This is a genomic window from Limnohabitans sp. DM1 (genome assembly GCF_001269385.1).
In the GTDB taxonomy this organism is placed as follows: domain Bacteria; phylum Pseudomonadota; class Gammaproteobacteria; order Burkholderiales; family Burkholderiaceae_C; genus Limnohabitans_A.
In genome coordinates, this window is record NZ_CXOO01000022.1 from 171177 (window position 1) to 286519 (window position 115343).

Here is a 115343-nt window from a genome sequence, read left to right on the forward strand (position 1 = left end):
CAGGTGGTGATCCAGCCACAGCAAATTTTGCGCCGACACTGTGGCCGGACTGGCGTAGGGATAAGGCACATGGCAGCTCACTTCTTGCGGGGCGGCCAAGCACTTGAATTCGCGCATGGACAAAAAGTTGTCCCGCATCACGGCAGGGTCCATGTGCACGCGCACAGTGGCCTGTCCAAGCCCTGCCGGGGTGAACGTCACACGGCCTACGCGGGTGTGTCGCCCATCGAGGGTTTCTGCCACCAGGAATTTTTCTCCCTGTACAGGAAAGGCCAGGACGGACACCTGCATGCCCACCCCGGCACACACGAGTAATCCCCAGGCCATGCGGCGCTTGTTGGCCATGCTTTGGATCTCCCTGTTGACCCGGGCCATCCCGGGGCCGGATTAATTAAGCACAAAGCATGCCAAAAAATCCATCGCCGGCTTGACCTGACTGCTCTAATCAAAACGCGTAACGCAGCCCCGCCACCACCATGCGGCCCCGACCGGCTTGCAGGCCATTGGCGCGAGAGGCAAAGTACTTTTTGTTCGCCAAGTTTTCGCCACTCAGGAAGTAGCTCACTTTCTGGCCCTTGGGCGCATACGAGATGGAGGCGTTGTACAGGGTCAAGGAGGGAATTTCGCCAAACAAGCCGCAGTCGGCCTGACTGGCACCATCGACGTCTGCGCAATAGCCTTCAGCAGAGGTGCCCCGGTAGTTGTCGGTGTTGGCAAATTGTCGGCTGATGTAAGTGACCCCCACGCGGGCCTGCAGACCCTGCGGACCTTCGTAAGACAGGTTCATGGCCAATGCGTGCTTGGGGGCGTATGGCAAGCGGTTGCCGGCCTGGTAAGAGCCGTAGCCATCCTCACCCTCGCCGCCCACCTGGCCGCTGTCCTTGAATTTGGCCGTCATCAAATGGGTGTAGGCCAGGCTGGCAAAGTAGTGGTTTTTCTGCCCCGTGAGTTCCCCCAGATTGAGCTTGCCGCTGAGTTCAAAGCCGGTGTGCTGCGCCCGACCTTCGTTCCGGAAAATCCCACCGGACTGCACGACGATGTCGCTGATGTCCATGTTGAACAGCGTGGCCTCCAGGTGGCCGCTCTTGAGCAAGCCCGTGCGCACGCCCAGCTCGGTGGTGGTTGACAACTCAGGCGTCACCTTTTGCAGTGTGTTGTTGTCAATGTCGCGGTCTGGCCGAGGGGGCGCAAAGCCGCGATGGATGCCGCCAAACACCGTGGTGCCATTCAGACCGTTCCAGGTCCAGCCCAAACCGGGCAAGGCTTGCAGCTTGCTGGTGGTCAAGCTGCTTTCCAGGGTATCAAAAGCGGCCCCTGTGGCCGAGCTGTAGAGTTTTTTACGGGAGGTCACATCTTCCAGGCGAAGACCGGGTGTGATGGTCCAATCGCCCGCGATGAAGGTGTTTTGCGCGTAGTAAGAAATGGCCCTGATTTTGGCTGTCAGGCGTTCGTCTGCGGCATTGACCTCGTTGAAACTGTCTCCGACCAGTTTCTTACGGTCCACATTTTCCGAGTGGTATCGGAAGCCCAGGATGGTCTGGTTTTTCAAGCCAAATGCGTTGTGCTTGATTTCCAGTTTGGGCTCAATGCCAAAAAATTCGTACTGTCGGGGCCGGATGGCGTATTCGCCCCGGCCCATGCCAAACGCGTTGTCGACATCGTCGTACTCAAACTCTCTGGATCGGTGCGATTGGCGGTCTGTTTTGGAATAGTAAAACTGCGTGCTCAGCTTGGTGTTTTTGTTCAGATCCCATTCGTGAACCAACTGCGCTGTTTGGCGGTCCATGGTGAAGCGTTCCATGGCGTCTTCGGCTTGGTCAAAGCTGCCCTTGTAGCGCGATGCCGTGTATTCGGCCGCAGTCAAGCCGGTTTCACTGAAGAGGGAGTTTTCCTTGAAGGACGAGAGCTTGCCCGTGATGCGTTGCTCGTTGTTGATTTTGAACTGCGCTTTGAGGGCCACATCCTGCACATCAAAGTGGTGCTCTGCGCGAATGCCGTCGCCCCGCTTTTTCAGCACATCCAGCATCACGCCACCGTTTTCGGTGCCGGTGCCCAAATTGAAATGGGCACCTTGGTACGCTTGCTGCCCGGCAGTGACTTTCACCGAGCCAGTGGCCCCCTGCGTGGGCACGGGCCGGGTGACAAAGTTGATCATGCCGCCCATGGTTTGCGGGCCGTACAGGATTTGACCTGAGCCCTTCAACACCTCCACGCGCTCAACGCGCTCCAAAGGCGTGCTGTAGTGCGAGGATGGATCGGCGTAGGGTGCAAAAAACACCGTGGGTGCACCGTCTTCGAGCAGCAAAGTGCGCGAGCTGCGGCGGGGGTTGAGGCCGCGCATGCCGATGTTCAGGTGCGTGCCCGCCACGTCCTCGGCCACCACATGTAAACCCGGAATTTCACGGATGGTCTCGACGATGGAAAAGGGTGCGCGCGCCTCGATTTGCGCCTGGGTCAGGACCGAATAAGAGCCGGGCAGGTTTTCAATGCTGCTGGGCAATATGCTGGCGCTTTTGACCACCACCACGGACGTGCTGTTGGACGGTGCAGCGTTTTGGGCCGCTGCATACGTGGTGAACACTGACAAAACAGCGGTGGCAACCAAGGTGTGAGGGTGTCGTGTGCTCATGGGTTTTTTCATGCAATGTGTCTACGAATGCTTCTCTTTGGCTCTGACCCCTTTGAGAGGTTTTGAGCTTATCGCGCCAGCCCCCAGCACACCCGGGAGTCACGCCCGAGCAGGCCGGGAAATTTTCCCGCAGATGGCATGCAGTTAGAAGTTTCGCAGGTCGGTGGTCGAAGACCCCGACCTTGATTCGAATGCCCGACGGCGCTTGTGCGGGCGGTGGGGGTATGCGGACACACGTTGGACTCTTCGAGTGCCGACCTACAGAGCGTGCAAAGTTGGGGTTTGCGGGTGCGGCTTACGCATCCAGGTTCACCAGGCCGTTGCGGGCGGCGAGCAGCAACAGCTCCAGTTCGGAATTGACCTCGAGTTTGCGTCGAATGTTGGACAGGTGGTTGAGCACGGTTTTGCCGCTCAGGTGCAATTGTTCACCCACTTGTACCGGAGCCTGACCGCCCGTGAACAGGCGCAAAATGTCGAATTCACGGGGGGTCAGGTTGTCCAGCATATCGCTGCCTTCGGCGGCCTGGCAGGCCAGGGCATGGGCCACGTCGGCGGAAAACACCCGCTGGCCCTGCGCAACTTTTCGGATGGCGGCGATCATCTCCAGGGGTTCGGAATTTTTGGTGATGTAGCCCAGCGCCCCATTTCGCAAAGCCTGGGTCACGTAGCCCACAGCCTGGTGCATGCTGAAGACCAGCACGCGCAAATGGGGCTGGCGCTCCAGCAGGCGCTTGATGGCCTCCAGGCCGCTGCCTTCGCGCAGTGACAAATCCATGACCACCACGTCAATGGCGGTGTCGCGCAATGCGGCGCAAGCCTCATCGCCGGTGGCAACATCGGCCACCACGCGCAAGTCGGGCTCGGCGTCGATCAAGCGCCTGTAGCCGGTGCGCACCACCGCGTGGTCGTCCACGATCATGACCTGAATGCTCACAACGTCTCCTTGTCTTGCACAGGCAGCGTGGCACTCAGCACCACCCCCCCGCCTGGCCGATCTGAAATCTGCAATTGGCCGCCCACCATGGCCAGCCGTTCGCGCAAGCCCAGCAGGCCGCCGCCTGGCTGGCGCTGCAAAACCTGGGCCTGGCCTGTGCCGTTGTCCGACACGGTCAATCCGATGCGCCTGACCGGTTCATCCCCTGGCTCAGTGCTGTGTTCTTGTGCCAGCACGCCCACGGTGACTTCGATGTGCTGGGCACCGCTGTGGCGCACGCAGTTGGTCAAGGCTTCTTGCAAGCAGCGGTAAAGGGCCAGCCCCACATCGGCCGAGACGGCGGGCAGTGGTCCAATGTGGGCCTTGATCTGCAAATCGGGCAAGCGGGCCTGCCAAGCTGACACCAGTTCGCGCAGGGCTTCGCGCATGCCGCTGTCTTCCAGGCCATAGGGGCGCAATTGGGTGAGCATTTGCCGCACATGGCCTGAGATGCGGCGCGATTCGCTGCCGATTTCACGGGCGCAATCGGTCAGTGTGGCCGCCTCGGCATGGTGGGCGTGGTGCTCGATGTAGGCCGCTGTGGCGCTGATGGCGGTGAGCGATTGGCCAAATTCGTCGTGCAGCTCGGCGGCCAGTTCACGGCGCTCTTTGTCTTGCACTTCCATCAGCTGGCGTGTGAGGCTGCGCTGGCTTTCGCGGGCACGGCTCAAGCTGTCGGCCAGCTGGTCCACCACCTGGGCAATGGCCGCAAATTCGCGCAAGGCAAAGCCGGGCAATTCGGCACGCTCTTGGCCAGCGGCCAGTCGCACCAATCCGGCATTGAGTTCTTTGACCGGGGACAGTGCATGGTCCACCGCAAACCAGGTCAGGCCCAGACAAATGCCACAAAAAAGCACCAGCATGATCAGCACTTGCACGGAGGTGGAGAATTTTTCCCGGAACTCGCTGTCGGGGTCAGGACTGATCCACAGCTCTTGCGTTCCGACACGGATGCGGTGCGCCTGTGCGCCTTCCATGGACAAACCCAGCCAAGGCAGTAATCCGCGAGGCTGGGCTTGCGTATCCTGGCTCATGGGCTCGGGCGGGGACATCTCCAGCTTGACATGTCGAAACTGCCCGGGGGTCAGGGCCGCTGCCAGATGGGCGGGGGCGTCGGCATCGGGCGAAGCCAACAACAACTCGATCAGGTGCAAGGTGGCTTGTTGTTCGGCCAGCGCGTCTTCACGCAGGTCTTTGAGCCACACCAGCCCAAACATGAGCAACAAGACCACAAAGGCCAGGGTCAACCGGGCAAGAAGGATGCGGCGTAAATCCATGGCATGTGTGGGTTCTGGACCTTAGCCGGAAAAAATTTGGCAAGTTCGGGACACAGGCCACGCCGTGAGTGGCCTGTGTCTTCCGATGAATCAGGGTTTGGTGGCGAGGATGTGTCGCGCCATGGTTTTCAGGTCATCTTGGCTGATGCTGCTGTGCCCGGGCATGGGAATGCGGCCCCATTTGCCTTTGGAGCCGTTTTGAATGGATTGCACCAAGGAGGCCACAGCATCTTTGTCGCCCCGGTATTTGTCGGCGATGGCCAGAAATGCGGGGCCCACAATTTTTTCGGCCTTGGCATGACATGACAAGCAGCCGCTGTCTTTGAGCAAGGTCTCGCCATCGCTGGCTTGGGCCAAGCCTGTAGCGCCGATGCCGATGGCCAAGGCCATGAGGTGGAGTGAAGTCTTCATGGGGTATCTTGAAATTCGGTCAAAAGTCCGGTGAAACATCTGGGCCATCCGCACACCACATGTGTTCTGTGGGGGGGCCCTCAACACGTAACTGTCCGCCCACAAGGCACGGACAGTCCAAAATCTTTGCGCACAAAAAACGCGCCCATGGCCGCCCTGATGACCGACCTTGCCCCGGTCATCAAAACCAGGTCAGGTCGATAAACCTCCTCGGCCAGGAGCCCGAGAAGGCATTCAGGGCCAGCGCTTGGGGTTTACTTCATCATCTTGAAGGTCCAGACGGACCCGCCTTGTTCGAGGAAGTTGACCTTCTTGGCCACTTCACCGCCCCACAGCGGAACCGCGCCACCCCAGCCAGAGACCACGGACACGAATTGGTCATTGCCTTCTTTCCAGGTGATGGGAGGTGCCACGATGCCAGAGCCGGTCTGGAACTGCCACACCACTTTGCCGGTCTTGGCATCCGCGGCCTTCAGGTAGCCTTCAGGCGTGCCCCAGAACACCAGGTCGCCAGCCACCAGCACACCGCCCCACAGAGGCGCTTCGTTCTTGACTTCCCACTCGATCTTGCCGGTCTTGGGGTTCACAGCACGCAGCGAGCCGATGTAGTCGTCGTACAAAGGCTTGATGGTGAAACCAGCGCCCAGGTAAGCCGCGCCTTTTTTGTAGGTGACGGGCTCGTTCCAGATTTCCATGCCCCATTCATTGGAAGGCACATAGAACAATTTGGTCTTGGGGCTGTAAGCCATGGGCATCTGGTTTTTGCCGCCCAGGAAGCCTGGGGCTGCAAACACCGCTTTGCCTTTTTGGCCATCACCGCCTGGGCCTGTGGGATCGCCAGGGCGGTTTTCAGGCACAAAGTTGGGACGACCTGTCTTCAAGTCAATGCCATTGGCCCAGGTGGTTTTGGTGACAAACGGGAAGGCATTTTCCAATTTGCCGGTGGTGGCGTCGTTTACATAGAAATAACCGTTGCGGTCGGCTTTGCCGCCCATGAGTTTGCCGTCCATGTCGAACAGCACAAACTCGTTGGTGCCGTCATAGTCCCAGCCGTCGTTAGGGGTGTTCTGGTAGTGCCACTTGATCTGACCCGATTTCACATCGATGGCCACCGTCGAGGTGGAGTACAGGTTGTCACCCTTGCGCAGGTGGCTGTTCCAAGGGCCGGGGTTGCCTGTGCCGAAATAGGCCAAGCCGGTTTTGGCGTTGAAAGTGCCACCCATCCAGGTGGAAGCGCCACCGGTCTTCCAGGTATCACCCGGCCAAGTGGCGTTGGTGGTGCCGGTGATGCCGTTTTCCTTGCCATCTTTGTAGCCCATGTGACCTTCGACCACGGGACGGGTCCAGACCATCTTGCCGGTCTTGGGGTCTCGCGCTTCCACACGACCCACCACACCAAATTCACCACCCGACACGCCCGTCAAGAGCAAGCCATCGGCAATCAAAGGCGCAGCGGTATAGCTGTAGCCTGCTGAGTAGTCGTCGATCTTCTCGCGCCACACCACTTTGCCGGTGTTTTGGTCGAGTGCCACCAACTGGGCGTCCAACGTGCCGAAGATGACCAGGTTGTCAAACAAGGCTGCGCCACGGTTGATCACGTCGCAGCAAGGCATGATGCCTTCGGGCAGGCGGTGCTCGTACTTCCAGAGCTTTTTGCCGGTCTTGGCATCCAGCGCAAAAATGCGCGAGTAAGAGGCCGTGACGAACATCTTGCCGCCATGGACCAAGGGCTGCGATTGCTGACCGCGCTGCTTTTCACCACCGAATGACATGGACCACACAGGCACCAGTTTGCTGATGCTTTTGGCGTTGACGTCAGTCAAGGGCGAATAGCGCTGGCCGTGTGTGCCCAGACCCGAGGACAGAACGTCGTTGGTCGTGGCGGCGTCCTTGGTGATCATGTCATTGGTCACTTGGGCGCCCGCTTGTGCGGCGGCAATCATGACGAGCAAGCTTAAGAGTTTGAGTTTCACAGTGGTGTCTCCTGTTGAAAGAAGGGGTCAGAGCGTTGAAGATAATGAACGACTTGCCAGACCATCAGGCTGGACTGGCATCTGTCGTTTTCTACTTTGGCAATTACCATGCCAGCAGCAAAGCACTTGGGGGGGCGTCAAATTGTCCGGAATAACCCTTAGAAATCCTGGGTTTCAATGAACATCTGCCGACCAATGGACAGCCTGGGCACGCCTGAATGTTCAGTTTTGGATCACTTCGAAGTCGCAGCCGGAGCAGTCTGAAACGAAAACTGTTCAGTCTCATAACGCGGGTACAGCGTGGTCACGTTGCGCGCATACTCGACCCGCAAGGCTGCCCAACGGGCAAAGCGCTCAGGAATGGGCAGGCGTAAAACCTCTGACAGGTCCAGCCCTTGCGCGGCGCTGGTCTGCATGCGCGCGTGCAACCACTGCAGCCAGTCCAGGGTCTGGTCCACGCCATGGGTGCCGGTGTGCACCGGGCCGTGGCTGGGCACCACCGTCTTGACCTGCCCTTGGGTGATCCACTGGCGCATGACTTGCAAACTGGCCACCCACTTTGCCAAGTGGGCATGGGGCACGGTGGGCACCCGGTCGGCAAACACCAGCCCCCCGGCAAACAGCACACCGGTGCTGTGGTCAATCAGCACCAAATCATCATCGGTGTGGCCTTGCAAGCGCACCCATTCCATGGCGTGACCGCCCCAATCGAAGCGCCCGGGCTGAATGTCTTGGCGCGAGGGCCGAAACTCGGTGCCACGCATCCAGTCGCCACACAGGCGGTACAGGTTGTCTTCGTAGGCCTTGCCCTCGGCCTGCATGCCTGCTCGGCTGCCAGGCAAAGCGGCGGTGGGCACATCGCCCCAGGCTTGGTTGCCCAAAAAATAATCGGGGTGCAAATTGAGGCTGACCACCTGCTTGACGGGCTGCACCTTCACGCGGGCAAGTGCCGCCTTTTGCTGTTCGCCATACAGGCGCGAAGGCCCGGTGTTGAGCACCAGCGTGCCCTCCGCCGTGCTGACAAAGCCGGTGTTGATGATGTTGCAGCCGTTGGCGCGGCTGAAGTCTTCGACCGCCCCCTCGATCACCCAAGTGTCCGGGGCAATTTGCCGGGGCTGCAATTGGTAATCGAGCCGGGCCGCATCGACCGCCCAGGCCTGAGCGCTCAGGCAGGCCAACAGCCCCACACAGGCCCGGCGCAGCGTGGCTGTCCTCATGCTTTCACCTGCGCCTGGATGCGGTTGCCGTTGTTGTCGCGCCCGCTCAGCTGCCAAGGCCCGCGCAATGCGTCGCCCAGCTCCAGCGTCAGCAGCGGGTTTTCAGACACCGGTTCGTGCAAAGCCAGCCGCCAGACGGCTTGGTCTTGCGGGTCGCGCAATTCCAGGTGTTCGATGTGAAAACTCGGGATACCGGCCACCAAGCCCGTGTCCATGGGGTGCATGACGCGCAGGCGCAAGCGGGTGCCGCCTTCGAGCACGTTGCGAAACACCCGCGCCTGCACCTGGCCCAGTGTGCGGCTCCAGGAGCCGTCGGCCCGTGTGATGCCCGGCACGGTGCAGCCACCGCCCGACGCATTCACCCAGGTCTGGCCCACATGCCAGCGCCCATCGCGTGTGCGCACCAAGGCCCGCACGGGTGAGCCTTGCTCCATGCGGAAGCGAAACGCCAACACCGGCCAACTGTCCAGGGGTTCAAAGTCCAGAATGTGCTGAATCGGGTTGCGGTCAGCCACCAGCCGAATCCGGTCAATCGGCCCGGCTGAGCGAGCCAGCGCCCGTGCATCGACGAACACCGGCACGTTCATGGCGTCTTCGGCGAACTCGGGGCCTTTGACCACCACCTCGTCGGTGAAGCGCCAAGGCGCAGTGCCGATGTACTTTTTGATCACCACGGGCCACTGCATGGAGCCCAAGGGATCTCCCCCGGTGGGGTCTGCCGGCTGAGCCCAGGCGGGGGCGGTGAGCGACGCGCCCAAACCAGCCAGTGCGCGACGGCGCGTCCAAAGTGTGTGCATCTCAGCTCCAGGTTTTTTCAAGCCGCGCCGCGTTGGCGCATCCAGCCGCGCTGCGGGTCGTAACCACGCACCGCCAGCGCAAAAAAGAACAGCGTGCCCAGCACGCCCACCAGCCAGCCGGTGGCGTAGGTTTGCCCTTGCAAGGCGAAACGCATCGTCTCCACCGCTTGTGTGAAAGGGTTGAGCAGCGCCAATTGGTAAAGCCACCCGGCCCCGGCTTCTTCAAATTTCCACAAGGGGTAAAGGGCCGAGCTGATGAAGAACATCGGAAAAATCACGAAGTTCATGGCACCCGCAAAATTTTCCAGCTGCCGCACATACACCGACAGCACCAAACCCATCGCGGCCATGAGCACGGCGGCCAGCACCATGGCCGGCAGCGCCAGCAAGGCGTGCAGCGGGGCCACATCGACCCACAACACCCAAGCCACGCCTAAAAAAACCACCATTTGCAGCACCGACAAACTGGTGCCCGCCAGCAGCTTGAAGGCCAGCAACCAAGCGCGGTTCAAGGGTGCCGTGAGCAGCAAGCGCATCAGACCCATCTCGCGGTCGTAGACCAGGGACAGCGAGCTTTGCATGCCGTTGAACAGCGCGATCATGCCCAGCAAGCCCGGCAGCATGTAGACCTTGTATTCGATGTAGGTCTCATACGGTGGAATGATGGACACCCCGAACACGTTCTGAAAACCCGTGGCAAACACCACAAACCACAGCAGCGGCCGCACCAGAGCCGAGGCCAGGCGTGCGGGTTGACGCAAGAACTTGTGGATCTCGCGCCCGACCACGGCACGCAAGGCCCGCAGCAAATGCAGGCCTTTGCCGGGTGGGCTTTGCGGGGGCTGCACGTTCAAGGTTTGGCTTTGCATGGGCTTTCTTTTTCATCGACACCCAGGGTGTCCATCACTTCAACCGGGTGCAAGACGCCCTCCAGCGGCGCTGTCCCCACAACACCATCCACATGGCTCAAAAACAGGGGCTGGCGCAACTGGCCATCCCAAGCGCGGTAAGACAGGCGTGGCCCTTTGGCACCGTCCACAAACACCTGGCCGTTGCGCAACAAGCGGGCTTGTTCGGGCAAGGCGGCTTTGCTGTGATCGCTGACCAGGGCCGCGATGGATTTGACGGCCACCCAGGCTGCCCAGTCTTGCCCGACCATGGGGCGTTGCGCCTGTCGCGCAAAGCGTCGGTTGACCTGCGGGCCGCCGTTGCGTTCCCACTGGGTGTGCCAGGCCAAGGCCACCAAACCGTTGGCCCCCACCACCGGGCGGGGTTGCTGAGTGGCGTAGGGCAGCGTGCGGGCAAACTCGCCATCGGCGTCCATCACCGCCACCACATCGTGGTTGCGGTCGTTGGTGAGCAAGCGGGTGTTGGCCAGATCGCGCTCTCGCGGATCGCCCGAGAGCTTGAAGGCCTTGGTGTCCACCGTTTTGATGCCATAGCGCTTGGCCGCCCGTTGCCAGGCCTGGCCTTGCAGCTGGTCGGCGGCTTCGGGGCCTTGCAGCACCAGCGCGTTGCGCCACGAACGCGCCGCCAGATACTGGGCCAGCGCATCGCTCAACATGGCTTGACTGGGGTAGCTGTGAAACAGCATGGCCGCGCACTGGCTGCCCCGCAGGGCATCGGCAGCGGCGCTGGCGTTGAACAACAAGGCACTGCTGCCTGCGGCCTGCACGGCTTGGGCCAACTGGGCTTCGGGCAGATCCAGCACCCAATAGGCCACACGGTCGTTTTTGAGTTGCTGCAAGACCTTGCCCAGATCCGCAGCGCTGCCCGCCGTGGCTTCGATCACTTTGATCGAGTGCCCGGCCGCACGCAAACCGACTTCGGCATCGCTGGCCCCCAACTGCGCCGCTTGCAACAAGCGCCCGGCGGGATGACCCGGGTAACGGCGCTCCAGACGGCGGCTTTGGTAACGGGTGTCGTCGTCCAAAGACACCAAGGCCACCGTGTAATTGGCCGCCTGCGCCACGGGTGCTGCGCTCAGGCCCACGGCCAGCAGACTCAGTGCCGTCAACGCCTTTGCAGCCAAAACTGGCTGCAAAAAACCTGGGGCAAATCGTGCTTGCTCCTGGTTGGTGCTGGCCCCACTGCGGCCATCGGGGCTGGGCGTCATGGGCTCACCAGCGGGGTGTGGGGCACACGGCCTGCGGCCACGGTGCGGATGGCTTTGCCTGCCTGCGTGTCCACCAAGGTCATGTCATCGGACAAGCCATTGGTCACGTACAGCTGTTTTTCATCCTGGCTCAAGGCCATGCCCCAAGCCCGCTTGCCCGCCAGCACGGTGCGGCGCACTTTGCGCGTGGCCACATCGACCTCGGCCACATGGTTGGCTTTGCCAAGGCTGACCCAGGCGGTCTTGCCGTCTCGCGTCATGACCACGCCCACCGGGGTGATGTCGCTGGCGCGCATGCCCTTGATGTCAAAGGTGATGGTGCCCTTGACGGTGTGGGTCTTGCCATCGATCACCGACACATTCGAACTCAGCTCATTGCTGACCCATATTTCACGGCCATCCGGCGAGGCGGCAAAGCGCCGTGGGCGATTGCCCACTTTGATGTCTTTGACGATTTTTTTGCTGCTCAGATCAATCAGGTGAACCAAATTGGCTTCCTCGGAAGTCACATACGCAAATTTGCCATCGCGGGTGAGCATCACACCCTCGGGCTCGCCCCCGGTTTTGACCTCGAACAGCGGTTTTTTGGTGGCCAGGTCATAGGCTGCGAGCACACTGTCGTCTTCAATCGAGACATACGCCACCTTGCCATCCGGGCTCAGGTCAAAAATTTCAGGGCTGTCACCCAGTGCCACGGTATCGACCATCTTGCCGCTGGCGCGGTCCACCACGCCGAGCTGGTTGCTGTCACCGCAACACACATAAATTTTGGACGGGTCTTTGCTGAACATCATGTGGCGCGGGCGTTTGCACACATCGATCTTGGATTGCAACTTGCCTGCGGCATCGAACACCAGCACCTGGTTGTCCTTTTCAGAGGACACATAAACGCTTTGAGCTTGGACCCGTCCAGCCCAAGACAGCGCCAGAGCCACGGCAAAGGTGCAGGCCGTCAAACCTCGTACGAGGGGGGTGCGGGGTGATTTCACGAAAGAGGTCTCCATTTTTGAGTTTTATGCAGGTGTTCCGTTTTGACACACTGCGCGCAAGCCAAACATTATTTTGCAAGAGCTGTGCCTAAAGGGGTGCAAAAATTTCACAGCTTGGCCCGACTCCGCTGGCTTGCGGATTTTTGTGTTTTCCACATCACCCGATGGTTCACCTTGGGTTTTTGACCACTCTAGTGCGCTCTTGGCGTGTAATTTGCTTAAATTGCTGCATGACACATGGTTTTTCTGCGCGCCACACCTGGACCCGACGACATTGGCTGCTGAGCGCTGCCGGCATGGCTTGCACCCCTTTGGCCCAAGCCAATACACCGCAATCCTGGCCACAAAAACCGATTCAACTCATCGTGCCCTGGCCTGCCGGTGGTGGCACCGACCTGAGTCTTCGCATCCTGGCCGAAGAAGCGGGCTATCGCCTGGGCCAAACCATCGTGGTCATCAATAGGCCCGGAGCAGCGGGCACCATGGTGGCCCCCTTGCTCAAAGCGGCCTTGCCCGATGGTTACACCATTGGCCAATTGCCCTTGCCGGTGTTGCGGCACGCACTCATGAACAAAGTGCCCTGGGACCCTTTGACCGACTTGAGCCCCATCTTGCAAGTGTCCAGCACCACCTTTGGACTGCTGGTGCCCACCAGCAGTCCATGGCACAAGGTGCAAGACCTGCTGGACTGGGCCCGCCAGAACCCCACAGCCCTGATGCTGGGCTCTACAGGCATGGGCTCGACACCACACCTGGCCATGGAAGATCTGCTGGGCGCACAGCAAATCGCCTACACCCACATTCCCTTCAAAGGCACCACTGACCAAATGCTGGCCTTGGCCAGCGGCAACATCATGGCCGGGGTCAACTCCACAGGTTTTACCCCTTGGGTCGAACAAGGCAAGCTGCGCCTTTTGGCGGTGTTCAGCGACAAGCGCAGCAACCGCTGGCCAGCGGTGCCCACCATGAAAGAGTTGGGATTTGCGCAATCGGTCTATCACTCGCCGTGGGGCCTGGTGGCCCCCTCGGGCACCCCGGCGGCCATTGTCAAAACATTGCATGATGCGTTTCGGGCTGCCATGTTCACACCACGCCATATCAACGAATTGCAACGCTATGACCAAGACGTCGCCTACCTCGACAGCCAAAGCTACAAACAGACCCTGCTGCAAATCGCGGCGCGTGAACGCCAGTTGCTGCAACGCATGAAACTGCTGGCCGAATGACCCGTTCGATGGAATCCCGCATGACCTCCTCCGCCACACCTGCCGCAGCACTGCAAGCCCACAACTTGAGCAAGGCCTACCAAGGCCATGTGGCCCTGCGCGAGCTCAGCGTGAGCCTCATGCCCGGTGAGCGCGTTGCACTGCTGGGGCCCAACGGCGCGGGCAAATCCACGCTGATGCAGCTGCTGACGGGCTTGTTTGCGCCCGATACCGGCAGCATCCACATCCTGGGCCACGACATGCGCAGCGCCGCCCCCCGCGCCCTGGCCCACTTGGGGGTGGTGTTCCAGCAACCGGCCCTGGACCTGGACCTGAGCGTGCAGGCCAATTTGCGCTTTCACACCGACCTGCACGGCATGCCCCGCGCCACGGCCGACGCCCGCATCCATGAAGGGCTGGAGCGCCTGGGCCTGATGGAACACCTGCACAAGCCCTGCCGCACCCTGTCGGGCGGCAACCGGCGCAAGATCGAACTGGTACGCGCCCTGCTGCACCGCCCTGCCGTGCTGCTGATGGACGAAGCCACCGTGGGCCTGGACCCGGCCTCGCGCGTGCAACTGCTGCAAGCAGTGCAAGACCTTCAACGCGAACAAGGCGTGGCCACCCTCTGGGCCACCCACCTGGTCGAAGAAGTCGAACACGCCGACCGCGTGATCGTGCTGCACAAAGGCGCCATCCGCCACCAAGGCCGCGTGGCTGACCTGCTGACCGACACCGGGCAGGCCTCGGTGCAAGAAGCGTTTTTGAGTTTGACGCGGGTCTGAGAGGCCAAGGCCTGCTGTTTTTTTAAGCCTATTGATCCGGCCCTTTGAAGTCTGAAGGGTGACTTCAACCTTGCACCTTGTGGGAGCTAGCCCTGTTGGCGATCAGGCGCTTGTGGACCACAGGTTTTTCGCTTGCAGGGCAAGCTCCCACAGCCTCCTGCCAACGGGCAACACACGGCTCAGGCTTCATCGGGCCCAATCTATACCCTGCAACAGATTCCCTGCTGCGCCCCCATCGCCAGCAGGGCTGACTCCTCCAAATCAAGATGTGTTTTTTTGTGGAAGCTTGTCCTACAAGCGATTGACCCCAAACCCACGCGTCATCTGCGTGACGCCTCGTTTCCGGTGAAACAGGTAGCCTCTGCTTTTCACCCATCAGGAGACATCCCATGCTCACACTCTGCGGCTTTGCGGCCAGCAACTACTACAACAAAGTCAAATTCGCCTTGCTCGAAAAAGGCGTGTCTTTCACTGAAGAGTTGGCCTGGGTGGGTCAGACTGATGCGCACAGCAGCCCCTTGGGCAAGGTGCCTTACATCAAGACGCCCGGTGGCTCGCTGTGCGAATCGGGCGTGATCATGGAATACATCGAGCAGCAGCACCCACAGCAACCGCTGCTGCCTGCTGACCCGTTTGCCGCCGCCAAAGTGCGTGAGTTGGTGACTTTTCTGGAGCTGCATCTGGAGTTGGTGGCCCGCAACCTGTATCCCCAGGCGTTTTTTGGCGGCAAGGTCAGCGAAAGCACCCTGGAAAAGACAGGCGCCCAGCTGGAAAAGAACATCGCCGCCTTTGCCAAGCTGGCCCAGTTTTCACCGTTTGTGGCGGGCGATCAGCTGACCCTGGCAGACTGCGCGGCAGTGGTCCATCTGCCGCTGGTGTCTGGCGCGACCAAGCTGGTGTATGGCCGCGACTTTCTGGCGGATCTGCCGGTGCGCGACTACATCAAGCGCATGAACGAGCGGCCCACCATGCAGCAAGTCAACGCCGACCGCAAAGCCAACACCGAGTTGATGCTGACGCGGATGAAGTCAGCCTGACATGCGTCCGGCCACTGGGGTGGGCGATTAGCGGGCAGACGTCGGACGCTGCGAGTACCGACCTGAAAAAAACAGAAGCGCCCCCGCAGGTCGGTGGTCGAAGACTACGACGTTGGTGATTTGAGGTGTATCAAGCGGCCAGTGCCTTGCCAGGCCTTGCTTGCTGCTGCTTGATGCACATCAACATCTTTTGCGCCCAGGAGGTTCAGGATAGGCGCATGAACTCATCTGACACACGCCACCGCGAACGCCTTTTGCGTGAGCGCGCCCTCCTTCTTCAACGCATGGCGCAAGAGCGCGGCGGCCTGGTGTCGCGTGTCGACATGGCGGCCGAGCACGATGTTCGGGATTTTGAAAACCGTGCACAAGCCATCTCCGAGCGCGATGACGAATTCGCCATGAACGAGCATGAAACGGCGGAGCTGGGCGCTTTTGAAGAAGCGCTGGAGCGGCTGGATGCGGGCCTTTACGGTCAATGCAAAGACTGCGGCGAGCAAATTCCCGAAGCACGCCTGGCGGCCTACCCAGCCGCCTTGCGTTGCATGGCCTGCCAGAACATTTTTGAAAAAACCCATTTAAAAGGCACCTCATGAGCACTTTCCACGCCATTGTCTGGATGGACCACCAAGAGGCGCATGTTGTCATGTTTGACCGTGAGCATGTCCAGGCGCAGCGCATTCACTCGCGCAGCCACCACAAGCACCAGGGCAAAGGCGTTGACGCCGTGGCGTTTTACCAAAGCATTGCCACCGACTTGCTGGGAAGTCATGAAGTGCTGCTGACCGGTCCAGGCTCGGCGCACCAGGACTTTCGCACTTGGTGCAGCGCCCATGAACCGGGCACCAGTGGGCGCATCGTGGACAGTATCACCACCGATCACCCCAGTGATGCGCAATTGGCGGCGCTGGCTCGCCAGTACTTCAAGAAGTTTGATGCCTTGGCGAGCGCCCCCAGCCAGGTTTGACACTGGATTGCCACACTTCGCTCGCGATGACGAGAGCTTGACCTGTCATGACGAGGGCGTTGGCCGCAATGACGAGAGGGTGCAGCAAGATGATGGGAGATGGACGTCATGGTTGGTTCCTCACTGAGTGCGATGCGTGGCAATCCAGAGGGTCGCCGCACCCACCACTCCCTGAACTTTGACGGCCATCAGGCTGCTATGCTTGGCCGTATGCGCAGCCTTTTTCATTTTGCTTTTCACGTCACCGACCTCGACGAGGCGCGTCGCTTTTATGGCGGCGTACTCGGTTGCCAGGAGGGGCGCTCGACCGCCACCTGGGTGGACTTTGATTTCTTTTCGCACCAGATTTCCCTGCATCTGGGCGAACCCTTCAAGACCAGTCTCACCGGGCATGTGGGCGAGCATTTGGTGCCCATGCCGCATTTCGGTCTGATCTTGCAAAAGGACGATTGGCAGGCACTGGCCAATCGTTTGCAGGCAGCGCACATGACCTTTGTGATTACTCCGCAGCTGCGCTTTGCCGGGCAGCCCGGCGAGCAATGGACCATGTTCTTCATGGACCCATTTGGCAACCCGATCGAAGTCAAAGGCTTTAGCAGCCTGGACACGGTTTACACGAGCTGATTGGCCATGGAACACACTTTTGCCTCTGCCACCATCTTGTTGCTGCTGATCACTGATCCGCTGGGCAACATCCCGATTTTTGTGAACGCATTGCAGGCCGTGCCCCCCGAGCGTCGCGCCCGCGTGATCGTGCGCGAGGTGCTGATCGCTTTTGGCATGCTGCTGGCCTTCATGTTCGTCGGCCAATCGTTTTTGCAGGCCATGAGCCTGTCGGATGTGTCTTTGCAAATCGGCGGCGCGGTCGTGCTGTTCCTGATTGCACTGCGCATGATTTTTCCGCCACCTGTGCAAGAAGTGCCAGAACAAATGGCCGAACCCCTGATCGTGCCCTTGGCCATTCCAGCGCTGGCAGGGCCTTCGGCCATGGCCACAGTGCTGCTTCTGGTGAGTCAAGCGCCCGAGCGTCGCCTGGAGTGGGTGGCGGCGCTGTGCGTGACCATGCTCGTTTGCGCCGCGGTTTTGCTGCTGGCCGAGCGTCTGCAGCGTCTGGTGGGCCTGCGTGTGGTGAGCGCATTTGAACGCCTGATGGGCCTGATCCTGGTGTCCATCTCGGTGGAAATGCTGATCCGCGGCCTGAAATCCCTGGCCCAATCCTGGCCACATTGATCCCTCTACCCCGACATGGGCATGTGCCCAAGCCAGCAACGTCGGACTCTTCGAGTACCGACCTACGGGGAGGCGGTGTATTTGTGGGTTGACCGCCTCAGTTGGCGATCTTGGTGCTGAGAAGGGGCACTTGCTGCTTGGTGCGTGGGGTGCCGATGGGACGGCTGGATTGGCCTTTTTGGGTGGTGGCGATGTCGTCTTCGCTGGGGTAGATGCCTTCGAGCCAGTAGTCAAACACGCGCCTGGCAATGGGCGCAGCAGACACGGCGCCAAAACCGGCGTTTTCGACCACCACGGCCAAAGCGATTTTGGGTGATTCTGCCGGGGCATACGCCATGTACAGCGCGTGGTCGCGTTGGTGCTCGGCCAGTTTGGCGGCGTTGTATTTGTCTTTTTGACCAATGGTGACTGCCTGCGCCGTGCCGGTTTTACCCGCACTCAAATAGGGCGCACCGGCAAACACTTGGGCAGAGGTGCCTGAAGTGACCACCCCCACCAAGCCGTTGCGCACCACAGCGATGTGGTCAGGGTTGTAGCCCAGATTGACCGGCGCCGTGTCGGTCACCGATGACTGAACGTGTGTGAGTGCATCTTGAATGGCACTGACCACCCGAGGCGTGAACTTGAGCCCGCCACTGGCCACGGTGGCAGTGGCCGAGGCCAGTTGCAGCATGGTGAAGGCGTTGTAGCCCTGCCCAATGCCCAGCGAGATGGTTTCGCCGGCGTACCATTTTTGTTGTTCGGGCTTTTTGTAGTAATTGCGCTTCCAGTCGGTGCTGGGCAAGATGCCACGCACTTCGCCAGGCAAGTCGATGCCGGTGATCTGTCCAAAGCCCAGGGGCTTCATGAAATCATGGATGGAGTCCACGCCCATGTCGTTGGCCAACGAATAGAAATAGACGTTGCTCGACAAGGTGATGGCACGCACCATGTCCACCCCGCCCAGACCCGCATCGCCATGGCTTCGGAAGGTGTGCCCGCCAAAGGTCCATGAGCCCGCATCGTTGATGACCGTGGTGGCATTGCGTTTGCCTGTATTGAGTGCACCCAGAGCCATGAAAGGCTTGTAGGTGGAGCCTGGCGGGTAGGTGCCGCGCAAGGCCCGGTTGAGCAGCGGTTTATCGAGTGATTCGTTGAGCGTCTGCCAGCTTTCGACATCAATGCCTTCGACAAACAAGTTGGGATCAAAGGTGGGTTTGCTGACAAAGGCCAGGATTTCGCCGGTGTTGGGGTCCAGGGCGACCAAGGCGCCGCGCCGGGTGCCAAACAGGTCTTCCACCATTTTTTGCAAATGGATGTCGATGGACAGCACCACGTTTTGTCCGGGCGTGGCCGGGCGGCTGGACAAGCTGCGAGTAGCCCGGCCACCGGCCGATGTCTCGACCTGGTTCACGCCGGTGATGCCGTGCAGTTCACGCTCGTAACGCTGCTCAACACCGAGCTTGCCAATGTATTCAGTACCCCGGTAATTGCCCGCATCGTCGTCTTCTTCAATGCGCTCTTTTTCGCGGGCGTTGATGCGGCCGATGTAACCGATCACATGACTGGCCAGCTCGCCAAAAGGGTATTGGCGGAACAGGCGCGCTTTGATCTCGACCCCCGGAAAGCGGTAACGCTGGGCGCTGAAGCGGGCCACCTCTTCGTCGGTCAGGCGGGTGCGAATCGGCAGGGAGTCGAAGCTGCGGGAGTCTTCACGCACTCGCTTGAAACGGCGGCGATCTTTGGGTTGAATGTCCACCAATTCGCTCAATTCATTGATGGTGGCTTCAAGGTCGGCGATTTTGGAGGGTGTGATCTCCAGCGTGTAGGCCGAATAATTGCTGGCCAAAACCACGCCGTTGCGGTCAAGAATGGTGCCCCGTGGCGGCACCGTGGGCACCACCGATGTGCGGTTGTTTTCGGCTTGCTCCATCAGGTCGTCATGCCGCACGATTTGCAGATACGACAGCCTGACGAGCAGCAAAACAAAACACAGCAAAACGAACAACTGGGTGACCACCACACGCTGGCGAAATCGCTGGATTTCCGCTTGGGTGTCGCGCAGTTCGGCAAGCGAAGGCAGGCTCAGCGACATGGTCAAAGAGGCCGGATGTTGTCAGGCGCAAAGGCGCGCTTTTGTGGCGCCAGCAGCAAGGTGCCCACCAGGGGCCACAGCGCCGCCTGCATCAGGGGCATAAACAATTGGCTCCAATGCGGCCAGGCATCTTGCACCACCAGGCGAGTGATCCATTCGACCAAAGCGGCAATCACGAACAAGGGCACGATTTGCACCGCTTGCTCACGCAGCGAAAACCACAGCAGGCGCCGCTGAATAGCCATGGCCATGCTGCTCAGTACCACATAGGACAAGGCGTTTTGCCCCAGCAGGGCCGACTCGTGCACATCGAGCGCCAGCCCCAGCAAGAAAGCCAGGCCCAGGCCCACACGCCTGGGCTGGTGCACATTCCAGAACACCAACACAATGGCCAACACATCGGGCAACCAGCGATAACCGCTCAAGCCCAGCAGCATGTTCAGCAGCAGGGCCAGTACCAGCGTGAAAGCGATGAAACGGGGATTGGCCGGCAGCAGCAACTGACGGCCTGCGGGCATGATCATGGCGTGGCTCCCGGGCTTGATGCGGCTGCAGCGGGCGACTTGGCCTTGCCTTTGGTGCCAGTTGCACGCTGAGTCTCGGCCAGCGGCTCGGGCTTGGCGGGCCAGTCCTTGACGGGCATGAGCACCAGCAAATGACGGCCGCGCTGCACAGACACAGGTGTGGCCTGCACGCGGGCAAACGAAGAGTCCACTCGGCGATCAATGCGGCTGATGCGCCCCACATGCAGGCCCGGCGGGTAAACCCCGTCAATGCCGCTGGTGGTGAGCAAGTCCCCTTGCTGCATGTCGGTGCCCGCCGGTACAAATTTGAGATCCAGGGAACCGGCCACCGTAGAGCCCCCATAGGCCACATGGCGGCTGCCGGTGCGGGCGTTCATGACGGGGATGGTCTGCTCGCGGTCAGTCAGCAAGGTGACCTCGCTGACCAAGGGGTAGACACGCGTGACCTGCCCGACCACGCCTGCTGCATTGATGACGGCAGAACCCGCCAGGATGCCTGCCAACTGCCCGCGGTCCACCACCACGCGGTCGGTGTAGGGGTCTGCTGTGTCGTACAGCACTTGAACGGCCTTGGAAGGACCCGCCACTTCGGCGCGCAGATCGAGCAATTGCCGCAACTGGGCATTCTCCTGGGTCAGCTGCTCCACTTGTTGCAGACGCTGGGCCTGGGCGATGGCGCGGCTTTGAAACACCTGCGCCGCGTCTTGCGCTTGGTTCAGATCCCCAAAATATTGAGTCACCGCCTGGAAGGTGCGCCCCGGTTGCAAAGACAACCATTCCAGCGGCGCCAACACCAATGAAATGCCCGAGCGAATGGGCTGAGAGATTTTGAAACGGTGGTCTGCCGCCATCAGCAAGATGGACAACAGTCCGAGCATGACCAGCTTGGATGTTGCAGACAATCCCTGCCGAAAAATCGGCGGAACACTGCGGTCGATGGTATCCAAGGCCATGATTGGGTAGAGCCGTTTTCAGGTGAGAGGGGAAAAAGGCACCAGGCACACAGGTCTGCAGCCCCCAAAGCGAACGGCTTACTCGCTGGTGAAGATGCTGCCCAGTTGGTCCATGCGCTCCAGCGCCATGCCGCAACCGCGTGCCACGCAGGTCAGCGGGTCTTCGGCCACCAGCACCGGCAGACCTGTTTCTTCGGCCAGCAATCGGTCAAGATCGCGCAACAAGGCGCCACCACCGGTGAGCATCATGCCGCGCTCGGCAATGTCGGCGCCCAACTCGGGGGGTGTTTGCTCCAGCGCGGTCTTGACGGCCGAGACGATCTGGTTGAGCGGATCGGTCAGGGCTTCCAGGATTTCGTTGGAGCTGATGGTGAAGCTGCGGGGCACGCCTTCGGACAGGTTGCGGCCCTTGACTTCCATTTCCTTGACTTCGCTGCCCGGGAAGGCCGAACCGATGTTTTTCTTGATGGCTTCTGCGGTGGGTTCACCGATCAGCATGCCGTAGTTGCGGCGGATGTAGCTGATGATGGCTTCGTCGAACTTGTCACCGCCCACGCGCACGCTGCCTTTGTAAACCATGCCGCCCAGCGAGATCACGCCCACTTCGGTGGTACCACCGCCAATGTCAACCACCATGGAGCCCGAAGCTTCCGACACAGGCAGGCCCGCGCCGATGGCTGCGGCCATGGGTTCTTCGATCAGGTACACCTCAGAAGCGCCTGCGCCCAAAGCCGATTCACGAATCGCCCGGCGCTCGACTTGGGTGGAGCCACAAGGCACGCAAATGATGATGCGGGGGCTGGGGCGGAAGGTGCTGCGGGGGTGCACCATGCGGATGAACTGCTTGAGCATCTGCTCGGTGACGGTGAAGTCGGCGATCACGCCGTCTTTCATGGGGCGAATGGCTTCGATGTTGCCGGGCACCTTGCCCAGCATGGCCTTGGCTTCGTGGCCCACGGCCTGCAAAGTCTTTTTGCCTTGGGGGCCGCCTTCGTGGCGGATAGCGACCACCGAGGGCTCGTCCAACACGATGCCCTTGTCACGTACAAAAATCAGGGTGTTGGCAGTGCCCAGGTCAATGGCCAGGTCACTGGAAAAATAACGACGGAATGAAGAAAACATTCTGGAATCCTTAGGGGCCGCGACCGATCCACGAAAAAAGCCTGGAATGGACGGGCGCAACAATCAAATCTGGGGTGTCATGCGGTCTTGTGCAAAGACGGTTCTTGACACTGCAGCAAACACAGGATAATACCCGATCCCCCGGCCAAGGGCGTGTGTGTACGCATCGCCTGGCTTGGAAAAACAGACCTTTACAACTTCTTTCAAACCATGTCCCTGACCCCGCAGGATATTGCCCGGATCGCGAACCTCGCCCGGCTGGAACTCAAGCCCGAAGAAAGCGAGCGCATGCTCACTCAGATCAACGGCTTTTTTGGCATCGTGCAAGCCATGCAGGCGGTGGACACCACCGGCATCACCCCCATGGCCCACCCCGTGGCCGCCATCCAGGACATCACGCTGCGCCTGCGCCCCGATGTGGCGAGCGAGCCCAACCAACGCGATCTCAACCAGCAAAGCGCCCCCGCCGTTGAGCGCGGCCTGTTCCTGGTCCCCAAAGTCATCGAGTAAGCCATGAGTGATCTGCACAACCTCAGCGTGAAAGCGCTGGCCAGCCTTTTGCAAACCAAAGAGGTCAGCGCCGTCGAAGTGGCCACGCGTTTTCTGGCCCGCATGGGCGGCAACCCGCACAACGCCTTTCTGGACATCGACAGCGAAGTGACGCTGGCCCAGGCCCGCGCCTCCGACGTCAAACTGGCGAACGGCACAGCTGGCCCCCTCGAAGGCGTGCCCGTGGCGCACAAAGACGTGTTCGTCACCCGCGACTTCGCGACCACAGCAGGCTCCAAAATCCTGAGCGGCTACCGCTCGCCTTTTGACGCCACCGTGGTGCAGCGCCTGCGCACGGCGGGCATGGTCACTTTGGGCAAGCTCAACTGCGACGAATTCGCCATGGGCTCGGCCAACGAAAACTCCGCCTATGGCCCGGTGCAAAACCCTTGGGACACAGCCCGCGTGCCAGGCGGGTCTTCTGGCGGCAGCGCCGCCGCTGTGGCCGCAGGCTTGGCCCCTGCAGCGACGGGCACCGACACGGGAGGCTCGATCCGCCAGCCCGCCAGCTTTTGCGGCATCACCGGCATCAAACCCACCTATGGCCGAGCATCGCGCTACGGCATGATCGCCTACGCCTCCAGCCTGGACCAAGCGGGCCCCATGGCCCGCAGCGCCGAAGACTGCGCGCTGTTGCTGAGCGCCATGTGCGGCGCGGATTTGGACCGTGACTCGACTTCGCTCGACATGCCGACCGAAGACTTTTCGGCATCGCTCAACAACTCACTCGAAGGCCTGCGCATTGGCATTCCCAAAGAGTTCTTTGGTGAAGGCCTGCACGCCGATGTGCGCGCTGCGGTGGACGGCGCTTTGCGCGAATACGAAAAGCTCGGCGCCAAGCTGGTGCCCATCAGCCTGCCGCGCACCGAGTTGTCTATTCCCGTGTACTACATCATTGCCCCGGCCGAAGCCAGCTCCAACCTCAGCCGCTTTGACGGTGTGAAGTTCGGCCACCGCGCCAAGGACTACACCGACTTGGTGGACATGTACAAAAAGACCCGTGCCGAAGGCTTTGGCAACGAGGTCAAGCGCCGCATCATGACGGGCGCTTATGTTTTGAGCCACGGCTACTACGACGCCTATTACCTGCAAGCGCAAAAAATCCGCCGCATGATCGCCGACGATTTCCAAAATGCGTTCAAAGAATGCGACGTGATCGCAGGCCCCGTGGCCCCATCTGTGGCCTGGAAGTTTGGTGAAAATGCCAACGACCCGGTAGCCGACTATTTGGCCGACATCTTCACCCTGCCTGCCTCGCTGGCCGGTTTGCCCGGCATGAGCGTGCCCGCAGGCTTTGGCGCGGGCGGCATGCCCGTGGGCTTGCAGCTGATCGGCAACTACTTCAAGGAAGCCCAGTTGCTGAACGCCGCACACCGCCTGCAACAAGCCACCGATTTCCACCTGCAAAAACCGGCAGGAGTCTATACACCATGAGCAAACTCGTCCAAGGCTACGAAGTCGTCATCGGCTTCGAAACACACGCCCAACTTTCGACAAACAGCAAGATCTTCAGCCGTGCCCCCACGGCCTTTGGTGCCGAAGCCAACACACAAGCCTGCGCGGTGGACATGGCCCTGCCCGGCACGCTGCCCGTGATGAACATCGGTGCTGTGGAACGCGCCATTGAATTTGGTCTGGCCATCAACGCGCACATCGCCGAGCGCAGCATCTTTGCGCGCAAAAACTACTTCTACCCCGACCTGCCCAAGGGCTACCAGATCAGCCAGTTTGAGATCCCCGTAGTGCAAGGCGGCGAGGTGTCGTTCTTCTTGGAAGTGGGCAAAGAGACCGTGCGCAAAACCGTGCGCCTGGAGCGTGCCCACCTCGAAGAAGACGCGGGCAAGTCGCTGCACGAAGACTTCATTGGTCAAAGCGGCATTGACCTGAACCGCGCAGGCACCCCTTTGCTGGAAATCGTGACCCAGCCCGACATGCGCAGCAGCGAAGAGGCCGTGGCCTACGCCAAAGAACTGCACAAAATCGTGACCTGGATTGGCATCTGCGACGGCAACATGCAAGAAGGCTCGTTCCGGTGTGATGCCAACGTGTCGGTCCGCAAACCCGGTGGCTCGCTGGGCACACGCCGCGAGATCAAGAACCTGAACAGCTTCAAGTTCATGCAGCAAGCCATCGACTACGAAGTGCGTTGGCAAATCGACCAAATCGAAGACGGCCACACCATCCAACAAGCCACCGTGCTCTTCGACCCCGACACGGGCGAGACCCGCGCCATGCGCACCAAAGAAGACGCCGCCGACTACCGCTACTTTCCTGACCCGGACCTGCCACCACTGGTGATCGGCCGCGACTGGGTCGAGCGCGTCAAAGGCGAAATGGCCGAGCTGCCGCGCGTGATGGCCGAGCGCTTCGTCCAAGACTACGCCCTACCCGAATACGACGCCACGCAGCTGACGCAAAGCAAGGCGGTCGCCGCCTACTTTGAAGCCACCGCCAAAGCCTGCGGCCAAGCCAAACTGGCCAGCAACTGGATCATGGGCGAAGTCTCACGCCGCCTGAACGCCAGCGAGATGGCGATCGAACAAGCCCCGGTGAGCGCGGCCCAACTGGCCGCTCTGATCGGCCGCATCAGCGACAACACCATCAGCAACAACGCGGCGCGTCAGGTGTTTGAAGGTTTGTGGAACGGTGAAGGCGAAGTCGACGCCATCATCGAAGCCAAAGGCCTCAAACAGATGAACGACACCGGCGAGCTGGAAAAAATCATCGACGAGGTGCTGGCCGCCAACCCCAAGAACGTGGAAGAGTTCAAGGCGGGTAACGCCAAGGCTCTGAACGGCTTGGTCGGCCCGATCATGAAAGCCAGCAAGGGCAAGGCCAATCCCGCCCAAGTCAACGAGTTACTAAAGAGAGCACTTTTTGCGTAATAATTTGATCCAAGATTCTACTGCTCTGAGTGCAGATGCTACGAACTACTGCAGAGGCAGACGTGTTGGGCAACATCGCAGAACCGACGCCACCGCTGACTGTCATCCGACGTTACTCACGCCATGTAGGTCAAAGTCGCCGACAGTAACGACTTTGAAGTCGTGGGCTTTTACTGTTGTGCTTTCCAATAAAAAAACAGAACCCTATGCAGGAGAAATGCTTGAACAGTGCCGATCAAAACGCCCTGGCACCTATTGCCGAAGAGGTGCTAGGAAAGCTCCAAGAAGTCGCCACAGCGGCGCGTGAATGGCTACAGGACCCAACAGGTCCCAGTGTTGACACACTGGTGCCTGGCTCTGTTTCAGACGCTGCAAAGCGCAATGTTGCAAAAATCAATAAGGAAAACCGTTCGGCCTACCAGCGGTTGAGCAAGGAGCCAGTTGTCTCCCGTGTCGTTGCTGAAGATGAAAGTGGCGGCTTTCACACCAAGTTCTTTTGTCGTGCCGACCAGGGCATGGCCAACCGTGGGGTCATCAGCTATCTCACGAAGTGGGGTCGTCTGGCCTCGATGCCAGTCGGGGATGAGTACATCACTCCCGATGGTCAAGCCTGGATCGTCGTCTCCAAAACTGGTCTTCGTCCTGAGGAAATCAACGGGCAATGGGACGCCTATTCGGTTGTGCAGCGCGAGGATCTGCCAAGCGTCACGATTGAGTCACTTCGGGCTCTGTTGCAGGCGGAGCGCCCGACACACAGCGCACGCAACCTATTGGAAGAAATCCTCGCCGAAGAGGCCAAGAAGGCGACGGTTGAGGAGGGTATCCGCCGGAGTGTGATCACTCGGATGGGTTTGCGGGATCAGCCCATTCTGGACAAGTTTCAAGACGAGGTATTTCGTCTATCGCTGTCGCATCAAGTCGTTCTGCTGGGGCCACCAGGCACAGGGAAAACCACTACTCTCATTCGGCGCCTCGGTCAAAAGTTGGACATTCAATATCTCGATGAAGACGAGCAACGGGTAGTTCAGGAGGTTGCTGTTGCGCAAGGGTTGTCGCATGAGCGCAGTTGGCTAATGTTCACGCCCACTGAACTGCTCAAGCAGTACCTGAAAGAAGCATTCAACCGGGAGCTGGTACCAGCTTCCGATCAAAACCTTCGGACCTGGGACGACCATCGAAGAGATCTGTGCAGACAGACTTTCGGCATCCTCAGGACGGCGACCGGTGGTGGTACCTTCATCCAGAAGACCGGGCTTAACAGCTTGCTAGATACCACGATAAGAAACCAAGTCGAGTGGTTCACTGACTTTGATTCTTGGCAGGGTCAAATCTACTTGCAGGAGCTGACCGCTGCCGCCCAGATTCTCCAGCAATCGATACACAGGCAGGCTGGCGAGTTAGGCAAGGTGTTAGCTTTGGTGCTTGGCGAGCATCAAAGTTGGCCGTCAACATTGAGCCAGTTGGCAGGGGATTTACCCCGGATTCAGTCCTTTGTTGCGCAATTCAGGGAGGAGATAGGCAAACGACTCGAAGCTGCGTTGATTGCACAACTACAGACGAATCGCAACTTCGTGGCTGAGTTCGCCTCGTTCTTGGAGACTTTGCAGCAAGCTGATACCGACGAAGCTGATGAAGCAGAGCTGGACGACGATGAAGACGCGCAGGGGCCGAAAGTGGGGGTGCAGGCCGCGACCAACGAGTATTTCCAATCACTCAGGATTTTGGCGCGTGGTGCTGTCACCAAGCGTGCGGTGAACAAGGCCAGTCGCAGCGGCAAGATCCTTGAGTGGCTGGGTAATCGCGTACTCGCCCAAAGTGACCTCATCGACATCGGGAATAAGCTGATTCTTCAGTCCGCAGCTCGTCGCTTTGTGACGCCCGTCAGAGGGTACATCAATGGTGTGGGCAAACGCTATCGCGCGTTTCGCCGCGAGCGGCAGAGTACGGGTACTTGGTATCAGTCTGGGACATTAGATCAGCGTGAGGTTCACCCGTTGGAGCTGGATGTGATCCTTCTGGCCACCCTTAAAGCTGGCAATCAGTTGATCGGCCGTCCGAATATCCAACGCGCTATTGGTAGTCCGCAATGGGCACCGTTGCAGAACATCATGAGTTGCCACCGACACCAGATTCTGGTGGACGAGGCCACCGACTTTTCCCCACTCCAGCTTGCATGCATGAACGCGTTGGCTCATCCGCGGACAAGATCAGTTTTCGCTTGCGGTGACTTCAACCAGCGACTGACCACATGGGGTGTTCGCAGTCCCGAAGTGCTTTCTTGGAGCTTGCCCAACCTGGATATCCGCGAGATCACTGTTGCCTATCGCCAGTCCAGGCAACTCAATGACTTGGCGAAAGAAATGATCCTGGCCGTTGGTGGTTCTGAGTCAAACGTCAGCCTGCCTGCAGAAGTGAATAACGAAGTGACTTCTCCTGTGCTGATAGAAAACAGCTCCACATCGCAGACCGTTCAATGGCTTGCAGACCGCATCGTCGACATTGAGCGGATTGTTGTGCAGCAGCTTCCATCAATTGCCGTTTTCGTCAACAGCGAAGATGAGGTAGCGCCAATAGCAAAAGCCCTCGAGGGTTTGCTGAGCGAGCACAACATTCCTGTGATGGCGTGTCACGAAGGGCAGGTGGTAGGTCAAGAGAGCAGCGTGCGGGTGTTCGACATCCAGCACATCAAGGGTCTGGAGTTCGAGGCTGTTTTCTTCGTTGGCGTTGACCGCTTAGCTGAACTTCAGCCAGAACTATTCGGCAAGTACATATATGTCGGCACCACACGCGCTGCGGCCTACTTGGGCCTAACCTGCGTAGGAGAATTACCCGTACAACTTGCCCCCGTGCGACATCACTTCACCGCCTATTGGGATATCAACAAATAAATAATACTAAAGAACCCAATTAATATACCTACAATCATTGCCGTGGAGCTCTAAATTTTTATGTAATCCTAGAAATGCTTCATGGCAATGCGGCTAACTTACGGGGGCAAGACTCAATGGATTCACAAGCGATGCAATTTCTAATGGCTGTTTTTCTTGGCCTGGTTTTTGGTGCAGTTATCACTTGGTTAGCGCTCAAAGGCCAGCGTGTCTCGGCCGTTGAGACCGCAGTGATCAAAGCCCAGTCTGAGTCCCAATACGAACTTTCTCAACTGCGTGAGCGCTCCAACACACTGGAATCATCTCTTCAGAAGAGTGCTTCATCTCTTAGTGAACTGAACGCACAGCTCGATCGTCGTCGTGAGGAACTCGACCAAGCGAGAGACGATGTTTCAAGGCTGTCAGAGCGAGTAGCAAGAGTTGAGAACTTGGAAAACAGCCTAAGTTCTTCTTCTGAACAGTTGCGCCGTCAGTCTGAGGAATTGCGCCAGATCACCGCCGAGGCATCGGAGAAAGCAAGCCTGGCACATTCAAACTCACAGCGAGCAGATGCCTTGGAAAAGAGTTTGAACGAGACTATGTCTCAGTTCAGGCTGGTGACTTCGGATGTAAATACACTGACTGGCATCAAGGCCACTCTGGAAGAGCAGGCATCCAGGGTCAAGCCGTTAGAAGATGAACTAGCGAATGTCCGCCTGCAGTTACAAAGCAAGACTGAAGAACTTCGGAGCGTTTCTGCTGAAGCTTCGGAGAAGGGCTCCCTTGCACAATCAAATTCTGAGAAGGCGATCAGCCTAGAAAACGACCTCATTCAATTGCGTAGCCAACTGGCTCAGGCCGTCATGGATGTTAAGGGCCTGATCGGTCAGAAGGCAACCCTGGAAGAGCAAGCCTCCCGGATCAAGCCGTTGGAAGAAGAATTGTTCAATTCCGAACAACGCCTCAGAGATGTCCAGGCAGTCCAAGCATTGTCCAACGAGCGCCGCGCCGCATTGGAAGAACAGTCCTTGCGCATACCAGCACTGGAAGATGAATTGCGACAGGCCAAGCTTGCTCGCTCGGATGCGGAATCGAACGTGACTCGACTGACAGCAGAGGTCTCACAACTGAGCACGCAACTGCAGGCTGAGCTAAAGTCTTCACAAGAAAAATTGACACTACTTGAAGATGCCAAGAACACGCTATCTGAGCAGTTCAAGAACGTAGCGAATGACATCTTGGAGGAAAAATCCAAGAAATTCTCTGAACAGAATCAAACTAATCTCGGGCAACTGCTCGATCCCCTACGCCAACAGATCCACGAATTCAAGGGCAAGGTCGAAGAGGTCTATGTACAGGAGAGTAAGGACCGGTCCGCTATGGCAGAGCAAGTACGTCAGCTAGCCTCTCTGAACCAAGCGCTCAGCCAGGAAGCCAAAAACCTGACGAATGCTCTGAAGGGGAACACTAAGACCCAAGGCAACTGGGGCGAACTCGTTCTTGAGCGGGTGTTAGAGGCTTCTGGTTTACGCAAGGGCATGGAGTACATCGTCCAAGACAGCCAAACACGAGAAGATGGTAGTCGAGCACAACCAGATGTGGTCATCATGCTACCTGAGCAGCGCAAGCTGGTAGTGGACTCCAAAGTCAGCCTCAATGCCTATGAAGAATACACCGTCGCAAATTCAGAGGACGAGCGAGTGCAAGCGGTACGAAGGCACTTGGATTCAGTTCGGAAACACGTCCTTGGTCTTTCAGCTAAAAGCTACGAGAAGCTCTATAGGAATGGCTTGGACTTTGTGCTCATGTTTGTTCCCATCGAACCCGCTTTTATGTTGTCCATCTCGAATGATGAGCGTCTATTCATGGAAGCTTGGGACCGAAATGTTCTTTTAGTCAGCCCATCCACACTGCTCTTTGTCGTTCGAACCGTGGCACATCTGTGGCGACAAGAGCAGCAGAGCCGCAATGCGCAAGATATCGCCAAACGTGGGGCGGAGCTCTACGACAGGTTGGTTGACTTCGTGAAAGATCTTGAACAGGTAGGAACCCGTCTGAAACAAGCGAGAGAGTCGTACGATGATGCCCACAAACGCCTGACGACAGGCAAAGGTAACGTGATACGCCAAGCTGAGATGCTTCGGGAGCTTGGTGTCAAGGCTACAAAAAAACTGCCATCTGAACTGGTTGAAATAGCTCGGGGTGAATTAACCTCTGTTGAGGAACTGGCGGCAATCGCGGAAGGTATCGAGCTTAGTCAAGAGGTTACAAATTCTGATGAACAAGCCTTGAATTGACATCTGTCTGGACTTGTGTATGTCGGGACACACCTATAGCGGACAGATAACCGTGAGCGATAGGGCACCTTTCAGACCCTCAGGCAGCGGACGCTTCTTGGCAGGGTTGTACGATGTACCGGGTTGTCGCTTGTATGTACCCAAGGGCTTAGGCACATCGGTTCAGCTCCTGCACTGGGGTGCTGCGCCAGGAATTGCGGTGTTTGATCTGTGAAGCGGCTCTATAGTTCGGCGCGCTGAAAGATCAAAGCACTTCCCGACCAAGCGGTCCACCGAAGTCCACTTCGTCGTGCGCGTTGTCGTTTGTGATGCCGGACAACAAATTCTCTAGCTTGTACCGCGTCCCCCGCCCCACCCCCGTCTGTACCAACACCCCCATCTCGCACAGCGCCGTGAGTTCGCGGTATGCCGCGGCGCGTGACACGCGGCACAGGTTCACGTATTTCTCTGTGCTGATGCCGTTGGCAAAGCCTTCAGGCGCCACGTCAAAAAGTTTGTTGATCGCCTTGGTTTGCGTGGGCGTGAGCTGCGGGTGTTGCTCGCGGAGTTCTGACCAGAAGCGGGTTTTGCGCATGGCCGCTTGCATGTGGTCCCAAGTGGCATCGGCTGCTTTGTGCACACAGTCCACGAACCACTGCACCCAAGGCGTCACATCCTTGTGGGCCTGCTCATGTGTGCCCTGAATATCTGAGTAAAGTCCGGCTTGGTCCCTCGTCAAGTCAAGCAACAATCAGTACATGCCCAGACCCGAAAACAACATCATCTACTACCTCCCCGGGCACGGAGGCCAATTAGCCACAGGTCTTGGTCAAGGCCTGATGGACCGGGGCTTCGATATTGCCGGTCGTGAAATACGCGGAGATTTCAGGTCCCTTCCCTTTAATGAGCAAATACAGCTCATCATGGATGATCTACAAAGCCATTTCTGGCATGAGCAGGCTCGAGTGATCTGTAACTCCTTCGGTGCTTACCTGTTTCTGCACGCGCAAACCCAGATGCCGTCTTTTTTGGGCCGAGTTCTGTTGCTGTCGCCCATCGTTGGCGAGTTCACGAATGAACAAGCCAGAACCAGTTTTTCGCCGCCACGGTCAGAACGGCTGAAAACGCTGGCCGAGGCAGGGCAATTCAACGCTCCCAAAAATTGCGAAATTCATGTCGGTGAAGAAGACTGGCAAAGCATCCCGACCAATGTGCAGGCCTTTGGTCAGTTGACGGGCATTCCCGTCACGGTCGTCCCGAATGGCGGGCATGATTTGGGTAAAGCCTATGTGGGGCCGCTGCTGGATCGGTGGCTCGCCAATTGATACCGCGTCCCCCGCCTACCCTTGTGCACCTGCCCCCATCTCGCACAGCGTCTTCAGTTTGCGGTACGCCTCGGCGCGTGAAACGCGGCACAGGTTGGCTTCTTTCTCGGGACTGATCTGGCCAGAAAGATTTCGCCGTCAGCGTGGTCAAACTGGCGGCGACAACTCCTCGAGCAAATTGGCACCCACGGTGTAGGCATACAGGCTGGCAGGGCGAAATTCGAAATCCATGCCTTTGTAGTGCACTTGCTTGTCGGTGATGGTCCTGCTGGTGATGAGCATGGGGCGCGCAGCAACAGCCGGGTGTTTTTGCAGGAATGCCACGCAGTTGTCGAGTTCGCCACGCGACTGATGGGGGCGGTCACTCCATTTGACTTCTACAGCCCAATTGGGTTTGAGGTCGCTACCACTCATGTGCACGATGTCAACCTCGCCGCCGTTCCAGCGGGCATAAAACAGCTCGGCCTGCTGGGTGTGTTGCCATTGGCTGTAAATGGCCGTTTCGGTCAGTGCGCCCATGGCTGACGCATCGGCCTGGATCGAACCGAAGAGGGCGGCACGCATGGAGGGGTTGTTCAAATACACCTTGAACGCTGCGGCACGTTTGAACCGCTTGGCATTTTGATCAATGCGTTCGACGCGACGGATCAGAAATGCCGCTTCAAGGTACTCGATGTAGCGGCGAATGGTGTTCTTGGCCACACCTGAAGTTTTGGACAGTTCATCAAGGCTGACTTCGTTGCCAGTGTTGTAGGCCAAGGTGGTGAACAGTCTGTTGAGTTCCTGAATGTCGCTGATGCCGTACAGGCTGGGCAGGTCTCTCAACAAGACCTTATCGATGATGTCACTCTTGATGTACTGGCTGGGGTCGGTACGAACAGTGGATGAAAAAACCGCTTCGGGATATCCCCCGTAGTTGAGGTAATTCACGAACTCCTGGTTGAGGGCGTTGATGTCTTTGGCGATATAGCGTGAATGCTCGCCATCAGGCTCGTGCAGCTTCTGGATCAATTCATTGTCGCGACCAATGAAGCGCAGGTATTCTGCAAAGGTGAGTGGGGGCAGTACATAGTCTGTAAACCGTCCAGCGCCCGATTCCTGGCTCTTGAGCCGCAGGGCAGCAGCGGCAGAACCTGTGGCAATGAATCGGTAGCTGGGGTAGGAGTCCACCAGGGATTTGAGATGAACTTCCCAGTTGGGCAGGTACTGCACCTCGTCAAAATAGACGTACAGCTGCGCGTCTCGACCATGGCCCTGCAACTCCTGAAAATAATTGAGCAGTTTTTCCAAGGGCAGGCCGGTATAGATTGGCGTTTCCAAAGAGACGTAGAAAACGTTTTTGGCTGGCACGCCTGCATCCAGCAAGTCTTTGATGCTTTGATAGACCATCACCGTCTTGCCGACACGGCGAGGCCCCATCAAAACCACCGCACGCCTCAGGCTGGTATCTTTCAGGATTTGCTGGAAAGCAGCAAAGTAACTGCGCCTGGGCTTGTCTTCAAAAGCAATTTTTCGGGCAGATAACGCGTCCCACCAGGGGTTATCGAACACCAGACGGGCAAGGATGTCTTCTTTGGCGATGTTGAGCATGGCGATAAGATTAATCGATTGATCTTGGCCTTATATTACTTCAAAATAAGATCAGTCTATTGATTCTATTTTTTCAACAAGCCATACCGCGTACCCAGCCCCGCTCCCGTCTCTCACAACGCCGTCAGCTCCCGGTAGGCCTTAGCACGTGAATCGCGGCAGAGATTCACGTATTTCTCGGTGCTGATGCCGTTGGTAAAACCTTCGACTTCAACGCGGGTTTTAGAGATTTACGCTTCAAAACCTATCGATAAACCTCACGCCGATTTCCGATGCGCAGCACGCGCACCACGATTTTCTGGTCCTGGATGTCACAGATGATGCGCCAGTCACCCACGCGGTATTTCCAGTAACTGCCCAAGCGCTGGCCCGAAAGTGCTTCGCCGATGTCGCGGGGGTTGGTCAAGCTGCTGACGCGTGTGCGCAAAAAACCCACCAAACGGATCTGGATGGGCTTATCGAGTTTGCGCAGGTCCTTAAGGGCGTCCGGGTCAAATTCAATTTGCCAGGCCAAGCTCGCGCTCCACGTCTTCCAGTGAAATGGTGTTTCGGTTCTTGCGTGCGCGGGACTCAGCCAGGAAATAGTCTTCCAGGTCATCGATGTGTTCGAGGATGGCTTCGCGCACCAGCGCGGTCTTGGTCAGACCGGTCTCTTGGGCCAATTGACCCAAGCGTGTTTCGATGCTTTCGGGCAGGCGGATGGCAAGCATGGTTGATTCCCTTTGAACAGTTGCTATACAAGTATAGCCAGTCAACCTGTTTCCACCAACTCAACGAATCTGCAGCAACGCCTTGATCTTGGCGCGAACTTCCTGCAGCACCTCTTCAGACACCGCGCCCTTCTTTTTGGCTTTGCGCACGCGCCAGTCCAGTGACTTGACCTGGTCCGACAAAACCACACACGGCTTTGCGCTGATTTGAGTCAGTACTTCAAAAGGGTAGCCCTTGATTTGCGTGGACAAGGGGCAGCAGATCATTAACCCCTTTTTAGCGTTGTAAGCCGCCGGACTGAGTACCAGTGCTGAGCGATGACCGGCCTGCTCATGTCCCGCTTGCGGGTCGAACTCCAGCCAAACAATGTCGCCTGCATCAGGCACATAGGCTTTCGCCACCATCAAAGCGCTTCCTGTCCCGCTGGCCCACCAAAGTCGACGGCATCGTGCGTGTTGTCGTCGGTCATCGCGGCCAACAAGTCTTCGAGTTTGTATTCGGGCTGGCTGGCGGGCTCAATGACGATTCGACCTTTGGTGGCGGTGACGATGACGTGCTGCTCCAAATCAAAGGCGGCAGACTTCATCACGGCACTGGGCAGGCGCAGGGCAGGGCTGTTGCCCCATTTGCGGATAACGGCTTCCATGTCATTCTCCTGTTGTGTCTACATTGTAGATACATTCGGTGGATTTGAGGCTGCTTGCCGTTTTCCAATATGGCCGACTCTCAATCAAGCCATCACATCGCGTCATGTGCATCCAGTGCTTGCACCGGCACCGCAGCCAGCGTGGCCTCGAATTTCTGCTGGTTGGCGGGTGTCCGTGCCGCATTTGCGCGGCGCATTTTTCAGTGAACACCGTGCCAGTCTGCGCCGCTCTTCACTGACACAAAGTCGAGGCTGAAGCCAACGATCGACAACACCTGTGAAGATTGAAAACTTCACGCAGGTCGAATCAATTCACAAATCGGTTTTCAGGTCTGCACCATCCATCAGTCCAGTGCAGCACGCCACTGTTCATGCTGCACACGTTGCTGTGCGGCTTTTTCGCGCAAGTTGGCCGGCTTGGTGATGCGCAGTTTGTGAGGTGAACCTTGACGCAACACCTCCATGGCCAGCCGCAGACCGGATTGACCAAACTCTTCAAGGATGTGTTTGCGGCGAGCCTCTGCCATGGCCAGCAACACGTTTGCGCTGTCGTGATTTTTCAGGAAGGTCATCACTTGTCGGCAATCGGTGCACTGACAGCGCATGACCGGCACCACCATGGACCAGTCGCCTTGCTCGGGCAGGGCTTTGGCCAGTGACAGATCCAAGGCCTGTTTCACACGTTCCCGCAAGGTGGACCAACCCGCAACAGCGTGCGCCGCTTTGTCCAATTCGATCAACATGGGGCTGAGCACAACGAGTGAGTGGGTGCCCAAACCTTCATTCAGTTGACGAACCACGCCAGCGGCCAGTTGGGTGCTGGGCAATAGCAGTCCGATGCGAATGAGTTCGGATGCAAATTGGCTGCGCCAAGGCCAAGCCGTGTCACGCGCATGGGGCGTCAAAGTCATCCATTGCGCTTCAAGTTGTTGCCAAAGCTGGCACCTGGCCTGTGCGAAGCGCTCAATCCAGGACAAGTCAAGCCCCGCTTGCATCATGGTGGGTATCAGCTCGGTCTGCCCCAGCAAATGCTCTCGGAATGTTGTATCGCCGTAGCTGTGTGTCCATTCACTCAGCACACTTTTGATCTGTCGCTCCAGATCATGCTTTTGCAGCCAACGACTGAGCAACTCATCGCAAAACTTCTGGCCATACGCCTTGACCAGGACGGCTAAGCCCCCGGCGTGCCCCGCGCCAAACACCCACGGCGAAGCCGTCTCCAGCAACTCAAGCGCCAGTTGCGGGTCTGACAAACTGGCAGCAATCTGGCACTGGTCTGTAAAGCGCTGAGGGTCTTCGCTTTGAAAACGGAGCAATCGCGCTTTAACGGCCTGCACCGTGCTCAGAACTTTGGCCGCTTGCGCAGGCTGGCCCGCCAACGTCACCAAAGCTTGCAAGGCCTTGTCGGCATCCAGGTCAAACTGTTGCAGCAATTCGCTCGCCTGTGGCCACAGCACCACGGCAGCACGCCGGTACCAGTAGTCCAGCGTTTCGCCGTAATTGCCCATGTACCCCTCGTATTCGGAGTTGACCAGATCGTCTTCATCGGTCTCCCGGATACTGACAATGTCGTGGTCGCGCACTTGAAGGTGTCCCATTTTTTGCACCACATTGTCGGCGTCCACCCAATGGTCAAGCGTGGTGCTGTGCTCAATGAGTTCGTCCCGCTCGGGCTCTGCCTGTATGTTGCGACGTCCGCGGTAGTCCACATCGCTCAGATCGGCCGTCCACATTTCATGAATTTCGGCCAAGGCGAGGTAAACGCGCAAGCCCAGGGTATCGGCTGCGCTGCGCAGGGCTTGTGCGTGGGTTCTGTCATTGCCCTTGAGCAAGCCCCAGCTCAATCCCTTTTTTGAATACTCGTGGTCCAAATAGACCACCAGGCGCTTTTTGGATGAGACGCCATCTTGTCCCTCAAAGTGCTGCTGCAAAGCCATCTGCAAAGCCGGACTGTGTGCTGTCTTGGCCTGCTTTGAATCAGGGCGCAGCACCACGTTGAATGTCAGCACCACCCGATGGCCTTGCTGGACGGGGCGAACCTCATGGTGGCAATCGGCATAGAAGGCACACCACTGAATTTGGTCCGTGTGCAAATGCTCGGACTGAAAGCGGTGCACATCGTCCCCCTGATGCAGCATCAAATGCCCCCCCAAATGCGCACAAGGCCAGACCAACACCAAGGTCAACACCATGCCCGGCATCTTTTCGGTGTCCTGGTGCATCTTGAAAAACTGCCCCGGCCCATAAATCAGCGCGTTGTGCAGGTGGGCTTGCAAGGGCACGCCTTGCAGCCCCATGGCTTGCTGCACAGAAGCTTCAATGTCTGGCCACACGGCATCCCAACCCGAGAGCGTTATAGAAGAGGCCTTGATCTCGCTGGTATCGCGCACCGTCGTGTCCAGCAGGGTTTGATCACGCAAACCGAACGAGGCTGCACTGGCCAATTCGCACAATCGGCCCAGATCGGGGGCTTGCAAAAATGGCGGCAAGGCCCCCAGACCTTTCACGTCAACAGACAGCGCCTGCACAGGAAACGCGCCTTGGGCATGAAAACTCGGTGGCGCAGATGCAGTTTTTTTTGGGGTTGACAGATCAAGGGGGGGTTCAGCGATGAGGGCTTGAACAATGGCGGGGATCGTCATGTGAAAACTGGGATGAAGTGTCACGGGCTTTGAAACAACGCATGGATTTTTACACAGCTGTTTCATGCACCAACAAGGCGACGAGACAGCCGCCAGCCTATTGATCCGGACCTGTGAAGTTTGCAGGGTGACTTCAATCTTGCATCTTGTGGGAGCCAGCCCTGCTGGCGATCAGACACTTGTGGGCCACAGGCTTTTCGCTTGCAGGGCAAGCTCCCACAGCCCCCCCAAAAAAATGGCAACACACTGCCCAGACTTCATCGGGCCGGATCAATAGTTTCATGTGCGATGCTGCCTCGTGGGCACCGGTGCTGCAAACCCGCCTGTCCAATGCCGCGCAGTTGGAGGCCGTGATTCAAATATTCGAGGGCCAATCGGCAGACATTTTCAGGCGCCAGATCAGAGCCTTGCTGACGCGCCCCGATGCGTCAGTGGTGTTGCATCAGGTGCGCGTGCCCACCTTGCTGATGGCCGGTGAATGGAACAGCTGGGCCAGCCCACAGCAACACCTGGCCATGGCCGAGCTGATTCCGGCGCGGCCCGTCGTTCAGGTGGTGTCGGAATCTGGTCACATGCTGATGATGGAAAAGCCCGACGCGGTGGCCAGTCATTTTGTGCGCAGGTTGCACGGTTGATGGGGCCTGCTCGTTGTTGAACCACATGGACGCTGGTAGAGGCATGCATGTCGGACTCGCCGCCCTGCGCCGAGACCACAGACTCCCTTATTGATTCGGCCCTGTGAAGTCTGAAGGCTGGCTTCGAACTTGCACCTTGTAGGAGCCAGCCCTGCTGGCGATCAGACCCTTGTGGACCACATGCTTTTCGAGTGCAGGGCAAGCTCCCACAAAATCTCCGCCAATGGCAACACACTGCCCAGACCTCATCGGGCCGGATCAATAGGTCGGCGGCTTGAACCCCGAAATGGGGTCTTTGCCGAAGCGGACAAATGTAGGACCTGAAGGTGCCGACCTACGGAATATCAGTTGTCGGTGGTCAAAGACCCCGACATAGGGGTCAGGCTTCGAGCGGCACCACTTCCTGCTCAATCGCCCCAAACAAACTGTCGCCGTTCAAGCCCTTCATCTCGATGCGGATGGTGTCGCCAAACTTCATGAATTCGGTGCTCGGCTTGCCGTCCAGGATGGTTTCGATGGCGCGTTTTTCGGCGATGCAGCTGTAGCCTTTGGGCCACTGCGGTTTGCCTTTGACTTCCACGCTTTTGTTGCTCACCGTGCCGCTGCCCACGATGGAGCCAGCGCGCACGTTGCGGGTTTTGCAAATGTGGGCGATCAGCTGGCCGAAGTGGAAGGTCATCTCGGGGCCGGCTTCGCACATGCCCACTTTGCGGCCGTTCCAGGTGGACTGCAGCGTCAGGTGCACGCGGCCGCCTTGCCAGGCGTCGCCCAGCTCGTCGGGGGTGATGGCCACGGGGCTGAAGGCGGTGGCGGGTTTGCTCTGGAAAAAGCCAAAGCCTTTGGCCAGCTCGTTCGGGATCAGGTTGCGCAGGCTCACGTCGTTGGCCAGCATGATCAGGCGCACGGCCTCGATGGCTTCGTCGGCGGGGGTTTGCATGGGCACGTCGCCGGTGATGACTGCAATCTCGGCCTCAAAGTCGATGCCAAAGGCCTCGTTGGCACAGACCACCGGGTCGCAAGGGCCGATGAAATCATCACTGCCGCCCTGGTACATCAGGGGATCGGTGTAGAAGCTGCTGGGCACTTCCGAGTTGCGGGCCGCACGGACCAGCTCCACATGGTTGAGGTAGGCTGAGCCGTCGGCCCACTGGTAGGCACGCGGCAGCGGCGCCATGCAGCGCTCGGGGTCAAACGGGAAGGCGTGGCGGGCCTTGCCCTGGTTCAGGGTCAGGTACAGGTCTTCGAGCTGGGGGGCCAGAAAGTTCCAGTCGTCCAGCACTTGCTGCAATGTGCTGGCGATGCCGGTCGCATAATGTGCGGTGCTCAGGTCGCGCGACACCACCACGAGTTGTCCATCGCGTGAGCCGTCTTTGTAGGTCGCCAATTTCATGATGCAGGTGTCCCGTTCTGGTCCTCATGCGCTACAGTGTGATGCACTGCAAAATTACGCATTGTTAAACTCGTTTAACTAAACGAAACTGGATTCTAGACGATATGGCCCTTGCCACCCCCCGCCCCGACGAAGGCAAAGAACGCGCTGGCATCCAGTCGGTGGAGGTCGGTTTTGCACTGCTCGATGTGTTGGCGCAAGCCAGCGCGCCCCTGATGCTGCGCGATCTGGCCAGCGCTGCCGGCATGAGCGCAGCCAAAGCACACCGATATCTGGTGAGCTTTCAGCGCCTGGGCCTGGTGGTGCAAGACAGCAGCACCAACCGCTACGAACTCGGCCCCACCACACTGCGTTTGGGTCTGGCCACCTTGTCGCGCCTGGACGCGGTCAAGATGGCCCGTGAGCGTTTGCACGCCTTGATGGAGGCCACCGAACACACGGTGGCCCTGGCCGTTTGGGGCAACCGGGGGCCGACCTTGGTGCATTGGCAAGAAACTCCGCTGGCCGTGCCGGTCAGTTTGCGCCTGGGCGATGTGATGCCTTTGCTGTCTTCGGCCACGGGGCGCTGTTTTGCCGCCTTCAACAGCCACGGCGGTGCCGCCGAAAAAGGGCAAGCCATGATCGACAAGGAACTGGCGCTGGCGCGCAAACTCGGGCGCAGCGATTTGCCCAGCACGCAGGCCCAAGTGCAGACCATGCTTGAAGAAACCCGCCAGCAAGGCTTGGGCCGCGTGGTCAATGTCTTGCTGCCCGGCATTGCAGGCTTTTGCGCGCCGGTGTTTGATGCCGATGGGCACTTGGTGCTGGGCGTGGTGGCTTTGGGCTCATCGGCCACCTTGCACACTGAGTGGCAAGGGCCCGTGGCTCAGGCCCTGCGCCAGTTTGCAAGGCAGCTGTCGGACGACTTGGGCTGGCGCGGGGCTTAAAGCATGCCGCACCAGACTCTTCGCCACACGCACCCAGCAGCTACCTCTGCCTGGCCGCCACGGCGCTCGCTGGCCTGGCTGGTCGGGCTCGTGCTGGTCATGCATGCGCTGCTGGTTTTGAGCATGTCGGGCCTGCTGGAGGTGCAACTGGCCACACCCGAAGCCGCTCGGGTCACCACTTTGCAAACGCGCATGCTGGCCCCTGCAACGCCCGTGGCCGCTGTGGTCAAGGCACCCAAGCCTGCTGCACCGCGCACCCGCATTGCGCAAGAAGTGGCGCCACCGCCTGACGCCAAACGGCCAGAAACACCGGCACAAGAAGAGATCTCTACGAATACCGCCGAAAACGCCCAGCCCGCACAGACCCCAAGCAATGAGGCGTCTGTGCCCGAGGCGGCAATTGCCAGCGCCCCCGTCGCACAACCCGCCCCGGAGGTCACCGCCGCCACCGAGCCCGCGCCCGCCGAAACCCTGCCCAACATACCCCTGGGGGCCTTGCCCCCCTCGGCCTTACTCAGCTACCGACTCACCGGCATGGAAAAAGGCCTGACCTACCACGCCAGCGGCGAATTGAACTGGCAACACAACGACCAAGCCTATGCCCTGGCCCTGTCAGTGAAAGCCTTTTTGCTGGGCTCACGGCACTGGCGCAGCCAAGGGCAGATCACGGCGGCGGGCCTGGCACCTCGCAAATTCACCGACAGCTGGCGCGGCGAGAGGGCTTCTCACTTTGACCGTGAGAACAAGAAAGTCGTGTTCAGCAGCAATGCCCCCACAGCAGAACTGTTGCCTGGTGCCCAGGACCAGATCAGTCTGTATGTGCAGCTGGCCGCTGCCATGGCGGGTGCGCCCCAGCGTTTTGCCCCGGGCACACGATTGAACATCCAAACCGTCACCTTGCGCGAAGCCCTGCCCTGGATCCTGACGCAAGAGCAAAACGACAGCCTGACGCTGGACAGCGGTCAGCTGGACACCACCAAATGGTCGGCCCAGCCACGCAACCGCTTCGATGCCAAAGTGGAGTTTTGGGTCTCGGCCCAACATGGCTGGCTGCCCGTGCGCATCCGCATCACCCAAGTCAGCGGCAACTACATCGATCTGCTGCTGAGTGATTACAAGCTTTTGCCGCCACTTCCGGCGGGCAACCCTGCGGGCTAAAAAACCACACCCACTTGAAGTTCATGACCATGTCCTCATTTATTCAACACGAGTTGAGGGAGAATGAACACATGAACTTGCTTTACGAATCCGAAACATTTGCGGTGATGCATATGCTGGCCAATGCGCCCGCTGAAGCATCGCCAGTCAGCAGCAAACCGTTGCTGGAGCGCCATGGTTTTGAGATCGTGGACAAACGCTCTGGCAAAGAGGTCTACTTGGACGGTTCCTGGGCAGAAATGTTCCAGCAACAAATCCAGGCTTGGCAACAACACACCCCCACACAAGAAGAAGTCGAGGACACCCTCGAAGGCTACACGGGCCTGGCCCAGCAGCCCGTCGTCGTGCATTGACACCCCCACGGTGATCCGCCCCCCCGCAGGTCGGCGGTCGATGACCCCAACAAATAGGTGATGAGCCAACAAAGCCTGCATCGACCCCGTGCGCCTGGCTGCCAACGTCGGACTCTGCGAGCACCGACCTATGGGACAGTGGCGGGAATTGCAGGGCAGCGGTAGCGCGGTCCCTGCGAGCTGCTGAGTCCTACTCAGGCATGCCGACGAATGCTGTCGGCAATCGTCTGTACGATCTGATCAATGTGCGCGTCTTCCACGATGTAGGGCGGGCAAATGACGATGTTTTCGCCAGCAGGGCGCACCCACACGCCTTTGTGGAAACAATCCATGAAGATGTCATAAGCTCGCTTGCCGGGCGTGCCCGGGATGCTGGCCAGCTCCACCGCCCCGGCCAAGCCCAGGGTACGGATGCCGATCACGTTGGGCAGGCCCTTCAAGGCGCTGTGCATCGCGTCGCCCAGCACGCGGCCCTTTTGCCCTGCGCGGGCAAACAGGTTTTCTTCCTTCATCAAATCGAGCGTAGCAATGGCAGCCGCACAAGCCACCGGATGGCCGGAATAGGTGTAGCCGTGGAAGAACTCGATGGCATGCTGCGGCGAATTGGCATTCATCATCGCGTCGTAGATGAAGTCGCGGCAAATCACGCCGCCCAGCGGGATCACGCCATTCGTCACCGCCTTGGCGAAGTTCAACATGTCGGGCACCACGCCGTAGTAGTCAGACGCGAAGTTCACGCCCAGACGGCCAAAGCCGGTGATGACCTCGTCAAAAATCAGCAAGATGCCGTGCTTGTCGCAAATCTCGCGCAGGCGCTTCACATAGCCCTGGGGCGGGATGTACCAGCCCGCGCTACCAGCGATCGGCTCGACGATCACGGCGGCAATGTTGCTCGGGTCGTGCAGCACCAGGATGCGGTTTTCCAGCTCGAGCAGTGGGTCTTCGGCCCACACCGGTTCCTCGTGGTGGATGTAGGCATGGTTCACCGGATCGTGAATGAAACGCATGTGGTCAACACGGGGCAGCAGTTGCGCGCCGAATGCCTTGCGATTGGCCGGGAGGCCGCCCACGCTCATGCCGCCAAAGTTGACGCCGTGATAACCCTTTTCGCGGCCAATGAACACTGTGCGGTGGCCTTCGCCCCGGGCGCGGTGGTAGGCCAGCGCCACTTTCAGGGCCGTGTCAGCCGCTTCAGAGCCCGAATTGCAAAACAACACCTTGTTCAAGTCACCCGGCGCCATGTCGGCAATCATCTGCGCCGCCTTGAAAGCCTTGTCGTTGCTGGCCTGAAAGGCCGTGGCGTAGTCCAGCGTGTCCAGCTGCTTTTTGATGGCTTCGTTGATCGGCTTGCGGTTGTGGCCCGCGCCCACACACCACAGGCTGGAGATGCCGTCGATCACTTTCTTGCCATCGTGCGTGGTGAAGTGCATGCCCTCTGCGCCCACGAACACGCGGGGGTCCTGGCGGAAAGTGCGGTTGGGCGTGAAGGGCAACCACTGGTTGTCCATGTTCAGGTCGGTGTGGGCCATGGCAAAACTCCTTGAAATCAGTTGAGCCAAGCAGTTTAAATGGCGCACCGTCAGTGAGCAGCGCTTAAGCGACATTGGCACAGCTCTTTGAGCGTCTTGCCCACATCGCCCTATTGATCCGGCACACGGAAGTTAGAAATGTTTGCGCCCTCACAGCGCAGGTCGGTGGCTTCAGCCCCCACATGCCCCATGCGCCAAAGCCCGCAAAGTCAGGGCTGAAGCCACCGACCTCCAACAACATTGACCATTGAATACTTCTCAAGGCCGGATCAATAGTCGTTGATGAGCGTGATGCTGGCCCGTGCGGCCAAGCTGCTGAAGGCCGCATTGACCATGGCGCAGGCGTCAAGCCCTCTTGCTGGAAGTTCCATTGGTCGTGTGCCAGTTTGACCCGCTGCCAATTGACGTCATTGCGCTGGGTCAGCTCGTTCAGGTAAGCCATGCCCGGCTGGGCGCTGAGCGTAGCAATCTGGCTCCTGAACTCACCCGCTGGAATCTGCACGGTGATGCCGCCCGGCGCTTTGAAGGGCGTGTTCACGGTGCCGGTGAAGCTGGGCAGGGTCAGCGTTTCGGTGTTGCTGCCTTGGTTGACTTGCTTTTGCCAGACGACGTAGTTGGACTCTTTGGTGCGCTGGTGGAACACCTCTGTCTTGACGCCTTCGAGGATGATGCGGGCGTCGGCGCGGGCTTTTTCTCCGACACCGGCTTGGATGTCGCGGCTGTAGTAGTTGGCAACCGTGCCTTGATAAAGCTGGTCACCGCCAGACCAGCTGGTCAGGTTGCCGTTGCGGGCATACAAGTTGGTCACCATGGGCGTGCTGATGCGCGTGGTGTTGTGCTCGGTGGATTTGTCTAAGCGGAGGCCGATCCAGCTGCTTTTCTTGAACGTGGTGTCCTTGTGGTCGGTTTCGTTCTTGACGGCGTAATACAGGGCCTGGTCACCGGCTTCGATCTTGAGGTTGTTGCTGGCATTGAGCCTGCTGGCGTAGGTCTCAACGTTATTGCCCGCTTTGATCTCGATGTTGCGGGCATTGACGCTCACGGGGTTGACGTTGCGCCAGGCACGGTCGTGGTAAGTGGTCCAGGTGGTTGTTTTGCCCCACCAGGTCCTATTCCAGCCGGTGGATGTGGCCGCGTGCACCCTGTCGGTCATCACCGCCTCCAGACGCACATGGCCCATGGCTTGCAGTGAGGCGGTGGCCTCGAGGACAGCTTTGGGAGTTTGCCACGCGATGGGGCGATTGGTACCCCAACATGCCTGTCAATAGGACAAAGTCGATTTCTGCTCAAGCACCGCAGTTGAACTTAAATCCAAACAGTTCATAAGGTTGAGGACCGTTGAATGAAGTGCCCTGCAAAACGTCCGTTCGCGTGTAGCCTTGACCATCCAGAATAAACAATTTTGTACCTGAACAAGCCAGCGTGCGCACCGGCGTCGTGGCCAATGTGCAACCTGTCGATGGCACACGCGCAATGCCATCATAAAAAAGGCACGACAGAGTGATCGCTTCGCCTGGAGCAGCGGGACATCCGCTCAAGCATTGACACTGCGAACAATCCCCTGCTTTGCAGAGGTTGGCTGCGACTTCGGATTTACACACATGGCTTGTTGATCCCACGCTGATGTTTGCGGTGTAAGAGTCACTGCTTCCACCCCCGCCACAGGCTGTCATCAAGAAAAAAGTACCGAGGGTGATGAAAAGTTGGGTTATGCGTTTCATGACAAGAAGATATTTCAAAAGTCTACATATTATTACCAAATCATTCAGTTACACGCTTTAGCGAGTCACATCATGAACTTGTCTTGTGCTTGCCACCCCCTGCCGTCTGGCGCTTGAAACCACTGCATGCTCTGGTCTCTACAATCAGTACAAGCTGCAGAGACAGCCATTGCTACGGAATGAACTGTCACCTGCTCAAGCCTTGTAAGTACCTTTCCATCCATGACCACCACCTACATCCTGACCCTGTCTTGCCCCGACCGCACCGGCATCGTGCATGCCGTCTCGGGCTTCTTGCTCGAGCGCGGGGGCAACATCGAAGAAGCGGCCCAGTACAACGACCGTGACACGGGACTGTTTTTCATGCGCGTGCAGTTCGCCTGTGAACAAGCCGATGGCCCGACGCTGGAAGCGCAATGGGGCGAATTTGCCCAGACTTTCGGCATGAAATGGGACCTGCACGCCACCGCCCAGCCCATGCGCACCGTGATCATGGTCAGCAAGGAAGGCCACTGCCTGAACGACCTGCTGTTTCGCTGGAAGAGTGGCTTGCTGCCGCTCGATATCCGCGCCATCGTGAGCAACCACCGCGAGTTCTACCAGCTGGCGGCCAGCTACAACGTGCCGTTTCACCACATCCCGCTGACCAAGGACAACAAGGCACAAGCCGAAGCCAAGCAGTACGAGATCATCCAGGCCGAAGGCGCCGAGCTGGTGGTGCTGGCGCGTTACATGCAAATCCTCTCGGACGACCTGTGCCGCAAGCTGGCCGGTCGCGCCATCAACATCCACCACAGTTTTTTGCCCAGCTTCAAAGGGGCCAAGCCTTATTACCAGGCACACGACCGGGGCGTGAAGCTGATCGGTGCCACCGCCCACTATGTCACCGCCGATCTGGACGAAGGCCCGATCATCGAACAAGATGTGGCCCGGGTGGACCACAGCAAAACCGTGGAAGACCTCACAGCCCAAGGCCGCGACACCGAAAGCCAGGTGCTGGCCCGCGCCGTGAAGTGGCACAGCGAGCACCGCGTGCTGATCAACGGCCACAAGACCGTGATCTTCAAATAAACAAAGGCCCAGCATGTCAGCCCACGCGTCGCGCATCCCGCCCATCCAGTGTCTTTTGACCTTTGAGGCGCTGGCACGATTGCGCAGCGTGACCCAAGCGGCCGAAGAGCTGTGCGTGACGCCCAGCGCCGTGAGCCACCGCGTCAAGCAGCTCGAGCAAATCATCGGCACCAAGCTGTTTGGCCGGGCCGATTTTTCGCTCACCACCGAAGGCAATGAATACCTGGCCCATGTGCGCGAGGGCCTGGTGTCGCTGCAGCGCTTTCCCAGCGCCAGCAACACACCCGGGCGTCGCAAACTGCGCCTGGCGGTCACACCCACCTTTGCACGCTCGGTGCTGATGCCGCGCCTCAAGCACTTTTTAGATGCTTATCCTGAAATCGACATCACGCTGCAGGTCAGCATTCCGCTGCTGGACGTGGTGGCCGAAGACGCCGATTTGACGGTGCGTTTTGGCACGGGCCGTTATTCGGACGTGGAGCACATTTGTCTGGCCAAGGACGATGTGACGCCCCTGGCATCGCCCGCCTGGTTGCGTGAAAACGGCCCCTTTGCCAGCGTGGAAGATCTGCAGCGCGTGCCCTTGTTGCGCAGCCCGCTGGAGCCCTGGCGCACCTGGTTTGCGGCGCACGATCTGGACTGGCCAGAGCCCTTGGACGGCTCGTCCTTCAATGACATCGGCCTGATGTGCGACGCCGCAGCCCAAGGCCTGGGCGTGGGCCTGATCCGCACCAAACTGGGCGCGCCTTGGGTGGAAAGCGGCCAGTTGGTGCGCCTGTTCGAGCGCAGCGTGCCCAGCCCTCACGCCCACTACCTGTGCTGGCGCACCGGCACCATGGAACGCTGGGAATGCGCCACTTTTGCCGACTGGCTGAAAAAAGCGCTGGCTTGACCGGCCTCATGCAGACAGCGCAAGATTTCAAGTGACGCCGAAATTTATTCAACCAAACCTGTAAACCTACAGGTTACATTGCGGTTACATCAGATAGACGCTGATGCAAATGGCTATCACACACGCTGCAATGAATCCCAGAATCCCCCCGATACAGTGCCTGTTGACCTTTGAAGCATTGGCTAGACACAAAAATGCCACGCAGGCGGCGGCAGAGCTTTGCGTGACTCCCAGTGCCATCAGCCATCGCATTCGCCAACTCGAACAAGTTCTGGGTTTTAAACTGTTCAGCCGTGCTGATTTTTCACTGACACACGAAGGAATTGAATACCTCCAAGATGTCTGTGAAGGTTTGAGGGCGTTGCAGCGCAGACCCTCCAGCGTCTCATTGACTGGCCCGAAAAGGCTGCGGGTTGCCGCGCCGCCCACATTTGCCAGAACATTGCTGATGCCCAAGTTGCGGCATTTCATCGAAGCCTATCCAGAGATCAATTTATCCCTCCAGGTGAGCATCGCTTTGTTTGATGTTCAAGCCGAAGACTCTGATTTAACCATCCGGTTTGGCAGCGGCCGTTATTCAGATGTGGAACACATTTGTTTGCTGCGAGATGAAGTCACACCCCTGGCTTCACCTACATGGGTTCGAGAAAATGGCCCTTTTTACAACACCAGCGATCTGCGTGGCGTTCCTTTGTTGCGCAGCGCCTTGGAGCCTTGGCGAACATGGTTTGATGCCCACGATCTCGACTGGCCTGAACCCAGCGAAGCATCTTCTTTCAACGATACAGGCCTCGTCTGCGATGCGGCCTCTCAAGGTTTGGGGGTTGGCTTGGTCCGACTGAAGTTGGCGGCCCCCTGGCTTGAAAACGGTCAACTGGTTCGCTTGTTTGATCACAATGTTTCCAGCCCACATGCCCACTACTTGTGCTGGCGCACCGGCACCATGGAGCGCTGGGAATGCGCGACATTTGCGGACTGGTTAAAAAAGGCGCTGACCTGAGAAGTCAAATTCACAAGCCCCTCAAAGTTTATTCAGCCACTTTGCTCAGGCTTGCACGTACAGTTGAACCTTCACCACAGGTTTTGACTGCCATGAGCGCCCACACCCCCGACGAAACACAGCAACTGACCGCCACCGAACGTGCCGAGCGCCAACGCGCTGTGGTGCAGGCCTTGGGCCGTGTGCTTCCCGCCGACGCGATTTTGTACACCCCCGAAGACACCACACCTTACGAGTGCGACGGCCTGACCGCCTACCGCGAGCGGCCTTTGGTCGTCTGCCTGCCCGAGACCGAAGCGCAGGTGCAGGCCGTGCTCAAAGCCTGCCTCGCCCTGGCGGTGCCGGTGGTGGCACGCGGCGCGGGCACGGGTCTGTCGGGCGGCGCCATGCCGCACCGCATGGGCGTGACGCTGTCCATGGCGCGCTTCAACCAGATCAAAACCGTGGACCCCGTGAGCCGCACGGCGGTGGTGCAATGCGGCGTGCGCAACCTGGCCATCAGCGAAGCGGCAGCGCCTTATGGGCTGTATTACGCGCCCGATCCGTCCAGCCAGATCGCCTGCACGATTGGCGGCAACGTGGCCGAAAACTCGGGCGGCGTGCACTGCCTCAAATACGGCCTCACCGTGCACAACGTGCTCAAGGTGAAGGGCTTCACCATCGAAGGTGACCCGATTGAATTTGGCAGCGACGCGCTCGACACCTCGGGCTACGACCTGCTGGCCGTGCTGGTGGGCAGCGAAGGCATGCTGGCCGTGACGACCGAAGTCACCGTCAAGCTGGTGCCCAAGCCGCAACTGGCCCGCTGCATCATGGCCAGTTTTGACGATGTGCGCAAAGCCGGCGATGCGGTGGCGGCTGTCATTGCGGCGGGCATCATTCCGGCAGGTCTGGAGATGATGGACGGCCCCATGACGATCGCGGTGGAAGACTTTGTGCATGCGGGCTACGACCTGAGTGCGGCGGCGATTTTGCTCTGCGAGAGCGATGGCACGCCCGAAGAGGTCGAAGAAGAAATTGGCCGCATGAGCGCGGTGTTGCGTGACTGCGGTGCCACGGCCATTTCGGTCAGCCGCGACGAAGCCCAGCGCCTCAAATTCTGGAGCGGCCGCAAAAACGCCTTCCCCGCATCGGGCCGCATCAGCCCCGATTACATGTGCATGGACTCGACCATCCCGCGCAAGCGCCTGGCCGACATCCTGCAAGCCATCTCGGAAATGGAAACCAAGTACGCGCTGCGCTGCCTGAACGTGTTCCACGCGGGCGACGGCAACCTGCACCCGTTGATCCTGTTCGACGCGAACGATGCCGACCAGTTGCGCCGCTGCGAGCTGTTTGGTGCCGACATCCTGGAAACCAGCGTGGCCATGGGTGGCACGGTCACGGGTGAGCACGGCGTGGGCATCGAGAAAGTGAACAGCATGTGCGTGCAGTTCAGCCCGGAAGAAAACGAGCAGATGTTCGCCGTCAAACGAGCCTTTGACCCACAAGGCCTGCTCAACCCCGGCAAGGTGATTCCGACACTGAACCGCTGCGCCGAGTACGGCCGCATGCTGGTGCGTGCGGGGGCCATCAAGCACCCGGAGCTGGAACGGTTTTGATCCGCTAGGTTGTGCAGGTCGGCGGCTGTAGCCCCGACATGTGCCCGCGCCGGAGCAGACATCGTCGGAGCTGAAGCTCCGACCTACGGGGAAACCGTGTACTCGTAGGTCGGTGGCTTTAGCCCCGAGAGGGTGGACCACACGCATTTCTCGGAGCGGAAGTGGCCGACAAACACATCACTCTCTGACACCGGACAACACGCCCGGAGCTGTTCCCCAATCAGACGGATAAACACCGTTTTTCACATACCGATGAAAGGTGCTGTGCGGCCAATCGCACACCTGTTGCACAAGTCCATGCTTGACGGGGTTGAAGTGGATGTAATGCGCGTGCTGCTCAACATCGCGTTCATCGCGCAGGGCGTGTTCCCAAAACCTGCCTTGCCACAAAGTCGGAACACCCATGCGCCCATGCAGCCGGTGCAGCACGCCTTGTTTGATGAGCATCCAGCGGGTGGAGAAATCAGCGTCTTCTGGTGGCAAGCGCCAGATGGCATGCAGGTGGTCCGGCATGACCACCATCGCCAGGGTCTCAAAGGGCCTTTGTGTGCGGACATGCCGCATCACGTCACCTAAAACTTTGATGCATAAGGGTTCATGGAGCCAAGGCCGACGATCGTGGGTCACCATGGTGAAAAAGTACGCCCCGCCCGGCGTGGCTGATCGACGGTATTGCATGGCTGCCCCTCCCTGATTTTTTGAAATCATTGAGCCACGGTTTGAGCGTGTAAACAAGTTTATTTTCGATCAAGGCTCGGTATTTGTAGGTCGGTGGCTTCAGCCCCGACAAGTGCTTGTGGTCCACCATGTCGGGGCTGAAGCCACCGACCTACAAAGAGAAATTTGGTTGCATGCACAACCATCAGTGTTTATACTTGGTTGCGAGCGCAACCAGTTCCACCCCAGAAATCGCCACATCCCCCACCGCCCCCAGCCATGTCCACGCCCCTCGACCGCACGCTGACCTACCGTCTGCACCAACTGCACAAGCTGACCGATGCGGACAGCCAGGCGGTCTATCCCGAGCGCACAGGCCTTTCGATGAGCGACGGGCGCTGCCTGACGACCATTGGCACTTTCGAGCCTTTGTCGGTCAAGGAACTGGCTGAAAAAGCCAACCTGAACAAAGGCCAAGCCAGCCGAGGAGCGCAGGCGCTGGTGGACCAAGGCCTGGTGCTCAAAGCAGATCACCCGGGTGATGGCCGGGGCGTGGTGCTGACACTGACACCAGCCGGAAGCGAGGTGTTCAAGAGCGCCATGGACATGGTGCACCAACGCAACGAACAAATTTTTGGCTGCCTGAGCGCCAAAGAGCAAGCCGCCTTGAGCGCCATGATGGACCGGCTGATTGCCCACGCCCGTCCGGGCGTTACGACGGACTCCCGTCCGGGCGTTGCGACCGATTCCCGTCTGGGCGTTGCGAATGACGACAGTCCAGGTCCAGGCTCTGCTTCGAACGCCCGCCCCCGCTGACCGCTACACCACAAAAAAACATGCACACCCCCAGCACCGAAGCACGCCCTTCGCTCTATTACAACTACCAGGTCTTCAAGCCCTGGTTGCCCTCGGCGCACCCGAAGCAAGAGCGCAAAAAAGTCGTGATCGTCGGCTCAGGCCCTGCGGGCATGGTCACTGCGCTGGAGCTGGCCCGTCACGGCGTGCCCAGCGTGGTGCTGAGCGCCGAGTTGCAGTTCTCGCAAGGCAGCCGGGCGATTTGCTTCACGCGCCGCTCAATGGAAATCCTGCAACAAGTGGGCGTGGCCGATCGCATGACTGCAGGCGGTTTGCCCTGGCGCTTTGGTAACTCCTATTACCGGGGGCAGCGCGTGTTCCGCATGGAAGCGCCGCACGACCCCGATGACCGCTTCTTTCCAATCATCAACGTGCAGCAGCAGTTCATGGAGGAGTACCTGCACGACGCTTGCAAAGCCAACCCGCTGATCGATTTCCGTTGGGGCAACAAGCTGGAAAAAATTGACCAGAAGGACGGCTATGCCGTGCTGGCAGTCGACACCCCCGAAGGCCTTCACACCCTGGAGAGTGACTGGGTGGTGGCCGCCGACGGGGGGCGTTCAGGCATCCGCTACGCCATGAACCTGCAGATGGAAGGCGCGTCTTACGAAGGCTTTTTCGTGATCGCCGACATCCAAATCGACCTGCCTTACCCCACCGAGCGCCTGGCCTTTTTTGACCCCGAATGGAACCCTGGCAACACCATCTTGATGCACCGCGAACCCAACGGCATCTGGCGCGTGGACTACCAGCTTCCTTCGGGAGAAACACCCGAAGAAGCGCTGCGCCCCGAATCGCTCAAGGCCCGCATCGACGCGCAGCTGGCGATGATCGGCCACGCAGGCGTGTCGTGGGAGATGGACTGGTCTTCGGTCTATTCGGCCCGCACACTCACCTTGCCCGACTTTGTGCATGGCAGCGTCATCTTCACGGGCGACGCGGCGCACCTGCTGCCCATCTTTGGTGTGCGTGGAGCCAACACCGCTTTCCAGGATGCGCAATCGCTGGGCTGGCATCTGGCTTTTGTGGTCAAGGGCCTGGCAAGCACAAAGCTGCTGGCCAACCACAGCGCCGAGCGCGTGGGCGCAGCCCGCGAGATCATCACCGAGGCTGGCAAAAGCACCCGTTTCATGGCACCGCCCAGCAAAGGCTTTCGCCTGCTGCGCGACGCGGTCTTGTCGCTCTCGCTCACACAAGAGTTCGTGAGACCGCTCTACCACTGGCGCACGTCCAGGCCCCATGAGTACACCCACTCCCTGCTCAACAGCACGGGCGACGACAACGGCTTGTTCAAGACAGGTCCGGCGCACGGCGCACCGCCGCAAAACGTGCGCCTGGGCGCAAACGACTTCTTGCTCGACCACTTGGGCGGCGGCTTCGACCTGCTGTATTTCACCGACACCGCCTTACCCGAGGCGCTGCAACACGTCATCCAGACCGCTCGCGCCAAGGGCATGCCCCTGAACGTGATCGCGGTCGGCGCGACCCCGCCTGTGGCCGGTGCCGACAAAACCCTGCCCGATGCAGACGGCCACCTGCGCCAGCGCTACGGTGTGCCTGCCAACGGCGGCGCGTATTTGCTGCGCCCCGACCAGCACATCTGTGCGCGCTGGATCACCCTCGACGCCACACGCCTGCAAGCCGCACTGACCACCGCCTTGCCGCGAGGTCAATAAGGTCAAACAATGTTCACACTGGATGAAGCAAAGAAATTCATGAGGTCTGAGCCTGTAGGAGCTTGCCCTGCAAGCGATGACTCGCGGTTCGCGCGCGCCCATCGCCAGCAGGGCTGGCTCCTACCAAGAATAAGCATTCACACCCATCGCAGACCTCGGCAGAATAAAACCCCAACGATGCTGAAGCTTTTTGCTGTACGGGGATGCATTGGAGCTGATGTTGCAAGAGCTTTCCCTGCAAGCGAAGAGCGTGTGGTCCACACGCGTCCATCGCCAGCAGGGCTGGCTCCTACAAAGCGTCACCATTCATCCCCATGAAAGTTCGCATCAGGCATGCATAACAAGGGCAACATCATGACAAACTCCACACTCACCATCGGCGGCCTCGAAACCGTCTACGACGCACTGGCCACCGCCATTGACCAAGCAGGCGCTGACAAGGCCACTTTGTTCCTCGTCAAACTCGCGCTGCTCAACGCCAACGCCCTGGCCGACGAAACCCTGTTCCAGCAGCAGATCACCACCGCCCTGCAAGACCTCTGATTCACCCCCCTTTCACCAGGAGACTCCCATGCTCGTTCAATCCGTTCACCACGTTGCTTACCGCTGCAAAGACGCCAAAGAAACCGTTCTTTGGTACCAAAAGCACCTCGACATGAAATTCGTGCTGGCCATTGCCGAAAACGAAGTGCCGTCCACCAAAGCGCCCGACCCGTACATGCACGTTTTTCTGGATGCGGGCCATGGCAATGTGTTGGCATTTTTTGAACTGCCCAGCCAGCCGCCGATGGACCGCGACCAAAACACCCCCGCCTGGGTGCAGCACCTGGCGCTGAAAGTCGATTCGATGGAAACACTGCTGGCGGCCAAAGACAAGCTGGTGGCTGGCGGCGTCGAGGTGCTCGGCCCGGTGGACCACACCATCTTCAAAAGCATCTATTTCTTTGACCCGAGCGGCCACCGCCTCGAATTGGCCGCCGACTGCGGCACACCCGAGATGATGCAAAAGCTCGACGAAGTGAAGTGGGACATGCTGGAAGAGTGGAGCCAAACCAAGCGAGCCCCCCAACACGCTGCCTGGATGCACGACGGCAGCATGGCCGCTTGAGGATTGGCCATGACGCAACTGAACGAAACCCACAACCCTGCCCTGACCAGTTGGGTCGCCTCGGCCAACGCCACAGGCACCGACTTCCCGATCCAGAACCTGCCTTTTGCGGTGTTCCGCCGCCAGGGCTCGATTGAATCCTTCCGTGGCGGGGTGGCCATTGGCGACCAGATTCTGGACCTTGCGGCCGTCGCCCAATCAGGCGTGCTGAAAGGCGAAGCTGCTGCTGCGGCGCAAGCGGGCGCACAAGACAAACTCAATGCGCTGATGGCGCTGGGCACATCGGCCTGGAGCGCTCTGCGCCTGGCCCTGTCACGCGCCCTGCGCGAAGGCTCGGCAAACCAAGCCGCTCTGCAGGCCTGCCTTGTGCCGCAAGCCGAGGCCGAATACGACGTGCCTGCCCGGATTGGCGACTACACCGACTTCTACACCTCGGTCTACCACGCGACCAACATCGGCAAGCAGTTCCGCCCTGACAACCCGCTGCTGCCCAACTACAAATGGGTGCCGATTGGCTACCACGGCCGCGCGTCCAGCATTGGCGTGTCGGGTCAGCAGTTCCGCCGCCCGGTGGGCCAGACCATGCCGCCCGGGGCCACCGAACCGGCGTTTGGCCCCTGCAAGCGGCTGGACATTGAACTGGAGCTGGGCATCTTCATCGGCAGCGGCAATGCGCTGGGGGACGCGGTGGACATCACCGAAGCCGAAGACCATGTGTTCGGCATCTGCCTGCTCAACGACTGGTCGGCTCGTGATATCCAGGGGTGGGAATACCAGCCGCTCGGCCCCTTCCTGGCCAAGAACTTTGCCTCCACCGTGTCGCCCTGGGTCGTCACGCTCGAAGCGCTGGCCCCTTACCGCACGGCCTTCACCCGGCCCGAGGGTGATCCGCAGCCCATGGCTTATCTGGACTCCCCCGCCAACCGCGCAGAAGGCGCTTTCGACATTCAGCTGCTGGTGGGACTGCAAACGCCCAAGATGCGCGAAGACGGTCAGGCCGACGCCAGCATCTGCCGCACCAGCTACCGTCACGCTTACTGGACGGTGGCGCAAATGGTCACGCACCACACCGTGAACGGCTGCAACCTGCAGCCGGGCGACCTGCTGGGCAGTGGCACGCTTTCTGGTCCCACGCTTGACCAAGCAGGCGCACTGATTGAGTTGACCACGGGTGGCAAAAACCCGATTGCCCTGCCCAACGGCGAGCAGCGCACCTGGCTGGAAGACGGCGACAGCGTGGTGCTGCGCGGCTGGTGTGAACGCACGGGCGCTGCGCGCATTGGCTTTGGTGAATGTGTGGGCACTGTGTTGCCAGCGCGGCTACCTTTGTCACGCCCGACTTGATCGAGGGTCTATGCCTTCGATGGCGAATGGATACCCACCTGCGCGGGGATGACTGAGCTTTGTCGCCCCCGACTTGATCGGGAGCCCATGACGGCAATCACCAAGTGTCGATGGCCAGCGTGCCATCGACGGGCTTCACCCGCCCGGCCTGCAGTCCCGCCACCAGCCACTCGCGCGTGGAGGCAGGGTCGATGACTGCGTCGATCTCCAGCGTGGCGGCCATGTTGATGGCGCTGCCGTTGTCGTATTGCTGCGCCAGCAGCTGCTCAAACAAAGCCTCACGCTCGGTGCCCTCGGGCAGGACTTCGAGTTCCTTGCGATAGCCGAGGCGCACCGCGCCTTCGAGGCCCATGCCGCCAAACTCGCCGGTGGGCCAAGCCACCGTGCTCAGCGTTTCGTGAAAGCCCCCACCCGTCATGGCCATCGCGCCCAGACCATAGCCCTTGCGCAAGACCACGCTGAGCAGCGGCACCCGCAGGTGCGCAGCCGCCACAAACATGCGCGAGACATGGCGCACCTGCGCCAGAGCTTCGATGTCGGGCCCGACCATGAAGCCGGGCGTGTCCACCAGACTCACCATGGGCAGCCCGTGCGCATTGCACAGCTGCATGAAACGTGCGGCTTTATCCGCCGCATCGGCATCGATCGCGCCGCCCAGGTGCAGTGGGTTGTTGGCCATCAGGCCCACCGGGCGGCCAGCGATGCGGGCCAAGGCCGTGTGGATGCCCACGCCAAAGCCGGTGCGCAAATGCAGCAAGCTGCCGACGTCGGCCATGCCCTGCATGGCGGCGCGGGTGTCGTACACGCGCAGGCGGTTTTCGGGCACCACTTGGCGCAGGGCCTCGGCAGGAGGCGCTTGCCAGGTCTGTGTGACCCCTTGGAAAAACGACAGGTAATGCCGTGCTGCTGCCACGGCCTGCGTTTCGTCATCGACCAGCACATCGATCACGCCGTTGCCGTCCTGAACTTCGCTCGGACCAATCTGCTCAGGTTTGAACACGCCCAAACCCCCGCCTTCGATCATGGCCGGGCCGCCCATGCCGATGTTGCTGCCCTTGGTCGCAATGATCACGTCCGCGCAGCCCAGCAGCGCCGCATTGCCCGCAAAGCAGCGCCCGGCCACCACGCCCACCACCGGCACCCGACCGTTCAGGCGAGCAAACGAGGCAAAAGTGGCCAGGTTCAAGCCCGCCACAATGGCCACATCCACATCGCCCGGCCTGCCGCCCCCACCTTCGGCAAACAGCACGACGGGCAAGTGGTTGTGCAGGGCCACACCCAGCATGCGGTCGGTCTTTTGGTGGTTGCGCATGCCCTGCGTGCCGGCCAGCACCGTGAAGTCGTAGGCCATGACCACCACACGCTGGCCGTTGACTGTGCCAATGCCCGTGACCATGCCGTCGGCCGGAGTGTTGCGGATCAGATCGTCGGCGCTGCGGCGGCGGCTTTGCGCGGCCACGGCCAAGGCGCCGTATTCGACAAATGAGCCCTCATCACAAAGATCAGCGATGTTTTCTCGGGCGGTGCGCAGCCCCAAGGCGTGGCGTTTGGCCACGGCTTCGGGACGTGCCGCGTCATGGGTGAAGGCCAGGCGAGCCTGCAGCTTTTGCAGGTCGGCGCGGTCCTTTGAAAGGGGGTCAGTTGCCGTGCTGGCGGCAGGGGCCTCCGGCTGGGGGGCAGTATCGGCCAAGGGCATGAGCACCCCCAGCACCTCGCCTTCGGCCACCGCCTCACCTGCCTGAAAGTACAGCTCGCCCACACGCCCGGCCTGGGTGGCGCGGATTTCGTGCTCCATTTTCATGGCTTCCAGAATGACCAACACGTCGCCTGCGGCCACGGTCGCACCGGGGGCCACCAACCATTGAACCAGTTGCGCCTGTAGGGGGGAATGGATGTTGTGCATCCACTCATTGTGCGGGGCTGCCCGTGCGACAGGGGGTCAAGTCCGGGACAATTTAGACTGGGTTTTTCTTGTCGTAAAAAACCAAGCCATGAACTTTGAACCCCTGATTGAACTCACCCGCAACGGCATCCAGGAATGCGTGCACATGGGCGCATTGGCGGTGACCGACACCGAAGGCCGCGTGCTGGCCCAGGTGGGCAACCCGCACTGGCTATGCTTCACCCGCTCCACCCTCAAGGCGATGCAGGCCTTGCCGCTGATCCAGTCGGGCGGTGTGGCGTATTTTGGCTTCACGCCGACCGAGTTGGCCCTGATGTGCGCCAGCCACAACGGCGAGGACATGCACGTTGAGCAGGTCACGTCCATCCTGCGCAAAAGCGGCAGCAGCACGCGCCAGATGCGCTGCGGCTGCCATGTGCCTTACCGCTTTACGTTTTTTGACCGCCCCATGCCCGAAGGCTTTGCCTACGATGAGCGGCACCACAACTGCAGCGGCAAGCACAGCGGTTTTTTGGCGTATTGCGTGCAGCACGGCTTGCCCAACGACAACTACACCGAGGTGGACCACCCGCTGCAACAAAAAATTCGCCAGGCCGTGGCGTACTTGGCGGGCTTAGATGAGCAAGCGCTGGCGCTGGGCATCGACGGCTGCTCGGCCCCCAACTACGCCATGCCCCTGTCGCGCCTGGCCCGCAGCTATGCCCGGCTGGCCAAGCCGGAGTCGGACGGGCTGTATGGCGAGAGCCTCAAACAGTTGGGCGAAGCCATGAGCGCCCACCCGGAACTGGTCTCGGGCACCGGCCGCAACGACGCCGACTTCATGCGGGTCGGCCGCGGCGACTGGGTCACCAAAGTGGGTGCAGACGGCGTGCAGGTGGTGGGCAGTCGCTCGCGTGGTCAAGCTTTGGCCATCAAGATCATGGACGGCAACAAGGCCGCCCTGTTTGCCGCCACCGTGGAGGCGCTGAACCAGCTGGGCTGGCTGGACGATGCGCAGCGCCAGGCACTGGAACCCTGGCGCGCGCAGGTGCTGCTCAATGTCGCCGGGGTGCCCGTGGGCGAGCGGCGCAGCCTGTTCCAGCTGCGCACGGGCGAGGACGCCTGAAACTCAGGCCTTGAGCGTTCAGCGTTGGCCAAAAATCGCCGTGCCCACCCGCACCAGGGTGCTGCCCTCGGCAATGGCGGCGGCCATGTCGGCGCTCATGCCCATCGACAAGGTGTCCAGCAGCAGGCCTTGCTGGCGCAGGGCTTCAAACAGGGCCTTGGCCTGGGCGTGCACGGCGCGCATCTGGGCGTCGGTCTCGGCAGGCTCGGGGATGGTCATGAGGCCTCGCAATCGCATTCGCGGCAAAGCGGCCACGGCCTGTGCCAGCGCGGTCAGCTCTTGCGGGCTCACGCCCGATTTGGTCTCGCCACCGTCCACATTCACCTGAATGCAGACCTGCAAGGGTGGCAGATCGGCTGGACGTTGTTCGGACAGGCGCTGGGCAATTTTGAGGCGGTCCACACTGTGCACCCAGTCAAAGTGCTCGGCCACCAGCCGCGTCTTGTTGCTCTGGATGGGGCCGATGCAGTGCCACTGCAGCGGCAGGTCGCGCAAGGCGGTGATTTTGTCCACCGCCTCCTGAATGTAGTTTTCGCCAAAGGCCGTCAGGCCTGCGGCATGGGCCTGACGCACCGCGTCGGGCCCCCAGGTTTTGGACACGGCCAGCAACTGCACGCTGTCCGGTGCACGGCCTGCGGCCTGACAAGCGGCCAAAATTTGCGCCTGCACGCGTGCGATGTTGTCGGCAATCGAGGAGTTCATGGTCTGAGCGTACCAAAAGCGGCGCTGTCACCCCTGATGTCTCGCAATGGTCAGCCCAAAGCACCCGGTGCGCGCCAGAACACCGACAGGCTGCCAAAATAGCCCTTTTATCCACTTCACAACGAGACACCCATGAGCCAAATCGCTGCCAAAACCTACGATGCCACCCCCGCCAAGAAAGTCGCCTTTTTGGGCCTGGGCGTGATGGGCTACCCCATGGCCGGCCACCTGGCCCGCGCCGGACACCACGTCACCGTGTACAACCGCAGCGACGCCAAGGCCACCGCCTGGGCCGCCGAATGCCCCGGCAACGCCACTGCCCCCACCCCGCGTGAAGCGGCAGCGGGTGCCGACATCGTGTTTGCCTGCGTGGGCAACGATGCCGATCTGCGCAGCGTGGTGCTGGGCCCGGACGGTGCTTTTGCCGGCATGAAGCCCGGCGCGATCTTTGTGGATCACACCACGGCCTCGGCATCCGTCGCCCGGGAGTTGTCGGCGCAAGCGCAAAAACAGGGCCTGCAGTTCATCGATGCCCCCGTCTCGGGCGGTCAGGCTGGCGCACAGAACGGCCTGCTCACCGTCATGTGCGGTGGTGACGCCGCCGCTTTTGACGCCGTCAAGCCCGTGGGCATGGCCTTCTCTCGCGCCTTCACCTTGCTGGGCGAGTCCGGTGCGGGCCAGTTGGCCAAAATGGTCAACCAGATTTGCATTGCCGGTCTGGTGCAAGGTCTGTCTGAAGCGATTGCCTTCGGCCAGCAAGCCGGGCTGGACATGCACCAGGTGCTGGACGTGATCGGCAAGGGCGCTGCGCAAAGCTGGCAACTGGACAACCGGGGCAAAACCATGGCCGACGACAAGTTCGAATTTGGTTTTGCGGTGGACTGGATGCGCAAAGACTTGGGCCTGGTGCTGGACGAAGCCAAGCGCAACGGCGCCCGCCTGCCCGTCACGGCCCTGGTGGACCAGTTTTACGCCGATGTGCAAAAAATGGGCGGTGGCCGCTGGGACACTTCGAGCCTGATCCGCCGTTTGCGCTGAGTTGGCGCCCCCACAAAACAAGGCGGCCCGGGTTTCAACCCGGGCCGCCTTGTTTCTGGGTGCGGACAAACCGCGAAGCTTTACTTGGCCACAGGCGGCTGGCTCAGGCGTTGCAACTCTTCTTCTGAAATTTCTTCAAACACGCGCACGACTTTGGTCACGCCCCCAATGGTGCGGGTGATGTCGCTGGCGCGCTTGGCTTCGCGGGGGGTGACGCGGCCCATCAGGTACACAACCCCGCGCTCGGTGAGGACTTTGAAAGCATTGACTTGCAGGTCTTTGGCGTCCACAAATGCGGCCTTGACCTGGCTGGTGGTCACGGTGTCTTTGGAACGCTGGCTGAAACTGCTGACCGGGCCCACCGCCAAGTCATTGACCACCGACTGCACGTTTTCCTGGCTTTGTGCCAGTTTTTCCGCGCGCTCTTTGTCTGCTGCCGATCGAACCTCACCGGTCAGCAAGACGCGGCGGTTGAAGCTGGTGACGTTCAAATGCACGGCGTCACCCAGTTCCTTGCGCACGGCGCTTGCCACTTTGAGTTCGATGCCTTCGTCTTCCACCTGGGCTCCGGCCGTGCGGCGGTCGGTGGCAACAAGGCCTGTCATCACCGCCCCACCGACCACCAGGGGCACACAGCCGCTCAGACTGGACAAGGTGGCCGCCAGCACAGCGCCCGACAACACCAGCGAATTAAATTTGCGTTTCATTTACACAGACTCCTGTTCACCCAACAACTGGGTGTCAATGCCATCACACAGACAGTGCAGCACCAAGTGCTGGACCTCACGAATTCGCGCCACCCGCTCGTGGGGCACACACACATGCACATCGGTCTCGCGCAGTTGCCGCGCCAAGGCGCCACCGTGTTGGCCCGTCACACCCAGCACGACCATTTCGCGCTCGTGCGCCGCTTTGACGGCCTCGGTCAATACAGACTCCGTTCCATCGGCGCTGATGAGGACCAGCACATCGCCGGTATGCCCCAGGGCGCGCACTTGCCTGGCCAACGCATGGCCATCGGGCCAGCTGGTGGCCGTCAGCACGTCCGCCGACAAGGCCATGGCGGCCAGCCCCGGTCGCTCACGCTCAAAACCACCGACCAGCAAACTGGCCAGATATTGGGCCAGTGCTGCCGATGGCCCTTGGCCTGCGGTCAATACTTTGCCGCCACCGGTGACACAGGCCAACACCGCTTGCACAGCGGCTTCCACAGGCTTGGCCAGGCCTTCGGCCACTTGGTAGTGCAAGTCTGCACTGTCGATGAAATGCTGTTGAATGCGCAGGTCTAACATAAGGCTTTGGATGATAACCGCGCCCGCTCGCCCTACAGGTCAAACTACCTGGTTTGTGTTTGGGCATGTGACGAATGGCTGGATTGGCCGTTTTCTATTGTTCCCGCCCCCGGAAGTTTGAGTTTTTGCTCCTTCACACGTTTGTCGGTGGCTTCAGCCAGTCCATGCAGCCTGTGCCAAGGCCCCTAAATGTCGGAGCTGAAGCTGCCGACCTACAAGAGCCTTGACGATTGAAGACTTCAGTGGACCCCATCAAGCCATGGGTCGCCACTTGGGCGCACTTCAAGCGGCATCAAAAGCCGCCTGCAACCACTGCGGGCCGCTGGCCTCGATGGTCACCACATCAAAGCGGGTGGGCGGCAAGCGTCGCCATTTGAGCAAATAGTGTTGCGCCGCCAACACGATGCGCCGCTGCTTGTGAAAACCAATGCTGGCGGCCGCCCCGCCGTGGTCGCTGCGGCTGCGTTTTCGCACCTCCACAAACACCACCGTACCGTCGGGCGCTTGCATGACAAGATCGATTTCGCCGCCTCCGCGCCCGGGCGTCCGATAATTGCGCTGCAACAAGCGCAATCCGCGCTCTTGCAAATAGGCCAAGGCCTCGTTTTCGCCCACGTCTCCCCGTGCTTTGGTGCTGGCCTGGCCTGTTGTGTCTTTTTTGAGGAATTGCATTGACTCCGTCTCCCTTGTCCGCGTCGTTTGCCCGAGCACTTGAGGCCGCGCATGACGCCGCCGGATCGCAAAACCACCCGACCAGCACACTGTATGTCGTGGCCACCCCGATTGGCAACCTGGCCGACATCAGCTTGCGGGCCCTGCACGTCTTGCAAAAGGTCGACGCCGTGGCTTGCGAAGACACGCGGCACACCCAGCAATTGCTGCGCGCCTATGGCCTGGATCGCCCGCATGGGCAACTGCTGGCGGTGCACCAGCACAACGAGGCCGAAGCCTCTGAAGCCGTCATCACCCGGCTGGCCCAAGGCGAGCGCGTGGCTTATGTGAGCGATGCGGGCACCCCTGCCATCAGCGACCCTGGCGCCCGGCTGGTAGCCGCCGTGCGCCGCGCCGGCTACCGTGTGCTGCCCTTGCCTGGCGCCAGCAGCGTGACCACCGCACTGAGCGCTTCGGGCATGACGGGCGAAGACGGCTTTGTGTTCAAGGGTTTTTTGCCCAGCAAATCGGGCGAACGTCAGCAGGCGGTGCAAGCCCTGTCACAGGAAAGCCGCGCCGTGGTGCTGCTCGAAGCGCCGCACCGCATAGAGGCCCTGGCCACTGCGCTGGCCGTTTTGGGCGATCGCCAGATCACGGTCGGGCGCGAGTTGACCAAGCAGTTTGAGCAGATTGAAACCCTGAGCGCACACGCTCTGCCCGCTTGGTTAGCCGAAAAACCCGAGCGTTTGCGCGGCGAGTTTGCGCTGGTGCTGCACGATGCGCCTGTGGCCGCATCCATGGGCGAGGGCCTGCGCGTGTTGCAACTGCTGCTGCCCGAGCTGCCGCTGAAAACCGCCGTCAAGCTGGCGGCCGACATCACCGGCGAATCCAAAAACGCGCTGTACGAACAAGCGCTGGCCCTCAAAAACGCTTGACGCCTCAGCGTTTGCGCAGTCCCAGCCACATCACGGTGGCCACCACCAACAAGGCGCCCACCAGCTGCATCACGGCAATTGACTGACCCAGCATTGCCCAAGCCAGCACCAGGGCAAACACCGGCTCCACATTCATGATGGCCGAATTGCCCACCACGCCCAGCTTGGGCAGCACGGTGAACATGATGGTGAAGGCCGTGCCATACAAAAAAGTGAGCATGCCCAAACCCCACCAGCCTGCGCTGGCAGTGGGCAGGTGAATGCCCGTCTGGGTCAGGACCACCACAAGGGCCAGCACCGCCACCGTGCCCATGGTGGTGAAGGTGCGCAAGCGGCCATCCACATCCGCCGCCTCATGCTGGGTCAGCACCAAGGCCAGGCCGAAGGTGGCCGACGCGGCCAAGGCAAACGCCACACCGGCGCCGATTTGCCCCCAATGCTGGGCCGCGCCCAAACCCGATGCCGCGCCCAGCACATCCAGCGCCAAAGCCAGGCCCAAGAACAACACAGGCATGGCCAGCAAGACGGCACGCTCGGGGCGGTGACCATACAAAAGCCGTGCCCACAAAGCCGTGGCCAGCGGGTAGGTGTTAAACGCCAGCAAGGCCAGCGCCACCGGCAAGCGCGCCACTGACGAATACAGACAGACGCTTTGCACGGCGATCAGTCCGCCGATGAGCAGCAGGAATTTTTTTTGCCGGGCATTGATCTGGAGCACCACCTTTTGCTGCCAGAGGATGAGCGCAACGACCAAGGCGGTGACGGTGCTGCGAAAGGTGACGGCGGTGACCACATCGACGCCATGGTTGAAGGCGGTACGGGCTGCCACATGGTTGGCCCCCATCATGAAGGCGATCAACAAAAGTGTCAGAAAACCCGTCAGGGTCAGAGAAGGAAGGGGATGTGAGGATTTGGGGTGCGTCGACATCCAGGCAATTTACAGCCCTGCGCAACGACCAGATGACATGAAAGCGACTGAAGAAGCGGAAAAAACTCAGGCGCCCACCAAGTCCTTGTTACTTTTCTTGTTTTTCAGGCGCTGGGCGCGTTCCATCGCATCTTCGAGGTCATCACGCTTGATGTCATTGAGGGTTTTGAAATACAAAACACCCAGTACCAGTGAAACAACCACAGCAACAATCAGCGAAATCAACATTTTTATCTCCTGCAATACCAAAGGCTTTAAAAACCGCGATGGATGTATTATCAGAGAAATCAAATTGAATGCTTCTTAAATCATATTTTCAATTCTTAAATGCTATTAATGGATCGCTTGACCCACAATTTGTAGCCGGATACAAGCCCAAACCACGGGCGTGCAGGCGGCTGATGCCCAGCAAAGCGTCTGTAAAGGGTGTGGGCACGCCAGTCAATTGCCCCAATTCGCGTACAGCCCCCACCAAAGCATCAAGTTCGACTGGTTTACCAGATTTGACATCTTGCAACATTGAAGTGCGAAACGCCCCGAGCTTGCGCGTGATCAGATGGCGGTCTTCGGGTTGCTGTTCAATCGGGATGCCGATACAAGCACCAATGGCTTTGGCTTCGAGCATGACGCTGGAGATGAAAGCCCGCAGCAGCGGATCGTCCATGATCAGGTCGGTGGTGGCCCCTGTGATGGCACTGACCGGGTTCACGGTCATGTTGCCCCAGAGCTTGTACCAAATGTCTTTTTGAATTTGCGGGGACAGCGTGGCATTGAAACCTGCTTGCTGCAGCAGCGCTTGCAAAGCCTGCACCCGGGGCGTGACAGCCCCAGAGGGCTCGCCCACGATCAGGCCGTCACCAAAGTGGTGGCGGATCACACCGGGCGCATCGACCGAGCAGCTGGCATGCACCACGCAGCCGATGATGTGCGGCGCTGGCAAGGCTCGGGCAATGCCGCCGTCCGGGTCCACGCACTGAAGTGATCGGCCTGCCACTGGCCCGCCAAAGCCCTGCAAAAACCACCAGGGCACACCGTTCATGGCCGTGAGCACCACCGTGTGTGGCCCGATCAGCGGACCCACTTGCTGTGCCACCGCCGCCAGCGCAGGCGCTTTGACGGCGATCACCACCAGGTCTTGAACGCCTAGCGCGGCGGCATCATGGCTGGCCTGGACGGGCTGGGTATGCAACTGTCCGCCTTGGTGCAGTTGCAGGCCTTGGCGTTGTAAGGCGTCCAAGGTGTCACCCCGCGCCAGCACGCTGACCTGTGCCCCGGCACGCGCCAAATGCACCCCCATCCAGCCGCCGATGGCCCCCGCACCGACGATGGCAATCTGTTTGAACTGGACCTCAGTCTTGGCTTGACTCATGCACGCCACCCTGTGCCTTGCTTGTCCATTTGACGCACCAGCGCTTCAAACACGTCTTGCCCCGCACCGTGGTTCGGGTTGAACTGCAAAGCATCGCGGGTGCACTTGGCAGCAACGTCTTCGGGCACCGGGATCGGCGCCCCCATGCTTTGTGTGGCCAGCTGGATTTCGCAGGCGCGTTGCAGCGTCCAGAGGATCGCAAAGGTCTGCGACAGACTCGTGCCCCAGGTCAGCAGGCCATGGTTGCGCAAGATCACAGCGGGCTTGTCGCCAATGCTTTGGAGCACACGCGGCGCTTCGTCAGCGTGGATGGTGATGCCCTCAAAGTCATGGTGGGCCACCATGCCATGGAGTTGGGCCGAATAGAAATTGCTTTGCGAGAGGCCGTCCTTCAGACACGCCACCGCCACGCCCGCCGTGGTGTGGGTGTGCATCACGCAGTGCGCGCCCTCGATACCGGCGTGCAAAGTGGCATGCACCACAAACCCGGCCGGGTTGACCTTATAGGGCGAGCCGTCGAGCACTTCGCCTTGCAGGTTGATCTTGACCAGGTTGCTGGCCGTGACCTCGCTGTAATGCAGGCCAAAGGGGTTGATCAAAAAGTGCTTCTCCCCCCCGGTGACGCTGTCGGGCAGTCGCAGCGTGATGTGGTTGTAAATCATCTCGGTCCAGCCGAGCATGGCAAACACGCGGTAGCAAGCTGCCAACTGCAGCCGGGCTTGCCATTCGTCTGGATGCACCCGTGCTTGCAACGAAGGCACCACCGGTTGTGGGGTTGGAAACATCGTGATCTCCTTGAATTGGGGTCAGAACCCAATTGTTGATTGAGTCGGCTGACAGAAATTTATTGGGATCTGACCCCAATTCATTTTGTCGTTCAGTAGGTGCTGCCTTTGACAGGCACGGCGGCGGTGACTTCGGTTTTGAAGTGTGCGGCCAGATCGGTGGTCTGGCGCATCAGGATTTGGGTGTCCAGCCCCACGGCCACAAACACCGCGCCGAGCTTCAGGTATTGCTCGGCCAGCGTCCTGTCTGGCGTGAGGATGCCAGGGGCTTTGCCTGCTTTCAGGATGCGGGCGATGGCGTCGGCAATGGCGGCCTGCACTTCAGGGTGCGCCGCGTTGCCCACATGGCCCAAGGAGGCCGAGAGGTCGGCCGGGCCGATGAACACGCCGTCCACGCCGGGCGTGGCAACAATGGCGTCCAGGTTCTTCAGCGCTTCGCGCGATTCGACTTGAACCAGCAGGCACACCTCTTCGTTGGCACGCTTGAAGTAATCCGGGTAGTGGCCCCAGCGCGACGCCCGTGCACCCGCCATGCCGCGCACACCGCCCTGCCCGTCGTCTTGCGGGTAACGAATGGCCTGCACCAGGTGCGCGGCTTGCTCGGCCGTGTCGACCATGGGCACCAAAATGTTTTGCGCCCCGAGGTCAAGGTATTGCTTGATGAGCGCCGTCTCACCCACAGGCACGCGGCACACCGGATGGCTGGCCGGATAAGCGGCCAGGGTTTGCAGTTGGGCCTGGATGCTGCGCAGGTCGTTGGGCGCGTGTTCGCCGTCAATCACCAACCAGTCAAAACCAGCTAGAGCGCAGATTTCGGCGGTGTAGGCGCTGGCCAGGCCCATCCACAGGCCGATTTGGGGGCGTTTGTCTTTGAGGGCTTGTTTGAAAGTATTCACAGGGGTTTTCATGGGGCGACTCCTTTGAGGTAATCAATGTTTGCAAGATGTTAGGTCCGGGGTAACGGTTCGAGCGATGCGGCAAAGCAAAGCGCCTTTGAGTTCAGGCCACCACGCCGGAACAGCAAGTCTTCCACCCACGCATGACGAAGGCCCGTGGTCAAACAAACCGAAACTCCAGTTTGCCCAGCGGCCCGTAATCTGCATCGAAGACATCGCCCTCCTTGGCGGGGGCCGGTTTGGTGAACGAGCCGGCCAGCACAATCTCGCCCGCCTGCAGGTGTTCACCCCAGGGCGCGAGCTTGTTGGCCAGCCAGGCAATGCCCACGGCCGGGTGTCCTTGCACGCCCGCAGCCAGACCGGTTTCTTCGACCACGCCGTTTTGGCGCAGCACCGCACCGCACCACGGCAAGTCGGTGGTCAGCGGGTCGACCCGCTTGGCACCCAGCACGATGCCCGCGTTGGCCGCGTTGTCGCTGATGGTGTCGTAGACCTTGCGCATGACCTTGGTGTGGCGATCAAACTGTTCGATGCGCGAATCGATGATCTCGATGGCGGGCGTCACATACTCGGTGGCCTCCAGGACTTGCTGCACCGTCACGTTGGGGCCGCGCAGTTCCTTTTTCAGGATGAAGGCCAGCTCCACCTCGACACGCGGCGCGATGAAATCGGTGAAGCGAATGTCGAGCACCTGACCGGGCGTGCAGGTGTACAGCATGTCATCCAGCAGCGTGCCGTAATCGGGCTCGTCGATCTGGCTGGAGACCTGCATGGCGCGGCTGGTTAAACCAATTTTGTGGCCGATCATGGTGCGCCCTTCGGCGAACTTGATGGCCATCCAGGCGCGGTTGATGCGGTAGCCGTCTTCAATCGTCATGCCCGGGTAGCGCTTGGAAAAGTGCTCGATCTGCACACGAGTTTTTTCGGACTGGTTGAGCTCGTGGGCGAGCTGCTGGATCAATGCGTCGTCAAACATGGTGTGCCTCCGTAGGAGCGGTCTCTGACCGCGATGTGTGTTTTTCAAAGGTTAATCGCGGTTGGAGACCGATCCCACAAAATGTTCTGCCGGATCAAGGCGTGACCTTCTGAAACAAAGGATGGATGTTGCTGTGCTTGGCGTCGAACACTTCGGGGCCGACGTCAATCTGCAACGTGATGCCGATGTGGCGCTGCGCCATGACCGGTGCAAAGAAATCCTTGGCCACTTCCATCAGGGTCTGCCCGGCGCGTTGTTGCACAGCCTCGCTGCGGCCCCGGCCCATGCGCACGTTCAGATAGACAAAAGCGTAGTCGCCCGAACCCCCATGGGGGTTTTGCTCATGCAGCCCTGCGGCTTTGCCCGCCGCGCCGCCATCGGCCACGGCGTAATGCGGCGCGGGATAAGCCAGCACACGCGTGCCGCCCGTCGGAAAGACCTGCTTGCCTGATTCGTCCTGCACCGTGAGCATGACGTCCGCCATCTGGCGGCACAGGGTCGTCATGTTGACCTCAGCCTCGAGCTGTCCGGTATAGAGAATCACAAGATGGGGCATGGTCTTGTCTTGGTAGGTCGGACCTTCAGGTCCGACATTGGTGGTTTGGCAAAGGTCCATGTCGGGGCTGAAGCCGCCGACCTACGGGGAAGGTTCATAACCTCGTGCTCACAGCCGTGTATCCCTGCGCGCTGCTGGCCTGCGCTGCCGGGATGTGCTCGCCTTTTTGGGGCGTCACTTCAAAGATTGCGTTGAGCTGGCCCGTGCCGCTGGCCCCGAAATATGGGGTTACCATGTCCACCGCGCCGTCGTAATCTGTCCAGCCCAATGCCCCCATCAGCATGGCGGTGTCGTGCATGAAGCCTTCGCCGTGGCCTTTGCTGGCGTATTCGGGCAGCATCTCGCAAAAGGCTTTCCACTCGCGCTGGTCCCACATTCGCAGCACCTGCTCGTCGAGTTTTTGGAGGAAGGGGCTCCAGATTTTGTGAGCAAACTCAGGGGCCAAACCGTTTTGCGCAAAACGGTGGCTCAGACTGCCGCTGGCCAAAAACGCCACCTTGCCGTCGTAATGCTTTTCCACCGCCTCGCGCATGGCCCAACCCAGACGGGCGCTGTCGGCCAAATAGTGCGAGGTGCACAAAGCCGAGACGGAGACCACCTTGAAGTTCTGGTCGGCGTTCATATAACGCAGCGGCACCAGCGTGCCGTATTCGGGCTGCAAGGTGGTGGCGTCGTGCGCCAGGGTTTCCACGCCGTAGTCGTTGGCCACTTGGGCCAACAAGTGTCCCAATACCGGGTTGCCGGGTGACTCAAACGCCATATTGCTGATGAAGTGCGGCAACTCGTTGCTGGTGTACACGCCCTTGAAGTGCGGGCCACAGTTGATGTGGTAGCTGGCGTTGACCAGCCAGTGTGTGTCAAACACCACCAATGTGTCTACCCCCATGGCGCGGCAACGGCGGCTGATTTCATGGTGGCCGTCGATGGCGCTTTGGCGCGTGCCAAAACGCGGGCCGGGAATTTCGCTCAGGTACATGCTGGGCACGTGGGTGATTTTGGCGGCGAGGGCGAGTTGTCCCATTTTTTTCTCCAGTTGTTTTCAAATCTGTACGGGTTCAAAACCCGTTTCTCCACCAAAACACTTTGAGCCCTTGGGCATGTCGAACCACTTTGCCTTGTGACTGACAAAGTAATCCGCCTTGGGAGCGCGCAGTTCTCGCCCTTCAAAGAAACCCGCTAGCAGCCCGGCTATGGCTGGCTGGCGTCGGTCCAATGTCCATGCATGCGTGCCACAGAATTTGCAAAATTGGCGTGTGATATTGTCTGTAGGGTGATGCGTGCTGAGGGCGTCCTCCCCGGAAATCACCATCGCGTCGCGCTGGATACTCAACCACGTCGTGAAGGCCGATCCATTCATCCGACGACACTGGCTACAGTGGCAGTTGATTGGCGGGTGCAGCGCTTCACTGACACGAATTTGAACGCGACCGCAAAAACACTGCCCATGTGATTCATTCGAGGTTTGCATCTTTAAGGTCTCTAGGGATCGTGACACTGGTCCGCATCAGGGACAAACCAACTTGATCTTCGGAAAGTACGTCTTGTAGCGCCCCGCATCGCGGGTGAGCAATTGATAGCCCTCGGCTTGTGCATGCGCGCCGATGAAGAAGTCGGGCAGGACGCCGTTTTTGGTGCCGCCGCGTTGGCGGTAGGACCTGAACGCCTGGGCCGCCAATTGCGCAGTCGTCCGCGTCAAGTCAAGAACTTGCACTCCCAACTTTTGCAAAAACGCATCGATGTGGGGGCCTGCGGTGTTGTGTGTGTGCAGTTCTGCGTAGACCACAAAGTTGGTCACGATTTGCTGGTTTTGGGCTTTGATCAGCTCTCGCAGCGACCAGTCCAGCCAAATCGGATCTTCATGGATGACGTCCACAAAAACATTGGTATCCACCAGGATCATGGCTGATTCCAATCATCGCCACGGGTCATGCGCATCAGTTCGTCAGTGCTCATGCCGTCTTTGGCGATGCCAATGAACTGCCGAATCGGGTCGTCTGGCGCGAGGAACGACAAGTCGGGCTCGGGCGCAGCACGCGGGCTGGATGGCGCTTTGGCCGCCACCAAATACTCGGCGAGGGCTTCTTGCACGACGTGCGACTTGCTCAGCTTGCGCGCAGCGCAGTACTGAGCCAATTCGCGTTCAACGGTTTCGGGCAGGCGGACAGACAGCATGGTTCACTCCTTGTCATACACATTCAAAATGGATGTATGACATCAAGTATGACAGATGGCGGAGATTTGTCATACACCCCAATGCGGAATGTGGTGCGAGCCCATCGAGACCGCCACGTTCTTGGGCTCACAAAACACTTCGTAGCTCCAGGTCCCGCCTTCGCGGCCGGTGCCGCTGGCCTTGGTGCCGCCAAAGGGTTGGCGCAGGTCGCGCACGTTTTGGCTGTTGACAAAGCACATGCCGGCCTCGACCGCAGCGGCCACGCGGTGGGCTTTGCCCAGGTTTTCGGTCCAGACGTAGCTGCTCAAACCGTATTCGATGTCGTTGGCTTTTTCAATGGCGTCCGCTTCGTCCTTGAAGGGGATCAGGCAAGCCACGGGGCCAAAGATTTCTTCTTGCGCGATGCGCATGCGGTTGTCGACGTCGGCAAACACGGTGGGCCAGACGAAGTTGCCGTGCTTCACATGCGCAGGCAAGTCTGCGGCGTAGCCGGGTTGGTCCAGACCGCCGCACAGCATCGTCGCGCCCTCTTTGGGGCCCAGCTCGATGTAGCTGCGCACTTTGGCCAGATGGGCCTTGGAGATCATCGGGCCGACGATGGTTTTCTCGTCGAGCGGGTCGCCTACGGTGATGCGTTTGGCACGCTCGGCAAACTTGGCGGCAAAGTCGGCGTAGATGCTTTGCTGCACCAGGATGCGGCTGCCTGCGGTGCAGCGCTCACCGTTGTTGCTGAAGATCATGAAGACGGCAGCGTCCAGGGCGCGGTCCAAATCAGCGTCTTCAAAGATCACAAAGGGGCTTTTGCCGCCGAGCTCCATGCTGAACTTCTTGAGGCCCGCGCTTTGCACGATGCGGTTGCCCGTGACGGTGGAGCCTGTGAACGAAATGGCCCGCACATCGCGGTGCGACACCAGCGGCTCGCCCGCTTCCTTGCCGTAGCCATGCAGGATGTTGAGCACGCCAGCGGGCACGCCGGCTTCCAGCGCCAGCTCGCCCAGTCGCGCTGCGCTCAGGGGCGAGAGTTCGCTCATCTTGAGCACGGCGGTGTTGCCAAAAGCCAGGCACGGCGCGACCTTCCAGGTGGCGGTCATGAAGGGCACGTTCCAGGGGCTGATGAGGGCGCACACGCCCACCGGGTGGAACAGGGTGTAGTTCAGGTGCGTGGGCGTGGGGTAGGTGTGGCCGTCCACGCGGGTGCACATCTCGGCAAAGTAGTGGAAGTTGTCGGCCGCACGCGGCACCAGCTGCTTGCCGGTCTGGCTGATGGTCTGGCCGCAATCCCTGGTTTCCGTCTCCGAAATTTCTGGCACATGCTTGGTGATCAGGTCGCCCAACTTGCGCATGATCTTCGCGCGCTCGGTGGCGGGCGTAGCGGCCCACTTGGGAAAGGCGGCTTTGGCGGCTGCGACGGCGGCATTGACCTCTGCTTCGCCGCCCGAGGCGACTTCGGCCAACACCTCTTGCGTGGCGGGGTTGATGGTCTCGAAATAGTCGCTGCCCGCGACTTGGGTGCCGTTGATGAGGTGGTCGATTTTCATGTCTGTCTTTCTGTGTTTTTGTAGGAGCCAGCCCTGCTGGCGATGGCTGTTTGACAGTCCAATCGCTTGCAGGGCAAGCTCCTACAAAGTCATGGTGTTGGTCAATGCCCCGATGGTTTCAATTTCGGTCACAACCACATCGCCCGGGTTCACGTTGACGATGCCGTCGGGCGTGCCCGTCAAGATCAGGTCGCCAGGATTGAGCGTCATGAAGCTGCTGAAGTATTCGATCAGTGTCGGCACATCAAAAATCATGTCGGCAGTGCTGCCGCTTTGCGTGACTTGCCCGTTCACGGTGGTCTGCAATTTCAGCGCCATGGGATTGGGCACATCGGCCGCATCGACCAGCCACGGCCCAATGGGCGTGCAGGTGTCGCGGTTTTTCACCCGCAGGTTGGGGCGGTACCAGTTTTCCAGGTAATCGCGGATGGCGTAGTCGTTGGCCACGGTGTAGCCGCCCACGAAGTCGTAGGCATCGGCTTTTTTCACGCGCCGGGCGGTGCGCCCGATCACCACCGCCAGTTCGCATTCGTAGTGCATGTAGGCCACATCCGCGGGGCGCTTTGTGAGGGCCTTGTGTCCGATCAGCGAGGCCTCGCCTTTCATGAAGGCCAGCGGCTCCTCGGGGGCTTTGAAGGCGAGCTCCTTGGCGTGGTCGGCGTAGTTCAGGCCGAGCGCGATCACGGTGCGTGGCTGCGCCACGGGCACCAGTGGCGGCAACCAGACCACCTCGTCAAAGTCCACGCGCAGGCCCTTGTGTGGGCCTTGGGTGATCAGCAACTGGCCGTCCGATTCAACAGCTTGCTGGATGGCGCCCGACCAGGCAATTCGTGCGTGTTTCATGCCTGACCTTTCACGTGGGTGCTGACCGTGGCGAATCCCGGCGCGGAAATCTCCACCCGATCCCCTAGCTTTGCGCGTGGCCTTTGACCATCGGGCAGGCAGTCTGTCCCGATCATCAGCACATCCCCGGGTTGCAAGGTCATGAATTCGCCCACGTCGGCCAGCAGCTCTGGCAAGTCGCGCATCAATTCACACAGGTCAATGGTCTGCACCAGATCACCATTGCGGCGCACGGCGATCTGCAGCGCGGCCCAATCCTGCACTTGACCTACTGTGACCTGCTCTGGCAACGCCAGAAAACCATCACGGCAGCGGAACTTGACCGGCGGGCGGTAATAGCTCGCATGTGGCACGGACCAGTCATTCATCAACGCAGCGCCCGCCACCTGACCGTCTCCTCCGATCACCAGGCCCAGCGTCGCGCCGATGTCAACTTCTGTCACGCCGTCCTCTAGCAGCAGGTCTTGCCCAGCGGGGCTGAAGGTGTTGGCGGTCTTGACGTAGAGCACGGGCGCTTGAGGCGCGGCTTTGTGCGGTTCTTGCGTCATGCGCGAGGACCAGAGGTCCCATTCGCGACGAAAACTGAGCAAAGTGCCATACACCGTGCCCTGGGGTTGCCAGGGTTGGTGATGCGTTCGAATCAATGGCATTTTTTATTCCTCTGAGTTTTTGTCATCAGACATTGCTGCTTCACCACTGTTGTCTTTGTGCACACCGTCAGCTTCAGGCACGCCCAGGGCGATCACTTTGTCCAACAAATCGTACAAAGCGCCCAGTTGGGCTTTGCCCAGCTGCTGCTCCATCCAGACGTAATGCGCCTCGATGGTTTGCGATAAAGACTGGGCTTTGCTCAGGCCCGCAACGGTGGCCCGCACCACGGTGCGGCGGGCGTCATGCGCACATCGCTGGCGCTCAATCAGGCCGTTGCGTTCCATTCGGCTGAGCACACCCGTGAGGCTCGGGCCGAGTAAATAGGCTTCGCGGGCTATGCGCCCGGTCTCTATGCCGTCAGGCTCGCTGGCATGCTCTCCCAACACGCGCAAGACGCGCCACTGCTGGTCTGACAGGCCATGCTCTCGCAAGCTGGGCCGGGTGTGAGCCATCACTGCCTCGCGCGCTTCGAGCAGCAATCTTGGCAAATTTCGGTGAACAAAAGGTTTGATGGGACTCATTTATTTAACATGTTAAATGAATCAGTCCTGTCATTTTCCTAGTGTTTACCCTGTTTATCTCGTGTTTTCATTCGACTCGACCGATGGTGAATTTCAATTTTTTCTGGTGTTATTGAATATTTAGGTACTATTTTTAATGTAAGCATGATTAAAATCATGAAATCGCAGTTCTCCAACTGGCTGCACATGGCATCCAAGACAACCGGCTTGTTCACGCAATGAAAAATCTCAGCATCAAATTTCAGCTGTCATTGAGCGCCATCGCCATGGGCATTGTTTTGCTGTTGTCGCAATTAGGACTGCAGTTTTTCGTTCTCCGCGCCGACATCGTGCATCGCATTGAAAAGCATGAATTCAGACAGTTGACCGATTTCGCGCGAAAGCTGGATGAAAAACTGCAAGACAGCATGGGCATGTTGGCCAGTGTGGGAAAGCATGTTCCCGCAGAGGACATGAACAACCTGGTCACACTTGAAAAGCATCTGCAACGCGAGCACGCCTTGCTCAACGTCTTTGATGACCTGTACATCTTTGATGCGAAAGGGGTTTTGTTGGTCGACTGGCCCGTCAAGCCCGGCCGACGCACTTTGGACATGTCGTCTCGGGACTACATTCAAGGGGTGATTTCTACCGGAAAACCGGTCATCTCCAAACCCATCCTTGGCAAGGCGACACAACAGCCCATTATTGTGGTGGCAGCGCCTATCTGGGATCAGCAAAAGAAGCTGGTGGGCATCATGGGCGGTGTTCTGAATCTCTACAAACCCAATTTGCTCGGTGACATTGCAAAACGCAAAAATGGGGAAACTGGCTATTACTACTTGGTCACCCAGGACCGGGTGCGCATAGCCCATCCAGACTCCCGGCTGATCTTGACCACAGTCCCTGCGGACAGTGGCAATCTCCCGTTCGAAGCGGCCATGAAAGGGTTTGAAGGCACCCAAGAAGGCACCACGACGCGTGGTTTGAAAGGCTTGTTCACCTTCAAGCGCCTTCAAACCACCGGCTGGATCGTGGCCTCTGTCATTCCTTCTGCCGAAGCCTTTGCACCCATTGGCGATCTTTATCAAAAGATGGTTCTGGTCACACTCTTGCTGCTGCTGACCATCGTGCCCTTGATGTGGGCCTTCGTGAGTAAATTGATTCGGCCGCTCGGTGAATTGGCACAAGCCATGCACGACACGGCCACGAAAATGCGTGACGGACAGCCGACGGCGCAGATTGCGGCCATCGGTGGGCATGAAATTTCGACTGTGGTCCATGCCTTCAATGAATTCGTGGAAGCGCGCATCCACGCCGAAACCCAACTTTCACTGGCACGCGATGAAGCGCAAACGGCCAACGCCTCCAAAAGTCATTTTTTGGCCAATATGAGTCACGAAATTCGTACCCCCATGAACGGGATATTGGGGATGACGGACCTGTGTTTGCAAACACGCTTGACCACTGAACAACGCAGTTATCTGGAAATGGTCTCCACATCGGCGCATTCGCTGGTTGCCGTCATCAATGACATCCTGGACTTTTCAAAGATCGAGGCCAAAAAACTGCATTTGGACCCGCATGAATTTTCCCTGCACAGTCTGATTCGCCAATCCACGCGCACTTTGTCACTGCGTGCGACCGAAAAAGAGCTGGAGTTGGTGTGCGACATGGCACCCGATGTACCTGACTTGGTGGTGGGCGACCCTTTACGACTTCAGCAAGTGATCACAAACTTGCTAGGCAATGCCATCAAGTTCACGGCCCACGGCGAAGTCATGCTCAGTGTCAACCGCTTGCCATCCACTGAATACCGCGCTGGTTTGTGCTTGTCCTTCGAGATCAAGGACACGGGTATTGGCATCTCACTGGACAAACAGTCTTTGATTTTTGACGTTTTCACCCAAGCCGATTCCAGCACGGCTCGGCGCTTTGGGGGCTCAGGCTTGGGCCTGGCCATCAGCCGCAGCCTGATTCAGATGATGGGTGGCGACATCCGCGTGAACAGTCAATTGGGCAAGGGCAGCACCTTCAGCTTCACGGTGGCACTGCAAGCCGCAAACACGGGGCCCCTCACATTGCCGCCCCTTCTGCCACAGCTCAAAGGACGCTTGGCGTTGGTGGTCGATGACAACGCCAGCAGCCGCTCCAGCCTGAGTCGGCGACTTGAATGTGCCGGCATGCAAGTGCTCGCCTGCGACAACGCAGCACATGCCTTGAACGCCCCCCAATTGGCCCAAGTCACCTTCGCTTTGCTGGATGTCAACATGCCCGACATCGACGGTTACGCCCTGGCTGCACAGTTGCGACAACTGCGCCCGCCATCACAACTGACACTCATCATGCTTGGGGCCTTGAGTGAACAGATCAGCCAGGACGAGCTTGACCATCTGGGCATCCAAAGCTTTTTGATCAAACCCGTCGATCCGCATGAATTGATGGCGGTCCTCAATGGTTTCGACATATCGAACAGCCTGCCTTTTGCCTCAGAAGTTGCCACGTCGCCCCCCCCCGCACAAGCACCGATGATGAAAGTCCTCTTGGTTGAGGACACCCCCATTAACCAGACACTGGAAACCATTTTGCTCACCCGCATGGGCTTTGAAGTCACCATCGCCAACAATGGGGTTGAAGCCGTCGAAGCATTCAAACGCGAACGGTTTGACCTCATTTTGATGGACATCCAGATGCCTGAAATGGGTGGCATCGAAGCCACCCAACTGATTCGAGACCGGGAAAACACCCAGCAACTGCCACCAACCCCCATCGTCGCCGTGACCGCCAATGCCCTCAAAGGCGACCGGGAAAAGTACATCGAATCCGGCATGGATGCCTATGTCTCTAAACCCATTTCTGCTGAAGCACTCAAAACAGAAATCCAGAAACTGGTGCCCGCATTTGGCAAAATTTCATGAACCCACTTCCCCCCGGGCTTGATACCGCAAGTCATGTGGTGTTCAAACGACTCCAGGGGTTCTGCCTCCCGTCCATCGCTGCGCTGACTGTCCAACGCGACACCCCCTGAGCATGCCGTGTGCAAACTGGTTGGCCGGGAGGTGGTCTACGAACGCAAAGCCAAGAAGCCCCCCTAGACCTCTCGTTCAACACACCACCCAAAGAAAAAGCCGCTCAAAAGCGGCTTTTTCATGGAGATCGGAAACAATCAGTAAGTGCTGCGGCTGTCGCGGTAACCGCTGCCATAACCTGTGCTGGGCTCTTTAGGCTTGGAGATGTTCACCACGATGGCGCGGCCACCCACAGACATGCCATTCAAGCCCTGGATCGCGGCTTGCGCTTCATCGCTGCTGGACATTTCGACGAAGCCGAAACCTTTGGAACGGCCACTGTCGCGGTCCATCATGACTTTGGCGGATTTGACGCCACCAAAAGCCGAGAAGTTCTCGCGCAAGTTGGCATCGTCGATGGTGTAAGGCAGGTTGCCCACGTAAATTTTGCTGCTCATGTGAGAGCCTTTCAGAGAGAGGGCGCACAGGCTTGAAATGATCAGCACTGTGGCGCGGGAGAAGCGGCATCCAAGCTAGGACACCGCAGAGACTGGTGAAACCTGTGCATCGTTTGCGACACCACATGGGATGGTGTTGGTTTCTGATGTTGACTATATTCGCATATGGAATAAATGTCAACCCATATATTTCCAATTGTTTTATAAAACACTGATCATACAAACAGTAGTCGCGGCACAATCTGAGCCCATGGCCAAAGACAAAACGATTTACACCTGCACCGAATGCGGTGGCACCAGCGCCCGCTGGATGGGCAAATGCCCCAGCTGCAACGCCTGGAACACGCTGATCGAAAGCGCGGCCGAAGCCGCCAGCGGTGGCAAAAACCGCCTGGGCTCGGCGCAGTACCAGGCCCTGGCCCCCTCCAGCGAGGTGTTGCCCCTGTCTCAGATCGAAGCGGCCGACTTTGATCGCCACCCCACCGGCATCGACGAGTTGGACCGGGTGCTGGGCGGCGGCATGGTCGAAGGTGGCGTGGTGCTGATTGGCGGCGACCCGGGCATCGGCAAATCGACGCTGCTGCTGCAAGCAGTCGACGCCTTGCAGCGCAGCGGCGTGAACACCCTGTATGTGACGGGTGAAGAAAGCGGCGCGCAAGTGGCGATGCGCTCAAGGCGCCTGGGCCTGCCCGACTCGCAGGTGCCGGTGCTGCCCGAAATCCAGCTCGAAAAGATCCTCCACACTCTGCAGTCACGCCAGCCCAACATCGCCATCATCGACTCGATCCAGACGGTGTACTCGGACCAGCTGACCAGCGCACCAGGTTCGGTGGCGCAGGTGCGTGAATGCGCCGCGCACCTGACCCGCACCGCCAAGGCCACCGGCACCACCATCGTGCTGGTGGGTCATGTGACCAAAGAAGGGGCTCTGGCGGGCCCCCGCGTGTTGGAGCACATGGTGGACACGGTGCTGTACTTTGAAGGCGACACGCATTCAAACTTCCGCCTGATCCGCGCGATCAAGAACCGCTTTGGCGCCGTGAACGAGATTGGCGTGTTCGCCATGACCGAAAAAGGGCTCAAGGGCGTGAGCAACCCGAGCGCCATCTTTTTGAGCCAGCACAGCGAACCAGTGCCCGGCAGCTGCGTCATGGTCACGCTCGAAGGCACGCGGCCCATGCTGGTCGAAATCCAGGCCCTCGTGGACTCGGGCGGCCCCAGCCCTCGGCGCCTGTCGGTGGGCCTGGAGCGAGACCGCCTGGCCATGCTGCTGGCCGTGCTGCACCGCCACGCGGGCGTGGCGTGCATGGACCAGGACGTGTTTGTGAACGCGGTGGGTGGTGTGCACATCCGCGAGCCCGCCGCCGACCTGGCGGTGATGCTGACCATCACCAGCAGCCTGCGCGGCAAGCCGCTACCCAAAGGCTTCATCGCCTTTGGCGAAGTGGGTCTGGCTGGAGAAGTGCGTCCCGCGCCACGCGGTCAGGAACGCCTGAAAGAAGCGGCCAAACTCGGCTTCAAAACCGCCGTGGTGCCCAAAGCCAACATGCCCAAAAAAGGCGACAAGGCCTTTGAGGGCCTGACGGTGTACCCGGTCGAGCGCATCGAAGAGGCGATGCAGGTGGTGCGGGGGTTGGATTATTGATCCGGCACGCTGAAGCTTGAAATGTGTGAGACATGTCATCTCGTAGGTCGGCACTCGCAGAGTCCGACATGATGGGTTTAGGCAATCGGCATAGGGGGCCTCCACGAGGAGGCGCCCCTGCCACACCACCCGGCATGCGGGTCCGCACCGGGCGGTTCGAGGGCTTGAGGTCAGGACAGCCTTGGCACACCCATTCGGTCAAAGTACGCAATAGGCAAGGCACTGTTGAGCAGCATCGCGCTGTTGCGCCACCACCGGTGGCAGTTGCCCGCCACCTGCTTGGCCACATCTTGAGATGCCCCCAACACCTTCAGCTCCCGGTAGATCGTCTTTGGCCTCTTCCAGTGCTTGAGCTGGATCGCCCTCAATCGGTGACGCAGCCATTCGTCCAGCTCTCGCCAGACCCCCGGCGTTTGCGCCATCCCAAAGTACGCCTTCCAGCCCAGCACGTAGGGCCTGAGTTCCTCCACCACCTGCGCCATGCTGCGCCCGCCCGAGCGGCGCGTGAGTTGCCGTATCCGGGCCTTGAAGTTTTACAGCGGCTTTTGAGCCACCTTGCATTTGACTTCCCGGCCCTTGGCCACCCACAGCGCATACCCCACAAACTTGCGCCCCAAGGCGCTGGCCACCGCACTTTTGGCTTCATTGATCTGAAGCTTCAAGCCTGCGTACAGTTTGCGCAGGTACGTCATCACCCGTTCGCCAGCCTTCTTGCTGCCTACGTCAACGCAAGCAGTCGTCGGCGTAGCGCGCAAAGCTGTAGCCTCGCGCCTCCAACGCCTTGTCCACCTCGTCCAGCAGCACGTTGGCCAGCAGCGGGCTGAGCGGCCCGCCTTGCGGCGTGCCCAGATGGCGATCAACCACCACCCCGCCATCCATGATCCCGGCGTTCAGGTACGCCCGTATCAGTCGGATCACTCCGGCATCGTCGATGCGCTTTCTGAGTCTGTCGATCAGGATGTCGTGATTGACCCGGTCAAAGAACTTGGCCAAGTCCACGTCCACCACCACACGTTTGCCCGATTGGACGTATGCACGCGCGGCCTTGACCGCATCGTGTGCGCGCCTACCCGGTCGAAACCCGTGGCTGTGTTCGCTGAAGGTGGGGTCGATCAGCGGTTGCAGCACTTGCAAAAGGGCTTGCTGGATCAATCGATCTATGACCGTCGGAATGCCCAGCTCGCGCTGGCTGCCGTCCGGCTTGGGAATCATCACCTTGCGTACCGGACTGGGCCGGTAGCTTCCTGCCAGCAGCACTTGGCGAATGTCCGGCCAGCTCGTTTGCAGTAAACGAGCGGTTTGCTCGATATCGAGCCCGTCCACCCCGGCTGCACCTTTGTTGGCCTTGACCCGCTTCCATGCCGCCTGCAGGTTCTGTCTCGTCAGCGCTGCCTCCAGCAGACCACCTGTGCCCGCCATCTAATTTGCTGACCCTGTATCCGGGTGTTCATGCAACGTACCTCGGGTTTCGTCGCTGGCAGTATTTGGCCCGGCTTCACCGTGCCGCCTTCCTGCCCGCCCGGATCGCTCCGGCATCTGACGCATGACCTTGTGGCTTTGCATGTCTTCGGTTACTCACTCTCGTTCGGTCCTTCGCGCTTGCCTTGTGGCCTCATCGGCCCCAGCTCCTGCTACTACGACCTCTGCTGACTTCTTGCTCCGGCAAAGCCGTTGCCCTTTCAGGCACAAGGCGAGATCTCCCCAGGTAAGGGTCACACACCTTCATCGCACAACCGCCGCATCTACGCCGCCCAAGCCTTGGTCACAAGAGCTTCGTGGTGTCTGGCCCACTCGCCCTGCTTGGCTGCGCCTTCTATGCGGTTCTTGTTCATCGGCTCACGATTTACGCTCCACGCTTCCTTCCCACATTCGGTCACCCTCATGCAGTTGCGCAACACTCAAGCTCATTGTGACCAGCTCGCAGCGGGACTTGCACCCGCAGGTGTGCGCCCATGCTGGGCGCACCAGACCCATGTCGGGGTCTTCGACCGCCGACCTACAACATCTTTGAGCATTGAAAACTTCACAGGGCGGAACAAAAAGTGTCCGATTTCAGTAGTGTCCGGTTTATTTGACAGCCAACCCGCTGCAAGCGAGTAACGGCAAGGGTTTCAGAGGTTTCATGGGTGTCCACGATTTGAATTTGATTTTGCGCACTAGGCATGCTCCAGGGGTTCAATCACCTGGGGATGCCCATGAACGCAGGCAAAACCTTGTTCGCGCAGGTCATGGACTTTGTGCCTTGGAAGACCTTTGGCCGCATCGCCCTGCGCCATCGAGGCGATGCCGGGGTGCGCACGCTCAGCTGTACCGAGCTGTTTCGCATCATGGCGTTTGCCCAACTGACTTGGCCCGAGTCTTTGCGCGACATCGAAGCGTCTTTGACGGCCAATCAGTCCAAAATTTTTAACATGGGCATGCGCCACATTCCTGCACGCTCGACGCTGGCCGATGCCCTGAATTCTCGAGACTGGCGCATTTACCATGCTCTGGCGATGCGATTGATCGACCGAGCCCGCAGACTGTACGCCCAAGAACCTATGGGCGTGGATTTGGATGCCACCGTCTACGCCTTGGACTCCACCACCATCGACCTGTGTCTGGGTTTGTTCGACTGGGCACCGTTTCGCTCCACCAAGGCCGCTGTGAAGATGCACACCTTGCTGGACTTGCGCGGTTCCATCCCCGCCTTCATCCACATCAGCGACGGCAAGATGCACGATGTGCATGTGCTGGACATACTGCCCATCGAGGCGGGCGCTTTCTACATCATGGACAGGGGCTATCTGGACTTCTCTCGCCTGTACACCATGCACCAGTGCGCCGCCTTCTTCGTGACCCGTGCCAGGAGCAATATGAACGCCCGGCGTGTGTACTCGGCCCCTGTAGACAGAACCACGGGCCTTGTCTGCGATCAGACCATTGCGCTCAATGGGCACTATGCCAGCAAGGACTACCCCGAGCACTTGCGGCGCATCAAGTTCAAGGTCCCGGAGACGGGAAAGGTGCTGGTCTTTCTGACCAACAACATGACACTGCCCGCGTTGACCATCACAGCCCTGTACAAGAACCGTTGGCAGGTCGAGTTGTTCTTCAAATGGATCAAGCAGCATCTGCGCATCAAGAAGTTTTTGGGCACCAGCGAGAACGCAGTCAAGACGCAAATCTGGTGCGCCGTGGCCACTTAGGTGCTGATTGCCATTGTCAAGAAGGAGTTGCAATTGAAGGCCTCGCTCTACACTTTTCTACAGATTTTGTCGGTGTCTGTTTTCGAGAAAACGTCGATTTCATGCGCCTTGCAGACCGATGCTTACACAACCGCACCACCTGAGTGCGCTAAGCAGTTGAATTTGTTCACTTTTTAACCGGACACTACTGGTCCTATTTGCTCGTTGAATGAGCCTTGTGGGACTTGGCCCAAATCGGGTCCCGCCAGATGTGATGCACGATGCGGCGAAAGACTGTTGCAAAACGGCTGCGGTAGGTCGCAATCCGACGATGCCACTTGAATTTATGCCCAGTCTGGCCAATATCCGATTGAAATTGACCGGTCTGGATCGGAAATGGACGAACCCCTCGCATGCGGATGCCAAAAACCCATGGCTGGCCAAACGCGTGGTCAATCGGCAACCGCATGGGCAACAAATTGTCGACGTAAGCCCGGGCCGCCTTGCGGTTGATAAGATAGGCCACGGTTCCCGTCTGCTTGCCAAAGTAGCCGACCACATCGTGTTTGCCATCCCCCAGTCTGGCAGTTTTTACAGCCAGACCTGGCCGATTGCCATACAACATGGTCATGTCACCACAGGCGGGCGAGACGATCAACGCCTCCACCAAACTGAGGAAATCCGTTGGCACGATCGCATCGTCCTCCAACACCAGACAATACGCATGAGGGCCCTCCAAAAAAGTGCGCATCAGGCCGACATGGCTGGCGAAGCAACCCACCTCGCCTGCTGTAGGTTCTTTGCCGTGGTGCCGGTGATAGCTCTGTATGTCCAGCATGTTCGGGCTGCGCCAATCGATCTTGGAACCATCAACCGCAGCAAAGCGGCAAAACTCGATGTTGGCCTGCTGCAACTGGACACTGATGCGGGCCAAACGCTCCGGACTTCTGTCCAGATTGACCACAAAACAAATGAAAGAAGGATGCAGTGTCATGGATCAGTCCTTGGCTCAAGATCATCAGGCATCAACCAAACAGCTTCGTGAATACCCAATGGCCAAGCAACAGCAGGACGAAATTTCAGAGGATGCGGTGCCCTTCGAAGCTGACTGCCATACAGTGCAATAAGTGACTTCTTGTCGGACCATTGCAGCGAAAAAGCATGGCGCTCAAAGCCCGGATAATTCGCTTTGAAACGCCGAATGGCCTGGTAGCGCGTGATGGGCACATGTGCATAAGGTAAATCTTCATAAAACGCCAAGCGAAATGACGGACTCAATTCGCTGGCATGTTTCCTGACCATCTCGTAGACAGCATGGTGGTTGACATGGTGCCCAATTGCCATGGGCACAAACAAGAAGGGCCGCTTGCCAGCGCCAACGTGCAATTTGAGCGCGTCCAACACAGGGGCCTGCATGGCAAAGATGTCCTGCTCGACGCCGGACAAGTCGTTGGGGCGTCTCCCCCAGAAATCCGGTTCAGCCCCGCCCAACTCAGTGCGCGTCAGGCCTACTCGATCGGCAAAAGCGCAATCCTCAGCTTGGCGGATTTCATGCACCTGCGACTCGGTCAGGTCCAAAGCAATACAACCGGGCGCATACACCGAGCGACTGAACACATTGATCAGGTGCCCTGCACCAATCGACGACAACAAACCGCCTATCGAAAAACAGCCATCATCAAAATGCGGCGACAAAACCACCACACCTTGTGTAGCCATTTGCCGGAAATCGGCAGTCGAAATCGTTGAAGACATAGCCCTCATCATCGGGTTAAAAATCGACAATTATCGGCCATGCCCTGGCCTTCAGTGCGCCAAGGCAGCTGTTCGTTATCATCCCTGCAAGTATTTTGAAACACCCCATGAACTTCACCAAAATCATCGCCCCTGTGGCCATCATCATTCTCACCGTGGGTGCCTGGCGACAGTTTGGCTGGGCGGGCATTGCCTTGGCGGGGGGCGGCGTGGTCATGTGGATCTTGCTGCATTTCACCCGCTTGCTGACCATCCTCAAAAAAGCGGCTGACCGGCCCATAGGCCATGTGGCCAGCGCTGTCATGCTCAACGCCAAGCTCAAAAAGGGCGTCAGCCTGATGCATGTCATCGCCATGACACGCTCGCTGGGCCGCCTGCAAAGCCCCAAGGACGAGCAACCTGAAATTTTCACCTGGACGGACACCGGCCAATCGACGCTCACCTGCACCTTTATGGGTGGCAAACTGATCGAATGGACATTGCAACGCCCCGAGTAAACGCGGGCCATCCAGACCGTAAAATGTCTGTTTAGCACCGTGCAAAGCACCTCTCTTTTAAGGACACATGATGAGCGTCGTTATTCCTTCTATGTCTGACCGTGACGGAAAAATCTGGATGGACGGCCAGATGGTCGATTGGCGCGATGCCAAGATCCATGTTCTGAGCCACACCCTGCACTACGGCTGCGGCGCTTTTGAAGGCGTGCGCGCCTACAAAACCGAGCAAGGCACCGCCATCTTCCGCCTACAGGAGCACACCGAGCGGCTATTCAACAGCGCCAAGATCTTGCGCATGGCCATTCCCTTCACCCAAGCACAGGTCAACGAAGCCCAGCGCGCCGTGGTGCGCGAGAACAACCTGGAAAGCGGCTACATCCGCCCCCTGACCTGGATTGGTGACAAGAAGCTGGGCGTCAGCCCCAAGGGCAACACCATCCACCTCATGGTGGCCGCCTGGACCTGGGGCGCGTACCTGGGCGAAGAAGGCATGAAGCGCGGCATTCGCGTGAAAACCAGCAGCTACACCCGCCACCACGTCAACATCACCATGACGCAGGCCAAGGCGGTGAGCAACTACACCAACTCGATTTTGGCCAACATGGAAGTGACCGACGAGGGTTACGACGAAGCCCTGTTGCTCGACACTTCGGGCTTTGTGTCTGAGGGCGCGGGCGAGAACATTTTTGTGGTCAAGAACGGCGTGATCTACACGCCCGACTTGTCGGCCGGTGCCCTGAACGGCATCACCCGCAACACGGTGTTCCACATCGCCAAGGACCTGGGTCTGGAGATCGTGCAAAAGCGCATCACCCGCGACGAGGTCTACATCGCCGACGAAGCCTTCTTCACCGGCACCGCCGCCGAAGTCACGCCGATTCGTGAACTCGACCGCATCGCCTTGGGCAAAGACGACTACTTGGGTAGCCGCGGCCCCATCACCGAGAAAATCCAGACTGCGTTCTTTGACATCGTCAACGGGCGCAACCCCAAGTACGCCCACTGGATGACTTTGGTTTAAGGAGCGAGAAGATGAGCACCCAAGCTGTTGAACTTCTGGCCACCGATTTGAACCCCCAAGGCGGTGTGTTTTGCCCCAGCCCCAAAGCCGACATGAAACTATGGAACAGCCACCCCAAGGTTTATCTGGATGTGGCCAAAACCGGTGAAGCCAAGTGCCCCTATTGCGGCACGGTTTACAAATTGAAAGCAGGGGAGGTGGTGGGGAACCACCATTGATATCCCCATCCGGGATGCACAGCGGCGAACGCTCAGGCGTTCGCCGTTTTGTTTTGAGGCAAGCTGATTTCAAAACAGGCTCCGCCGCCTGCTCGTGCCAGACACTGCACACGCCCACCATGACGCTCGGCAATCGACTTGACCAGTGCCAGCCCCAAGCCGACACCACCGCCTCGCTCACTGGCACCCGGTAAACGGAAAAACGGTTCAAAAATGCGTTCACGCCATTGAAGCGGCACACCCGGCCCTGAGTCGCAGACTTTCAAATGCACCTCTTGGTCGGCCTGCCTGAGTGAAACCACAATGTCATCACTTTTTCCGTCAGTCGCGCCATAACGTCGAGCGTTCTCCAGCAAATTACGCACCATCCGGCGCAGCAATTTGCTCACACCTTGCACCTCCAGGCAGCTCATCCCCTCCGGCACATCCAGCAACGCGCCCACGCGTGCGCACTCTTCGGCGCACAAGCCGACCAAATCGACCGCTTCCACGGTGCCCAAGTCCACCTCTTTAGCGTCGAGCCTGCTGGCCAGCAGGATTTCATCGATCAGTTGATCGAGCTCGGCCATGTTGCGCAGGATTTCGGCGCGGTTGCGCTGGTGGGAGGTGGCGTCAGCCCTTGCGACCTCCATCAGTTCCAGCCCCATCCGGATTCGGGCCAGGGGGGAGCGCAATTCGTGCGAGGCGTTGGCAAGCAGGGATTTCTGTGCGGCCATCAGACTTTCAATGCGCTGTGCGGCGTGGTTAAAGCGTTGCGATAAATCGGCCACTTCATCGTCACCTTGCACCGGCACACGCACCGATAAATCGCCTTCACCCCAGCGCTGCACACCACGTTGCAGGACTTCCAGGCGCAGGGTCAACCGACGCACGATGGGGTACAGCACCAGCGCCACGGCCACACCCATGAGGGCCAACATCCACACAAAGCCGTAGGGGGGCTTGGTCCACCAAGGTTGTTCATTGTGCAGGTGCGCTGGCCCCCTCTGCCCCATTCTTTGCCCGGCGCTCCACTCGCCCTTGCGTTGCAATTGCAAAGTCATCTTGCTGCCATCGGCCAGGGGTACCTCAAACAAGAGCGGCGCGTTTGCGCGGGGGCGAACAGTGGTGCTGGCCAGCACATCACCTTGGGCGTTCATGATCACCCACTCACGTTGCGGCTGAGGCGCAGTGTTGTGTTCGACCGAGACCCGCCAGGCCCACCCCACGCCCCCCATGAGCAAGGCCACGCCCAAGACCACGGTCAGCCAGATGCGCAGGTACAAGTGTCTGGACCAGGCGCGCAACAGCATTTTGGGTGACATGGCTTCAGTCCTGCTGGCGTGCAAACACATAGCCCACACCGCGCACGGTCAGGATGCGCTGGGGCGCTTTGGGGTCCAGCTCGATGGCGGCGCGGATGCGGCCCATGTGCACGTCTATTGACCGGTCAAAAGCTTCCAGCTCACGCCCCCGTACCGCCTCCATGATCTGGTCACGCGTGAGCACACGACCCGCCCGCTCGGCCAAAGCCACGAGCAAATCAAATTGATAGGAAGTCAACTCGCAGGCTTGCCCCTTCACACTCACACGCCGCGCGTCGCGGTCAATCTCCAGTGAGCCGAACTGCAGGATTTGCGCAGTGGTGCGAGCGTCGGGGCCTTTACGCCGCAAGATGGCCTTGATACGGGCCAACAACTCACGCGGCTCAAACGGTTTGGGCAGGTAGTCATCGGCGCCCATCTCCAGGCCAATGATGCGGTCCATTGGGTCACCCTTGGCCGTGAGCATCAGCACTGGTAACTGCCCCATCGCTCCTGATAAAACGCGTATGCGCTGGCACACTTGCAGACCGTCCATGTCTGGCAGCATCAAGTCAAGAATGACCAGGTCCACATCGCCAGACTGCAACCTGGCCAAACCCTGTTGCGCATTGGGCGCATGGCTCACAGCAAAACCCGAGGCCCCCAGGTAATCCGCCACCATGCCCGCCAGGCGGGCATCGTCTTCGATCATCAATAAATTGCTCATATCTTGATCATCCTCTGCCGATCGGGCGCGTGGGTATCAGGCAGGTAAAGTTCGGTAAACCCTGGATCGCCACGTCGCTGTGCTCCTCGCGATGACGAACAAATTAAGGGCCCCCACAATAATTTGAAACACGGCCATCAGTTTTGGCATGGCGAGCAGATTGTGGCGATGTCTATTTCATCACTGCGCAAATACCTCATGCCGTCACTTCGCAATTCCCAAACCCCGTCATTGCGAGCGCAGCGTGGCAATCCAGTGACTGCAGACCTCAAACCGATGACCGCACCTTTGACGCCAGCGCCACCAACAGCAGCACCGGCAAGCCCAGCCAGGCCGTGGCGGTGAAGAAATCCGCATACCCGTATGCGTTGACAAAGTCACCCGAAAAGCCCGCCACAAACTTGGGCAACAGCAACATCATCGAACTGAGCAGGGCGTATTGCGTTGCTGAATACGTGATGTTGGTCAGCGATGACAGATAGGCAATGAATGCGGCCGACGCAATGCCGCTGGCCAGGTTGTCGGCCGACACCACCCAGATCAGGGCCGTCACGTCATGCCCCACGCCGCTGAGCCAGGCAAACAGCACATTGCTGGCTGCGCTCAGGATGGCCCCCAGCATGAGGATGCGTATCACGCCAAAACGCGCAGAAAGCACACCACCGACAAAGGCGCCTAACAAGGTCATGACCACGCCATAGACCTTGGTGACCGCCGCCACCTCGTCCTTGGTGAAACCCATGTCCACATAAAAGGGATTGGCCATGATGCCCATGACCACATCACTGATCCGGTACACCGCAATCAGCGCCAGCACCAACACCGCTTGCCAGCGGTAACGGCGCCAAAAATCGGCAAAAGGATCGATCAAAGCGCCCTGCAACCAATCACGCACGTTGCGCGCTGGCTGAATGGGCACAGACACAGGCTCAGGGGCACCCAACACCATGAGCATGCCGGGCAGCATGCTGGCCGCCATCGCCAAATAAGCGGTTTGCCAAGCAATATGCGCATAACCAGTGCTTTGAGGCCCCTGGGCCCATGCCGCGATCCACAACACCCCCGCACCGGCCCAGATCATGGCCAGGCGATAACCGGTCTGGTAACTGGCGGCCAGCGCCGCCTGGGCGTTCACCTCGGCCGACTCGATGCGGTAGGCATCCAGCGCAATGTCTTGGGTGGCCGATGCCACCGCCACCGCCAATGCGCAGCCCACCAAAGGCCCCAGCACCTGAGACGGATCGTTGAGCGCCATGCCCACCAAACCGCCCATGATCACGGCCTGCGACGCCAGCAACCAGCTGCGGCGACGCCCCAGGCGGTGCGTGAGCCACGGAATAGGCAGGCGGTCCACCAGCGGCGCCCACATCCACTTGAAGCCATAGGCCAGCCCCACCCAGCTCAAATAACCAATGGTGCTGCGGTCAATGCCCGCCTCACGCAACCTGAAGCTCAAGGTGCCCAGCACCAGCAAGAGCGGCAAACCCGCCGCAAAACCCAGCAACAACATGCGCAAGCTGGCGGGTTGCAAATACAAACGCCAGGCCTCGCGCCAGCTGCGTTCTTGGGGCAAAGGGGGTGGGGTCAATGTGGGCATGACGCGATTATCAGTGCCTGCCCTCACAGAGCGTTCTGTATGATTTCACGCCATGTGCTTCCTTTGCGATCTCAAATCCTCCTCCACTCCAGTTGATGACCCGTCACCACGCTGGCAAGCGCGGCGTGCATTCTTGCTGGCCGCAGGCGCCACAGCAGCGGGTTCAGCACTCGCACAGGTGGATGTGGGCTCCTCTTCCAGCATGCGCAACCTGGTGCCTGCCGAAACCCTGGAAAGCTCAGCCCGCCAGCAATACAACCAAGTGCTGACCGAAGCGCGCAACAAAGGCGCCCTGGCCCCCGAAGGCCACCCACAACTCAAACGCCTGCACGGCATTGCCCAACGGCTCATCCCACATACGGCCCAATGGAACCCACGTGCTCGCGAGTGGCGCTGGCAAGTCAACCTGATCGGCAGCAAACAAATCAACGCCTGGTGCATGCCCGGCGGCAAGATCGCTTTTTACACCGGCATCCTTGAACAGCTGCAGCTCAACGACGATGAAGTCGCCATGATCATGGGCCACGAAATGGCCCATGCCCTGCGCGAACACGCCCGTGAGCGGCTGGCCAAAAGCCAAATGACCGGCATGGGCCTGTCCATCGCCTCACAACTGCTGGGCCTGGGCTCTTTGGGCGACGCGGCCGCCAATCTGGGCACGCAACTGTTGACGCTCAAATACAGCCGTGACGACGAAACCGAATCCGATCTGGTCGGATTGGAAATTGCCGCACGCGGCGGCTTTCGCCCCGAAGCCAGCGTGGCATTGTGGAAAAAAATGCTCGCCGCCAGCGGCAACGGCAGCCCCTCTTTCCTGTCCACACACCCCAGCGGCGCCAACCGCATCCAGGAACTCGAAGCCAATCTGCCCAAAGTGCAGCACCTGTACGAGCAATCGCGCCAGGGCTGAAGAGGCACAGGTACTCATTCAACGCCCCATTTAGGGGCTAAAGCCACCGACCTGCGAAAACCCCATGAGGGGGCTTCGATTGCCTTCCTGCAGACGCTGTTGCGGGCTTTGGCTACGCACGATGTCGGGGCTCTTCGACCACAGACCTATGAGGCTGCTGCGTCGCAGTAGATAGGTACTCGAAGAGTCCGACGTTGTGTGTGATTGAGCAATGACCGTCTGGTAGGTCGGCAGCTTCAGCTCTGCCGTTTTGGCCTCTGCCGAAGGGGACATGTCGGGGCTGAAGCCACCGACCTACGGAAACCATACGGAGCTTCCAATAGCGACCTGCGAATGCAGTTGCGCGCTGGGCTCAGGTTCCGCCCACGTAGGGGTTGCTTTTGCGCTCTCGCCCAAAGGTGCTCTCTGGGCCGTGTCCCGGGATGAAGACCGTGTCGTCGCCCATGGGCCACAGGCGTTGGATGATGCTGGCGATCAAATCGTCATGGTTGCCTTGCGGAAAATCCGTGCGGCCAATGCTGCCGGCAAACAACACATCCCCCACAAATGCCCGTTTGATCTCGGGTGAATAAAACACCACATGGCCCGGCGTGTGCCCCGGGCAATGGCGCACCTGCAAGGTGTGCGCCCCTAGGCTCACGGTGTCGCCATCGGCCAGCCAACGTGTAGGATGAAACACTCTGGCTGGAGGAAAACCATAAGCTGCAGCTGCCTGAGGCAATCCGTCAATCCAGAACTGGTCTGCCGGGTGCGGCCCAATGATGGGCAATCCGCCCAGCTGCTCGGCCAAGTCGGCCGTGCCCGAAGCATGGTCCAGGTGGCCATGGGTGATCCAAATCTGCTCCAAACGCAGGCCATGGGTATTGACGGCAGCCAATATCAATTCAAGATCGCCCCCCGGATCGACCACCGCCGCTTGGCGGCTTTGGTCGTCCCAAACAAGGGAGCAGTTTTGCTGAAAAGGCGTGACAGGGATGGTTTGGTATTGCAGCATGCTGCAAATTATCGACCATGCGCTCAACGTGATGGGATCAACAGAACAGGCCGATACGGGCGTGTACAGTCCAACGCAGCCAGCGCCTTTTGATTTTTGGCCATTGCGCTGCAACGATTGTCTGTTTGCACCCCTCTTCACCCGGCTACTTGACCCAACAACACAGCGTTGCCATTGCAGGGGTGGATAACCTGCTCATCCGCTCACTGCTGGACAACAACCAATTCCACGACCCCCTGGATGAGGCCCTGAACTTGGGCATCTCCTCGGCCACCTGGCCTTTGTTTGGCTTGCTTTGGCCCTCCGGTCAACACATGGCCGAACGCATGGCCAAACGCCCGGTGTCCGTCGAGCGCATTTTGGAAATTGGCTGCGGCCTGGGGCTGGCCAGTCTGGTGGCGCATCGGCGAGGGGCCTCGGTCACCGCCAGTGATTGTCACCCCTTGGCGCACGCCTTTCTGGATGAAAACACGCGCCTGAACGGTTTGCCCCCTATGACTTACTGTCACGGCCTGTGGGGCAAGGCGGCATTGCGCGAAGATGGTTTGCCCGTCTTGACGACAGCCCATGACGCACTGCCCAGCGGCGTTTTTGACTTGATCATGGGCAGCGACATCCTGTATGAGCGCGACGACGAGGGCACGCTGGCCAGCTTCATCCATGCGCATGCCGCCAGCCGCTCGGAAATCTGGGTGGTCGATCCCAATCGGGGCAACCGTGCGGCCTTTCACAAGCAGATGGCCCGGCTGGGCTTTGCCCGTCATGAACAGGTGCTGGATCAGCCCGCACACGAGGGCGTGGCCGCCTACAAAGGCCGCATGCTCACCTACACACGCGGCTGAAACATTAGCGCGGCAACCAGCCCAACCCCTTGGCATGCAGGCTGTGGATGTAGAGCCGGTCCGCTGTCTCGGTCACGCCCGTGCTCTCGGGGTAGAGGCCGCTGGGGTCTTGCAGGTCCTGCACCACTTTGCCGTCTTCGGTAAACGCCATCACATGGCCATAGGCTTTGGGAATAGGCCACAGGGCGCGGGGCAGGCGCATCGTGACCTTGCGCATGAAGGGCTGGTCAGCCAGCTGGTCGATGGTCGGATTGCGCGGTTTGGCAAAGCCCAGCCAGATCTTGCCGCCCTGCCCGCGCATCAGGTTGTCGGGGTAACCCGGCAGGTTGTCGAACAACACGTGGGCCTGTGCGCCGCCTTGGGCCACGTCCAGGTTCTGGGCGTTGACGTCGATTTTCCAGACGCGGTACTTGCCAGTCTCGTTCACAAACAGGTGTTTTTCGTCCTGGCTCAGGGCCACGCCGTTGGCAAAGCTCAGGCCCCGGGCCACCACGCGGGTTTGGCCGCTGGCCGGGTCAAACTCCAGCACCCGGCCCGTGGCCGCTTGCTCCAAGATGTCGAGCACGCTGGCCTCGAAGGTGCCGCCCCAGTCCTTGGGGGCAAAACGAGTGGACGCATCGCTCAGGTACATCTTGCCGTTTTGGGCCACCACCACCGCGTCGGCATAGCGGATTGGGTCGGGCTGACCGTTCACCGCCACCTTGTCGGTCAGCAGCTGGATGGATTTGTCGGGTGCAATCGACAGCAAGCCCTTGACCGCATCGGCCGCGATCAGGTGGCCGCGGGCATCAAAGTCAAAACCCAGCACCCGGCCGCCTGTCTGGGCAAACACCTCTTGCTGCGAACCGTCAGGCTGCATGCGCAAAATGCGGCCACTCTCCACCGTGGTGTAGAGCTTGCCGTCAGGCCCCATGGCGATGTGCTCCGGCCCCGCATCGGCACCCAGGTCGATCATGTTGAGCTTGGCCAGCTTGTGGTTGACCGCATGTGGCCCGGCATAGCCCGGTGCAGCGGGCGCATGCCAGCTGACCGGCTCGATCGGGACCGGCCAAAGGCCAAAATAAGCCAGCCCTGCCAGCACCAGCACACCCAAAACACCGAACATTTTTTTCACAGCGCCTCCTTGGTATGGCTCTTCACGGGCCAAGGCAGCCATTGAAACAGTTTCAGAGCTTCAAGGTCCTCAGAGCAAACCCTCGTAAGCGATGGTGATCGGCGCGTGGTCGGAAAATTTTTCGCCCTTGTAGATGTGCTCGGTGCGGGCTTTTTCGGCCACGGCGGGCGTGGCCAGGTGGTAGTCCAAGCGCCAGCCCACATTCTTGGCGTAGGCTTGGCCACGGTTGCTCCACCAGGTGTAGCAATCGTCAGTGGTGTGCGGCTTGAGGTGGCGGTAGACGTCGACCACACCGCCTTCGGTGGTCAACTGTGTCATCCAGGCACGCTCTTCGGGCAAAAAGCCGCTGTTCTTGAGGTTGCCCTTCCAATTCTTGAGGTCCGCCTGTTGGTGGGCGATGTTCACGTCGCTGCAGACGATGAAGTCGCGCTCGGCTTTGAGGGCCATCAGGTGGGGGTACATCTTGTTCAAGAAGCGAAACTTGGCTTCTTGCCGCTCGGGGCCGGACGAGCCACTGGGAAAGTACACGCTGATGATGGACAACTTGCGCTGCGGTGTATCGAAGCGTGTTTCCACATAGCGGCCCTCGGCGTCGAACTCGCCGCCGTCAAATCCCACCACCACGTCACTGGGTTCGTGGCGGGTGTAGACGCCCACGCCAGAGTAGCCTTTTTTTTCGGCAAAGTGAAAATGGCCCTTGAGGCCCGCGAGTTCCTCAAACTTGCCCGCCACATCGGGGGCCTGGGCTTTGACCTCTTGCACGCAAATACAATCGGGTTTCTCTTGGGCAAGCCACGCGGCGACCCCTTTAGTTGTGGCCGAACGGATGCCGTTGAGGTTAAGGCTGGTGAGTTTGAACAAGGATTTCCCCATGGTGACAGGACAGGCAAGCAGCGCCGAGATGCAGGCGCTCGCTCAGGAATTTGTGCAGTTTGCGGTGGATTCGGGCGTGCTGCGCTTTGGTGAATTCAAGACCAAAGCCGGGCGCATGAGCCCATACTTTTTTAACGCCGGCCTGTTTGACGATGGCGCCAAGCTCAGCCGACTGGCGCAATTTTATGCAAAAGCCCTGTTGGCCAGCGGCATCGAATTTGACATGATTTTTGGCCCCGCCTACAAGGGTATCCCGCTGGGCGCGGCGGTGGCTGTCGAGCTGGCCCGCTTGGGAAAGAACGTGCCCTTTGCCTACAACCGCAAGGAAGCCAAGGACCACGGCGAAGGCGGCTCGCTGGTGGGCGCCCCCCTCAAAGGGCGCGTGCTGATCGTGGACGATGTGATGAGCGCAGGCACCGCCGCCCGCGAATCCATTGCGCTGATCAAGGCCGCCGGGGCCACGCCGCACGCCATCGCGATTGCGCTGGACCGCCAGGAAATGGCCACCGAGAAGCAGGCTGACGGCTCGGTCAAAGATGTGCCGCACAGCGCAGTGCAGTACGTTCGGGGCACGCTGAGCATGGACGTGTGCTGCATTGCCCAACTGTCGGACTTGCTGGCCTACCTGTCGCGCCAAAGCGGCAATGACCTGGGTCAGCACCTGCCCAAGGTGCAGGCTTACAGGGACCGCTATGGGGTTTGAAATTGCTGAGCTCGTTGCACATTTACAAATTTCAGCCTCTATACATCGCGTGACCATGACACGCGCCTTCGCAAAATTGTGATTATTTTGATTTAACCAATTTAGACAGTCTTACACCCCGTCAACTGTCTTTTTTTTCGCTTCAACTGAGTTGTTTCAACCTAGTCAAGCCGATTTGATGGTCAAAAGAGTGCCTACAAAACACTGAAAATGCTGCTTTGTTGCCCAAATTCACGCATCGGCGTTGAAAAAAATCAACTAACTCATGAAAAAGATGAAAAAATTATTTTAATTTTTTGGAACTCATTAATTCTGATTAAGAGAATTTAAGCTTACAAAAAACAATTTTTCATCGCGATCTCCATCAAAAACACCGAGAGGCATACCCCAATTGGTGGATTCGCACTCGAAACTTTATCTTGAGAATTTCAGTTTTCATGTACTTGGCAATTTTCTCTTGATGCTCAATAAGTTTTATCAAAAACGACCTCGCGGCACCGGGCCAAGGCCCGTTCTGCGCGTTCGTTTCTGGGCGGGCTCCAAGCGGGTCTGGCAGGTCCTGGGATCATTCTTCTTGTCTGGCCTGGCCGCCAGTGTCTTCGCGCAAACATTGCCAGCCGTCGTATCCAAAGCATTGCAGGATTACCCGTCGATCCTGTCCGCCAATGCCAAATCTGCAGCCGCGCGTTCAGACATTGCACGCGCTCGCAGCGCTCATTACCCACAAATTGGGGTTTCAGCCACGGCCAACTCTTATGCCTCCGGCACACCCTTGACATCCAGTCAACGTCTGACTTTGTCCCCCACGACCCGCTTGAACCTGTGGTCAGGCGGCAAGATTGAAGCCGACACACAGCGCTCTGAAGCACTGGCGCGCGCGTCCGAATTTCAACAAGCCATTACCCTGGAAGACGTGGCCCAACAAGCTGCCGAGGCTTACCTGAACTGGGCCAAGACAGCCGACCTTTACAACTTGGCCGTTCGCAATGTGAATTCACACCGTGAGACGCTGGATGACATTCGAAAGATCTCGGAGGTCGACAAGGGCCGCCGCGTGGACTATGAGCAAGCCCTGGTGCGGACGGAAAACGCCACGCTGAACTTGCAGCAACGCAAATCAGATTTTTCCCAGGCCATTCAGCGCATGACCCGTTACTGGTCTGGCCCTCTGGATGCCCGCCCCACAGGGCTGGATGAAGTGGTGTCCAGCACGGGTCCTCTGGGCCGCATGCCTTTAACGATGGCCGCTGCCATGGACATGGTGTCCAACAATTTGCCTGTCATTGCCCAAGCTCAAGCCCAAGTGCAAGCAGCTGAAGCGGCTGTGCGCATGGCCAAAGCGCAGCACTGGCCTACCGTTGACTTGGCTGTCTCCAGACAAGCTGCGACTGCAACAACCCGTGACGAAGTCCTCACGCAATTGCAACTGAATGCACCGCTTTATTCGGGTGGCAACGCTTCGGCAGCCGTTGAGACTGCTGTTGGTCAACTGAAAGCCGCACAGTTCGCACTGGATGAAGCCCGTTTATTGGCCAGAGAAAAAGCCGCCCTAGCTTGGCAAGAGTGGGCGTCGGCCCAATCGCGCACGATCACTGGCAACGCGCAATCCGATGTGGGCGACAAATTGGTCGATTCTTACCGCCAACAGTTTCGCGTCGCCCGCAGATCCCTCTTGGAGTTGCTGAACATGCAGGCCGATGCATTCAGTTACCGATCCAGTGCACGAACAGCTTTTCATGATGAGCGTATCGCTCGCGTGCGTTTGTTGGCATCCACAGGTGACTTGGCACGCCGCTTCAACGCAGAGCCAGGACTGGTTGCCCAGCCCGGGCGTTGATGCGCACCCTGAACACTTTGATGAATTGATGGCCCATGACTAACTTATTGAACTTCACGCCGCCTGGCGCCGCCGGGCTCAAGTCCCCGCCACCGGACAAAAAACCCAGTGACGGCATGAACGATCCATTGCTGATGTGCTTGGCCATGACGGCCAAGCTGCTGGGTCGCCCGGTGCATTTTCAGGTTCTGAGGGCAGGTTTTGCTCTGGATGAGCGTGGTCGCGTGCCCATGGCGGCTTATCCGGATATGGCGCACAAAAACGGCCTGATGGCGGCTTGGTCGCGCACCCGCATTGCGGATATCCCACACTACGTGTTGCCCGTGCTGATGTCGCTCACGGATGGCCGTGCCTGTGTTTTGCGCAATATTGATGGCCCCAACGCTGTTGTCTGGTGGGCAGAAACGGGCATGGAGGACCAGCTCATCTCCTTGGCTGAGTTGCAAGGCCTCGCTCGCCCAGAAGTACTGGCTCTCAAGTTGCCCCCTAAGCGCCACGACCAAACTCTCACGCCTTTCAAAGGCGCAGCCTTCAGTTGGTTCTGGGGCACGCTGTGGCGATTCCGTCACTTTTATGTGGAGTCCATGATCGCCACGGTGGTGGCCAACGTGCTGACCTTGGCCAGCGTATTCTTCACCATGAACGTGTATGACCGCGTGGTGCCGACCAGCGCTTACGCATCCTTGTGGACCTTGGCCATTGGCACCGCTGCGGCCATCGTCATGGAATTCATCATGCGTTGGCTCAAGGCCCGTTTGGTGGATTTGGGCGGCAAGAAGGCCGACCTGGCCATCAACGCCACCTTGCTGCGCGAAATCATGGCCATTCGCTTGGAGCACCGACCTCAGTCGGTGGGCATTTTTGCCAGCTCCATGCGCGACTTCGAATCGCTGCGCGACTTCTTCTCATCAGCATCTTTGGTCTTGCTCGCAGATATGCCATTTGTTCTGATGTTTCTGGCCTTGATTGCGATCGTGGCCGGTCCCCTGGCTTGGATTCCAGGCTTGGCTGTGCCTTTGTTGATTCTCATTGGCTTGGCCTCACAAAAATCACTCATGTCCGCCATGCGCGAGAACATGAAAGAGTCTGGCGACAAACAAAGCGTCTTGGTGGAAGCTGTGCTGAACCTGGAACTCCTCAAAGCCCACAACGCAGAAAGCTATTTGCAACGCCGCTGGGAAATGTCCAATTTGGCCGGTGCCGATGCCTACAAACGAACGCGCAGCCTGACCAACTGGGTGATGGGCCTGACCACCGCTGCGCAGCAGTTGGTGACGGTGGGCATGGTGGTGGCCGGCGTCTACATGATTCACGCCAACACCTTGACCGTTGGTGGTTTGATGGCGGCAGTGATTTTGGCAGGCCGTGCTTTAGGGCCATTGGCCAGCGTGATGTCCTTGGCGACACGCTATCAGCAAGCCGTCAGCTCGCTGGAAACTCTTGATGGCTTGATGAAGCGTCCGAGCGACCGCATTCACGGGCGCAACTACGTGGTGCCGGAAGTGATTCACGGCGGTCTGCAAGGTGAAGCGCTTGAATTTGCCTACCCCGGACAGCACAAGATCCCGGTCATCAAAAAACTGTCCATCAACATCGCCCCCGGTCAAAAAGTGGCCATGTTGGGACGTGTTGGCAGCGGCAAGAGCACCTTGCTTCGCCTCATGGCCGGTCTGTATTTGCCCCAGGCGGGCAATGTGCGTCTCGATGGTGTCGACTTGCAGCAATTGGAACCTGTCGAAGTTCGCAGCCGTATAGGTTATGTGGGCCAAGACCCTCAGCTGTTCATGGGCACCTTGCGCGAAAACATGGTGTTGGCTGACAGCTGGATCAGCGACATGAAGATCACCGAAGTGCTCAAGACCTTGAATATCTATGACATGGTGGCCAGTCACCCCATGGGGCTGGACATGCCCATCACCGAAGCCGGTGGCGGTCTGTCCGGCGGTCAACGCCAGCTGCTGTCCATTGCGCGCATGATGCTGCGCAACCCGCAATTGGTGTTCATGGACGAGCCAACAGCCAACATGGACCAAAACACGGAAGCCCGCGTGATTGCAGTGATGAAGGAATGGTTGCACGGCCGCACCTTGCTGATGTCCACACACCGCCCCCAACTTCTTGAATGGGTGGACATGATTGCTGTCATCGACAACGGTCAATGCGTCGCGCTGGGGCCTAAACAAGAAATGATCGACAAACTCTCACGCGGCATTGACGTGAACTCTGCTCGCGCTCAAGGAGCTGCAGCATGAAGCGCAAATCCGACAAACGCTCCAAGAGCATGCAAGGCTCAGGCTTTGGCATTGACACGGTCGAGGACGACGAGCGCCGTGCCAGTAAAACATTGGTCTGGATGACTGGCTTCACGTTGATCGTCGCCCTGGTCTGGGCCCATCAGTTTGAATTGGATGAAATTACCCGGGGTCAGGGCAAAGTGATCCCCACCAGTCGCGAACAAGTCATTCAGAGTCTCGACTCGGGCGTTCTGAGTGAAATGCTTGTGCGTGAAGGCAGCGTGGTAGAAAAAGACCAGGTCCTGCTTCGCATTGACGACGCGCGCAGTGGTGCGGTGTACCGTGAATCTCAAGAAAAATTCCTTGCCCTTGCAGCCATGGCAGCACGGCTGAAGGCCGAGTCTTACGGCACAGCCCTGTCATTCCCCCCCGAACTCAAGAACTACCCAGCCCTAATGCAGCAGGAAATGCAGGCCTTTAATGCTCGCAAACGTGCGTTGTTTGAATCATTGTCTGCACTGGACAATTCATTGGCAGCCGTCACGCGTGAGCTCAACATCACCGAACCCATGGTCAAACAGGGCGTGATGTCTGAAGTGGAATTGTTGCGCCTCAAGCGTCAATTGTCTGACCTGCAAGGCCAGCGCGCCGAACGACAAAACCGCTATCTGACAGATGCCAACAACGAGCTGGTACGCGTCTCATCCGAGTTGTCCCAGACCAAGGAAAACAGCGCTGCCCGCGCTGATGCGCTCAACCGCACCACCATCAAATCGCCCATGAAGGGGATTGTCAAAAATGTGCAGATCACCACCGTGGGTGGCGTTGTGCAAGCTGGCCAGCCCATTTTGGAAATTGTGCCCACTGAAGACGAAATGTTGGTGGAGGCCTACGTCAAGCCTTCCGAAGTCGCTTTTTTGAAGATCGGCCAAAAAGCCACCGTCAAATTGACCGCCTATGACTTCAACAAATACGGCGGACTCGATGGCGTGCTGGAGCATTTGAGCCCGGACACCCTGCGCGATGAAAAGCAACGCAAGCCGGGCAATCCGGTTGAACTTGAAGAAGGCTTTTACCGAATCATGGTGCGTGTCAGGGAACCCGAAAGCATGCGCCGTGGGCTCAAGCTTGTGCCCCTGCCCGGCATGACCGCCACCGTTGAAATCCGAACCGGACAAAAGAGCGTCCTTGAGTACCTCTTCCGACCTTTGCAAAACGTGACGCAAGCATTGCGTGAACGTTGAATCACCAACATTCAGGAGATACCTATGAGTGAAGACCACACCATGTCCATCGAAGAAATCATTCCCTCGCCGGAATCTCAACCCGCTTTGAAGCGAAAGTCAGACATGAATGCCCCACAATTTTTAAGCACCGCCGAGGCTGCGAGGATGTTGGGGCTCTCCACCACGCTTGTTCAAACCCTTGTCGATCAGGGTGATCTCAAGGGCTGGAAGACGCGTGGAGGTCACCGACGAATTTCTATCGATTCCATTTTGGACTACCAAAACGCTTCGCGAAGCGTTCTGGGCAACTACGCCAAGACAACCATTCGCCCACGCGTCACGGTGGTGGTGGAGACACCCACTTTGCTGTCAGATTTGATCAAGGACTATTCACTTTGGGACTTTGCGGTCGACGTCACTTTCTTTGACTCAGTCACAGAAGCCCTGCTGGAGCTGTCCAGTAAACGTCCGGACATGATGGTTGTGGAAATGTCCATGCCCCGAGCCCAACAAGAAAAAACGTTCCAGGCGCTTGAAAATTTCAATCAACGCGGTCGTGCACCATTGTCCGTAGTTCTCATCAGTCAAGAAAAAGGGTTAAGCTCAGCCTTACAAGCGGGTGCACCCTCGACGATTCAGGTGATCTCAGGTCCATTGAATTCACTGTGGTTGCACGCATACCTCACAGGAGTTATCGCCTCATGCCGGAACTGATGCTCACTTCATTCTCAAAAAATTCATCTTTGTCGAGAACGCTGGCTCGGCCTGGTCACAACAAGAATTTGTTGCAAGCCAACCGTGATGCTGTCATTCTTTTGGGGCAAGGCAACGACTCTTCATCAGACATGAAAGGTCAAGTCCTCAGACAGCTGCGTCTGACCCAAAACCTTGATCCTGCAGTGCTCGCGACCGAGGCCTGTATTTCCGTCGCGCAACTCTACGAAATTGAAAAAGGCGTTGACAGTCTTTTTTATTCGGACAATTTGCGCCAACAGGCTGCACGCAGAATCGCTCAACTTTTGGGCATAGATTGGAACCATATTGACGAGCGTTGTGCAGGCCTGCAAACAGCCACCAATGTCGTGACCTTGCAGCGAAGCACTGTCGTCAGGGGCATCAACGCCAATGCGTCCACCACTGTCCTTTCATCTTCATCCGCCCCGAATACAGCCATCTTGCCTGCCCCCTCACCCATTGATATTGCCGTGAATTCGCACATTTCCCTCAGCGAGGCCGCAACCATGCCTCCTGTTAAAACCGCTCCCGCATCGCAAACCACCTTTGCCCTCGGTTTGTCTACCCCCTCAGCTGATTCGCAACCTAGCGACGAATCAGGATTCAAATCTACAGAGCAGACATTACCTGAAGCTCGTTCTGGTCGTGTCCTGTGGTGGCTGATCACCGCAATAGGACTGTCAGCCATCTCCTTTTATGTGGCCGAGCAGGAAGGTTATGTACGCCAGTACTGGCCTGAGTTTTATCATTTATTGCGCACCGTCCAACAAGCCATGTGAAGGTCACTCTGAGCCCTAACAGCTCCGTTCAAGCCCTGTCCCCCTGTTTTTGAGCTGCCCTCTTGGGCACAAGTTTTTGCACTTTTTTCGAGACCATATTTTTGTGCCTGGTCTTTCCCATGCCTTGAAACAGTTTTGTCATCCTTTCACCTTCAACAGATGCTTTAAATAATTCTTCAATTCGCTCTCAGATTGAAGAGTGGCTACTGCTAAAATTGCACATTCCGGTTTTTCCTCGATAGCTCAGTCGGTAGAGCGCCGGACTGTTAATCCGTAGGTCCCTGGTTCGAGCCCAGGTCGAGGAGCCAAACCACTCGCTTACATCGACGCGCCATTAGTGGTCGTACCGTTGATTGGCAATCTGGAACTTCAAACCGGTGTAATTGAACTCAAGTTCAACAGCCGCAACTTGATGCAAATTTGCGGGAATAGCTCAGTTGGTAGAGCGCAACCTTGCCAAGGTTGAGGTCGCGAGTTCGAACCTCGTTTCCCGCTCCATTTTTTGGAGCTTCGTTGAATCCACTGTGATTTTTCAAGCCATATCCAAATTGAGCTTGCCACAATGAAACAGGATCCTTGCACGGTAGTTCGCGAACTTTCTAAACCCGCGCGCATTGGCTTTGATCCGCTGGATAGCGCTTTTGAACCCTTCTGCGCAGGCGTTGCTGATTCCGTGCTGGCTGTAGTTGAGCAGCCCCTGCTCGTGGCGACGAAGCATCTTGACAACCTTCTTTACCGGCTCCAAGCGACTTCTCATCGCGTTGTTCGACCAAGCTTTGAAGAAATTTCTAGCCGCGCCCTTGTACCTGTAACGCCCAAAGTGACTGAAGTTCTCCTTGATGCACCAGGCTCGGCTGGTTTTCAAGTTGAGCTGATTCAAGGCCCGAAACGACACAGCCTCTGTGCTGCGGCCATCCGGGTACTTCCTCAGCCATGCCCATTTGCTGCCCACCAATGGCGAGGTGCCTGCCTGCGACAGCTTGCGGTGCTCTTGCTTTCTGACAGCATCCACGGCATCGCCGAGGTACTTGGTGACGTGAAACTTGTCATGCACGATATCCGCTTGCGCTACGCACTGCTTGGCAGCACTCGTGTATGCGGGCCACATGTCCATGGCCACCGCTTTGACCGACGCACTCTGCGCAGGCGTGAGCGTTTCCAACAAACTCACGGCCGCCGCCAGCTTTCTGTCTGGCACCAAGTCCAGCACCCTCCAGCTGTCAATATCAGTCAAGATGCTGGCGTAGGTGTGACCTCTTTCAGAACTCTTCTCATCGATACCGATGTAACTGATTTCGTCCTCGGTTCTGCGCAGCATGCCGCGCACAACGGCATTGTTCATGATGGTATTGACCGTGCTCCAGGAAAGACGGGTGAGCGTGAAAACAGCTTGCTTGGTGGGGCAGGCCTGCAGCAGTTTGATCACGAAGGCCACCATCAAGGTGGTCACGCGGCTGTAGCGCTCGGCCCATGGCACCGTCAGTTCTTCAACCGTGCCGTCGGCATATTTGAGCTGGGGAACCCGTGCCTTGATGAGGGTCTCGAACTGGCAAGTGTCCAGGTGGCGCCATTGGCGCTCGGTCCATCCGTTGATGTGAGCCCTCTTGGTGGCGTCAGTGGGGTCGCCCCACACTTGGCCCTTCTTCAAAACCACCTCAACCACAACACGCTGATCGGCTAAGGACAGGTCCACCTTCTTGTCAGACCATGGGGCCTTCAATTCAAGAAGATGCTCATACAGTGCGGCATCTTTCATGTTCAAGCTGGAAATTTTGAATCACTGGATTGTCCCGCAGCAAGCGAAAAATCACTGTGAAATTGACGAAGAACACAAAAAGGTGTTGGTTCATCCAACGGTGTAGTGTGTAGGCGAATCGCCAAACCCACCTACCCCCACACGAAGGAGACCCAACATGAAAGCATCATGCAGCATGTTCAGCCAGATACTCAAGCTCATACCCCGCAATGACTTCCAAAGTATCGTCAAAGCCACAGGCGCCGAGCATCGCAGCAAAGGCCTGTCCAGCTGGAGTCAGTTTGTCGCCATGTTGTTTTGCCAACTGGGCTGAGCCCACTCCTGGCGTGAGATTGAAGGAGGCCTCAAGAGCTGTGAGGGCAAGCTCGCCCATCTGGGCATACAGGCCCCTGCGCGCTCAAGCCTGTCTTACGCCAATGCACATCGGCCATGGCAGTTGTTTGAGCAGGTGTTCCACGGTCTGTTCGGCATTGTCTCTGCCAAGGCCCTGGGTAAGAAGAAATTTCGCTTTAAAAATAAGCTCGTGAGCTTGGACTCCACCGTCATTGACCTGTGCCTGTCCATGTACGACTGGGCCAAATTTCGACGCACCAAGGGCGCAGTCAAGCTGCACTTGGTGCTGGACCACGACGGCTATCTGCCGTGCTTTGGTCTGATCACTGACGGCAAGGTGCATGACGTCAAAGCCGCGCACCAGATGACTTTTTCTCCTGGCACCGTCGTGGTCGATGACAGGGGGTACAACGACTACGGGTTGTTTGCCAAATGGACGCAGGCCGGGGTGTACTTTGTCACCCGCATGAAGAGCAATGCGCTCCATGAGGTCGTTGCCGAGCATGAGCCACCACAAAACCGGGGCATCCTCAAAGATCAGACCATTCGACTCACCGCTGCAGCGGCCAAGGACAAATGTCCCCATCTGTTGCGTCGCATTGAAGCTGTACGTGCGGACACTGCAGAGACGTTGGTGTTTTTGACCAACCACCCAAAACTTGGGGCCAGCACGGTGGCGGCCATCTACAAAGACCGCTGGCAAATCGAGTTGTTTTTCAAGGCGCTCAAACAAAACCTGAAGATCAAGACGTTTGTGGGCACCTCGGCCAATGCGGTCAAGACGCAGATCTGGACGGCATTGATCAGCATGCTGCTGTTGCGTTATGTGCAGCTGTCATCACGCTCTGGATGGAGCTTGTCCAACTTGGTGGCGCTGCTGCGCATGAACTTGTTCACTCACCGAGACCTGATGCACTGGCTCAATGAACCGTTTGCCACGCCACCGGACCCGCAGGACGATCCGCAAACCTCACTGGCGTGGTCGTGATATTGCACAGCACAAGGAGGCACCCAAATTGAAAGCCCATCAGACACCGCTCGAAACCCGAATGGAATCAGCACTCCAACCTTATGAGGGCGGCTGTTTTGGACAGCAGTGTTTTAATTTATTACTTTAGTACTAATTTCCATTGGAAAAAATTCGTTTTGGGTACTAAAAGGTAGTTTTCGGACAATTTTGGTATTTAAGTGTGTAAAAATATCGAAAAGATAGAAGCAATAAATAAAAAATTGCAGAGACTCACGCGGGCCAGAAAACTAGGGAGATTCGGCCCGAATTGCATTTACCACCTGAACAAGGGTACGTAAATGATTAAAAAAATATCGAAATCATGAAAAAATTACCATTTTCATATATCTATGCAATGGTCAATGCCTGTCTGTTGATCAGTGGTGCGTGTCTGGCATCTTTGGCGACCGCACAAACTGCTTTTCAATCCAGCCTCAGTGGCGCCGGGGACAAAGCAGGTGTATTTGAGTTGGGCGATGTCTTTGTGGCGCCAGGTGGGGTTGATCAGCAGCAAATGCGATTGACTTTTTACAGAGCACGCACCTCCACCTTCAAAGGTTCAACCAGTATTTATTTCAATGGCATGTACCACGCAACATTGGCGCGCAGCGCCTTCAGCAGCTTGTGTGCCAGCCCTGGCTTAGTCAATCTGGGCATCAAGCCGGTGAAAGTGGGAGATCAGATCAAAGACAACTTTGAAAGCATCAGCGAGCTGGAGCTGCAAGGTGGTCGTAACTACTACATGCGCGTAGTCGAGGATCGGAACGTCAAAGTGCTGCAACCAGTCAGCGAGTCAGAGGCCCTGGCAGAGCTGGCAGGCACCCGTGAGCAAATTCACACCATCTCACGCGTCACGCCCGCGCAGGTGTGCCGCAGCGCAGGCGCTGCTGCGCCAAGGCCCAGTGAGCCCGTGCAAACCATCACCTTGAGTGCAGACGCCTTGTTTGAATTTGCGGCCTCGGACCGCAATGCCTTGGGAGCCCAAGGACGCATGGCGCTGGATAACTTGATTGCCAACGTCAAGGCCAACTACAGCAGCATCAAACATCTGAATGTGTTCGGTCATGCAGATCCGATAGGCACGGCGCAGCTAAACGAACGCCTGTCCAGCGAGCGGGCGAAGACGGTGCGAGATTATTTGCAAGAGAACGGCCTGCAATCGACCCTCATCACAGCGCAAGGGCTTGGGGCCAATGCGCTGGTGGTGAGCACCTGTGGGCGTACGGCGACGGCCAAGGACATTGCCTGCAACAGCCCTAACCGACGCGTCACGGTTGAGATCAGCGGCACCAGCCGCTAAGGGTAAAGCGCAGCACAGCGCCCCCTTTTGCTGACTTTGTTCAGCAACTTCCATCTTCATTTCGACCAAACCTCCAAACCATTGCGCCATCAGCGCGAGCACTTGCACAGCAAGAGTGCCGCGCCTTGGCAAAAGCATATCTTTCAAGGAGCACATCCATGACTAAAAAATTCAAAGTTCTCGTCAACACCGGCAGTACACAAAACAACAAAGTGCTCGACGTTGAACAAGGCGCAGCAAGTCAAGGCAAAGCGCTGCGCATCAAAGCCATCGCGGGGGCCCAATACCAGTTGCAAGAAGTAGACAAAGGTAATGGCAAGGGCTTTGCACCCGAGGGCATCAAGGTCAAGCGGGTTGGCAAGCACCTATACATCATGTTCGAAGGCAGCGGCGAAGCGGATGTGATCATTGAGGACTACTACGAGGTCATGCCCGAGGGATACAACGGCATCGTGGGAGAGGCAGAAAACGGTAATTTCTATGAATACCAGACACAAGACCCGGCAGAAGGGGGCATGATTGGGCGCTTAAATGAGGGATCTGGGGCTGTGGCTCAGGCCCTGGGGGGATCGGAGGTCAGTGGTTCGGGTGCTGCGGTGGGTTTTTTGGCTGCCGCATTCAACCCCTTGCTGGGCGCGTTGGGATTGGTGGGCGCGGGTGCTGCTGTTGCGGCTGTGGCTGCGGGCGGTGGCACCACGCCGAACACTTTAAGCACCACCATCGGCAGCGTGACCGACAACGTGGGCAACCCGAACAACTCGGCGCAGCCCATCACCAACGGCGGCCAGACCAACGACACCACGCCCACCTTGAGCGGGCGTGGGACGCCTGGCGAGACCGTCACCATCCGTGACGGCGACACCGTGGTGGGCACCGCCACCGTCAACCCTGACGGCACTTGGAGCTTCACAACCCCCGAGCAAGGCGAGGGCCCGCACAGCTACACTGCCAGCACCCCGTCCGGCGGCACCAGCGCGCCATTCAACTTCACCGTGGACACCACTGCGCCCAAGATCGCAGTCACCATGGACAAATCCGCGCTCAGCAGCGACGACACCGCTATCGTCACCTTCACGCTCAGTGAAGCCAGCACCGACTTTGTGCAGAGCGACGTCAAGGTCACCGGCGGCAGCATCGGCCCCTTGACGCAAAGCAGCACCAACCCGCTGGTCTACACCGCCACCTTCACGCCCAGCAACGTTACCGGTACCACGCCGGTGAGCGCCAGCATCCAGGTCGAGAGCGACAAGTTCAGCGACGCAGCAGGCAACCTCAACAAAGACGGCGGCGAAGCCGACAACACCGTCACGGTGAGCGTCAGCGCAGGCAAGGGCAACGTCGCCATCACGCTGGACCCCATCACGGGCGACAACGTCATCACGGTGGCCGAAGGCAACGCGGCCAACATCACGCTCACCGGCAAAGTCACCGGTGCATTCACCGCAGGCGACGTGGTTACTTTGAGCCTGAACGGCAAGAACTTCACGACCACCGTAGCCGCCAACGGCAACTACAGCTTCAGCGCCTCCAGTGCCGACCTCAAGGCCGATACAGATACCAAGGCTGAAGTTTCAGTAGCTGCCACCAACCAAGGCAAAACCAGCACCGCCACCAACAGCCAGGACTACAGCGTCGAGACCACCCCCAACACCGGCACCGCCTTGGTCATCGACCCTGTTGCGGGCGACAACGTCATCAGCACCACTGAAGGCAACGCGGCCAACATCACCGTCACGGGCCGTGTCACGGGCAGCTTTGCCGCAGGCGACGTGGTCACCTTGAGCCTGAACGGCAAGACCATCACGGCGGCAGCGGCTGCCAACGGCAGCTTCAGCGTGAGTGTGCCCAGCGCCGAGCTGCGCGCCGATCCGGACACCAAGATCGAGGGCCGCGTCACGGGCACCGGTGGCGACACGGCCACGGCATCGCAGGACTACATCGTCGAGGGCGACACCAACTCGGGCCGCACGGCGTTGAGTCTGGAGCCGGTCACGGCCGACAACGTCATCAACGCCAGCGAAGCGCAAAACGCCAACAACACCGTCACCGGCAAAGTGACGGGCACCTTTGCCGCAGGCGACGTGGTCACCTTGACGGTCAACGGCAAGCCCTTCACCGGCACGGCTTCGGCCAGCGGCAGCTTCAGCATCAGCGTGCCCACGGCCGACTTGGTGGCGGACGCTGACACCACGGTGGACGCCCGCGTCTCTGGCACAGGCGGCAGCACCGCGACTGCGGTGCAGAACTACGGCCTGGACACGGCCAACAACACCGCCATTGGCGGCTCGCGCCAAGGCGCGGCCACAGAAGACAGCGCCGTGCAAGCGAGCGGCACCCTCACCGTGACGGGCGCGGCCAACAGCGCAGACAACGTGCTGCAGTCGCCCACCAGCTTGGCCGGCACCTTCGGCAACTTCACGCTCAACGTCAGCACGGGCGCGTGGACTTACGCGCTGGACAACAGCAAAGCGGTGACCCAAGCCCTGACAGCGGGCCAAAAAGTCACCGACAAACTCACGGTGGCCAGCAAAGACGGCAAAGCCACGACGGAGATCGTGATCGAGATCACCGGCGTCAACGACAGCGCCGCCATCACCGGCACCCGCACTGGCAGCGTGACCGAGGACAGCGCCACGCAAAACACCGCCAGCGGCACCCTCACCGTGAGCGATGTGGACACGGGCGAAGCCGTCTTCAGCACCCCCACCAGCGCCACCTTGGCCGGCACCTTCGGCAACTTCACGCTCAACGCCAACACGGGCGCGTGGACCTACACCCTGGACAACAGCAAGGCGGCCACCCAAGCGCTGGCTGCGGGCCAGCAAGTCACCGACAAGCTCACCGTCACCAGCAAGGACGGCACCGCCTCTGAAGACATTGTGGTCACCATCACGGGCACGGCCGATGCGAACAACACCACCGTCATCGCAGGCTCCACCAAGGGCAACGCCACCGAAGACAGCGCCGTGCAAGCGAGCGGCACCCTCACCGTCAGCGGCTCAACCCTGAGCGCCGACAACGTGCTCCAAACCCCGGCCAGCCTAGCGGGCACCTACGGCAACTACACCCTCAACGCCAGCACGGGCGCGTGGACCTACACGCTGGACAACAGCAAGGCCGTCACTCAAGCCCTGAGCGCGGGCCAAAAAGTCCAGGACAAGCTCACCGTCACCAGCAAAGACGGCAAAGCGATTGCCGAGATCTTGATCGACATCACCGGCGTCAACGACAGCGCCACCATCACGGGCAGCAAAACCGGCAGCGTGACCGAGGACAGCGCCACGCAAAACACCACCACCGGCACCTTGACGGTGAACGACGTGGACACGGGCGATGCCATCTTCAGCGCGCCAGGCAGCGCCACGCTGGCCGGTCAGTTTGGCAACTTCACCTTCAACACCACCACAGGCGAGTGGATCTACACGCTGGACAACAGCAAGCCTGCCACGCAAGCCTTGGCGGCGGGCCAAAAAGTCACCGACAAACTCACCGTCACCAGCAAAGACGGCACCGCCTCCGAGGAGATCGTGGTGACTGTCACGGGCGCGGAAGATGCGGGCAATGCCAACGAAAAAGCGGCCATCATCCTCGACCCCGTCACGGGCGACAACGTCATCACCGTGGCCGAGGGCAACGCGGCCAACATCACGCTCACCGGCAAAGTGACCGGTGCCTTCACGACGGGCGATGTGGTCACGCTCAGCCTGAACGGCAAGACCTTCACGGCCGCTGCGGCAGCTAACGGCAACTACAGCATCAGCGTGCCCAGTGCCGATCTCCGTGCTGACGCCGACACCAAGGTCGAAGTGCGTGTGGCCGCCAAGGACCCCATCACCGGCAGCACCATCACCGTCAGCAACAGCCAGGACTACACGGTCGAGTCCAGCAACAACACCGGCACCGCCTTGGTCATTGACCCGGTCACGGCCGACAACATCCTCAACGCGGCCGAAGCGGGCCAGACGAACACCGCCATCACTGGCAAGGTGACCGGCGTGTTCCAGGCGGGCAACACCGTCACGCTCACAGTGAATGGCAAGCCCTTCACCGGCAGCGTCAACGCCCAAGGTGGGTTCAGCATCAACGTGCCCACGGCCGATCTGGTGGCAGACCTGGACACCCAGATCGAGGGCAGCGTCACCATTGGCAGCGGCCTGAGCTTTGCGGCCAGCCAAAACTACGCGGTCGACACATCGGCGCCTACAGCGACCCTCAAGCTCGACCCGCTGACCACCGACAACATCATCAATGCCTCCGAAGCCGGCCAAGCCAACCTGCCCGTCACGGGCAAGGTCGAGGGCGAATTCAAAGCCGGTGATGTGGTCACCGTGATGGTCAACGGCAAGCCCTTCACCACCACAGTGCAGGCCAATGGCAACTTCAGCGTTAACGTGCCCACGGCCGACCTGATTGCGGACCCGGACACCAAATACGAAGTCAGTGTGGCGCTGGTGGATGCTGCAGGCAACCCCGGCACGGCCACGGCCAGCAACGACTACAGCAGCGACGTCACGCCCCCGGCCAACAACGTGGCCATCAGCCTGAACCCCGTCACCGGCGACAACATTGTCTCGGTGGCCGACGGCCAGGCGTCTTCCATCACGCTCAGCGGCAAAGTCTCGGGCGCCTTCACCGCCGGTGATGTGGTCACGCTCAGCCTGAACGGCAAGAACATCACCACGGCAGCAGCAGCGGACGGCAGCTACAGCTTTACCGTCAACATCAACGACATCAAGGACGACCCCGACACCAAGGCCGAGGTCAGTGTTGCCGCCAAAGACCCGGCCACAGGCAAGACCAGCGCCGTGGCCACCAGCCAGGACTTCACGGTTGAGACCAACGCCACCGAAGGCCAGACCGTGGCCCTGTTCATCAACACCGTCACGGCCGACAACGTCATCAGCACGGCCGAAGCGCAGCAAGCGAACACCACCATCACGGGTCAAGTGACGGGCAAGTTTGCTGCAGGCGATGTGGTCAGCCTGATCATCAACGGCAAGACCTTCACAGCAGCCGCTGCGGCCAACGGCAACTACAGCGTCAGTGTGCCCACAGCCGACCTGGTGGCCGACTTTGACACGCAAATTGATGGCCGCGTCACCACCAGCGCAGGCACGGCCACGGCTGTGCAAAACTACGCCAACACCGACGCCATGCCCACCAGCATCAGCGCCGTGACCGACAACGTGGGCAACCCGAACAACGCGGTGCAGCCCATCACCAACGGCGGCCAGACCAACGACACCACGCCCACACTCAACGGCAAAGGCACGCCCGGCGAGACCGTCACCATCAAAGACGGCGACACCGTGGTGGGCACCACCACCGTCAACCCTGATGGCACCTGGACCTTCACCGCCACCGTGCAAGGCGAAGGCCCGCACAGCTACACCGCCAGCACCCCATCGGGTGGCACCAGCGCACCGTACACACTCACCGTGGACACCACGGCGCCCAAGATCGCGGTCACCATCAGCACTGCCACATTGAGCAGCGACGACACCGCTATCGTCACCTTCACGCTCAGTGAAGCCAGCACCGACTTTGTGCAGAGCGACGTCAAGGTCACCGGCGGCAGCATCGGCCCCTTGACACAAAGCAGCACCAACCCGCGCGTCTACACCGCCATTTTCACGCCCAACAACGTCACCGGCAGCACGCCTGTGAGCGCCAGCATCCAGGTCGAGAGCGACAAATTCAGCGACGCGGCAGGCAACCTCAACAAAGACGGCGGCGAAGCCGACAACACCGTCACGGTGAGCGTCAGCGCAGGCAAGGGCAACGTCGCCATCACGCTGGACCCCATCACGGGCGACAACGTCATCACGGTGGCCGAAGGCAACGCGGCCAACATCACGCTCACCGGCAAAGTCACCGGTGCCTTCACCGCAGGCGATGTGGTTACTTTGAGCCTGAACGGCAAGAACTTCACGACCACCGTAGCCGCCAACGGCAACTACAGCTTCAGCGCCTCCAGTGCCGACCTCAAGGCCGATACAGATACCAAGGCTGAAGTTTCAGTAGCTGCCACCAACCAAGGCAAAACCAGCACCGCCACCAACAGCCAGGACTACACGGTCGAGTCGAGCAACAACACCGGCACCGCCTTGGTCATTGATCCGGTCACCGCCGACAACATCATCAACGCCTCCGAGTCAGGTGCCACCAACACCGCCATCACTGGCAAGGTCAATGGTGTGTTCCAGGCGGGCAACGTGGTGACGCTCACCGTCAACGGCAAGCCCTTCACCGGCAGCGTCACCGCCCAAGGTGGGTTCAGCATCAACGTGCCCACGGCCGATCTGATCGCCGATCCCGACACACAAGTGGAGGGCAGCGTCACCATTGGCAGCGGCCAGTCCTTTGCCGCCAGCCAGAACTATGCGGTCGACACCTCGGCCCCCACGGCCACGGTGACCCTGAACCCGCTGACCGCAGACAACAAGATCGACGCGGCCGAAGCGGGCCAACTCAACCTGCCCGTCACGGGCAAGGTCGAGGGCGATGTCAAACCCGGTGATGTGGTCACCGTCATGGTCAATGGCAAGCCCTTCACCACCACGGTGCAAGCCAACGGCACCTTCAGCGTGAACGTGCCCACCGCCGACCTGATCGCCGACCCGGACACGAAATACGAAGTCAGCGTGGCATTGACCGATGGCGCGGGTAACCCTGGCACCGCCACGGCCAGCAACGACTACAACAGCGATGTGCTGCCGCCCAATGAAAAAGCGGCCATCATCCTGGACCCGGTGGCGGGCGACAACGTCATCACCGTGACCGAAGGCAATGCGGCCAACATCACGCTCACCGGCAAAGTGACCGGCGCCTTCACGGCGGGCGATGTGGTCACTTTGAGCCTGAACGGCAAGACCCAAACCGCCAGCGTGGCTGCCAACGGCAACTACAGCTTCAGCGTGCCCAGCGCCGACCTCAAGGCCGACGCCGACACCAAGGCCGAAGTGAGCGTGGCCGCCAAGGACCCGATCACCGGCACCACCGTCAACGCCAGCAACAGCCAGGACTACACGGTCGAATCCAACAGCAACACCGGCACCGCGCTGACGATTGACCCGGTCACGGCCGACAACATCATCAATGCGGCCGAAGCTGGCGCGGCCAACACGGCCATCACCGGCAAAGTGACGGGCGTGGTCGCTGCAGGCGAGCGCGTCACACTGACCATCAACGGCAAGACCTTCACCGGTGCCACCGCAGCCGATGGCAGCTACAGCATCAGCGTGCCCACGGCCGATCTGGTGGCTGACCCGGACACGCAAGTCGAGGGCAGTGTCACCACCACAGCGGGCTTGAGCTTCACGGCCAGCCAAAACTACGCGGTCGACACATCGACGCCTACAGCGACCCTCAAGCTCGACCCGCTGACCACCGACAACATCATCAATGCCTCCGAAGCCGGCCAAGCCAACCTGCCCGTCACGGGCAAGGTCGAGGGCGAATTCAAAGCCGGTGATGTGGTCACTGTGACCGTCAACGGCAAGCCCTTCACCACCACAGTGCAGGCCAATGGCAACTTCAGCGTCAACGTGCCCACGGCCGACCTGATTGCAGACCCTGACACCAAATACGAAGTGAGCGTGGCGCTCACCGACGGTGCGGGCAACCCCGGCACGGCCACAGGCAGCAATGACTACAGCAGCGACGTCACGCCCCCGGCCAACAACGTGGCCATCAGCCTGAACCCTGTCACCGGCGACAACATCGTCTCGGTGGCCGATGGCCAGGCCTCTTCCATCACGCTCAGCGGCAAAGTCTCGGGCGCCTTCACCGCCGGTGATGTGGTCACACTCAGCCTGAACGGCAAGACCGCCACCACCGCCGTGGCCGCCGACGGCAGCTACAGCTTTGTCACCAACATTGGCGACATCAAAGGCGATCCAGATACCAAGGTCGATGTCAGTGTCGCGGCCAAAGACCCGGCCAATGGCAAGACCAACACCGTGGCCACGAGCCAGGACTACACGGTCGAGACCGATGCCACTGCAGGTCAAACCGTGGCCCTGTTCATCGATACCGTCACGGCCGACAACGTCATCAACGCAGCAGAAGCGGGCGTGGCCAACACCACCCTCACCGGCCGGGTCACCGGCGTGGTGGCTGCAGGCGACGTGGTCACGCTGAGCATCAACGGCAAGACCTTCACCGCAGCGGCTGCTGCCAACGGCAACTACAGCGTCAGTGTGCCCACGGCCGACCTGGTGGCTGACCCGGACACGCAAATCGAGGGCCGCGTCACCACCAGCGCGGGCACGGCCACGGCGGTTCAAAACTATGCCACCACCGCCACCACCGACACCACTGCCACCACCATCACGGGCGCGACCGACAACGTCGGCAACCCGAACAACGCGGTGCAGCCCATCACCAACGGTGGCCAGACCAACGACACCACGCCCACCCTGACCGGCAAGGCCCCGGCCGGTGAAACCGTGGTCATCCGTGACGGCAACCAGATCATTGGCACCACCACGGCCAACGCGCAAGGCAACTGGAGCTTCACGCCCAGCGCCTTGGGCGAGGGCCCGCACAGCCTGAGCGCCAGCACCAGCTCGGGCGGCACCAGCGCGCCGTTCACCTTCAGCATCGACACCACGGCGCCCAAGATCGCGGTCACCGTCGACAAAGCCGCGCTCAGCAGCGACGAAACTGCGCTGGTCACTTTCACGCTCACCGAAGGCGGCACTGACTTCGTGCGCGATGACATCAAGGTCAGCGGCGGCACCATGGGCCCCTTGACGCAAAGCAGCACCAACCCACGCGTCTACACCGCCACCTTC

At 59.3% G+C, this 115343-nt stretch carries 102 protein-coding genes, 2 tRNA genes and 3 pseudogenes (2 of these 107 cut by a window edge); 49 read left to right on the forward strand and 58 right to left on the reverse strand.

What is annotated here, in order from left to right:
• From AMM33_RS08540 to AMM33_RS08590, 11 genes are all read right to left on the reverse strand, one after another.
• Positions 1-345, reverse strand: the 5' portion of a protein-coding gene (locus tag AMM33_RS08540; RefSeq protein WP_194945339.1) for a hypothetical protein. The gene continues 225 nt to the left of window position 1, outside the view; the window shows 345 of its 570 coding nt (coding positions 1-345); it begins with the start codon at positions 343-345; its stop codon lies off the left edge, out of view.
• Between the two features lie 100 nt (positions 346-445).
• Positions 446-2629: a TonB-dependent receptor family protein gene (locus AMM33_RS08545; RefSeq protein WP_194945340.1), complete on the reverse strand. Its 2184-nt coding sequence runs from the start codon at positions 2627-2629 to the stop codon at positions 446-448.
• A gap of 295 nt (positions 2630-2924) precedes the next feature.
• Complete coding sequence (locus tag AMM33_RS08550) at positions 2925-3563, reverse strand: response regulator transcription factor (RefSeq protein ID WP_228768025.1); 639 nt, start codon at positions 3561-3563, stop codon at positions 2925-2927.
• Entirely contained in the window at positions 3560-4879 is a 1320-nt protein-coding gene (locus AMM33_RS08555) for a sensor histidine kinase (RefSeq protein ID WP_090140359.1), read from the reverse strand. The genes AMM33_RS08550 and AMM33_RS08555 overlap by 4 nt, the downstream gene beginning before the upstream one ends.
• A 90-nt stretch (positions 4880-4969) precedes the next feature.
• Entirely contained in the window at positions 4970-5290 is a 321-nt protein-coding gene (locus AMM33_RS08560) for a c-type cytochrome (RefSeq protein ID WP_090140361.1), read from the reverse strand.
• Between the two features lie 254 nt (positions 5291-5544).
• On the reverse strand, positions 5545-7233 hold the full coding sequence (locus AMM33_RS08565; protein WP_090140559.1) for a PQQ-dependent methanol/ethanol family dehydrogenase: 1689 nt from the start codon (positions 7231-7233) through the stop codon (positions 5545-5547).
• A 263-nt stretch (positions 7234-7496) separates the two neighbouring features.
• Positions 7497-8480, reverse strand: coding sequence for a quinoprotein relay system zinc metallohydrolase 1 (locus AMM33_RS08570; RefSeq protein WP_090140362.1), 984 nt, complete (start codon positions 8478-8480; stop codon positions 7497-7499).
• Positions 8477-9277 carry a quinoprotein dehydrogenase-associated SoxYZ-like carrier gene (locus AMM33_RS08575; RefSeq protein ID WP_090140364.1) on the reverse strand — a complete coding sequence of 267 codons (801 nt, stop codon included), beginning with the start codon at positions 9275-9277 and terminating at the stop codon, positions 8477-8479. Before AMM33_RS08575 ends, AMM33_RS08570 begins: the two co-directional genes overlap by 4 nt.
• Positions 9278-9294: 17 nt before the next feature.
• Entirely contained in the window at positions 9295-10146 is an 852-nt protein-coding gene (locus AMM33_RS08580) for an ABC transporter permease (protein ID WP_090140366.1), read from the reverse strand.
• A complete protein-coding gene (locus AMM33_RS08585; RefSeq protein ID WP_228768026.1) occupies positions 10128-11393 on the reverse strand; it encodes a type 1 periplasmic-binding domain-containing protein in 1266 nt (421 codons plus the stop codon). The genes AMM33_RS08580 and AMM33_RS08585 overlap by 19 nt, the downstream gene beginning before the upstream one ends.
• A complete protein-coding gene (locus AMM33_RS08590; protein WP_228768027.1) occupies positions 11390-12382 on the reverse strand; it encodes a PQQ-dependent catabolism-associated beta-propeller protein in 993 nt (330 codons plus the stop codon). The genes AMM33_RS08585 and AMM33_RS08590 overlap by 4 nt, the downstream gene beginning before the upstream one ends.
• 296 nt (positions 12383-12678) lie before the next feature.
• Between AMM33_RS08590 and AMM33_RS08595 the strand changes: the two genes are divergently transcribed.
• The 7 genes from AMM33_RS08595 (at position 12679) to AMM33_RS08625 (ending at position 17603) form a co-directional block, all read left to right on the forward strand.
• A complete protein-coding gene (locus AMM33_RS08595; protein ID WP_228768028.1) occupies positions 12679-13608 on the forward strand; it encodes a tripartite tricarboxylate transporter substrate binding protein in 930 nt (309 codons plus the stop codon).
• Between the two features lie 20 nt (positions 13609-13628).
• On the forward strand, positions 13629-14372 hold the full coding sequence (locus AMM33_RS08600) for an ABC transporter ATP-binding protein (RefSeq protein ID WP_228768029.1): 744 nt from the start codon (positions 13629-13631) through the stop codon (positions 14370-14372).
• A gap of 389 nt (positions 14373-14761) precedes the next feature.
• Complete coding sequence (locus AMM33_RS08605; protein WP_090140373.1) at positions 14762-15409, forward strand: glutathione S-transferase; 648 nt, start codon at positions 14762-14764, stop codon at positions 15407-15409.
• Positions 15410-15627: 218 nt separating this feature from the next.
• A complete protein-coding gene (locus AMM33_RS08610; protein ID WP_090140563.1) occupies positions 15628-16002 on the forward strand; it encodes a TraR/DksA family transcriptional regulator in 375 nt (124 codons plus the stop codon).
• The gene (locus AMM33_RS08615; RefSeq protein ID WP_090140374.1) at positions 15999-16373 is read left to right on the forward strand and encodes a hypothetical protein; all 375 of its coding nucleotides are present in this window, start codon (positions 15999-16001) and stop codon (positions 16371-16373) included. The genes AMM33_RS08610 and AMM33_RS08615 overlap by 4 nt, the downstream gene beginning before the upstream one ends.
• Before the next feature lie 210 nt (positions 16374-16583).
• The gene (locus AMM33_RS08620) at positions 16584-16997 is read left to right on the forward strand and encodes a VOC family protein (protein ID WP_090140376.1); all 414 of its coding nucleotides are present in this window, start codon (positions 16584-16586) and stop codon (positions 16995-16997) included.
• 6 nt (positions 16998-17003) lie between these two features.
• Positions 17004-17603 (forward strand): MarC family protein, encoded by a 600-nt coding sequence (locus tag AMM33_RS08625; protein WP_090140566.1) that lies wholly within the window; start codon positions 17004-17006, stop codon positions 17601-17603.
• Positions 17604-17700: 97 nt separating this feature from the next.
• On the opposite strand, the gene mrdA is transcribed toward AMM33_RS08625, so the two are convergent.
• From mrdA to AMM33_RS08645, 4 genes are all read right to left on the reverse strand, one after another.
• Positions 17701-19677: a penicillin-binding protein 2 gene (gene mrdA / locus AMM33_RS08630; protein ID WP_090140377.1), complete on the reverse strand. Its 1977-nt coding sequence runs from the start codon at positions 19675-19677 to the stop codon at positions 17701-17703.
• Positions 19678-19679: 2 nt separating this feature from the next.
• On the reverse strand, positions 19680-20201 hold the full coding sequence (gene mreD, locus AMM33_RS08635) for a rod shape-determining protein MreD (RefSeq protein WP_090140379.1): 522 nt from the start codon (positions 20199-20201) through the stop codon (positions 19680-19682).
• The gene (mreC, locus tag AMM33_RS08640) at positions 20198-21154 is read right to left on the reverse strand and encodes a rod shape-determining protein MreC (protein ID WP_090140381.1); all 957 of its coding nucleotides are present in this window, start codon (positions 21152-21154) and stop codon (positions 20198-20200) included. The genes mreD and mreC overlap by 4 nt, the downstream gene beginning before the upstream one ends.
• Before the next feature lie 78 nt (positions 21155-21232).
• Positions 21233-22276, reverse strand: a complete 1044-nt coding sequence (locus AMM33_RS08645; protein WP_053172628.1) for a rod shape-determining protein — start codon at positions 22274-22276, stop codon at positions 21233-21235.
• 210 nt (positions 22277-22486) lie between these two features.
• Between AMM33_RS08645 and gatC the strand changes: the two genes are divergently transcribed.
• From gatC to rmuC, 5 genes are all read left to right on the forward strand, one after another.
• Complete coding sequence (gene gatC, locus AMM33_RS08650) at positions 22487-22786, forward strand: Asp-tRNA(Asn)/Glu-tRNA(Gln) amidotransferase subunit GatC (protein ID WP_090140383.1); 300 nt, start codon at positions 22487-22489, stop codon at positions 22784-22786.
• Positions 22787-22789: 3 nt separating this feature from the next.
• Complete coding sequence (gene gatA, locus AMM33_RS08655; protein ID WP_090140385.1) at positions 22790-24259, forward strand: Asp-tRNA(Asn)/Glu-tRNA(Gln) amidotransferase subunit GatA; 1470 nt, start codon at positions 22790-22792, stop codon at positions 24257-24259.
• Entirely contained in the window at positions 24256-25710 is a 1455-nt protein-coding gene (gatB, locus tag AMM33_RS08660) for an Asp-tRNA(Asn)/Glu-tRNA(Gln) amidotransferase subunit GatB (RefSeq protein ID WP_090140386.1), read from the forward strand. The genes gatA and gatB overlap by 4 nt, the downstream gene beginning before the upstream one ends.
• A 221-nt stretch (positions 25711-25931) precedes the next feature.
• Positions 25932-28598 (forward strand): ATP-binding domain-containing protein, encoded by a 2667-nt coding sequence (locus tag AMM33_RS08665; protein WP_090140568.1) that lies wholly within the window; start codon positions 25932-25934, stop codon positions 28596-28598.
• A 131-nt stretch (positions 28599-28729) separates the two neighbouring features.
• Entirely contained in the window at positions 28730-30874 is a 2145-nt protein-coding gene (rmuC, locus tag AMM33_RS08670) for a DNA recombination protein RmuC (protein ID WP_228768030.1), read from the forward strand.
• A 244-nt stretch (positions 30875-31118) separates the two neighbouring features.
• Here the strand turns inward: rmuC and AMM33_RS08675 are convergent, their stop codons facing one another.
• On the reverse strand, positions 31119-31592 hold the full coding sequence (locus AMM33_RS08675; protein WP_228768031.1) for a Fic family protein: 474 nt from the start codon (positions 31590-31592) through the stop codon (positions 31119-31121).
• A 19-nt stretch (positions 31593-31611) separates the two neighbouring features.
• On the opposite strand from AMM33_RS08675, the gene AMM33_RS21895 reads away from it, so the two are divergent.
• A complete protein-coding gene (locus AMM33_RS21895) occupies positions 31612-32178 on the forward strand; it encodes a hypothetical protein (RefSeq protein WP_133240030.1) in 567 nt (188 codons plus the stop codon).
• A 147-nt stretch (positions 32179-32325) separates the two neighbouring features.
• Here the strand turns inward: AMM33_RS21895 and AMM33_RS08685 are convergent, their stop codons facing one another.
• From AMM33_RS08685 to AMM33_RS08710, 6 genes are all read right to left on the reverse strand, one after another.
• Positions 32326-33768 (reverse strand): ATP-binding protein, encoded by a 1443-nt coding sequence (locus tag AMM33_RS08685; RefSeq protein WP_053172645.1) that lies wholly within the window; start codon positions 33766-33768, stop codon positions 32326-32328.
• A gap of 244 nt (positions 33769-34012) precedes the next feature.
• Positions 34013-34282, reverse strand: coding sequence for a type II toxin-antitoxin system RelE family toxin (locus AMM33_RS08690; protein WP_090140391.1), 270 nt, complete (start codon positions 34280-34282; stop codon positions 34013-34015).
• Positions 34266-34478, reverse strand: coding sequence for a type II toxin-antitoxin system RelB family antitoxin (locus tag AMM33_RS08695; RefSeq protein WP_090140393.1), 213 nt, complete (start codon positions 34476-34478; stop codon positions 34266-34268). Before AMM33_RS08695 ends, AMM33_RS08690 begins: the two co-directional genes overlap by 17 nt.
• A gap of 60 nt (positions 34479-34538) precedes the next feature.
• Entirely contained in the window at positions 34539-34883 is a 345-nt protein-coding gene (mazF, locus tag AMM33_RS08700) for an endoribonuclease MazF (RefSeq protein ID WP_228768032.1), read from the reverse strand.
• Positions 34883-35125, reverse strand: coding sequence for an AbrB/MazE/SpoVT family DNA-binding domain-containing protein (locus AMM33_RS08705; RefSeq protein ID WP_090140395.1), 243 nt, complete (start codon positions 35123-35125; stop codon positions 34883-34885). The genes mazF and AMM33_RS08705 overlap by 1 nt, the downstream gene beginning before the upstream one ends.
• 344 nt (positions 35126-35469) lie before the next feature.
• Complete coding sequence (locus tag AMM33_RS08710) at positions 35470-37767, reverse strand: 2OG-Fe(II) oxygenase (protein ID WP_194945343.1); 2298 nt, start codon at positions 37765-37767, stop codon at positions 35470-35472.
• Between the two features lie 281 nt (positions 37768-38048).
• Here AMM33_RS08710 and AMM33_RS08715 point away from each other — a divergent pair, with 281 nt between their 5' ends.
• Positions 38049-38402, forward strand: a complete 354-nt coding sequence (locus AMM33_RS08715; protein ID WP_090140398.1) for an alpha/beta fold hydrolase — start codon at positions 38049-38051, stop codon at positions 38400-38402.
• A 379-nt stretch (positions 38403-38781) separates the two neighbouring features.
• Here AMM33_RS08715 and AMM33_RS08720 read toward each other — a convergent pair whose 3' ends face one another.
• The gene (locus AMM33_RS08720) at positions 38782-39792 is read right to left on the reverse strand and encodes a fumarylacetoacetate hydrolase family protein (protein ID WP_090140400.1); all 1011 of its coding nucleotides are present in this window, start codon (positions 39790-39792) and stop codon (positions 38782-38784) included.
• A 104-nt stretch (positions 39793-39896) separates the two neighbouring features.
• Between AMM33_RS08720 and AMM33_RS08725 the strand changes: the two genes are divergently transcribed.
• From AMM33_RS08725 to AMM33_RS08735, 3 genes are all read left to right on the forward strand, one after another.
• A complete protein-coding gene (locus AMM33_RS08725; RefSeq protein ID WP_090140401.1) occupies positions 39897-40718 on the forward strand; it encodes an IclR family transcriptional regulator in 822 nt (273 codons plus the stop codon).
• Positions 40719-40721: 3 nt separating this feature from the next.
• Complete coding sequence (locus tag AMM33_RS08730; protein ID WP_090140403.1) at positions 40722-41876, forward strand: DUF3108 domain-containing protein; 1155 nt, start codon at positions 40722-40724, stop codon at positions 41874-41876.
• 71 nt (positions 41877-41947) lie between these two features.
• Positions 41948-42229 carry a BTH_I0359 family protein gene (locus tag AMM33_RS08735; RefSeq protein ID WP_090140404.1) on the forward strand — a complete coding sequence of 94 codons (282 nt, stop codon included), beginning with the start codon at positions 41948-41950 and terminating at the stop codon, positions 42227-42229.
• A 194-nt stretch (positions 42230-42423) separates the two neighbouring features.
• On the opposite strand, the gene AMM33_RS08740 is transcribed toward AMM33_RS08735, so the two are convergent.
• The 3 genes from AMM33_RS08740 to AMM33_RS21900 all read right to left on the reverse strand — a co-directional run bounded on the left by AMM33_RS08740 (position 42424) and on the right by AMM33_RS21900 (position 45479).
• The gene (locus AMM33_RS08740) at positions 42424-43758 is read right to left on the reverse strand and encodes an omega-aminotransferase AptA (protein ID WP_090140406.1); all 1335 of its coding nucleotides are present in this window, start codon (positions 43756-43758) and stop codon (positions 42424-42426) included.
• A 64-nt stretch (positions 43759-43822) separates the two neighbouring features.
• Positions 43823-44938 carry an S-layer family protein gene (locus tag AMM33_RS08745; RefSeq protein WP_090140408.1) on the reverse strand — a complete coding sequence of 372 codons (1116 nt, stop codon included), beginning with the start codon at positions 44936-44938 and terminating at the stop codon, positions 43823-43825.
• A gap of 106 nt (positions 44939-45044) precedes the next feature.
• Positions 45045-45479 (reverse strand): hypothetical protein, encoded by a 435-nt coding sequence (locus AMM33_RS21900; protein WP_194945344.1) that lies wholly within the window; start codon positions 45477-45479, stop codon positions 45045-45047.
• Positions 45480-45701: 222 nt separating this feature from the next.
• On the opposite strand from AMM33_RS21900, the gene purU reads away from it, so the two are divergent.
• From purU to AMM33_RS08765, 4 genes are all read left to right on the forward strand, one after another.
• A complete protein-coding gene (purU, locus tag AMM33_RS08750) occupies positions 45702-46550 on the forward strand; it encodes a formyltetrahydrofolate deformylase (protein WP_090140409.1) in 849 nt (282 codons plus the stop codon).
• A 13-nt stretch (positions 46551-46563) separates the two neighbouring features.
• Entirely contained in the window at positions 46564-47442 is an 879-nt protein-coding gene (locus tag AMM33_RS08755; protein ID WP_090140411.1) for a LysR substrate-binding domain-containing protein, read from the forward strand.
• 130 nt (positions 47443-47572) lie between these two features.
• Positions 47573-48442: a LysR substrate-binding domain-containing protein gene (locus AMM33_RS08760; protein WP_090140574.1), complete on the forward strand. Its 870-nt coding sequence runs from the start codon at positions 47573-47575 to the stop codon at positions 48440-48442.
• A gap of 92 nt (positions 48443-48534) precedes the next feature.
• On the forward strand, positions 48535-50043 hold the full coding sequence (locus AMM33_RS08765; protein WP_090140413.1) for an FAD-linked oxidase C-terminal domain-containing protein: 1509 nt from the start codon (positions 48535-48537) through the stop codon (positions 50041-50043).
• 177 nt (positions 50044-50220) lie between these two features.
• Here AMM33_RS08765 and AMM33_RS08770 read toward each other — a convergent pair whose 3' ends face one another.
• Complete coding sequence (locus tag AMM33_RS08770; RefSeq protein WP_090140415.1) at positions 50221-50721, reverse strand: REP-associated tyrosine transposase; 501 nt, start codon at positions 50719-50721, stop codon at positions 50221-50223.
• Positions 50722-50979: 258 nt separating this feature from the next.
• Between AMM33_RS08770 and AMM33_RS08775 the strand changes: the two genes are divergently transcribed.
• The 5 genes from AMM33_RS08775 to fahA all read left to right on the forward strand — a co-directional run bounded on the left by AMM33_RS08775 (position 50980) and on the right by fahA (position 55683).
• The gene (locus tag AMM33_RS08775) at positions 50980-51516 is read left to right on the forward strand and encodes a MarR family winged helix-turn-helix transcriptional regulator (RefSeq protein WP_090140416.1); all 537 of its coding nucleotides are present in this window, start codon (positions 50980-50982) and stop codon (positions 51514-51516) included.
• Between the two features lie 20 nt (positions 51517-51536).
• Positions 51537-53231, forward strand: a complete 1695-nt coding sequence (locus tag AMM33_RS08780) for an FAD-dependent monooxygenase (RefSeq protein WP_090140418.1) — start codon at positions 51537-51539, stop codon at positions 53229-53231.
• Positions 53232-53585: 354 nt separating this feature from the next.
• The gene (locus tag AMM33_RS08785; protein ID WP_090140576.1) at positions 53586-53774 is read left to right on the forward strand and encodes a DUF2783 domain-containing protein; all 189 of its coding nucleotides are present in this window, start codon (positions 53586-53588) and stop codon (positions 53772-53774) included.
• A 28-nt stretch (positions 53775-53802) separates the two neighbouring features.
• On the forward strand, positions 53803-54339 hold the full coding sequence (locus tag AMM33_RS08790) for a VOC family protein (protein ID WP_090140420.1): 537 nt from the start codon (positions 53803-53805) through the stop codon (positions 54337-54339).
• Positions 54340-54348: 9 nt separating this feature from the next.
• Positions 54349-55683, forward strand: coding sequence for a fumarylacetoacetase (gene fahA, locus AMM33_RS08795; protein WP_090140422.1), 1335 nt, complete (start codon positions 54349-54351; stop codon positions 55681-55683).
• 97 nt (positions 55684-55780) lie between these two features.
• Here fahA and AMM33_RS08800 read toward each other — a convergent pair.
• Positions 55781-57613: pseudogene (locus AMM33_RS08800) on the reverse strand (carboxyl transferase domain-containing protein); the annotation flags it as partial.
• A gap of 61 nt (positions 57614-57674) precedes the next feature.
• Here AMM33_RS08800 and AMM33_RS08805 point away from each other — a divergent pair.
• A complete protein-coding gene (locus AMM33_RS08805) occupies positions 57675-58691 on the forward strand; it encodes an asparaginase (RefSeq protein WP_090140425.1) in 1017 nt (338 codons plus the stop codon).
• Positions 58692-58709: 18 nt separating this feature from the next.
• Here the strand turns inward: AMM33_RS08805 and AMM33_RS08810 are convergent, their stop codons facing one another.
• A complete protein-coding gene (locus AMM33_RS08810) occupies positions 58710-59393 on the reverse strand; it encodes a YggS family pyridoxal phosphate-dependent enzyme (protein ID WP_090140427.1) in 684 nt (227 codons plus the stop codon).
• 132 nt (positions 59394-59525) lie between these two features.
• Between AMM33_RS08810 and AMM33_RS08815 the strand changes: the two genes are divergently transcribed.
• Complete coding sequence (locus tag AMM33_RS08815; protein WP_090140429.1) at positions 59526-60431, forward strand: NAD(P)-dependent oxidoreductase; 906 nt, start codon at positions 59526-59528, stop codon at positions 60429-60431.
• Positions 60432-60511: 80 nt separating this feature from the next.
• Here AMM33_RS08815 and AMM33_RS08820 read toward each other — a convergent pair whose 3' ends face one another.
• The 3 genes from AMM33_RS08820 to AMM33_RS08830 form a co-directional block, all read right to left on the reverse strand.
• Positions 60512-61138, reverse strand: coding sequence for a BON domain-containing protein (locus AMM33_RS08820; RefSeq protein WP_090140431.1), 627 nt, complete (start codon positions 61136-61138; stop codon positions 60512-60514).
• Entirely contained in the window at positions 61139-61723 is a 585-nt protein-coding gene (locus AMM33_RS08825) for an SIS domain-containing protein (protein ID WP_090140433.1), read from the reverse strand.
• Between the two features lie 282 nt (positions 61724-62005).
• Positions 62006-62395, reverse strand: a complete 390-nt coding sequence (locus AMM33_RS08830; RefSeq protein ID WP_090140435.1) for a YraN family protein — start codon at positions 62393-62395, stop codon at positions 62006-62008.
• Between the two features lie 14 nt (positions 62396-62409).
• Between AMM33_RS08830 and rsmI the strand changes: the two genes are divergently transcribed.
• On the forward strand, positions 62410-63309 hold the full coding sequence (gene rsmI, locus AMM33_RS08835) for a 16S rRNA (cytidine(1402)-2'-O)-methyltransferase (protein ID WP_090140437.1): 900 nt from the start codon (positions 62410-62412) through the stop codon (positions 63307-63309).
• A 4-nt stretch (positions 63310-63313) separates the two neighbouring features.
• Here rsmI and AMM33_RS08840 read toward each other — a convergent pair whose 3' ends face one another.
• The 15 genes from AMM33_RS08840 to hpaR all read right to left on the reverse strand — a co-directional run bounded on the left by AMM33_RS08840 (position 63314) and on the right by hpaR (position 74545).
• Positions 63314-64237: a DMT family transporter gene (locus AMM33_RS08840; protein WP_090140440.1), complete on the reverse strand. Its 924-nt coding sequence runs from the start codon at positions 64235-64237 to the stop codon at positions 63314-63316.
• 66 nt (positions 64238-64303) lie between these two features.
• On the reverse strand, positions 64304-64465 hold the full coding sequence (locus AMM33_RS21905) for a hypothetical protein (RefSeq protein WP_194945345.1): 162 nt from the start codon (positions 64463-64465) through the stop codon (positions 64304-64306).
• Positions 64466-64553: 88 nt separating this feature from the next.
• The gene (locus AMM33_RS08845) at positions 64554-65606 is read right to left on the reverse strand and encodes a 2-dehydropantoate 2-reductase (protein WP_090140442.1); all 1053 of its coding nucleotides are present in this window, start codon (positions 65604-65606) and stop codon (positions 64554-64556) included.
• A complete protein-coding gene (locus tag AMM33_RS08850; RefSeq protein WP_090140444.1) occupies positions 65603-66391 on the reverse strand; it encodes a class II aldolase/adducin family protein in 789 nt (262 codons plus the stop codon). The genes AMM33_RS08845 and AMM33_RS08850 overlap by 4 nt, the downstream gene beginning before the upstream one ends.
• A gap of 92 nt (positions 66392-66483) precedes the next feature.
• On the reverse strand, positions 66484-67299 hold the full coding sequence (locus AMM33_RS08855; protein ID WP_090140446.1) for an aldolase/citrate lyase family protein: 816 nt from the start codon (positions 67297-67299) through the stop codon (positions 66484-66486).
• 148 nt (positions 67300-67447) lie between these two features.
• A complete protein-coding gene (hpaH, locus tag AMM33_RS08860; RefSeq protein ID WP_090140448.1) occupies positions 67448-68263 on the reverse strand; it encodes a 2-oxo-hept-4-ene-1,7-dioate hydratase in 816 nt (271 codons plus the stop codon).
• A gap of 94 nt (positions 68264-68357) precedes the next feature.
• Positions 68358-68819 (reverse strand): 5-carboxymethyl-2-hydroxymuconate Delta-isomerase, encoded by a 462-nt coding sequence (locus tag AMM33_RS08865; protein ID WP_090140578.1) that lies wholly within the window; start codon positions 68817-68819, stop codon positions 68358-68360.
• A gap of 94 nt (positions 68820-68913) precedes the next feature.
• Positions 68914-69840 (reverse strand): 3,4-dihydroxyphenylacetate 2,3-dioxygenase, encoded by a 927-nt coding sequence (gene hpaD, locus AMM33_RS08870; RefSeq protein ID WP_090140449.1) that lies wholly within the window; start codon positions 69838-69840, stop codon positions 68914-68916.
• An 18-nt stretch (positions 69841-69858) separates the two neighbouring features.
• The gene (locus tag AMM33_RS22720) at positions 69859-70287 is read right to left on the reverse strand and encodes a GFA family protein (RefSeq protein WP_194945346.1); all 429 of its coding nucleotides are present in this window, start codon (positions 70285-70287) and stop codon (positions 69859-69861) included.
• A 36-nt stretch (positions 70288-70323) separates the two neighbouring features.
• Positions 70324-70719 carry a type II toxin-antitoxin system VapC family toxin gene (locus AMM33_RS08880; RefSeq protein WP_090140453.1) on the reverse strand — a complete coding sequence of 132 codons (396 nt, stop codon included), beginning with the start codon at positions 70717-70719 and terminating at the stop codon, positions 70324-70326.
• Positions 70716-70991, reverse strand: coding sequence for a ribbon-helix-helix domain-containing protein (locus AMM33_RS08885; RefSeq protein WP_090140455.1), 276 nt, complete (start codon positions 70989-70991; stop codon positions 70716-70718). The genes AMM33_RS08880 and AMM33_RS08885 overlap by 4 nt, the downstream gene beginning before the upstream one ends.
• A gap of 69 nt (positions 70992-71060) precedes the next feature.
• Positions 71061-72530, reverse strand: coding sequence for a 5-carboxymethyl-2-hydroxymuconate semialdehyde dehydrogenase (gene hpaE / locus AMM33_RS08890; protein ID WP_090140457.1), 1470 nt, complete (start codon positions 72528-72530; stop codon positions 71061-71063).
• Positions 72531-72611: 81 nt separating this feature from the next.
• The gene (locus tag AMM33_RS08895; RefSeq protein WP_090140459.1) at positions 72612-73373 is read right to left on the reverse strand and encodes a fumarylacetoacetate hydrolase family protein; all 762 of its coding nucleotides are present in this window, start codon (positions 73371-73373) and stop codon (positions 72612-72614) included.
• Positions 73370-74023, reverse strand: coding sequence for a fumarylacetoacetate hydrolase family protein (locus tag AMM33_RS08900; RefSeq protein WP_090140461.1), 654 nt, complete (start codon positions 74021-74023; stop codon positions 73370-73372). Before AMM33_RS08900 ends, AMM33_RS08895 begins: the two co-directional genes overlap by 4 nt.
• A 3-nt stretch (positions 74024-74026) precedes the next feature.
• Positions 74027-74545 (reverse strand): homoprotocatechuate degradation operon regulator HpaR, encoded by a 519-nt coding sequence (gene hpaR, locus AMM33_RS08905; RefSeq protein ID WP_090140463.1) that lies wholly within the window; start codon positions 74543-74545, stop codon positions 74027-74029.
• Positions 74546-74763: 218 nt separating this feature from the next.
• Here hpaR and AMM33_RS08910 point away from each other — a divergent pair, with 218 nt between their 5' ends.
• A complete protein-coding gene (locus AMM33_RS08910; protein WP_090140465.1) occupies positions 74764-77442 on the forward strand; it encodes a response regulator in 2679 nt (892 codons plus the stop codon).
• A gap of 248 nt (positions 77443-77690) precedes the next feature.
• Here AMM33_RS08910 and AMM33_RS08915 read toward each other — a convergent pair whose 3' ends face one another.
• Positions 77691-77990: an RNA recognition motif domain-containing protein gene (locus AMM33_RS08915; RefSeq protein ID WP_090140468.1), complete on the reverse strand. Its 300-nt coding sequence runs from the start codon at positions 77988-77990 to the stop codon at positions 77691-77693.
• A 250-nt stretch (positions 77991-78240) separates the two neighbouring features.
• On the opposite strand from AMM33_RS08915, the gene radA reads away from it, so the two are divergent.
• Entirely contained in the window at positions 78241-79635 is a 1395-nt protein-coding gene (gene radA / locus AMM33_RS08920; protein WP_090140470.1) for a DNA repair protein RadA, read from the forward strand.
• Between the two features lie 170 nt (positions 79636-79805).
• On the opposite strand, the pseudogene ltrA reads toward radA, so the two are convergent.
• A pseudogene (gene ltrA, locus AMM33_RS08925) lies at positions 79806-81054 on the reverse strand (group II intron reverse transcriptase/maturase).
• 776 nt (positions 81055-81830) lie between these two features.
• Here ltrA and AMM33_RS08935 point away from each other — a divergent pair.
• A pseudogene (locus AMM33_RS08935) lies at positions 81831-83000 on the forward strand (IS4 family transposase).
• Positions 83001-83016: 16 nt separating this feature from the next.
• On the opposite strand, the gene AMM33_RS08940 reads toward AMM33_RS08935, so the two are convergent.
• Together AMM33_RS08940 and AMM33_RS08945 are read right to left on the reverse strand one after the other, a co-directional pair.
• The gene (locus tag AMM33_RS08940; RefSeq protein ID WP_090140472.1) at positions 83017-83796 is read right to left on the reverse strand and encodes a glycosyltransferase family 25 protein; all 780 of its coding nucleotides are present in this window, start codon (positions 83794-83796) and stop codon (positions 83017-83019) included.
• Positions 83793-84587, reverse strand: a complete 795-nt coding sequence (locus tag AMM33_RS08945; protein WP_194945347.1) for a hypothetical protein — start codon at positions 84585-84587, stop codon at positions 83793-83795. The genes AMM33_RS08940 and AMM33_RS08945 overlap by 4 nt, the downstream gene beginning before the upstream one ends.
• Before the next feature lie 77 nt (positions 84588-84664).
• Between AMM33_RS08945 and AMM33_RS08950 the strand changes: the two genes are divergently transcribed.
• The 3 genes from AMM33_RS08950 (at position 84665) to AMM33_RS08960 (ending at position 86293) form a co-directional block, all read left to right on the forward strand.
• A complete protein-coding gene (locus AMM33_RS08950; RefSeq protein ID WP_090140476.1) occupies positions 84665-85054 on the forward strand; it encodes a glycerate kinase in 390 nt (129 codons plus the stop codon).
• 70 nt (positions 85055-85124) lie between these two features.
• Positions 85125-86075: a branched-chain amino acid transaminase gene (locus AMM33_RS08955; protein WP_090140580.1), complete on the forward strand. Its 951-nt coding sequence runs from the start codon at positions 85125-85127 to the stop codon at positions 86073-86075.
• Positions 86076-86086: 11 nt separating this feature from the next.
• Positions 86087-86293, forward strand: coding sequence for a zinc-finger domain-containing protein (locus AMM33_RS08960; RefSeq protein WP_090140478.1), 207 nt, complete (start codon positions 86087-86089; stop codon positions 86291-86293).
• Between the two features lie 32 nt (positions 86294-86325).
• Here the strand turns inward: AMM33_RS08960 and AMM33_RS08965 are convergent, their stop codons facing one another.
• The 3 genes from AMM33_RS08965 to AMM33_RS08975 all read right to left on the reverse strand — a co-directional run bounded on the left by AMM33_RS08965 (position 86326) and on the right by AMM33_RS08975 (position 89900).
• On the reverse strand, positions 86326-87597 hold the full coding sequence (locus AMM33_RS08965) for a sensor histidine kinase (protein WP_194945348.1): 1272 nt from the start codon (positions 87595-87597) through the stop codon (positions 86326-86328).
• A 4-nt stretch (positions 87598-87601) separates the two neighbouring features.
• Positions 87602-88303 (reverse strand): response regulator, encoded by a 702-nt coding sequence (locus tag AMM33_RS08970; protein ID WP_090140480.1) that lies wholly within the window; start codon positions 88301-88303, stop codon positions 87602-87604.
• Positions 88304-88571: 268 nt separating this feature from the next.
• Complete coding sequence (locus AMM33_RS08975) at positions 88572-89900, reverse strand: AmpG family muropeptide MFS transporter (RefSeq protein WP_090140483.1); 1329 nt, start codon at positions 89898-89900, stop codon at positions 88572-88574.
• Between the two features lie 52 nt (positions 89901-89952).
• On the opposite strand from AMM33_RS08975, the gene AMM33_RS08980 reads away from it, so the two are divergent.
• The gene (locus tag AMM33_RS08980) at positions 89953-90810 is read left to right on the forward strand and encodes a M48 family metallopeptidase (protein ID WP_090140484.1); all 858 of its coding nucleotides are present in this window, start codon (positions 89953-89955) and stop codon (positions 90808-90810) included.
• A 352-nt stretch (positions 90811-91162) separates the two neighbouring features.
• Here AMM33_RS08980 and AMM33_RS08985 read toward each other — a convergent pair whose 3' ends face one another.
• The gene (locus AMM33_RS08985) at positions 91163-91804 is read right to left on the reverse strand and encodes an MBL fold metallo-hydrolase (RefSeq protein ID WP_090140486.1); all 642 of its coding nucleotides are present in this window, start codon (positions 91802-91804) and stop codon (positions 91163-91165) included.
• Positions 91805-91953: 149 nt separating this feature from the next.
• On the opposite strand from AMM33_RS08985, the gene AMM33_RS08990 reads away from it, so the two are divergent.
• Entirely contained in the window at positions 91954-92646 is a 693-nt protein-coding gene (locus tag AMM33_RS08990; RefSeq protein ID WP_228768034.1) for a class I SAM-dependent methyltransferase, read from the forward strand.
• Between the two features lie 4 nt (positions 92647-92650).
• On the opposite strand, the gene AMM33_RS08995 is transcribed toward AMM33_RS08990, so the two are convergent.
• Both AMM33_RS08995 and AMM33_RS09000 read right to left on the reverse strand, forming a co-directional pair.
• Positions 92651-93751 carry an SMP-30/gluconolactonase/LRE family protein gene (locus AMM33_RS08995; protein WP_090140582.1) on the reverse strand — a complete coding sequence of 367 codons (1101 nt, stop codon included), beginning with the start codon at positions 93749-93751 and terminating at the stop codon, positions 92651-92653.
• 78 nt (positions 93752-93829) lie between these two features.
• A complete protein-coding gene (locus AMM33_RS09000; RefSeq protein WP_089952598.1) occupies positions 93830-94621 on the reverse strand; it encodes an exodeoxyribonuclease III in 792 nt (263 codons plus the stop codon).
• 10 nt (positions 94622-94631) lie between these two features.
• Here AMM33_RS09000 and pyrE point away from each other — a divergent pair, with 10 nt between their 5' ends.
• From pyrE to AMM33_RS09040, 8 genes are all read left to right on the forward strand, one after another.
• Entirely contained in the window at positions 94632-95336 is a 705-nt protein-coding gene (pyrE, locus tag AMM33_RS09005; RefSeq protein ID WP_090140490.1) for an orotate phosphoribosyltransferase, read from the forward strand.
• Between the two features lie 460 nt (positions 95337-95796).
• Entirely contained in the window at positions 95797-97173 is a 1377-nt protein-coding gene (locus tag AMM33_RS09010) for a TolC family protein (RefSeq protein ID WP_090140491.1), read from the forward strand.
• A gap of 35 nt (positions 97174-97208) precedes the next feature.
• Positions 97209-99425 carry a type I secretion system permease/ATPase gene (locus AMM33_RS09015; protein WP_090140493.1) on the forward strand — a complete coding sequence of 739 codons (2217 nt, stop codon included), beginning with the start codon at positions 97209-97211 and terminating at the stop codon, positions 99423-99425.
• Entirely contained in the window at positions 99422-100651 is a 1230-nt protein-coding gene (locus AMM33_RS09020; protein WP_090140495.1) for an HlyD family type I secretion periplasmic adaptor subunit, read from the forward strand. Before AMM33_RS09015 ends, AMM33_RS09020 begins: the two co-directional genes overlap by 4 nt.
• 24 nt (positions 100652-100675) lie before the next feature.
• A complete protein-coding gene (locus AMM33_RS09025; protein WP_194945349.1) occupies positions 100676-101347 on the forward strand; it encodes a helix-turn-helix domain-containing protein in 672 nt (223 codons plus the stop codon).
• The gene (locus AMM33_RS09030) at positions 101335-102147 is read left to right on the forward strand and encodes a helix-turn-helix domain-containing protein (protein WP_090140496.1); all 813 of its coding nucleotides are present in this window, start codon (positions 101335-101337) and stop codon (positions 102145-102147) included. The genes AMM33_RS09025 and AMM33_RS09030 overlap by 13 nt, the downstream gene beginning before the upstream one ends.
• A 232-nt stretch (positions 102148-102379) precedes the next feature.
• Positions 102380-102455 (forward strand) — tRNA-Asn (locus AMM33_RS09035).
• A 114-nt stretch (positions 102456-102569) separates the two neighbouring features.
• Positions 102570-102645 (forward strand) — tRNA-Gly (locus tag AMM33_RS09040).
• Positions 102646-102679: 34 nt separating this feature from the next.
• Here the strand turns inward: AMM33_RS09040 and AMM33_RS09045 are convergent.
• Entirely contained in the window at positions 102680-103903 is a 1224-nt protein-coding gene (locus tag AMM33_RS09045; RefSeq protein ID WP_090140499.1) for an ISL3 family transposase, read from the reverse strand.
• A gap of 157 nt (positions 103904-104060) precedes the next feature.
• On the opposite strand from AMM33_RS09045, the gene AMM33_RS22400 reads away from it, so the two are divergent.
• The 4 genes from AMM33_RS22400 to AMM33_RS09065 form a co-directional block, all read left to right on the forward strand.
• On the forward strand, positions 104061-104216 hold the full coding sequence (locus AMM33_RS22400; protein WP_090140501.1) for a DUF4372 domain-containing protein: 156 nt from the start codon (positions 104061-104063) through the stop codon (positions 104214-104216).
• Between the two features lie 18 nt (positions 104217-104234).
• Positions 104235-105224: an IS4 family transposase gene (locus AMM33_RS09055; RefSeq protein WP_090140503.1), complete on the forward strand. Its 990-nt coding sequence runs from the start codon at positions 104235-104237 to the stop codon at positions 105222-105224.
• A gap of 535 nt (positions 105225-105759) precedes the next feature.
• Positions 105760-106545 (forward strand): OmpA family protein, encoded by a 786-nt coding sequence (locus tag AMM33_RS09060; protein ID WP_194945350.1) that lies wholly within the window; start codon positions 105760-105762, stop codon positions 106543-106545.
• A 158-nt stretch (positions 106546-106703) separates the two neighbouring features.
• Positions 106704-115343, forward strand: partial view of an Ig-like domain-containing protein gene (locus AMM33_RS09065; protein WP_090140505.1) — the beginning only. The gene runs 26361 nt beyond the window's last position; 8640 of the gene's 35001 nt are visible here — the first part of the coding sequence; the start codon lies at positions 106704-106706; the stop codon falls past the right edge of the window.

Bases quoted from the DNA above. Each gene is read 5' to 3' on its own strand.
- AMM33_RS08545 (WP_194945340.1), bottom strand. From the start codon at position 2,629: ATGAGCACACGACACCCTCACACCTTGGTTGCCACCGCTGTTTTGTCA.
- AMM33_RS08555 (WP_090140359.1), bottom strand. From the start codon at position 4,879: ATGGATTTACGCCGCATCCTTCTTGCCCGGTTGACCCTGGCCTTTGTG.
- AMM33_RS08560 (WP_090140361.1), bottom strand. From the start codon at position 5,290: ATGAAGACTTCACTCCACCTCATGGCCTTGGCCATCGGCATCGGCGCT.
- AMM33_RS08565 (WP_090140559.1), bottom strand. From the start codon at position 7,233: ATGATTGCCGCCGCACAAGCGGGCGCCCAAGTGACCAATGACATGATC.
- AMM33_RS08570 (WP_090140362.1), bottom strand. From the start codon at position 8,480: ATGAGGACAGCCACGCTGCGCCGGGCCTGTGTGGGGCTGTTGGCCTGC.
- AMM33_RS08575 (WP_090140364.1), bottom strand. From the start codon at position 9,277: ATGCACACACTTTGGACGCGCCGTCGCGCACTGGCTGGTTTGGGCGCG.
- AMM33_RS08580 (WP_090140366.1), bottom strand. From the start codon at position 10,146: ATGCAAAGCCAAACCTTGAACGTGCAGCCCCCGCAAAGCCCACCCGGC.
- AMM33_RS08585 (WP_228768026.1), bottom strand. From the start codon at position 11,393: ATGACGCCCAGCCCCGATGGCCGCAGTGGGGCCAGCACCAACCAGGAG.
- AMM33_RS08595 (WP_228768028.1), top strand. From the start codon at position 12,679: ATGGCTTGCACCCCTTTGGCCCAAGCCAATACACCGCAATCCTGGCCA.
- AMM33_RS08600 (WP_228768029.1), top strand. From the start codon at position 13,629: ATGACCTCCTCCGCCACACCTGCCGCAGCACTGCAAGCCCACAACTTG.
- AMM33_RS08605 (WP_090140373.1), top strand. From the start codon at position 14,762: ATGCTCACACTCTGCGGCTTTGCGGCCAGCAACTACTACAACAAAGTC.
- AMM33_RS08610 (WP_090140563.1), top strand. From the start codon at position 15,628: ATGAACTCATCTGACACACGCCACCGCGAACGCCTTTTGCGTGAGCGC.
- AMM33_RS08615 (WP_090140374.1), top strand. From the start codon at position 15,999: ATGAGCACTTTCCACGCCATTGTCTGGATGGACCACCAAGAGGCGCAT.
- AMM33_RS08620 (WP_090140376.1), top strand. From the start codon at position 16,584: ATGCGCAGCCTTTTTCATTTTGCTTTTCACGTCACCGACCTCGACGAG.
- AMM33_RS08625 (WP_090140566.1), top strand. From the start codon at position 17,004: ATGGAACACACTTTTGCCTCTGCCACCATCTTGTTGCTGCTGATCACT.
- mrdA (WP_090140377.1), bottom strand. From the start codon at position 19,677: ATGTCGCTGAGCCTGCCTTCGCTTGCCGAACTGCGCGACACCCAAGCG.
- mreD (WP_090140379.1), bottom strand. From the start codon at position 20,201: ATGATCATGCCCGCAGGCCGTCAGTTGCTGCTGCCGGCCAATCCCCGT.
- mreC (WP_090140381.1), bottom strand. From the start codon at position 21,154: ATGGCCTTGGATACCATCGACCGCAGTGTTCCGCCGATTTTTCGGCAG.
- AMM33_RS08645 (WP_053172628.1), bottom strand. From the start codon at position 22,276: ATGTTTTCTTCATTCCGTCGTTATTTTTCCAGTGACCTGGCCATTGAC.
- gatC (WP_090140383.1), top strand. From the start codon at position 22,487: ATGTCCCTGACCCCGCAGGATATTGCCCGGATCGCGAACCTCGCCCGG.
- gatA (WP_090140385.1), top strand. From the start codon at position 22,790: ATGAGTGATCTGCACAACCTCAGCGTGAAAGCGCTGGCCAGCCTTTTG.
- gatB (WP_090140386.1), top strand. From the start codon at position 24,256: ATGAGCAAACTCGTCCAAGGCTACGAAGTCGTCATCGGCTTCGAAACA.
- rmuC (WP_228768030.1), top strand. From the start codon at position 28,730: ATGCAATTTCTAATGGCTGTTTTTCTTGGCCTGGTTTTTGGTGCAGTT.
- AMM33_RS21895 (WP_133240030.1), top strand. From the start codon at position 31,612: ATGCCCAGACCCGAAAACAACATCATCTACTACCTCCCCGGGCACGGA.
- AMM33_RS08685 (WP_053172645.1), bottom strand. From the start codon at position 33,768: ATGCTCAACATCGCCAAAGAAGACATCCTTGCCCGTCTGGTGTTCGAT.
- AMM33_RS08695 (WP_090140393.1), bottom strand. From the start codon at position 34,478: ATGCTTGCCATCCGCCTGCCCGAAAGCATCGAAACACGCTTGGGTCAA.
- mazF (WP_228768032.1), bottom strand. From the start codon at position 34,883: ATGGTGGCGAAAGCCTATGTGCCTGATGCAGGCGACATTGTTTGGCTG.
- AMM33_RS08705 (WP_090140395.1), bottom strand. From the start codon at position 35,125: ATGGAAGCCGTTATCCGCAAATGGGGCAACAGCCCTGCCCTGCGCCTG.
- AMM33_RS08710 (WP_194945343.1), bottom strand. From the start codon at position 37,767: ATGACGATCCCCGCCATTGTTCAAGCCCTCATCGCTGAACCCCCCCTT.
- AMM33_RS08715 (WP_090140398.1), top strand. From the start codon at position 38,049: ATGTGCGATGCTGCCTCGTGGGCACCGGTGCTGCAAACCCGCCTGTCC.
- AMM33_RS08720 (WP_090140400.1), bottom strand. From the start codon at position 39,792: ATGAAATTGGCGACCTACAAAGACGGCTCACGCGATGGACAACTCGTG.
- AMM33_RS08725 (WP_090140401.1), top strand. From the start codon at position 39,897: ATGGCCCTTGCCACCCCCCGCCCCGACGAAGGCAAAGAACGCGCTGGC.
- AMM33_RS08730 (WP_090140403.1), top strand. From the start codon at position 40,722: ATGCCGCACCAGACTCTTCGCCACACGCACCCAGCAGCTACCTCTGCC.
- AMM33_RS08735 (WP_090140404.1), top strand. From the start codon at position 41,948: ATGAACTTGCTTTACGAATCCGAAACATTTGCGGTGATGCATATGCTG.
- AMM33_RS08740 (WP_090140406.1), bottom strand. From the start codon at position 43,758: ATGGCCCACACCGACCTGAACATGGACAACCAGTGGTTGCCCTTCACG.
- AMM33_RS08745 (WP_090140408.1), bottom strand. From the start codon at position 44,938: ATGGGCCATGTGCGTCTGGAGGCGGTGATGACCGACAGGGTGCACGCG.
- AMM33_RS21900 (WP_194945344.1), bottom strand. From the start codon at position 45,479: ATGAAACGCATAACCCAACTTTTCATCACCCTCGGTACTTTTTTCTTG.
- purU (WP_090140409.1), top strand. From the start codon at position 45,702: ATGACCACCACCTACATCCTGACCCTGTCTTGCCCCGACCGCACCGGC.
- AMM33_RS08755 (WP_090140411.1), top strand. From the start codon at position 46,564: ATGTCAGCCCACGCGTCGCGCATCCCGCCCATCCAGTGTCTTTTGACC.
- AMM33_RS08760 (WP_090140574.1), top strand. From the start codon at position 47,573: ATGAATCCCAGAATCCCCCCGATACAGTGCCTGTTGACCTTTGAAGCA.
- AMM33_RS08765 (WP_090140413.1), top strand. From the start codon at position 48,535: ATGAGCGCCCACACCCCCGACGAAACACAGCAACTGACCGCCACCGAA.
- AMM33_RS08770 (WP_090140415.1), bottom strand. From the start codon at position 50,721: ATGCAATACCGTCGATCAGCCACGCCGGGCGGGGCGTACTTTTTCACC.
- AMM33_RS08775 (WP_090140416.1), top strand. From the start codon at position 50,980: ATGTCCACGCCCCTCGACCGCACGCTGACCTACCGTCTGCACCAACTG.
- AMM33_RS08780 (WP_090140418.1), top strand. From the start codon at position 51,537: ATGCACACCCCCAGCACCGAAGCACGCCCTTCGCTCTATTACAACTAC.
- AMM33_RS08785 (WP_090140576.1), top strand. From the start codon at position 53,586: ATGACAAACTCCACACTCACCATCGGCGGCCTCGAAACCGTCTACGAC.
- AMM33_RS08790 (WP_090140420.1), top strand. From the start codon at position 53,803: ATGCTCGTTCAATCCGTTCACCACGTTGCTTACCGCTGCAAAGACGCC.
- fahA (WP_090140422.1), top strand. From the start codon at position 54,349: ATGACGCAACTGAACGAAACCCACAACCCTGCCCTGACCAGTTGGGTC.
- AMM33_RS08805 (WP_090140425.1), top strand. From the start codon at position 57,675: ATGAACTTTGAACCCCTGATTGAACTCACCCGCAACGGCATCCAGGAA.
- AMM33_RS08810 (WP_090140427.1), bottom strand. From the start codon at position 59,393: ATGAACTCCTCGATTGCCGACAACATCGCACGCGTGCAGGCGCAAATT.
- AMM33_RS08815 (WP_090140429.1), top strand. From the start codon at position 59,526: ATGAGCCAAATCGCTGCCAAAACCTACGATGCCACCCCCGCCAAGAAA.
- AMM33_RS08820 (WP_090140431.1), bottom strand. From the start codon at position 61,138: ATGAAACGCAAATTTAATTCGCTGGTGTTGTCGGGCGCTGTGCTGGCG.
- AMM33_RS08825 (WP_090140433.1), bottom strand. From the start codon at position 61,723: ATGTTAGACCTGCGCATTCAACAGCATTTCATCGACAGTGCAGACTTG.
- AMM33_RS08830 (WP_090140435.1), bottom strand. From the start codon at position 62,395: ATGCAATTCCTCAAAAAAGACACAACAGGCCAGGCCAGCACCAAAGCA.
- AMM33_RS08840 (WP_090140440.1), bottom strand. From the start codon at position 64,237: ATGTCGACGCACCCCAAATCCTCACATCCCCTTCCTTCTCTGACCCTG.
- AMM33_RS21905 (WP_194945345.1), bottom strand. From the start codon at position 64,465: ATGTTGATTTCGCTGATTGTTGCTGTGGTTGTTTCACTGGTACTGGGT.
- AMM33_RS08845 (WP_090140442.1), bottom strand. From the start codon at position 65,606: ATGAGTCAAGCCAAGACTGAGGTCCAGTTCAAACAGATTGCCATCGTC.
- AMM33_RS08850 (WP_090140444.1), bottom strand. From the start codon at position 66,391: ATGTTTCCAACCCCACAACCGGTGGTGCCTTCGTTGCAAGCACGGGTG.
- AMM33_RS08855 (WP_090140446.1), bottom strand. From the start codon at position 67,299: ATGAAAACCCCTGTGAATACTTTCAAACAAGCCCTCAAAGACAAACGC.
- hpaH (WP_090140448.1), bottom strand. From the start codon at position 68,263: ATGTTTGACGACGCATTGATCCAGCAGCTCGCCCACGAGCTCAACCAG.
- AMM33_RS08865 (WP_090140578.1), bottom strand. From the start codon at position 68,819: ATGCCCCATCTTGTGATTCTCTATACCGGACAGCTCGAGGCTGAGGTC.
- hpaD (WP_090140449.1), bottom strand. From the start codon at position 69,840: ATGGGACAACTCGCCCTCGCCGCCAAAATCACCCACGTGCCCAGCATG.
- AMM33_RS22720 (WP_194945346.1), bottom strand. From the start codon at position 70,287: ATGCAAACCTCGAATGAATCACATGGGCAGTGTTTTTGCGGTCGCGTT.
- AMM33_RS08880 (WP_090140453.1), bottom strand. From the start codon at position 70,719: ATGATCCTGGTGGATACCAATGTTTTTGTGGACGTCATCCATGAAGAT.
- AMM33_RS08885 (WP_090140455.1), bottom strand. From the start codon at position 70,991: ATGCTGTCTGTCCGCCTGCCCGAAACCGTTGAACGCGAATTGGCTCAG.
- hpaE (WP_090140457.1), bottom strand. From the start codon at position 72,530: ATGAAAATCGACCACCTCATCAACGGCACCCAAGTCGCGGGCAGCGAC.
- AMM33_RS08895 (WP_090140459.1), bottom strand. From the start codon at position 73,373: ATGAAACACGCACGAATTGCCTGGTCGGGCGCCATCCAGCAAGCTGTT.
- AMM33_RS08900 (WP_090140461.1), bottom strand. From the start codon at position 74,023: ATGCCATTGATTCGAACGCATCACCAACCCTGGCAACCCCAGGGCACG.
- hpaR (WP_090140463.1), bottom strand. From the start codon at position 74,545: ATGAGTCCCATCAAACCTTTTGTTCACCGAAATTTGCCAAGATTGCTG.
- AMM33_RS08910 (WP_090140465.1), top strand. From the start codon at position 74,764: ATGAAAAATCTCAGCATCAAATTTCAGCTGTCATTGAGCGCCATCGCC.
- AMM33_RS08915 (WP_090140468.1), bottom strand. From the start codon at position 77,990: ATGAGCAGCAAAATTTACGTGGGCAACCTGCCTTACACCATCGACGAT.
- radA (WP_090140470.1), top strand. From the start codon at position 78,241: ATGGCCAAAGACAAAACGATTTACACCTGCACCGAATGCGGTGGCACC.
- AMM33_RS08940 (WP_090140472.1), bottom strand. From the start codon at position 83,796: ATGACACTGCATCCTTCTTTCATTTGTTTTGTGGTCAATCTGGACAGA.
- AMM33_RS08950 (WP_090140476.1), top strand. From the start codon at position 84,665: ATGAACTTCACCAAAATCATCGCCCCTGTGGCCATCATCATTCTCACC.
- AMM33_RS08955 (WP_090140580.1), top strand. From the start codon at position 85,125: ATGAGCGTCGTTATTCCTTCTATGTCTGACCGTGACGGAAAAATCTGG.
- AMM33_RS08960 (WP_090140478.1), top strand. From the start codon at position 86,087: ATGAGCACCCAAGCTGTTGAACTTCTGGCCACCGATTTGAACCCCCAA.
- AMM33_RS08965 (WP_194945348.1), bottom strand. From the start codon at position 87,597: ATGTCACCCAAAATGCTGTTGCGCGCCTGGTCCAGACACTTGTACCTG.
- AMM33_RS08970 (WP_090140480.1), bottom strand. From the start codon at position 88,303: ATGAGCAATTTATTGATGATCGAAGACGATGCCCGCCTGGCGGGCATG.
- AMM33_RS08975 (WP_090140483.1), bottom strand. From the start codon at position 89,900: ATGCCCACATTGACCCCACCCCCTTTGCCCCAAGAACGCAGCTGGCGC.
- AMM33_RS08980 (WP_090140484.1), top strand. From the start codon at position 89,953: ATGTGCTTCCTTTGCGATCTCAAATCCTCCTCCACTCCAGTTGATGAC.
- AMM33_RS08985 (WP_090140486.1), bottom strand. From the start codon at position 91,804: ATGCTGCAATACCAAACCATCCCTGTCACGCCTTTTCAGCAAAACTGC.
- AMM33_RS08995 (WP_090140582.1), bottom strand. From the start codon at position 93,751: ATGTTCGGTGTTTTGGGTGTGCTGGTGCTGGCAGGGCTGGCTTATTTT.
- pyrE (WP_090140490.1), top strand. From the start codon at position 94,632: ATGGTGACAGGACAGGCAAGCAGCGCCGAGATGCAGGCGCTCGCTCAG.
- AMM33_RS09010 (WP_090140491.1), top strand. From the start codon at position 95,797: ATGCTCAATAAGTTTTATCAAAAACGACCTCGCGGCACCGGGCCAAGG.
- AMM33_RS09015 (WP_090140493.1), top strand. From the start codon at position 97,209: ATGACTAACTTATTGAACTTCACGCCGCCTGGCGCCGCCGGGCTCAAG.
- AMM33_RS09020 (WP_090140495.1), top strand. From the start codon at position 99,422: ATGAAGCGCAAATCCGACAAACGCTCCAAGAGCATGCAAGGCTCAGGC.
- AMM33_RS09025 (WP_194945349.1), top strand. From the start codon at position 100,676: ATGAGTGAAGACCACACCATGTCCATCGAAGAAATCATTCCCTCGCCG.
- AMM33_RS09030 (WP_090140496.1), top strand. From the start codon at position 101,335: ATGCCGGAACTGATGCTCACTTCATTCTCAAAAAATTCATCTTTGTCG.
- AMM33_RS09045 (WP_090140499.1), bottom strand. From the start codon at position 103,903: ATGAAAGATGCCGCACTGTATGAGCATCTTCTTGAATTGAAGGCCCCA.
- AMM33_RS22400 (WP_090140501.1), top strand. From the start codon at position 104,061: ATGAAAGCATCATGCAGCATGTTCAGCCAGATACTCAAGCTCATACCC.
- AMM33_RS09060 (WP_194945350.1), top strand. From the start codon at position 105,760: ATGCGATTGACTTTTTACAGAGCACGCACCTCCACCTTCAAAGGTTCA.